The organism is Sphingobium sp. FG58 (assembly GCF_057809055.1).
In genome coordinates, this window is record NZ_JBMDJF010000007.1 from 113419 (window position 1) to 224979 (window position 111561).

Here is a 111561-nt window from a genome sequence, read left to right on the forward strand (position 1 = left end):
ACCCTTAATGCGCTCCATGAAGGGCTGGTCTATCTCCAGCTCACCCGTGGCGCGGAAGCGGCACGCGACTTTCTGTCATCGCCCGATACCGCGCCGACCCTGTTCCTGTTTGTGCAGGACAAGCCCTTCCTCAACGTCCCCGCCGTCACCACCGGCATCGCGGTTGCCACGATGCCAGACCTGCGCTGGAAACGGCGCGACATCAAAAGCACTGGCCTGCTGGCCCAGGCGATGGCCAAGCAGGCCGCGCGCGACGCAGGCGCGCAGGAGGCATGGCTGGTCGAGGACGGCTTCGTCACCGAAGGCGCTTCCTCCACCGCCTTCATCGTCACCGACGAAGGCATCATCACCCGCCCTTATTCGCAGGCGGTGCTGGCGGGCTGCACCGGCGACGCGCTAGCCGCGCTAGCCGCCGAAAGCGGGCTGGCCGTGATCCGCCGCCCCTTTACCGTCGCGGAAGCGCTGTCCGCGAAAGAGGCGTTCATCACCAGCGCATCGACCCTGTGCCAGTCGGTCGTCACCATCGACGGCCAAACCATTGGCAGCGGCACTCCCGGCCCTGTCGCGATGCGACTGCGCGCGCTCTACATCGCCTTTGCCCGCGCCACGATGGTGTGACAATTGAGTCCATTTCGGAGCGAATGTCAGCCTTTCCTAAAGTGATAGGAAATTTCCTTCATCCTCCCGCCAGATCGGCTGCAAACTGGACGGAAAGGGCCACCCGACATCCCATTTTCACGGCGGGATGAAGCCATTGCTCCAGACCTTATCCGAAATGGCGAATATGCGGGGCTGAATCGATCCGTTCTTGCTTTATTCTTTAGAACGAAGCTAGAACAGGATTCGGACCATGATGGAAGATTTTTCCTACGCCTCGCCGCTGACGAGCCATAGCGCACCGCTGACGCCGCGCGATGATCGCGCCAGCCTGCTTGTGATCGCCGACCAGATGGACGCCTCCGCTCTGGAGCCGGTCGCTGCGGCGGCAAGCTTCCGCCTCCTGGGGTTGACGGCGCTGGCCGATGCGCCGGTGCGGCTCGATCTTCAGGCGCAGTGTGACACGGTGCTGGTCTTTTGCCCCGTCATGACCCCGTTGCTGGTGCAACTGGAAACCCAGGCGATCCAGGCTGGCATGGCGGTCATCCTGGTCGCTGGATGGGATACGGTGGAACTCGCCTTCGCCTGCCTGCGCAGCCCGCATACGCAATTGCTGTGCGATCCCGACCGGGTCGAACTGGCCGCCGCGCTGGTCGCCGCCGGGGATCGTCGGCCAGCTTCGGGCCAGGTGCATGAAATCGACCGCGAAAGCGCCCGCCTCCAGCAATTGAGCGAGGAAGTCGGTCGCCTTGCCCGCACCCTTGACGCGCTGACGGAGCGGACGCGGGTGGCCACCCCCAGCTTTGATCTGGGCCAGCGTATTTCCGATCGACCCAGCGACTATATCGGGATGCCCGCGCTCGCCCCGATCGGCGGCGAAGCGACGCGCACCGACGCGTCAGCCATCAGCGCCACACAGGTTCGTGACCTGCTGCGCGCCCGCCGCATCCGCGCCGATTTCCTGCCCGGCGACCTGTTTGCCGATCCCGCCTGGGACATGCTGCTCGATCTGCTGGCGGCCAAGCTGGAACATGAGCGCGTCTCCGTTTCCAGCCTGTGCATCGCCGCCGCCGTGCCGCCCACCACCGCCCTGCGCTGGATCCGCACCCTGACCGACAAGGGGCTGGTCGAGCGGCAGGCCGATCCGCATGACGGCCGCCGCATCTTCATCGCACTGGCCAACGAGGCCGCCGAAGCGCTGACCCGCTGGTTCGGGGCCAGCCGCCGCCTGCTCACCACCTGACTCCCGGCTTGACGCCCCGGCATTTTTCCCTAGATAGACGCTTCTCCGCAGGAGCGGGCGATTAGCTCAGTTGGTAGAGCGTCTCGTTTACACCGAGAATGTCGGCGGTTCGAGCCCGTCATCGCCCACCAGTTTTGCGGGACAAAGCCCCGCAAAACTTTCGCGCATCAGCGGCAGCAGATAATCAAACCGCCTGCGTATCGTTCATCCTGTGGCAAGCATAGCTGCGGCACCATCCTACCATGCCATTTGCAGCCCTTATTGGCGGCACCATCGCGCCTGCCCTGCTGATGCTGTCGCCCTTTGCGGTGATGGCGGCGAGCGATTGTGCCGACTGGAAGCCTGCGGCCAAAGCGGTGCAGGGTGGCAAGGATATGCCCTGCAAAAGGCCGCGCCTGCCGCTGATGTAGCCGCCTGTCCCATATTGCAGCGCAGCGCCGCCGCTGCTAGGTCCGCGATCATGATCCAGCCGCCCGAAATCATCCGAGTCTCCAAGTCCCGCGTCTCATGCGACGGTTCGGGCGATATCCCCGCCGCGCTCGGCCACCCGCGCGTGTTTCTGGAAATTGACGAGCATGGCTATGTCGATTGCGGCTATTGCGACCGCCGCTTCGTGCTGGCGGGTGGCGCTGCCGATACCGGCGACGTCGGCAACCTGCCCGACATCGCTTCGGGCGCCAGCCTCTAACTTTTCCTTTGGGCCTGGATGATGTCGCCCCTATATCGGGGGCATGACCGATCTGACCGCCCAATTTACCGATGCCCGTGGCCTGCTCTATCGCCCCGGCTTGCTTGATCCCGATGGCGCGCGCCGCCTGACCGCCGATGCGCTCAAAAGCTGCGACGATGGCGAACTCTATCTGCAATATCGCGCCAGCGAGAGTTTCGGCTTTGATGACGGACGGTTGAAAACCGCCGATTATTCGACCGATGCCGGGTTCGGCCTGCGCGGCGTGTCGGGCGAAATGACCGGCTTTGCCCATGCCAACGACATTAGCGAAGCGGCCATACGCAAGGCGGCGCAGACGCTGACCCTGCTTGATCCGGCCACCGCCCCGCCCGCGCCGCCGCCCCAGCGCACCAACCGCCACCTTTATACCGACGCCAATCCGCTGGAGATCGTCCCCTTTGTCGAGAAGGTGACGCTGTGCGCCGCGATCGACGCCGCCGCACGCGCCCGCGACCCGCGCGTCGCGCAGGTGTCCGTCAGCCTGGCCGGCAGCTGGTCGGTGGTTGAGATCGTCCGCGCCGACGGATTTACCGCCACCGACATCCGCCCGCTGGTGCGTCTCAATGTCTCGCTGATTCTGGAAGAAGATGGACGCCGCGAAACCGGCAGCTTCGGCATTGGCGGGCGCTATCTCTACGATCAGGTGATGGAACCGGCGGTCTGGAACCGCGCGATCGACGAAGCGCTGGCGCAGGCGCAGGTCAACCTTCGCTCGGTCGCGGCACCGGCCGGTGAAATGACCGTGCTGCTTGGCCCCGGCTGGCCCGGCGTGCTGGTGCATGAAGCCATCGGCCATGGGCTGGAGGGCGATTTCAACCGCAAGGGGACCAGCGCCTTTTCCGGTCGCATCGGCCAGCGCGTCGCTGCACCAGGCGTAACGGTGGTCGATGATGGTGCGATTGCCAGCCGTCGCGGATCGCTCTCCATCGACGATGAAGGCACACCGACGCGCGAGAATATCCTGATCGAGGATGGCATCCTTAAAGGCTATATGCAGGACCGGCTGAACGCCCGGCTGATGGGGGTCGAGCCGACCGGCAATGGTCGCCGCGAAAGCTATGCCCATGGCCCGATGCCGCGTATGACCAACACCTTCATCAAGGGCGGCAATGACGACCCGGAAGAATTGCTGTCGCGTATGAAGTCAGGCATTTTCGCCAAAAGCTTTGGCGGCGGGCAGGTCGACATTGTGTCGGGCAAGTTCGTCTTTTCCTGCACGGAGGCTTACCGGGTCGAGAATGGCAAGCTGGGCGATCCGATCAAGGGCGCGACCCTGATCGGCGACGGTCCGACGGCGCTGACCAAGGTGGTTGGCATCGGCAATGACTGGGCGCTGGACGAAGGCATCGGCATGTGCGGCAAGGGCGGGCAAAGCGTGCCTGCGGGCGTCGGCCAGCCGACCCTGTTGATGGAGGGACTGACCGTCGGCGGCACGGCGACCTGACGCTTTGCCGCTACGGATCGCGGAACCGGGCGGGAAGGTCATGGGTATAGCCTCTATGAACATGCTGACCGACAGCCATGACGCCGTCACCGCCGACTGGGCGGCGGCGCTGCTCGACTTCTGGTTCAATCAGGTCGGCGAGGCAGGCTGGTACAGTCATGATCCAGCGCTGGATTACCAATGTCAGGCACGATTCCAGCCTTTGTGGAGCGAAAAGAAAGCGCTCCCTGCCGACGCTTTCCTCAACCGCGCTGACGATGCGCTGGCTGCTGTGATCCTGTTCGACCAGTTGCCGCGCAACATGTTCCGGGGCACGGCGCAGGCCTTCGCCACTGACGCGCTGGCGCGGGACGTGGCGCGCGGTGCGATCGCCCAAGGCTATGACATCCAGATCGGCGGCGCAGGGCGGCTCTTCTTCTACATGCCGTTCCAGCATAGCGAGGCGCTTGAGGATCAGGAGCTATCTCTGACTTTGTTTGAAGGGGCCGGCGACCCCCGTTCCCTCGACTTTGCCCGGCAGCATCATGCAACCATCGCCCGCTTTGGCCGCTTCCCGCATCGCAATGCCGCGCTGGGGCGGGAGACGCTGCCCGAAGAAGCCGTTGCCGTTGCGGAAGGCGCGCAATGGTAGGCTGATGCTGCCTATTTTTTGAGCATCGAAACGACGCTGCCCATTTTTTTGGCGCTGCCTTTCATGTCATCGTGCCGCAAGCCCGCGTTAACCCGCGTTTAACAAATTGGCACGCCTCTTGCTGAGTGGTCCCCGCACACCAGTAACAGGGGGCGACATGAAACTTGTCATGGCTATCATCAAGCCGTTCAAGCTTGACGATGTCCGCGAGGCACTCTCCTCGCTCGGCATCGCAGGTATGACGGTCAGCGAAGTTAAGGGCTTTGGCCGCCAGAAGGGGCAGACCGAAATCTATCGCGGCGCCGAATATTCCACCAACATGGTCCCGAAGATCAAGATCGAGGTCGTCTGCGACGACGACCTTGCGCCGCGTGTCGTGGAAGCGACCCAGGCGGCCGCCAATTCGGGCGCCATCGGCGATGGCAAGATCTTCGTCCTCGATGTCGGTCAGGCCGTGCGTATCCGCACCGGCGAGACCGGCGAAACCGCGCTGTAAGAAGGGGGAAATAATGACCTTTTCCAAGAAACTTTGCGGGGTAGCGGGGGCGCTTGGCCTGACCCTGCTCGCCGCGTCGCCGGCATTTGCCGGCCCGATCAAGGCGCCTGACGCCGCTGCCATGGCCGGCATGGTCAACAAGGGCGACGTTGCCTGGATGCTGATCTCCGCCGCTCTGGTATTGATGATGTCGATCCCCGGCCTCGCCCTCTTTTACGGCGGCCTGGTCCGCAGCAAGAATATGCTGTCGGTCCTGATGCAGGTTTTCATGATCGTGTCGGTCGCGGGCCTGGTCTGGGTCTGCTGGGGCTACAGCCTCGCCTTCACCAGCAACAATCCGTTCATCGGCAACTTCTCCAAGGCGTTCCTGATGGGCGTCGATGCCACCACTTATGCAGCGACGTTCAGCAACAACGTCTATCTGCCTGAACTGGTGTTCGTCGTGTTCCAGATGACCTTCGCCATGATCACCCCGGCTCTCATCGTCGGCGCTTTTGCCGAACGCGTGAAGTTTTCGGCACTGATCGTGTTCGTGGTCGCCTGGCTGACCGTGATCTATTTCCCGATCGCGCACATGGTCTGGTATTGGGCTGGCCCCGACTTCCTGGCTGATGCACCGACCGACACCGGCTTCCTGTGGGGCATGGGCGCGCTTGATTTCGCGGGCGGCACCGTCGTCCATATCAATGCGGGCATCGCTGGCCTGGTTGGCTGCCTCATGATCGGCAAGCGCGTTGGCTTCCCCAAGGAACCCATGCCGCCGCACTCGCTCGTCATGACCATGATCGGCGCAAGCCTGCTTTGGGTCGGCTGGTTCGGTTTCAACGCCGGCTCCAACCTGGAAGCCAATGCCGTCACCGGTGTCGCCTTCATCAACACCATGGTCGCCACCTGCGCAGCTGCCGTCAGCTGGGCGCTGGTCGAACAGTTCCACCATGGCAAGCCTTCGCTGCTGGGTGCCGTCACCGGCGCTGTCGCCGGCCTCGTCGCCATCACCCCGGCGGCTGGTCTGGGCGCGCCTATGACCTCGGTCGTCCTGGGCTTCGTCGTCTCGCCGATCTGCTACATCTTCGTGGCCTTCGTGAAGGGCAAGCTGGGCTATGACGACAGCCTGGACGTGTTCGGCGTCCACTGCGTTGGCGGTATCGTTGGCGCCATCGCCACCGGCATCGTCGCTTCTCCGGCGCTGGGCGGTCAGGGTTATTTCGACTACACCGTCTTTCCGGCGGGTTTCGATGCCTCGGCCTACAGCATCTCCGGTCAGGTCATTACCCAGATCAAGGCGGTCCTGTTGACCCTCGTATGGTCCGGCGTGGGTAGCGCGATCCTCTTCTTCGTCATCGACAAGACCATCGGTCTGCGTCCGAGCGCCGAAGATGAACAGCAGGGTCTGGATCTCTCCAGCCACGGCGAACGCGCCTATAATATGTAAGACTTGGCAGGGCGGGCCGCCCGAAAGGGACAAGGCCCGCCCGCCCCACTATGTTCCTCCTGCGAACATGCCTTGGGCCGATGCGAAAGCATCGGCCCTTTTTTTGTCGGAAACGGGCGTCAGGCGGTGGGGCGGGTCCACAGGTCAGCTGGGCGCGGCGTGGTCGCGGGCCAGCGGCGGGCACGGCCGATCACCTGCCAGCCGGATCGCATGACCCACAGCAGCTTGTCGGACTTGGGCGTGACGACGCGATGGTCCCACGCCTGTTCGCCCCTTCTGGCGACTTCACGCGCAATGTCGCCATAGATGCCCGCTGCGGCCAGCACGGCCCAGGCTGCGCGCAGCGGAAGTGCGCCGGTGCCGTGGCGCGCGCTTTGTTCGTAGGTGGCGGCCATATCGGCCATCCGCTTGCCCAACTGGGCGAGACGCGGGCGCGCCCATGGCTTCATATGTTCGCCGGGCGGGATATCCATTTCCACCAGCCATTCCTGCGGCAGATAGCAGCGGTCGGCGGCTTCATCCTCGCTGATATCGCGGGCGATATTGGCGAGCTGGAACGCCAGCCCCAGATCGCAGGCGCGGTCCAGCGTTGCCTCATCGGCCGCATCGACCCCCATCAGCACCGCCATCATGCAGCCGACTACACCTGCGACATGATAGCAATAAAGTAGCATGTCGTCCTGGCTGCGCGGTCGCCAGTCGCGCGCGTCGAGCGCGAAGCCTTCGATCAGGTCATGGGCATAGCGGGCGGGGATCGCACATTCGCGCATCACCACGCCAAAGCCGTCAAAGGCCGGATCGCCGGTTGCTTCTCCCCGGAGCGCCATGTCGGTCAGCACGCGGATGGTGGAGAGTCGCTCCTGCCCATCAGTCACCCCGGTGAGCGTGCCGCCATGGTCCTGCCCGTCGGCGATGTCGTCGCATTTGCGGCACCAGGCATAGAGCAGCCAGGCGCGTTCGCGGGTCACCCAGTCGAATAGGGTGGAAGCCATGGCGAAGGATTTGGAACCGCGCGCGATGCTTGCCTGCGCATGGGCGACGAGGGCGGGGCGGTCGAGAAGTTGCACGTCAGTCATCCAATGGACATGCCCGTCTGATGGCTGGCCTGCAACCCACGCCGGTGGACAGCACAGCGTGCTCCCGCGCAGGCGGGAGCCCAGTCGAAACGGCGGAACTGAACTCCCGCCTGCGCGGGAGCACGTCATCCTACAAACGATCCGCCTTCATCGCGAAGATCGTTTCGTGCGGTTGATAGGCGACCATGGCATCGAGCAGGGCGTCGATGCCGTCGGCGTGGAGCAGGATGCCCGCATGTTGGGCGCGGATGAAGCCTGCCTGCACCATCTGGCGGTTGAAGCCGATCAGCTGGTCATAGAAGCCGCCGACATTGAGCAGGCCGACCGGCTTTTGGTGGTAGCCCAGTTGCGACCAGCTGATCGCTTCCCACAGTTCGTCCATCGTGCCCACGCCGCCGGGCAGGGTGACGAAGCCGTCCGACAGGTCGGTGAACAGCTGTTTGCGCTGGTGCATGGTCTGAACGACGTGCAGCTGCGTGCAGCCGCGATGGGCGACTTCGGCGCCGACCAAGGCTTCGGGGATCACGCCGATCACCTCCCCGCCCGCTTCCAGCGCGGCATCCGCCACCGCCCCCATCAGGCCAAGGCGACCGCCGCCATAGACGACGCCGATGCCGCGCGCAGCAAGGGTGCGGCCGACATGGCGGGCGGCTTCGATAAAGGTGGGATCGGCGGGGGTCGCCGATCCGCAATAGACTGCCAATCTTTTCATACTCTTCCCATATTCACATATGGCATATCTGATACTATCATTATATATCAGATACTTAAGTTACCGATGCCATATCGTCGATCATCAGCGCCGCGGTCGCCTTTGCGCTGCCGACGACGCCGGGGATGCCAGCCCCCGGATGCGTGCCTGCGCCCACCAGATAGAGGTTGGGGATCACATCGTCGCGATTATGCGCGCGGAACCAGGCGCTCTGGGTCAGTAGCGGCTCCAGGCTGAAGGCGCTGCCCAGATGGGCGTTGAGATCCCGCCCGAAATCGGACGGCGCATAATGGAATTGGGTGACGATGCGCGAACGGATGTCGGGGATCAGGCGATGCTGGATCTCGTCCAATATGCGTTCGGCATAGGCGGGCGCGAACTGGTCCCAGTCGATCGGCAGCTTGCCCATATGCGGCACCGGGGCGAGCGCGTAGAAGGTGGAATGACCTTCGGGCGCCATCGACGGATCGGTGACGGTCGGGTGGTGCAGATAGAGGGAGAAATCCTCCGGCAGCACGCCATGATCGTAAATGTCGGTCAGCAGCCCCTTATAGCGGGGTCCGAACAGGATCATATGGTGCGGGATGCCAGGCCAGCTGCCCTTGATGCCGAAATGCAACACGAACAGGCTGGGCGACCAGCGCTTGTGCGCCAGCTTCTCACCCTGTTTTTGCCCGCGCGGATGGTGGGCCAGCAGATCGCGATAGCTGTGCATCAGGTCGGCATTGCTGGCGACCGCATCCGCCTCCCCGCGCCAGCCCGACGCGGTATGGACGGCAGTGACCTTGTCGCCATGGGTTTCGATCCGGGTCACCTTGTCGCCCAGCCGCAATGTGCCGCCCAGCCGTTCAAAATGGGTCGCCATGCCCTGCACCAGACGGTTGGTGCCGCCTTTGGCAAACCAGACGCCGCCATCCTTTTCCAGCTTGTGGATCAGCGCATAGATGGCGCTGGTGTTCATCGGATTGCCGCCGACCAGAAGCGTGTGGAAGGACAGCGCCTCACGCAGCTTCTCATTCTTCACATAGGAAGAGACGATCGAATAGACCGAACGCCAGGCCTGATATTTGGCAAGGGCGGGCGCGGCCTTGATCATCGAGGCGAAGTCGAGGAAGGCGACGGAGCCGAGCTTGCGATACCCCTCCTCATAGACGCCGGCGGCATAATCGAGGAAGCGTTCATAGCCTGCGACATCGGCGGGATCGAGCTTGGCGATCTCCGTCCGCAGCGACGCTTCGTCATTGCTATAATCGAAATTGGTGCCGTCGCGCCAGTTGAGGCGATAGAAGGGGCTGACCGGCATCAGCGTCACATCCTGCGCCATGTCATGCCCCGACAGGCGCCACAGTTCCGACAGGCAATCGGGATCGGTGATGACGGTCGGCCCGGCGTCGAAGGTGAAGCCGTCCTTTTCCCACATATAAGCGCGCCCGCCCGGACGGTCGCGTGCCTCGACGAGGGTGGTGTCTATACCGGCGGATTGCAGGCGGATGGCGAGCGCCAGCCCGCCAAAGCCTGCGCCGATGACGATCGCTTTTCTGGTCATCAGGCGGGCGGATTCAACAATGTTCGCATGGCATCCCTTATGGGCACGGGGGGGCGTCCGCACAAGATGCGGATGCGGTCGGTGAGGGTGGAGCGTCCGGCGTAGAAGCGCTGGATGAGCGGCGCGGACAGGCGATAGAAACGGGCGAAGATGCGCCAGCGCTGGTCGGGTTGTGCCGCGCCGAACAGCATCTTGCCGAGCAGGCGATAATAGCCGCCGTTGCGCCAGTGGGCAGCGGCGCGGGCGCGGGTGACGGCGGCCAGACGATCGAGCGGCTGGTCCACCAGCCAGGTGGCAAAGCGCACGGCGTCTGGCAGCGAATAGCCGGTCATCGGCTGGAATAGGCCAGCGCGCACGCCAGCGCGGGCGATGGGATCATTGCTGGACCAATAGGCGTCGAAATCGCCGCCATGGACGACCGGCAGCACGCCCTGTTCGCGGTGGATGACGGTGCCGTGCCAACCCTTTGCCTGCGCATAGGCGGCGATGCGCACGCCGATCGTGGCGACATCCAGCGCCGGGCTGTTGCTGTAATAGGTGTCCTCAATGAAAATGGTGCGCGCGTCCCATGGCAGCAGATAGACGAAGCGATAGCCGTCAATCTGATCCACGGTCGCGTCCATGATCACCGGCCGATCGAACCCGTGCGGCGCATCGAGCCGCAGCGTATGGCCGACAAATTTCTGCCAGCCGCAGCGCAGCATCGAAAGGTCGCCCGCGCCGCGCGCGTCGATCACTGCGGCCGCTGCAATCTCTCGCCCGTCGGCCAATGTGATGCCCGACGGTGACACGGACATAGCATCCGCCCCGGTCAACACGGCGTCGCCCAGCGCGGCGCGGACATGGGCGTCGAGCTTGGGCGAGGCGACGCTGTTATAGGGGGTGTCGAGCCGACGCTGATGGCCCGGAAAGCGGACTTCATGGCCCTGCGGCCAGCGATGGCTGACCAGCGGATCGATCAGCCAGCGGTCACCCGGCACGACATCGCCATCGAAGAAGGACCAGATATGATTGCCGCCAATGACCGCGTCACGTTCGATCAGCGCCAGCCGCACATCGGGCCGCCGCGCGGCGAAGGCGAGCGCGATCAGGCTGCCCGCCAGGCCGCCGCCAAGGATCGCCAGATCGCATTCCACCCGCTTGGTCATGCCATCCTGTTAGGGGAGGCGATAGGACAAGGCCATGACTCAAATGGCGCGGCGGCATGGTTTTTGGGGAAGCGGGGCATCTTGTCATGACCACCGCTATAGGATAGGGGGCTATCCTATGCATATTATCGCTGATCGGGACAAGTTGCTGGCGCGGGTGCGCCGTATCGCGGGACAGGTGGCTGCCGTCGAGCGCCAACTGGCGGGCGACGCGGGTTGCTCCGAAACGCTGCAACTGGTGGCGTCGGTGCGCGGCGCGGTGGGCAGTTTGATGGAGGAGCTGATCGAGCAGCATATGCGCGAACATGTCGCCCGGCCCGGCCTGACCGATGCCGAGCGCACAGCCGCAAGTGAGGAAATGCTGGCGCTGATCCGCCGCTACGGGAAATGACGATGCATAACGACCATCATCATCATGGCCATCATGCCCATGATCGGGACCATGACCAGGGGCTGGAAAACGCCGCATCGCTGCAAGGCGGCGATGGCGAGGACAGCCATCATTTCGACCATATCTATCTGTCCGCCGGGCATGACGAGAATGCAAAGCGCACCCTGTGGGTCGTCTGGCTGACTGCCGCGACCATGGTGGTGGAGATTGTCGCTGGCTGGACCACCGGTTCGATGGCGCTGCTGGCCGATGGCTTTCATATGGCCACGCACGCGGGCGCGCTGGCGGTGGCGGCGGCGGCCTATGGCTATGCCCGGCGGCACGCGCGCAACCCGCGCTTTACCTTTGGCACCGGCAAGGTTGGCGATCTGTCGGGCTTTGCATCCGCGCTGCTGCTGGGGGTCATGGCGCTGTTCATCGCGATCGAATCGGGGATGCGCTTCTTCCAGCCGGTCGAGGTTGCCTTTGGCGAGGCGACTTTGGTCGCGGTCGTCGGGCTGGTCATCAACATCATCAGCGCCTTCCTGCTGGGGCATGACCATAACCATGATCATGACGGGCATGATCACGCCGATGGTGCCAAGCATGGCCATGCCGACAATAATCTGCGCGCTGCCTATGTGCATGTGCTGACCGATGCGCTGACGTCGGTGCTGGCGATCGCGGCGTTGCTGGCGGGGCGATATCTCGGCTGGTGGTGGATGGACCCGGCGGTCGGCCTGCTGGGTGCGGTAGTGATTGCGCGCTGGGCGTGGGGCCTGATGAAGGATACCGCCGCGATCCTGCTCGATACCGCCGAACCGGCGCTGATGGCGACAGTGCGGACGCTGGTGGAGGCCGAGGGCGCGACCATCCGCGACCTGCACGTCTGGCGCATCGGTCCCCATGCCCATGCGTCGATCATCAGCCTAGCACCGGGCGCGGACGCCGCGCGGATACGCGCGCGGGTGCGCACCCTGCCCCGGATGGAGCATGTGACGGTGGAGGGCTGAGATTTCCATGCTCTAAAGGGATTGCCCTGCGCACCGGCTTTGTTCGATGATGCGCCATGGATTTCATGAAATGGATCAACTCGCTCGACGAGCTTCTCTACGAAGTCATGAGCTGGCTGCTCTTCTTTCCGCTCACCCTGTGGCGTTCGATCGTCCATCCCTTTGCGATGATGGACTATGCCGATGACCAGCTCGCGCTGCCCGATGACGAGCAATATGGTGCGGCGCTCAGCCCGCCGCTGTTCCTGGCGATTGCGCTGCTGATGGCCCATGCGGTTTCGCTGGCGCTGGGGCAGGTCGACGCGATCGTCGCCGACCGGCACGGGCTGGCCGGACTGGTCAATGACGATGCCAGCGCGCTGGTGCTGCGGCTGGTAGTCTTTGCGTCCTTTTCCCTGTTCACCGCGACAAGGATGGTGCGCCGGCGCGGCCTGCCGATCGACCGCAATGCGTTGCGCGCGCCCTTTTACGCGCAATGCTATCCCACCGGCGTGTTCGCGCTGGGCATTGGCATAGGCATCAGCCTGGCCCGCACGACATTGCCCGTCGCCTATATAGGCGGCATCGGGCTGGTCGTCGCAAGCATAGTCTATTATGTCATCATCGAGACACGCTGGTTCGCCATGAAGCTGGAAACCGGCTATATTTCTGCGATTGGTGCGGTTGCCATCACCCTGTTTGAAGCATTTACCCTGTTCCTTATCGTCGGATTTCTGTTCACGCGCTAATGTTCGTATCAGCGCCCCGCCAGGAGGATTGATCCATGCGTTGCCTGCCTGTGATAGCCGTCCTGCTGGCGGCATCCGCGACCCCCGCCATCGCCCAGACCCCGCCCGATGTCGCCGATCTGGTCGGCGCCAGGGCCGCCGGGGGCGAAACCCAGCTGGAGGCACGGGGCTATCGCTTCATCACCACCAATGTGGTGCGGGACACGAAATGGTCCTTCTGGTGGAGTGAGCGGCAGCGGCAGTGTATTTCGGTGGCGACGGCGGAGGGCCGATACAGTGCGATCGGCACGGTTCCGGCGGCCAATTGCAATGCTGGCGGCGGCGCGCCAACGCGGCCAACGCAGCCCTTTGACCGGATTTCGCTGGTCTGCATCGGCGCGGGCAGCGGGCCTGCGGCGCAAAGCACGTCCGGCTATCGCTACAATCGCAAGTCGCGCAAATTCGAACCGGAATTTGGCACGACCATGGGGCGCGAGGCCTTCTCGTCCGATCTGGAGATCGAGATTGCCGATGGCATCGGCCGGGTGCATCCGTCCGGCAAGCTGGTGTCGCCGATCCATTCGGGCGGGAGCGATGGCTGGTGGCCGATCGCCGACCTGCTGGTGACGCCGGACCGGATTACGGGCAGCTATCGCATGAACGGGCTGAACAAGCCGCGCATCGATTATGATCGCCGCACACGCATCGTCCATGTGCGCGCGGCGACCGAATTTACCGGGCGGTGCGAGGAGCAGTGATCAGTCGCTCTTGAGCGCGTCCATGATCTGCCGCACCGGGGTGATGTCATAGCCTGCGGCAGCCGCCTGTGCCGCCAACACGTCGCCATTGTCCCCTGCCCGCGCGCGCGTGAGCGCCCAGAGCAATGTGCTGCGGGTGCCTGACCGGCAATAAGCGAGCGTCTTGCCCGTCCCGGCCTGTTCCAGCGCGGCGGCCATGCCATCGAGCTGCCAGGGGGCAAAGCCGCCATGGGCGACCGGCACGGCCACATAAGCGATGCCCGCCGCCTTGGCTGCGGCTTCGATTTCCGCGCCGTTGACCTGACCCGGCTCCTCGTCATCGGGGCGGTTGTTGACGATCATCGTCACACCCTGCGCCTTGGCCTCTGCCACCTGATCGATCGTGATCTGGGGGGAAACGAGGATATGGTCGGTCAGTTTGCGGAACATCGGCGGGTCTCCTTTTGCCGCAGCCATGCGCGCTCATATCTAAGGTTTCAAGATATTTGGTTCGCGCAGAGGCGCAGAGAGCGCGGAGATAAGAAGAGGCATATCATCTATGATTAGGTCTCTGCGTCCTCTGCGCCTCTGCGCGAAACCGTTCAGAGATAGGGCCGGATCGCTGCCAGGAAGGCGTCGCCCCAGGCGTCGAGCTTCTTTTGCCCGACGCCGCTGATCGTGCCGAGATCGCGCAGGCTGGTGGGGCGCTGTTCGGCCATTTCGCGCAGGGTCGAATCATGGAAGATGACATAGGGCGGCACGCCCGCCTCCTGCGCCAGTTCGCGGCGGCAGGTACGCAGCGCGTCGAACAGTGGATCGCCGACCGGATTGGCCTCCGCCCCGTTGCGGGCGTTGCGCTTGCGGCGTTCGCGCTTGGGCGGCACGAGGATGCGCACCTCCTCCTCCCCGCGCAGGATGGGCCGGGCATTGGGGCCGAGCATCAGCCCGCCATGTTCGGTCGTTTCCAGCGCGTCGCGCACCAGCAGCGCGCGCGACACCGGGCGCAGCAGCGCGGCTTCGTCGCCCGACACGATGCCATAGACCGAAATCTTGTCATGGCCGCGCTCGCGCAACTTGTCGGTGACGCCGCCGGTCAGCACCGCCTCGATATGACCGGAGCCGAAGCTTTGCCCGGTGCGATAGACGGCGGAGAGATATTTGCGCGCGGTTTCGGTGGCGTCGACGCTGGCCGGGGGGGAGAGGCAATTGTCGCAATTGCCGCAGGTGGCTGGCGGGGATTCGCCGAAATGGCGCAGCAGAATGGCGCGACGGCAGGTGGCGGTCTCCACCAGTGCGCCAAGCGCAGCGATGCGGGTGCGTTCGCCCTGCTGGCGGGACGGGTCCAGTTCCATGATCCGCTGGCGGGCGCGAGCGAAATCCTCTGCGCCCCAGAAGAGATGCGCGACCGCCGGTTCGCCGTCACGGCCCGCGCGGCCCGATTCCTGATAATAGCCCTCGATCGACTTGGGCAGTCCTGCGTGCGCCACAAAGCGCACGTCGGGCTTGTCGATGCCCATGCCGAAGGCGACGGTGGCGACCATCACCATATCCTCGCTGGCGATGAAGGCGGCCTGGTTGCGGGCGCGAACGGCGGGGTCGAGGCCGGCATGGTAGGCGCGGACGGGGCGGCCGCCGCGACCCAGCGTCTCGGCCATTTTCTCGGTCGCGGCGCGGGTCTGGGCATAGACGATGCCGGGACCGGGATGGATCGCGACCAGATCAGCAAGCTGACTGGAGAGGCCGTCGCGCGGATGGACGGCATAGCGGATATTGGGCCGGTCGAAGCCGGAGATGATGAGGCCATCGCGCGGGATGCCCAGCTGGACGAGAATATCCTCGCGCGTATGCGCGTCCGCGGTGGCGGTGAGCGCCAGGCGCGGGACATCAGGAAATTCGTCGAGCAGCGGGCGCAGCAGGCGATAGTCGGGGCGGAAATCATGGCCCCATTCGGACACGCAATGGGCCTCGTCGATCGCGAAGAGCGCGACCTTTGCCGAGCGGAGCAGGCTGCGAAACCCCTCCTGACTCGCGCGTTCGGGGGCGACATAGAGCAGGTCGAGATCGCCATTGCGGAGGCGATCCTGCGTCTCCCGCCAGTCGGCATCCACGCTGGTCAGGCTTGCGGCGCGCAGGCCCACGGCGTTGGCCGCGCGCAACTGGTCATGCATCAGCGCGATCAGTGGCGATACAACGACGCAGCAGCCATCCAGCGCGGCGGACGGCAACTGGTAGCAGAGCGACTTGCCCGCCCCGGTCGGCATGATCGCCAGCGTGGGAAGCCCCGCCATAACGCGGCCAACCACCTGTTCCTGTACCCCGCGAAAGGCGGGAAAGCCGAATATGTCGTGAAGGAGGGTGGGAATGTCGGGCCGCATCGCATGGCCTCTAGCGGCTGAGGCGCAGGGGGGCCAGTGGGTGTTGCGTTATGATGGTCGTCTGGGGTCCCTTATCCCTCTCCCTTGAGGGAGAGGGCTGCGCAGACTTGGCTGCTTGCAGCCTTAGTCGTAGCTGGGAGAGGGTGTAGCGACCGCAACGCTGCACGCACGATCAGCGCCGATCCCCCTCATCCAACTTCGCCTAAGCGCCTTCGTCGCCAAGGCTACGTATCCTTCTCCCCACCGGGGAGAAGGTCGCTTCTGGTCCGCTTCACTCCACCGGGTCGAGCAGGCAGCCCCAGCCGGGGCGGAAGCGGGCGGTGCGGGTGGCCATGAGCGGGACGCTGGCGTCCACCGCCTTGTCCTGTGGCCGGTCGGTCAGCCGGACCAGCGCCATGCCCGGTTCCTTGTCATCGGCGCAACTGTCCATGGCGCGGCCTTCGACATAGCGGCAGGAACAGGTCAGCCGCGCGCCATAGGCGGCGCCCAATCGGGCCTGATCACGCAGGCTGTTCCAGTGCCAGCCAAGCGCGATCAGCAGCGACAGGCAGAGCGCAAGGGCAAGATAAATGATCGTCCGGCGACCCGGCATATTCCCGACTCGGTTGGGGATGGCTAAGGCCGCGGCTTATGAAGAGGGAATGGAACAGCGTAAAGCGGCTTGGTCTGGGCGTGGCCCTAGCTGCGCTGGTCGGCGCGGGCGGGCTTTGGAGCGCGCGCGCGGCCGATCCACAGCCGCTCTATCGCGTGTCGCGCGACGCGGTGGTGGACGAAGCCGCGCTGCGCGCCGCGATCGACCCGCTGTTCGACGATAACGACATGGGCGACACGCGCGCCTTGCTGGTGATGCGCGACGGGCAGATCATGGCGGAACGCTATGCGCCCGGTTTCGGCCCGGACACGAAATTGCTGTCCTGGTCGATCGCCAAGAGTGTGACGGCGGTGCTGGTCGGGCTGATGGTGTCGGACGGGCGACTGGCGCTCGACGCGCCAGTGCCGGTCGATGCGTGGCGCCAGCCGGGCGACCCGCGCGGGCGGATTACGCTGCGCCAGTTGCTGACGATGACGTCGGGGCTGGACCATATCGAGGATGGCGATCCGCAGCCCGCTGGCGATACGGTGCGGATGCTGTTTGCCGACGGCGCGCAGGATATGAGCGGCTTTGCCGAGGCCAAGCCGCTGGCCCATGCGCCCGGATCGACCTTTTCCTACTCCACCGGCAGCACGATGATCCTGACCGACCTGATGACGCGGATGCTGACCAACAGCGACGATCCCGATGCACGGCGGCGGGCGATGCAGATGTTTATCGACGGCAGGCTGAAGGCGCCGGGCCAGTTGCCCAGCCTGACCCCGGAATATGACGCGGCAGGCACGATGATCGGCGGCAGCATCCTGCACATGACTGCGCGCGATTATGGCCGCTTTGGCGAATTGCTCCGTCGCCATGGCCGCAGCCCGACCGGTCACCAGATATTGCCGGAGAAATGGATCGACATCATGACCACGCCATCGGCGCGCAACCCGGCCTATGGCGCGCATCTGTGGCTCAACCGGGAAAGCAGCGAGAGCGCGCTGATGCCAGGACAGGCCCCCGCCAGCCTGTTCGGCTGCGTTGGCCATAATGGGCAATATATCCTCGTGTCCCCGTCCCAGCGGCTGACCGTCGTGCGGATCGGCATGTCGCCGCACAAGGAACAGCGGGTCGCGGTCAAGACGGCGCTGGCCCGGCTGATCGGGCTGTTTCCGGGCTAAAGCAGGAACCGCCCTTCGATCACCGTACGGCACCCGCCGGTCAGGATCACCCGGTCGCCCGCCAGCGTGCAGCCCAATCGCCCGCCGCGGGCCGAAGCCTGAACGGCGCTGATGTCTGTCTTGCCCAGCCGCGCCGCCCAATAGGGGGTGAGCAAACAATGGGCCGATCCGGTGACGGGATCTTCATCCACCCCGCCGCCCGGCACGAAAACCCGGCTGATGATGTCGCTATCGTCCCCCGGCGCGGTGGCCATCAGCAGCAGGTCGCCTGCCGGGCGGAGCGCGGCGAAATCGGGCGTCAGGGCGCGGATCGCGGCGGCGTCGCGATAGACGAACATGCCATAGCCACCGTGGCGCCAGCGCGTTTCCAACACATCGCCGCCCATCCCCGCCGCCAGATCGGGCAACGGCTTGGCCTGCGTCTCCCATGCGGGCAGTGACAGTTCATAGCCTGCCCCGGCCCGCACGACCGTCAGCACGCCGGCATGGCGGGTGCGGAAACGGATCGCATCCCAATCCCCCATGAGGACATGGCCGCTGGCGAGCGTGGCGTGGCCGCATAATTTGACCTCCACCGTCGGGGTGAACCAGCGCAGCGCATAATCTGCATCCGGGTCATCTAGGGTTGGAATCGTGAAGGCGGTTTCGGAGAGGTTGTTTTCCGCCGCTATGCCCTGAAGCGTCGCATCGTCGAGCCATTGATCGAGCGGCATGACGGCGGCGGGATTGCCGGTGAATGGCGCGTCGGCAAAGGCATCGACCTGGGTGAATGGCAGGCTGGGCATGGCGGGTTCCTTAGCAGGTAGAGGTGCCGTGATGCCGGGCGCGCAGGTGGGCGAACAGGGCCGCCCGCGCGGGATTGGCCGTCTAGCCCAGCAGCACCAACGCGCTGCACACTGCCAGCCCGACGATGATGTTGATCGGCACGCCGATCCGCACGAAATCGGCGAAGCGATAGTCGCCCGCGGCATAGACCAGCGCATTGGTCTGATAGCCGATCGGGGTGGCGAAGCAGGCCGACGCACCGATCATCAGGGCGATGACCAGCGGGCGCGGATCGACCCCCAATTGCTGCGCCAGCGCGATGGTGATCGGCGTGAGCAGTGCCGCTACCGCATTGTTGCTGAGCAGTTCGGACAGCAATAGCGCGAAGAAATAGATGATGAACACCAGCGACCAGACCGGCGCGACCGTCAGCAGCGGGGTAATCCAGCCGACCATCAACGCCACGCTGCCCGCCCGTTCCAGCCCAAGACCGACCGCCAGCATCGCAAAGATCAGGATCAATACGTCGCCGTCGATCGCCGCCCAGGCTTCTTCCGGGTCGATGCAGCGGGTGACGAGGATGACCCCAACGGCGATGAAGGCGGCCATGCCGATGCCGATCATGTCGAGCGCCGACAGCAGCACGACCGCCGCCATCGCCGCCATGGCGATCCACGCCTTGTTGCGGCGAAAGGCGCGGGTGCGGCTGATGTCGACGCCGATCAGGTGGGGATTGTCCTTGAGCGATCGGATTGCGTCGTCGCTGCCGGCGATCAGCAGCCGGTCCGCGCCGCGCACCCGCGCTTCGGCCAGTGCAGGGCCGGGCAGATGGCGCGACCGGTGGATGCCGATGATGCGGACGCGCAGGGCATGGAGGAAGGGAATGTCCAGCAACCGCTCCCCGATGGAAGGGTGGCTGGGGGCGACCATCGCTTCGATCACCGTACCTTCGCGCGCCGATGTGCTGGAATCGGCGGCCACGCCCAGATCGAACCCGCCCGATTCGCGCAGCGTCATGATGGCGGTGCCATCCGCCCGCACGATCAGCCGGTCGCCGGAGCGCAATTCTTCGGTCAGTATCTCGCGCCGCCTGATCTCGCCGCCGCGCTTAAGGCCGAGCAAGACGACCGAGGGGCTGAACAGGCCAAGCGCGCCAATCTCCCGCCCGATCAACTCGCTATCCTGCGGCACCACCAGTTCGGTGAGATAATCCTGCACGGTGCCGCCCGTCTCTCCGCTGATCGCGGGTGGATCGCTGGGCAGCAGGAAGGACAGGCAGAGCAGGGCAACAATACCGGCGGCCGCACCGGCCAGGCCATAGGGGGTGATGTCAAAAATGCCGAACGGCTCCATCCCCTGATCGGCAGCGATGCCCGCGACGATCAGGTTGGTCGATGTGCCGATCAAGGTGAGGCAGCCGCCCAGCACCGCGACCGTGTTCATGGGGATCAGCAATTTCTTGACCGGATAGCCGGTCGCCTGCGCCAGTTTGAACATGATCGGGATCAACAGCACGACGACGGGCGTGTTGTTGAGGAAAGCCGACAGGGAGACCGCCCCCAGCGTGACTTCGGCCAGTGCCAGCCGGGGATGTTTTTTGGCGCGGGCCATGATGATGTCGGCAACGCGATTGATCACCCCGGTGCGGATCAGCGCACCCGACAGCACGAACATCGCCCCGACGGTCAGCGGCGCGCTGTTGGAAAAGACGGAGAAGAGCGATTTTTCGTCGAGCAGGCCGAGCAGGGCAAAGGCGCAGGCTCCGACCACCGCGATGACCGTGGGCGAATAGCGTTCGCGTACGAAGGCGATGAACATCAGCGCCAGAATCAACAGGCCGATTTCCGCGCGATACACGCCCAGCAGCGCGGTGATGAAGTGCATCTGTGTCTGTCCCCCGGATCGCGGCGTCGCGTCTCCTGCCACGGGGTGAAACGAAATGGGCCAGCCATGGTTGCATGGCTGGCCCGTATCGCGGCGGTATGGGGACATTTTGTCGTCATGTCCGCGCTGTGCGTGGTGACGTTCCCCAGGCTTACGCTCTGCCGCTGGCCCTGTGGCGGGCCTGAAACGGAGCCTATCCTAAATTTGCCGAGTCGTCTCGCCTTTTCGGCGCAGGATCGCTTCGCTTTGGCGCGTCAGTCGGTTTCGGGGCGTTCGCCGCATTGGGCGCGGTGGAGCAGTTTCTGGTCGGCCAGTACCAGCGCCATCATCGCTTCGACCACCGGCACGCCGCGAATGCCGACGCAGGGGTCGTGGCGGCCCTTGGTGATGATGTCTGACGCTTCACCTTCACGGGTAACGGTTTCGACCGGGATCAGGATCGAGCTGGTCGGCTTGAACGCAACACGGACCTTGACGGGCTGGCCAGTCGAGATGCCGCCGGCGATGCCGCCGGCATGGTTGGCAAGGAAGATGGGGCCGTCATTGCCCGGTCGCATCGGATCGGCATTTTGCTCGCCGCGCAGGCTGGCGGCGGCGAACCCGTCGCCAATCTCGACACCCTTGACCGCGTTGATGCTCATCATCGCGCTGGCCAGTTCGCTGTCGAGCTTGGCATAGAGCGGCGCGCCCCAGCCAGCCGGGACGCCCGACGCGACACATTCGACCACGGCGCCGAGCGACGAGCCGTCGAGGCGGGCTTCGTCGACCAGCTTTTCCCAGCGCACCGCCGCCTGCGCATCCGGGCAGAAGAAGGGATTTTGTCCGATCAGCGCCGGATCGAAATTGTCATAGTCGATGGCGTCGCCGCCAATGGCGCTGACATAGGCGAAAATATCGACTTCGGGGATGACCGCCCGTGCCACCGCGCCCGCCGCGACCCGGCTCGCGGTCTCACGCGCCGACGATCGCCCGCCGCCGCGATAGTCGCGAAAGCCATATTTGGCGTCATAGGCATAATCGGCATGGCCGGGGCGATAGGCTTTGGCGACGTCCGAATAATCTTTCGATCGCTGGTCGGTATTTTCGATCATCAGGCTGATCGGGGTCCCGGTGGTCAGCCCTTCAAACACGCCCGACAGGATGCGGACCTCATCCGCCTCGCGCCGCTGGGTGGTGAATTTGGACGTGCCGGGCTTGCGCAGGTCGAGCCAGGGCTGAATGTCGGCTTCGCTCAGGTCCAGCCCCGGAGGGCAGCCATCGACGACCGCGCCGATCGCAGGACCATGGCTCTCGCCCCAGGTGGTGAAGCGGAACATACGACCGAATGTGTTGAAACTCATATTCCCCTCTCCCCTTGGGGGAGAGGGAGGGGCCCGCCCGGCGCAGCCGGGTGGGAGGGTGAGGGGTTTTGGCGCGCCGTCATCAATATTGTCTCCAACACCCCTTCGATATTGCTCAACACATCCGCATTGGCGAAACGGACGATGCGGAAGCCTTCTCGTGCCAGTCTTTCCGACCGATGCCGGTCGGCTGCTTCCCTAACGGCATGGTCATCGCCGTCAACTTCGATGACCAGACGGAGATCGGCGCAATAGAAATCCGCGATATAATCGACCAGCCAGACCTGTCGCCGGAATTTTAGACCTGCAAGCTGGCGGCTGCGCAACCTAGCCCAGAGCCGCCTTTCCGGCTCGGTCGGGTCGCGTCGCATGGTGCGAACCCGATTCAGGGAGTCTGGCGTTGCAGGGTCAGGTCGCTTCATTCCCCTCACCCTCCCACCGCTTCGCGGCGGGCCCCTCCCTCTCCCCTGAAGGGAGAGGGTCAGTTGTCACTTGTCCAGCGCGATGTCCGGGGCGTCCTCGGCCTTCATGCCGATGACGTTATAGCCAGCATCGACATGGTGGATTTCGCCGGTCACGCCGCTTGCCAGATCGGACAGCAGGTAAAGGCCTGCGCCGCCGACATCCTCGATCGTGACGTTGCGGCGCAGCGGCGAATTCAGCTCGTTCCATTTGAGAATGTAACGGAAATCGCCGATGCCGCTGGCGGCCAGCGTCTTGATCGGCCCGGCGGAGATAGCGTTGACGCGGATATTTTCCGGGCCAAGGTCCATCGCCAGATATTTGACGCTGGTTTCCAGCGCGGCCTTGGCCACGCCCATGACGTTATAATGGGGGATGACCTTTTCCGCGCCATAATAGCTCAGCGTCAGAATGCTGCCGCCATTGGGCATCAGCGCGCGGGCGCGGCGGGTGACTGCCACGAAACTGTAAGCAGACACGTTCATGGTCAGCAGGAAATTTTCCAGGCTGGTGTCGACATAGAGGCCGCGCAGCTCATTCTTGTCGGAAAAGCCGATCGCATGAACCACGAAATCCAGCCCGCCCCAGCGCGCCTCAATCTCTGCAAAGGCTGCGTCCAGCTTGCACATGTCAGTGACGTCGCAATCGATCAGAAAGTCTGATCCGACCTGCTCTGCCAATGGCCGGACCCGCTTGGCCAGCGCGTCGCCCTGATAGGAGAAAGCCAGTTCCGCGCCCTGTTCATGCAGCGCTTTCGCAATGCCCCAGGCCAGCGACTTGTCATTGGCCAGGCCCATGATGAGGCCACGCTTTCCTGCCATCAAGCCGTTCATATCGTCGTTCCATTCCCTTGGGTGTCCGGCTCTGCGGCCTCTTCCTCTTCGGGAAATTCCGCCAGCGCCGCATTCAGTTCCGCGCCAATTACCACGCCAAGCCCGACGAGAAAGAAAAAAATGAGCGTGATCATGACGCCCGCCAGACTGCCATAGGTGCGGTCATATCCGCCCAGCAGCGACAGGGTGGGCGGCAGCAGCAAGGTGGTTGCATACCACCAGAGCGATGTGGCGACCGCACCGGGCCATTTGGGAAAGCGGCGATCCTTGTACAGGGTCGGCGTCAGCGACACGAACAAAGACCAGAGCGCCACGCAAACGATGCCCATCGGCACCAGCTTGGCCGATGCCACCAGCGCGATCGCATCGTCGGCCCAGGGCAATATCTGTTGCAAAAACTGGTCGATGCCGGTGATGACGACCTGCAACGAGAAAGCGAACATCACCGCGACCACGCTGACGAGCGTGATGCCGACCGCGCCCAGCCGGTAGCGCCAGAAGGGCTTGGTGCTTTTGGTGCCATAGGCGCGGCGGAGAATGTCGCGGATCGTTTCAATCAGGCTGCCCACGGTCCACAGGCCGACCAGCGCGCCCAGCCACAGCAGCGGGCCGGAGCGGGCGGCCAGCACATCGTTGATCGGCTGGCGCACGACCTCCGCCACCCCGCTCGGCACGGTGGTCAGGAAGGCATTGACGGCCTGCACCCCATCCTGCGTCCGGCCAAAGATGCTGGCCACCGCCGCCGCGACGATGAAGAAGGGGAACAGCGTCATCAGCGAGAGATAGGCGAGATTCCCGGCATGGATGAACCCGTCGCTATAGGTGCCGACCGCGACCCGCTTGAAAATCTCGAACGGGTGCGATCCGGGGCGGACTCGGTTGATGTGGCGGTGGATATGACCCGCCATCCGGTGGCGACGGGATTCAGGCGACAGGGGCGAAGGCATGGGCATTCGCCCGATAACGCCCTAGACGCCCAGATGGGCGCGCACGGCCCGCCGGTCCTGCCAATTTTCCACCAGCGCCTGAATCGCCGGATCATCGGCGGGAACGTCGACCATCAGGGTGACGAGCTGGTCGCCGCGCGTGCCGTCCTTGCCGGTAAAGCCCTTGCCGCGCAGCCGCAGCGTCTTACCCGACGCAGTGCCGGCGGGCACGCCCAGCATCACCGGGCCATCGACGGTCGGCACCTTGACCTTGCCGCCCTTGACCGCTTCGTCCAGCGTGATCGGCAGGTCGAGCCGCACATTGTCGCCGTCGCGGGTGAAGAAGGGGTGCGGGCGCAGGTCGATCGTGACGATCGCGTCGCCCGCGCCGCCCGGTCCCTGCTGCCCCTTGCCCGACAGGCGCATCTGCGTGCCGTTTTCGACCCCGGCTGGCAGTTTCAGGTCGATGGTCTTGCCATCCTGCAGGGTGATCCGCTGCGGCGCCAATATGGCTGCGTCGGCAAATTGCACCGCCAGCCGGTAGGCGACGTTCGCGCCCCTGGGTTGCGGTGCCTGACGGCCAAAGCCACCACCCGCGCGACGCCCCGCCCCGCCGAACAATCCTTCGAAAATATCGCCGAAATCAGCGCCGCCCGTCTCAAAGCCGCCCGGCTGGCCGCGAAAACCGCCACCCCCACCGCCACCGCCAAAACCGAAGGGCGCGGTCGGATTGCCATCAGCGTCAATTTCACCCCGGTCGAAACGGGCGCGCTTGTCCTTGTCGGACAGCAGGTCATAGGCATTGGTCGCAGCGGAAAATTTATCCGCAGCCTTGGGATTGTCCCGATTCTTGTCGGGGTGCAATTCCTTGGCCAGCTTGCGATAGGCGGACTTGATCTCCGCGTCGGTCGCGCCGCGCGCGACGCCCAATGTGGAATAGGGATCGGCCATCATCTTACCTGTTGCGAAAAAGCATCACTTGGCGACTATGTGGCGGAGGATGGCGCGACATTCAAGCAATGGATGCGCGCCAAGCCCGCCATAACCCTGTTGGGGTATGCGCCCCGTCCCGCCAATTGTTAGCCGCCGCCTGTCTCGCGTGGGGAATGCGAGTATTTTGGGGGTTAAATCATGTTTCAGAAATTTGCTTGGGGTGCCGTGGCCGCCCTGTCGATGCTCGGCCCGATCGCGACCACCGCGCAGGCGCAGGTCGGCCCGCCGCCGCCAACGCCGCAGCAGCTCGACCAGCTGGAAAGCCTGTTCCGCATTGGCGTGACGCTGGGTCTGCCCGGCGGCGGCGCCCTGACCGACAGCTATGGCCTGGACATCGCCAATGACGGCCAGGATTTCATGAATCCGCAGCGTTTGCGCGAGCGTTATGGCGCGCAATATAATGATCTGCTGCCGGTCAGCGGCGTCATCGATTTTCGCGGCCTGCCAATCTATGGCTTTTATGACGCCAACAGCTCGGTATTCCGCATCTCTATCCCCGCGCTCGATGCGGAAGGCGAAACCTACCAGAACCGCTTCAACGGGGTAACGCGCCAGTCCTCCTACGACCTGTTCAACGAATATCTGGACGAGGTCGACAGCGCCGAAGCCGAGCGGCTCGTGCGCCTGCTCCTCAAATCGCTGGCGCGCTATTCGCCGGTCGATCCGCTCGCGGGCAACCCCAATTCGGTGCAGAGCGGCCTGATCCGATCCAGCCTGGACCTGTCGTCGGGCGATTCGGCGATCGAACAGGCGGCCAATGGCGGCACCAACACGGCGGGCGACCCGTGGATCGTCGGCGCCAATTATAGCGGCGGTTCGTCGGATGGCGGTCGCTATGACTTCATGCGCGTGGACGGCCGGATTGCGCGCAGCTTCCGCCTGAGCGAAGGCGGCCGCGCCCTGCTGAAATTCGATCTGCCGGTCAGCTATTCCGAAGTGAATGGCGCGCGCGCCGCGACCGCCCAGTTCGGCGTCGGTGTCGAATTTCCGCTGATCGCGCAGCGCTGGTCGCTCGAACCGCGGATCGGCTACGGCATCACGGGGTCGGATCAACTGGGTTCGCTCGGCCATATGATCTCCACCACGGTGGCCAGCCGCTATGTGCTGGACGGACTGGGCCGGGGTCGGCTGATCATCGGCAACATGATCGGCTACACATCGACGATGAGCACCGGATTTACCGGTTATAACGTCAATCCGGGCCTGAAAAACTGGGCATTCCGCAACGGGCTGGCCTATGACCTGCCGCTCAAATTCCGCGGGTTCGGGCGCAATACGTCGGTTCGGGCCAGCTATGCGCTGACGAACTATACCGGCGACAAGCTCTATTATAGCACTTTCCACGAAATGACCCTGTCGCTGGGCATCAGGGGCCGCGAAGAATCGGCGCGCAACGCCCGCGACCTCATCCGGCTGAACTTCAACCTGATCAAGGCTGGCGACTATACCAGCTGGTCGGCGGGTCTGGGTTTCCGCTTCTGAGGATGCGAGGGGGTGTCGCGCTGGCACCCCCTCCCCTTCGGTCAGCCCGTATCGACAGGGCCGCGTCCCGCCCCTAAAGACCGGGCATGACCGATCCCTTTGCCCTGTTCGACGACTGGTACGCCCAGGCGCGCGAGAGTGAAATCAACGACAGCAACGCCATGTCGCTCGCCACCGCAGACGCGGACGGCCATCCGTCGGTGCGGATGGTGCTGCTGAAAGGGCACGGCCCGGACGGTTTTGTCTTTTACACCAATTTTGAGGGGCGCAAGGCGGGCGAACTGCTGGCCAATCCCCATGCTGCCTTGCTGTTCCACTGGAAATCGGCGCGGCGGCAGATCAGGGTCGAAGGCCCGGTCGGCCCGGTCGATGATGCGACCGCCGACGCCTATTTTGCGACCCGCAGCCGCGATAGCCAGCTGGGTGCCTGGGCATCCGACCAGTCCCGCCCCCTGCCCGACCGCCAGACCTTCATGAACCGCTATGAGGCTGAACGAGCGCGGTTCGAGGGTGGGCCTGTGCCACGCCCGCCGCATTGGTCGGGCTTTTGCGTCACGCCGCAGCGGATCGAATTCTGGCAGGATCGCGAGCATCGCCTGCATGAGCGGCGGCTGTTCACCCGCGCGGGCGATGGCTGGAGCGAGGGTTTTCTCTACCCTTAAGCGCTTCTGACGCCACCATTTCGGACGAAGCGAGGCGCGGAAAGCGCGCGCTTGTTCGTCTATGCTGATGCCCCCTGACGCGCGCCGATTGCCGGTGGCCCATGGGCCTGTTAGGTGTCGGCCTGACAGACGTAAAAGAAGCGCGGAGCTTTGGCTCCAGCGGCCTAGAGGGACACGGATGCGTAACAGACTGACGGCCTTCATTCTCACCGGCATGGTCCTGGGGGTGATTGTAGGCTTCGCAGCCAATCTGTGGGTTGGCAGCGACAAGACGCTGGCCAAGGATGTGGCTGGCTATTTCCACCTGCTGGCCGACATATTTCTCCACCTGATCAAGATGATCATCGCGCCGCTGGTTTTCTCCACGCTGGTCGCGGGCATCGCCCATATGGGGGACAGCGCCGCGCTGGGGCGGATCGGCGGGCGTGCGCTTGCCTGGTTCGTGATCGCCAGCCTGATTTCGCTGACCCTGGGTCTGATCTTCGTCAATTTCTTTGCGCCGGGCGAAGGGCTGAACCTGGTCCGGTCGGGCGCGGAATCGGGCGTGAATACCGAAGCGCTCAATTTCCGCGACTTCATCCTCCACGTCTTTCCGACCTCCATGGTCGGTGCGATGGCGGAAAATTCGATCCTCCAGATCGTCGTATTCTCGTTGTTCGTCGGCGTCGCGCTGACCGCGATCGGCGAAAAGGGCAAGCCGGTCGTCACCGTCATCGAATCGATGGTCGAACTGATGTTGCAGGTGACCGGTTATGTCATGCGCGTCGCCCCCTTCGCGGTGTTCGGCGCGCTCGCGTCAGTGGTGACGACCGAGGGGCTGGGCGTGCTGGTCACCTTTGGTGAGCTGATCGGCGAATTTTATATTGCGCTGGGCGCGCTGTGGCTGCTGCTGTTCGCGGCGGGATCGATATTCCTGGGCAAGCGGATGTTCACGCTGATCCGTTATGTCCGCGAACCGATCCTGATCGCCTTCTCCACCGCATCGTCCGAAGCCGCCTATCCCAAGATGCTGGAGCAGCTGGACCGCTTCGGCGTGCCGCGGCGGATTTACAGCTTCGTGCTGCCGCTGGGCTACAGCTTCAACCTTGACGGGTCGATGATGTATTCCACCTTCGCGACCATCTTCATCGCGCAGGCCTATGGCATCGACCTGCCGATCGCGACCCAGATCACGATCCTGCTGGTGCTGATGGTGACCAGCAAGGGCATCGCCGCCGTGCCGCGCGCCAGCCTGGTGGTGGTCGCGGCCACGCTGGGCCAGTTCGACCTGCCGGTCGAGGGCGTCGCCTTCATCCTGGCGGTCGATCATTTCATGGACATGGGCCGCACCGCCACCAACGTGCTGGGCAACGCGATCGCCACGTCGGTCATCACCAAATGGGAAGGGATGCTGGAGGTCGAGGAGCCGATCGACGTCCCCCATCCCAAGGCGCCGGCGCATACCGCCGCGCATGGCCGCGCCGGGCTGGAGCTGGCCCCCGACATGGTGGATGACGAGCGCAAGGGGTAGTCATCGCCTTCTCCCCGCCGGGGAGAAGGATAGGAAGCCTTGGCGACGCAGTCGCTTAGGCGGACTTGGAAGAGGGGGTTCGACGCAGAGGCGGCTGGCTTGCGTTGGCTTGGCACACCCTCTCCCTCAAAGGGAGAGGGTTTAAGCCCTCACCACAACACCCCGCGCGCGGGCTTGAGCGGTTCCGGTGCAGGGTCGCCGATGGACTGGAGCAGGTCGATCTCGATCGTGCGGCACATGGCGTTGAGCGATACGTCATGCACGCTGTTGGCGAAGGGATCGACCAGATCGTCGCCGATCCGCAACACCGCCAGGAACATGAGGCCCGCAACGGTGGACCCCAAAGGCGTCGCCAGCCCCAGCGTCTCGACCAGCCCGATCGGCAGGAAGAGGCAGAAGAGATGGGTGAAGATAGTCGGCAGATAGCGATATTGCACCGGTAGCGGCGTATTTTTGAGCCGCTCCATCCCGCCCTGCGCATTGGCGATGTCGACCAGCACCGCCTCCATCTGGGTCTGCTGGATCGTGTCGATCCACCCTGTGCGCCGAGCAATGTCGATGCGCCGCCCGGTGCTGTCGAGCAGGCCGTTGGCCGGATTGGTGCGGGCCAGAGCCAGCCCCTTGTCCTTTTCCTCCAGGAAACGGGTGACATCGTCATCGATCGGCAGCCGCCGCAACTGGCAGCGCAGCGCGTTCACATAGGCGATCTGGCGCTTGACGATTTCGCGCTTCAAATCGCGCCCTTCGGGATCGGGCAGGAAATTGCGGGTCGCGCGCGCCAGGCTGCGCGAGGCGTTGATCATCGCGCCCCACAGGGTGCGCCCTTCCCACCAGCGCTGATAGGCCGAATTGGACCGGAACCCCAGGAACAGCGCCAGCGCGGTGCCGAAGATGGTCAGCGGCAGTTCGGGCGCCTTGAACGGCAGCACATAATAAGTGATCGTGACGGCGCAGTCCCACACGAACAGTAAGGTCAGCGGCTTCCACACTTCTGTCGCCATGCGGCGTAAGCTGGGGACGGGATCGACGATCATGCTGGTCTCCAAGGGACAGGACCGCGCTAACGCAAGAGGCGCGGAAAAGCTCCCTCGATGCTATAGCGAAATGACTGGCCTTTGGTGCAACCCGCACCGGTGCCGGACCGTTGGGCAGCTACGGTAACATAAGGACAGGCGATTGACCGGCACGAGCCCCGAACCAAGCGCTGAAACCGGCACAAGGACCGCGGCGGTATCGCTCCAGTGGCAGATGCTGGCCGGGTTCATCATCGGGCTGGTGGTAGGCCTTGCCGTCTATATGACCGCGCCGGATGCGCGCTGGGTCGATCATGTCACCACCTATGTCACCGGGCCGATCGGCCAGATTTTCCTGCGCCTGCTGTTCATGCTGGTCATCCCGCTGCTGGTGTCGGCGCTGATCGTCGGCATCGCCGAGATGGGGGAGATTCGCGCCCTGCGCCGCGTGGGGCTGCGCACATTGGTCTATACGCTGGTCGTGTCGGCCATTGCGGTGGCGGTCAGCCTGCTGGTGGTCGATCTGTTGCGGCCGGGCGCGGGGATCGACCCGGCCATGGCGCGGGCGATGCTGAGCGAGGCAGGACCGGGCGCGCAGGCGATACTGAGCCGGGGCAGTGACGCGCCGCAGGGGATGGCCGCCTTCATCGCGATCGTCCCCGACAATATCGTCGCGGCCATGGCGGGCAACGACATATTGGCGGTGATGGTCTTTGCCCTGTTCTTTGGCATCGGGCTGATGCTAGTGCGCACGCCGCAGACCCAATTGCTGCTAAGCGCGATGGAGGGCTTGCTGGCGGTGACGATGCGGCTGATGGGGCTGGTCATCCGCCTGGCCCCGATCGCCATCGCCTGCTTCATGTTCAACCTGGCCGCGCATTTCGGCTGGGACTTGCTGATCCGCCTGTCCGCCTATGTCGGCGTGGTGCTGCTGGCGCTGGCGATCCAGATGTTCGGCGTCTATTCGCTGCTGATCGCCTTCATCGCCAAACGATCGCCTTGGCGCTTCTTCGCCTCTGTGCAGGAGGCGACGGTCATGGCCTTTGCCACCGCCTCCTCCAACGCGACCCTGCCGACCGCCTTGCGCGTGGCGGAAGAGGAGTTGCGCCTGCCCCGCCGCATCGCCCGCTTCGTCCTGACCATCGGCGCGACCGCCAACCAGAATGGCACGGCGATGTTCGAGGGGATTACCGTGATCTTCCTCGCCCAGTTTTTCAGTATCGAGCTGAGCATCGCGCAACAGGTCATGGTGATGATGATGTGCATATTAGGCGGCATCGGCACGGCAGGGGTGCCGGCGGGATCGCTGCCGGTGGTGGCGATGATACTTGGGATGGTCGGCATCCCGCCCGAAGGGATCGGGCTGGTGCTCGGCGTCGACCGGCTGCTCGACATGTGTCGCACTGCGCTGAACGTGACCGGTGATCTGGTCGCGGCGACAGTGATCGCGGCGGGTGAGGAGGATCGGGCATGACAGCAAGGATAGCGGCGGCGATCGTGGCCCTGGTCGCGCTGGCGGGACTTGCGGTGCAATTCGGGGCGACGCTGGACCAGACCGGATCGGTCGCGGCCACACTCTGGGTGCTGCTGCGCTTCTTCACCGTGCTGGCCAATCTGCTGGTCGTGCTGACTTTTGGCTGGGTCGCGCTGGGTGGTCGGCCGCATCCACGGCGCTTGGCAGGGGTGGTGCTGGCGATCCTGCTGGTCGGGATCGTCTATGGGCTGCTGCTCCGCGGCCTACTGGAGTTGAGCGGCGGCGCATTGCTGGCCGATACGCTGTTGCACAAGGTGACGCCCGTGCTGGCTCCCTTGTGGTGGATCGGCTTTGCACGCCGCGGGCAGTTGCGCTGGCGCGACCCGTGGGGATGGGCGCTGTTTCCCGCGCTCTACCTGCCCTACGCGCTGCTGCGCGGCATGGTGGAGGGGCGCTATGCCTATCCCTTCATCGACGTCGCGAAGCTGGGTATCGGGGCAGTGCTGGTCAATGCCGTGCTGATCGCCATCGGCTTCGTCGCGGCAGGCCATGCACTGGTCTGGATCGACCGGCGCATGGCGGGGCGCCGTTAACGCAGCTTGGCGATATTTAACCCATCTTCCTTGGCGCGGGCCTTGGTTGATTCCTCGGTCCGGGTCAGCGCCTTGGCAATGGCTTTCAGGCCCATGCCCTTCTTCGCCAGCAGGTGCAGCTTCTGGATCTCGTCCTGAGTCCAGGGCTGCCTATGCCGTTCAAACTTTTCGGCCATCGCCCTTAATCCGCGAAGGGATCGCGCACCAGGATGGTATCCTCGCGCTCTGGGCTGGTGGATACGAGCGTGACCGGGCAGCCGATCAGTTCCTCGATCCGGCGGATATATTTGATCGCCTGCGCGGGAAGGTCTGCCCAGCTGCGTGCGCCGGCGGTGGTGTCGTGCCAACCTTCGATCGTTTCGTAGATCGGCTGTGCCTTCGCCTGATCCTGCGCATGGGCGGGCAGATAGTCGTAGGTCTGGTCGCCAATCTTGTAGCCGACGCAGATGTTGAGCGTGTCGAACCCGTCCAGCACGTCGAGCTTGGTCAGCGCGATGCCGGTGACGCCCGACACCGCGATCGACTGACGCACCAGCACCGCGTCGAACCAGCCGCAGCGGCGCTTGCGCCCGGTGACGGTGCCAAATTCATGGCCACGTTCGCCCAGCCGCTGGCCGGTGGCGTCCTCCAGTTCGGTGGGGAACGGGCCGGAGCCGACGCGGGTGGTATAGGCCTTGACGATGCCCAGTACGAAGCCCGCCGCATTGGGGCCAAGGCCGGTGCCGCTCGCCGCCGTACCCGCCACCGTGTTGGACGAGGTGACGAAGGGATAAGTGCCATGGTCGATGTCGAGCAGGGTGCCCTGCGCGCCCTCGAACAAGATGCGCTTGCCCGCCGCCTTGGCGCGGTTGAGCGTCAGCCAGACCGGCTTGACGAAGGGCAGGATGAAGTCGGCAATTTCGGTCAGTTCCGCCATCAGCGCGGCACGATCGATCGGCGGTTCGCCAAAACCGGCGCGCAGCGCGTCATGATGGGCGGTCAGCCGGTCCAGCTGCGGGCCGAGATCGTCGAGATGGGCAAGATCGCACACGCGGATGGCGCGGCGGCCGACCTTGTCCTCATAGGCCGGGCCAATGCCGCGGCGGGTGGTGCCGATCTTGCCAGCACCGCTCGCATCCTCACGCAGGCCGTCCAGGTCGCGGTGGAAGGGCAGGATCAGCGGGCAGGTTTCGGCAATCTGGAGATTGTCGGGCGTGATCGACACACCCTGCCCGGTCAGCTTGGCGACTTCATCGCGGAAGTGCCAGGGGTCCAGCACCACGCCATTTCCGATCACCGACAATGTGCCGCGCACGATGCCCGATGGCAGCAGCGAGAGTTTATAGATTTTCTCGCCGACCACCAGCGTGTGGCCCGCATTATGGCCGCCCTGGAAACGGGCGACGACATCGGCGCGCTCCGACAGCCAGTCGACGATCTTGCCCTTGCCCTCGTCACCCCATTGGGCGCCGATCACGGTTACATTTGCCATGGATACAGATCTCCGCCCGCCGCGCGGACCGGCCATGCCCTTCGACGGGACTCGACATGCCGGTAGGATCGATTGGGCGCCCGACAGAATTATGGGGCACCCTGTTCGCGCGGCGGTTAGCCCCGCGGCTGCCCCCAAGTCAAGTCAGAAGGCGCGAAGTTCCGCGCCATCGAGCCAGTGCGAGCAGCGCAGCGTCGCGCCATCCTCATCGCCCACCAGCGCGGCGACTGTGTGCCAGCCCTCGGCGCGCAGTTCCACGGCGCGCGTGGCATCCGCACCCAGTGGCAGGAACAGGCGCTTGGGTGCCTCGTCACCAAAGCCCGCGTCGATCAGCGGGTCGGGATAGAGCGAGAAGCCGATGGCGGGTTCGTCCTGCCCGTCGGCGCGCAATATGGCGTAGCTGCCGCCCCGGCCGATTTCGCCGATAAACCCTTCGGCAAAGATCGAGAAGCCGAACCAGTTTTGATATTCAAAGCCGTGTCGTTCGGTCGGGTCGAGCGTCAGGGTAATGTCCCAGCCGATCGGCTTGGCGATGGCGCGCAGGCCCGCGATGCGGCTGTCGATCGCCCCGCCCAGCTGCGCGTTGAAGGCTTCCAGCCGCTCCATCGCGGCGTGGAACGGGCCGGTCGCCTCGATCAGCGGGAGATAGGCGGCGGCTTGCGGGCCAAGCGCCACGAGCGCGCCCGCATCCTTGGCGTCGAGTTCGGTGCGGACCGCTTCCAGTTCGTCCGCCGCCAGCGGCAGCGGCCCGGCGGCCAGCATGTCGATGAGGTCGGGCAGGGTGAAATCGATGGTGAGACCGCTGACGCCTGCGGCCTGCAACGCCTCGATCGCGACGTTGACGATCTCGACTGCGGCGGCGACGCTGTCCGAGCCGATCAGTTCGGCCCCGACCTGCAATTTCTCCCGCTCCGGCCGCAACTGGTTGGCCTTGAGGCGGATCACCGGCCCGGCATAGGAGAGGCGCAGCGGACGCGGCGCGGTGGCGAGACGAGTCGCGGCAATGCGGCCGACCTGCGCCGTCATGTCCGGGCGCAGCGCCAGGCTGCGCTGCGACACCGGATCGACCGCGCGGACCAGATCCTGCGCGCGCATGGATTTGAGCCGCTGGGTCAGCGTATCCTCAAATTCCGCAAGCGGCGGCATGACCCGCTCATAACCATGGGTCGCAACCGTATCCAGCACGCGGCGGGCAAGCCGGGCGGAGGCTTCGGCCTGCGGTGGCAGGCGGTCGGATAATCCTTCGGGAAGAAGGCCGGGCGGGATCATGGTCATGGCTTGCGCCTTTAGCGGATTATACGACCAATTCTACTCCGTTCGTCCTGAGTAGCCATTGAGCGAAGTCGGAGTCGCAGACGACCGTAGGTCAAATGGCGTATCGAAGGATTGCGCGCTACCCTTCGATACGGGTCTTCGACTTCGCTCAACCCCTACTCAGGGCGAACGGAAGTTGAAATGGATCACGCGAAGCGCAGCACCTTGACCTGCTTCACGCCGGTCAGGTTGCAGATTTCCCAGCGGAGCGGTTCGGTGACGGTGCCGTCGACCGACAGCAGCAGCACGGCTTCGCCGCCCTGGTTGCGACGGCCGAGGTGGAAGGTGCCGATATTGACGTCGGCGGCGCCCAGCGTCGACCCCAGGCGACCGATGAAACCGGGCGCGTCCTGGTTGACGATGTAGAGCATGGTGCCGTCGAGGTCGGCCTCCACCTTGATGCCGAACAGTTCCACCAGACGTGGGCTTGCGTGGCCGAACAGCGTGCCGGCAACCGAACGCTGGCCGCTTTCGGTGGTGACGGTGACGCGCACCAGCGTCTGATAATCGCCTTCGCGGTCATGGCGCACTTCACGCACGTCAAGGCCGCGCTCCTTGGCCAGGAAGGGCGCGTTGACCATGTTCACCGTGTCCGAATAGACGCGCATCAGGCCCGCCAGCACGGCGGCGGTGATCGGCTTCTGGTTCAGTTCGGCGGCATGGCCCTCCACCTCGACCGCGACGCCAGTGATCTGGTCGCCTTCCAGCTGGCCGACCAGGCTGCCCAGCTTCTCGGCAATCGCCATATAGGGCTTGAGCTTGGGCGCTTCCTCGGCGCTCAGCGAGGGAACGTTCAGCGCATTGGTGATGCCACCGTCGAGCAGATAGTCGGACAGCTGATCGGCGACCTGCAACGCGACATTGACCTGCGCTTCATCGGTGGACGCGCCCAGATGCGGGGTGCAGATGAAGTTGGGGGTGCCGAACAAGGGCGATTCCTTGGCCGGTTCGGTCTGGAACACGTCGAGCGCGGCGCCCGCGACCTGACCCGAATCGAGCGCATCCTTCAGCGCGGCTTCGTCGATCAGCCCGCCGCGCGCGCAGTTGACGATGCGCACGCCCTTCTTGGTCTTGGCGAGATTTTCGCGGCTCAGGATATTGCGGGTCTGGTCGGTCAGCGGCGTGTGCAGGGTGATGAAGTCGGCCTTGGCCAGCAGCGTGTCGAGATCTGCCTTTTCCACGCCCATTTCGACGGCGCGTTCGGGCGTCAGGAAGGGATCGAAGGCCACGACCTTCATTTTCAGACCCAGCGCGCGGCTGGCGACGATCGAGCCGATATTGCCCGCGCCAATGAGGCCCAGCACCTTGCCGGTGACTTCCACGCCCATGAAGCCGTTTTTGGGCCACAGACCCTGCTGGGTCTGGGCGTTGGCTTCGGGGATCTGGCGCGCCAGCGCGAAGATGAGCGCGATGGCATGTTCGGCGGTGGTGATCGAGTTACCGAACGGGGTGTTCATGACGATCACGCCCTTGGCCGACGCATAGGGGATGTCGACATTGTCGACGCCGATGCCTGCACGGCCAATGACCTTCAGGTTGGTGGCGGCGTCGAGGATGTCCTTGGTCACCTTGGTCGAGCTGCGAATGGCGAGGCCGTCATATTGGCCGATCATGGCTTTCAACTCTTCGGGGGTCTTGCCGGTGATGACATCGACTTCGACGCCGCGCTCCCGGAAGATCGCGGCGGCGCGGGGGTCCATCTGGTCGCTGATAAGTACTTTGGGCATCTGTATTTCCTTTGGAAAATAGTCCCGTCATCCCCGCGCAGGCGGGGATCTATCTCCCGCCATTGCACCTGTCGATAGGCTGGGAGATGGATTCCCGCCTTCGCGGGAATGACGACTTTGTTTTAAATTAAGCGGCCTTCACGGTCGCATAGGCCCAGTCGAGCCAGGGGCCCAGCGCTTCGATGTCGGCGGTGTCGACGGTCGCGCCGCACCAGATGCGAAGCCCGGCGGGGGCGTCGCGATAGCCGGCGATGTCGAGTGCCGCGCCTTCCTTTTCCAGCAGGGCAGCGAAGGCCTTGATAAAGGCTTCGTCGGCACCCGCGACCGTCAGGCAGACGCTGGTTTTCGAGCGCGAGGCTTCATCGACCGCGAGATGGCCGAGCCAGTCGCGCTCCGCCACGATCTTGTCCAGAGCAGCAGCATTGGCGTCGCTGCGGGCGATCAGGCCAGCGGCACCGCCGATCGACTTGCCCCATTCCAGCGCGAAAATCGCATCCTCGACCGCCAGCATCGAGGGGGTGTTGATCGTCTCGCCCTTGAACACGCCTTCGGTCAGCTTGCCCTTGGAGACGAGCCGGAAAACCTTGGGCAGCGGCCAGGCGGGGGTGTAGCTTTCGAGGCGCTCGACGGCGCGGGGGCCAAGGATCAGCACGCCATGGCCGCCCTCGCCGCCCAGCACCTTCTGCCAGGAGAAGGTCGCGACGTCGATCTTGGCCCAGTCGATGTCATAAGCGAACACCGCGCTGGTCGCGTCGGCGAAGGTCAGGCCTTCGCGGTCTGCGGGGATGAAGTCCGCATTGGGAACGCGGACGCCCGACGTCGTGCCGTTCCAGGTGAACAGCACGTCGTTGCTGAAATCGACCGTCGACAGATCAGGCAGCTGGCCATAGTCGGCGCGGATCACGGTGGGGTCGAGCTTCAGCTGCTTGGCCGCATCCGTCACCCAGCCTTCGCCGAAGCTTTCCCAGGCGATGGTCGTAACCGGGCGCGCGCCCAGCATCGTCCACATCGCCATTTCAAACGCGCCGGTGTCGGAGCCGGGGACGATGCCGATGCGGTGGGTGTCGGGCAAGTTCAGCAATTCGCGCATCAGGTCGATGCAGTAGGCTAGGCGGGTCTTGCCAATCTTGGACCGGTGTGAACGGCCAAGCGACTCCGTGGCGAGCGCAGCGGCGCTCCAGCCCGGAGGCTTGGCACAGGGACCGGACGAGAAAAAGGGACGGGCCGGAAGGGTTGCGGGCTTTACGGCAGGCGCAACGGTGGCGTCAACGGCAGTCAAATCAGTCATGTAGCTTCTCCTTACAGAGAGCAGCGCGGCGTTGGGACCGCGTGGCCCGTCGGCCGCCCTAAAGATTTCGGCTGAACTGTCAAGCTGGTTGCAAAAACGCGACGAGCCGTGCGCCCCGTTAACCATCGGCAAGATTTGTCCTGCTACCATGGCTGGCTCCTGATAGAGCGGGCGATGACGATGAGGATGTTTCGGCGCGCGGCGCTGGCCGTGACGATGGCGATGATGCTGAGCGCGTGCGGCGGCGATCTGGTGCCGCGCGGGCGGGTGGCGCGAGTCTCCAAGCCCGTCCGACCGGCAGCGCCCCCGCCGATGGAAGTGCGCCAGTGCCTGGCGAAACTGAACGCGCAGGCGATCGCCTATACCCCGCTGCCCGACCGGACGTTCGGTGGCGGATGCAGCGCGGTGGGGAGCGTCAAGCTGATCGACTTTGGCGTGCCTGCGACCAACCTTGGCGCAATGACCTGCCAGTTGGCGGCCAATTTCGCCGCCTGGGCGCGCTATGGCGTGCAACCGGCCGCGCGCACCATATTGGGGACGGAAATTGTACGGATCGAGACGTTCGGCACCTATAATTGCCGCCCGATCGCGGGCAGCGGCAAATTGTCCGAACATGCGCACAGCAACGCGATCGACATTGCCGCCTTCGTGCTGGCGGACGGGCGGAGGATCAGTGTCGAACAGGGCTGGAGCGGCGACCGGGAGACGCGCCAGTTCCTGCAAGTCGTCCATGCCAGCGCCTGCAAGCGGTTCAACACCGTCCTCAGCCCCGATTATAACGCGGCCCATCACGACCATTTTCATTTCGACATGGGCGGGCGCGGCGGCTTTTGCCGCTGAGCGCTAAACAAAAACGCGGTGGGTTTTGCCGCTGAAATCTGTCCAGTTATGGATTGTGTTCCCGCGCAGGCGGGAAAACTGCTGTGAGCGGCCGCCTCCTTCTGCCTGAACGTAGCAGACTTGGCTTTGTCACTGCCGCGCACTAAGTTGGTGCGAATGACGAAGAAAGACATTGAAGAGTCCAAATTCCGCCCCGCACGGCAGGAGGCGGCAGACGCCCGCAAGGCGATCGACACACCCCAGACCAGCAGCAGCGCCTATCGGCTGGCCTTTCAGGATACCGAATTTCTGCTGCGCGACGATTTGCGCCCGGTCCGTTTCCAGCTGGAGCTGTTGAAGCCCCAATTGCTGATGGACGAGGCGCGAATCGAATCGACCTTCGTTTTCTATGGCTCCGCGCGGATTCCCGAACCCGATCAGGTGCAGGCGCGGATCGACGCTGCAACCACGCCAGAGCAGAAGCGGATTGCCGAAAATCTGGGCAAGAAGGCGCATTATTATGATGAAGCCCGCAAGCTGGCCAGCATCGCAGCGCAATATCCGGTGAATGAGGCGGGATGCCGCCACTTCGTCGTCTGTTCGGGCGGCGGACCCTCGATCATGGAGGCGGCCAATCGCGGCGCGGCCGATGTCGGCCAGACCACGATCGGCATGAACATCGTCCTGCCGCATGAACAGGCACCCAATCGCTTCGTCACCCCGGAGCTGAGTTTCCAGTTCCACTATTTCGCGCTGCGCAAGATGCACTTCCTGCTGCGCGCGCGGGCGCTGGCGGTGTTCCCCGGCGGGTTCGGCACGTTCGACGAGATGTTCGAGTTGCTGACCCTGATACAGACCGGCAAGATGAAGCCGATCCCGATCCTGCTGTTCGGCAAGGCCTTCTGGAACCGCGTCGTCGATTTCGAGGCGCTGGCGGATGAAGGCGTTATTGCGCCCGCCGACCTCAACCTCATCACCTGGGTCGAAAGTGCCGAGGAGGCGTGGCAGGCGGTGCAGGCCTTTTATCATGATAGCGAGCCGCTGGGGTGCGGCTGACCCCCTCTCCCCATGGGGAGAGGGAAGCGAGACTTGGCGGCTTTGCCGCCTAGTCGCAGCCGGAGAGGGGGTGCGCCGCACGCCATGCCCATCCCCCTCTTCCAACTTCGCCTAAGCCCTTCAGGCCAAGGCTGCGTATCCTTCTCCCCACGGGGAGAAGGTTTGTTGTGGCTCTTGCCCTCGCCCGCGCACAGGACTAGGGCGCGGCCATGCTTGGCGATCTGGCCCATGTCGACACCTGGATCTTCGATCTGGACAATACGCTCTATCCGGCGAAGGCGGACCTGTTCGCGCTGATCGACGTGAAGATGGGCGAATTTATCCAGGGGCTGCTGGGGTGCGACCCGGTGGTCGCACGGCAGACGCAAAAGCGCTATTTCATGGAGCATGGCACCACCCTGTCGGGACTGATGCACCATCATGGTATCGAGCCGCGCGAATTTCTCGACTATGTCCATGACATTTCGATGGACCGGCTGGCGGTCGATGCCGATCTCAACGCCCATATTGCCGCTTTGCCCGGCCGCCGCCTGATCTTCACCAATGGCGATGCGGCCTATGCGGGTCGCGTGCTGGAGAGGCTGGGTCTTTCAGACCTGTTCGAGCAGATCCACGACATTCACGCCTGCCAATATGTGCCAAAGCCCGACCCGTCGGGCTATGCCGAACTCTGCCGGGTCCATGATGTCGATCCGACCCGTGCCGCCTTTTTCGAGGATATGGCCCGCAATTTGCGGCCCGCCAAGGCGATCGGCATGGCGACGATCTGGGTCAATAATGGCTCCGAAGCGGGCAATCACGACCATCATCCCGATTTTATCGATTTTGAGACCGACCATCTGAGGCCTTTTCTGGCCAGCATCCTTGGGGAAAATGCATGACCGACCTGCAAACCATAATCGACGCCGCCTGGGAGGACCGGGCCAATGTGAGCCTGACCACGCAAGGGTCGGTGCGCGACGCCGTGAACGACGCGCTGGCGCTGCTCGACAGCGGCAAGGCCCGCGTCGCCGAGCCGGTGGACGGCGGCTGGCAGGTCAATCAGTGGCTGAAAAAGGCGGTGCTGCTTTCCTTCCGCCTCAACGACAATGCGCTGATCGAAAACGGCCCCGGTGGCGGCTTCTGGTGGGACAAGGTGCCGAGCAAATTCGCCGGATGGGGCGAGGCGGAGTTCCGCGCCGCCGGTTTCCGCGCGGTGCCGGGTGCCTTTGCCCGCGCTGGCGCGCATATCGCCAAGAATGCGATCCTGATGCCCAGCTTCGTCAATATCGGCGCGTTTGTCGATGAAGGCACGATGGTCGACGCCTGGGTGACGGTTGGCAGCTGCGCCCAGATCGGCAAGAATGTCCATCTGTCGGGCGGCGTCGGCATTGGCGGCGTGCTGGAGCCGTTGCAGGCCGACCCGGTTATCATCGAGGATGACTGTTTCATCGGCGCGCGGTCCGAAGTGGTCGAAGGCGTCCGTATCGGCAAGGGATCGGTCCTGTCGATGGGCGTATTCATCGGCCAGTCGACCAAGATCATCGACCGCAACACCGGCGAGATTTTCATGGGCGAAGTGCCGCCCTATTCGGTGATCGTCCCCGGCAGCCTGCCCGGCAAGCCGCTGCCCGACGGCACCCCCGGTCCCAGCCTCTATTGCGCCGTGATCGTCAAGCGGGTGGACGCCCAGACCCGGTCCAAGACCGGGATCAACGATCTGCTGCGGGACTGATTGGTCCGGGGGGCGTCCCGTCGATAGCCCCCTCCGTCAGCCCTGCGGGCTGCCACCTCCCCGTGTCGGGGAGGATCATTCCAGCGCCAGCAGCGCAAACGTCGCCAGCCAATGTTCCCCCATATAGTCGCCTGCGACATGGGGCAGGCTGGCGGCGATGTGGCGTTCCGCTGCATCTAGGGCCAGCCCCGCAACCCGGTCGTCCGGTCCCAGCGCCGCGGCAATCGCGCGCCAGCACCAGGCGCGGCTGAGGTTCAGGCCATCGAGATGGGCGATCTTGCCGTCGCTGCGGTCGGACACGGTCGCGGGGGTGAATAAGGTCGCCGGTTCGCCCTGTGCCAGATGGGGCAGGAAGGCGTGGAACCAGTCGGCGAAATCGGCGCGCGGCAGCAGGCGGCTCATCAGCAGCGCCTCGCACAAGGCAGGCGAGAGAAATTCGTCGCCGCCCGGCTCCCATGCCTGACAGGCGCGATCCTTGCCGAACCAGTGCAGCGCCCGGTCGCGGATCAACGCCACCAGCGCGGGATCGCGCGTCTCGGCCCATTCGAGGGCCAGCACCAGCGCGAAGGCGATGTTGAAATGGGTGCCGACCCGCAGCGGATAGGTGAGCTTGGGCAGGAAGCCATGGAAACGCGCCGCGAACGCCAGCGCTAGCGGCTCGACCGCTGCTGCCCAGGGCTTATCATGCCGCGCCAGTTCGCCATGCAGCGCCAGCGCCCATGCCCAGCCATAGGGCCGCTCGAAACCGGTGGCGGTGGGCCGCGCGAGAAAGGCGAGTTCGCCCGCCACCTTGTCCGGCACCAGCATCACGTCGGCCTGCGCCCGGATCGCAGCGGCCTGTGGCATGTCCGGGTAAAGGCGCAGCAGGCGCATCACCTGCCACCAGCCATGGACGCAGCTGTGCCAGTCGAAACTGCCGTGGAAGATCGGGTGATGATCGGCCGGTTCTCGCGCATCCTGCGGTCCGGCCAGCACCAGATCCATCTTATAGGGATAGCGCCGCCCCAGATGGGACAGGGTCAGCGTGGCAAAGCCATTGGCCATGTCGGGGGTCAGATGCATCATGGGAAAGCCAGCCAGTAAATGAGGGCTATATTGACGGCGAGCAGCGGCAGGGCGGTGCCGACCTGCTGCCTAATGACGCCATGTTTGTCCTTGAGTTCCAGCAGGGCGGCGGGGACGAGGTTGAAATTGGCCGCCATCGGCGTCAGCAACGTGCCGCAGAAACCCGCCAGCATCCCGATGGCGCAGACGATCGCGGGATCGCCATGATAGGTGCGGATCAGCAGCGGCATGCCGATCGCGGCGGTCATCACCGGGAAGGCCGCAAAGGCATTGCCCATGACGATGGTGAAGAGCGCCATGCCAAGGCCATAGGCGATCACTGCGCCTAAGAGACTGCCCTGCGGGATCGCCTGGCTGACCAGCCCGCCGACCGCGTCGCCCACCCCTGCCAATGCGAATACCGCGCCCAGGCTGGCGAGCATCTGCGGCAATATCGCCGCCCAGCCGACCTGATCCATCAGCCGCCGCCCCTGTTGCAGCGGCACGACTGGCGAGGCGCGCAGCCACAGGCACCCCGCGATCAGCGCGATCAGCACGCCCAGCGCCAGCGCGATCAGCGTCGCCTGCTTGCCATCGACCCAGCCGGGCATCTCCTTGAACAGCAGCGTGCCGACCAGCGCGGTTACCGGAATGACCAGCGCAATGACGAAAAGCCCGTTGCCAAAACGTCCTGCCCGTTCCTGCCGCTCCGCTTCCGCCACCGCGCCGCTGCCCCGGCCCAACCCGGATGCGGCCAGTCCCACCAGCCCCAGCACCAGCACGCCATTGCCAAGGTCACCCAGCGCATCCCCGGCCCACATCGACAGCGCCAGCAAGGCCCAGAAAGCAGCCGTTCGCCGCGCACGCTTATTGCTGTTGTCGCCGACGCCCAGCAACGCAAAGGCGGCAAAAATCGCGCCTGCCAGCGCATAGACCCAATGGAGCGTGATCATGGCCGATCCGCCCGGTTCAGACGACGATCGAGCCGCCACAGCCTGAACCCGTGGATCAGGAAGGCGGCGATCGCGGTCGGGATCGCCCAGACCGACAGTTGGAGCGGTTCAAGGCTGATGCCATATTGCTCCAGCAGTCCCTTGATCAGCAGGATCGATCCGATGGCGAGGAAGATATCCTCGCCAAAGAACAGCCCGACATTGTCGGTCGCCGCCGCCATCGCCTTGACCTTCTCCCGCTCCGCATCGTCCAAATCGCCCGACTGCCGTTCAGCGGCGGCCTCCGCGATCGGCGCGACGAGCGGGCGCACGGTCTGCGCATGGCCCGCGACCGATGTCAGCCCTACGGCGGCCAGCCCCTGCCGCACCAGCAGATAGCCGGTCAGAAACCGACCCACCGTCGCCCCGCGCATCCGCCCGATCAGCCCGCGCGCCCTCTCCTGCAACCCGTGCGCCTCCAGCAGGCCGACGACCGGCAGCACAATCCAGATGATGCTGACATAGCGCGCCTCGTTGAACGCCTTGCCAAAGGCCGCGAGGATGGCGACCGGATCAAGTCCGGCGGCGATCCCCGTGACGACCGCCGACGCCAGGATGACGAGCAGCGGATTGAAGCGCAGCACGAAACCCGCAACGATCACCGCAATGCCCAGCAGCGCCCACATCAGCGCAGCTTCCTAATAGCCAGCCTCGATCGCCAGCCTGATCCCCTCCGCCCCGGTCCGCACCCCAAGCGCCTTCAGCATCGCGGCGCGGTGCATCTTCACGGTGCGTTCGGTCAGGCCCAGATCCCAGGCGATCTGCTTGTTGAGCTTGCCCGCCGCCATCGCGATCAGCACGTCGCGCTGGCGCGACGTCAGCGCGGCGATCCGTTCGCGCGCGCCCGACGATCGCTCCGCCCCGGCAACGTCCGGGGTTTCCACCGCCATTTGCGACCCCAAAAAATAATCCAGTTCGCCATCGACGCCAAAGATCGGCGCGACCATCACAGCGTTGCGGAACGGCGTGCCGTCCTTGCGATAGTTCAATATTTCCACCAGCACCGGCCGCCGTTCGCGCACGCCGGTGCGGATCGTCTCGGTCAGCCAGGGTTCGGTATCCGGCCCGGACAGGAAGCGGCAATTGCGGCCGACGATTTCATCGCGGGTATAGCCGGTCAGCGCGATGAACGCTTCGTTGCATTCGACAATCGGATTGTCGGGCAGGCGCGGGTTGCTGATCACGGCGGCGATCGCGCTGTTGGCGATCATTTCGGACAAGGACATGGTCACTCACAGACTGGCGGGCGATCGGCGGATGCGATGCCCCTTTGGGCATGTTGCCCCAAATGCCCTGCCTGCCGCAAGCAGGCTGCATCAGGCCCCTGATGAACGAAAGGGAAAGGCCATGAATTTCATCCCCGGCGATCTTGGTGATTATGCCTTCGACGATGAAGGACGCCCGCTCGTGCCGCAGGCCGTGCAGGATGCGGTGCGCACGCTTATTCGCTGGGCCGGGGACGACCCGGAACGCGAAGGCTTGCGCGATACGCCGGCACGGGTCGGCCGGGCATGGCGCGACTATTGCACCGGTTATGAGGAAGATCCCGGTCGCCATCTGTCCCGCACGTTTCAGGAAGTGGGCGGTTATGACGAGATCGTGCTGCTGAAGGACATTCCGTTTCAGTCGCATTGCGAACATCATATGGCGCCGATCACCGGCAAGGCGTCGATCGCCTATCTGCCGCGCGACCGTGTGGTGGGCATATCCAAGCTTGCCCGCGTGCTGCACGGCTTTGCCCGGCGGTTGCAGGTGCAGGAACGGCTGACGGCGGAAGTCGCGCAGAGCATTCAGGACCATCTTCAGCCCCATGGCGTTGCCGTGGTGATAGAGGCGCAGCATGGCTGCATGACCGGCCGGGGCGTGCGCACCCCCGGCGTCGCCATGGTCACCAGCCGCCTGCTCGGCTGTTTTCTCGACGATCGTGCCAGCCGCCGCGAACTGCTTGCCCTGATGGGCTATTGACGGTGGGTTATTGAAACGGGGCATGACAGGGTGACGCTAGCGATCATAGGCGCGGGCATGGCAGGGCTGGCCTGCGCGGACCGGCTGGCGGAGGACGGCGTTGCCGTGCGCCTGTTCGACAAGGGGCGCGGACCGGGCGGGCGCATGTCGACCCGCCGGGTGGAAACCTCCGCTGGCACCGCGAGCTTCGACCATGGCGCGCAATATTTCACCGTGCGCGATCCTTTGTTCCGTGATCAGGTCGATGCCTGGGCTGCGGTCGGGGTCGTCGTCCCTTGGCCCGAAGCCGGTGCCGACGCCTGGATCGGCAACCCGGCCATGAATGCGCCGATCCGCCATATGGCGGCAGCCCATCGGGTCGATTTCCAGCATCATGTCCATGGCCTGCAACGCGACTCGGCGGGCTGGTGGGTGCGGCTGGACACGGGCATGGAAGGGCCATTTGACGCCGTGATCGTCGCGCTGCCGTCCGAACAGGCCGCATCCATATTGGGCTTGCACGATCTGGCGATGGCGCGGGTGGCGATGACGGCGCGCTCGCAACCCTGCTGGACCGCAATGATCGCCTTTGCCGAGCCGGTCGATCTGTCGGTCGATCATGTCAGCGGCGGCGGCATCCTGTCCTGGGCGGCGCGCAACAGCGCAAAGCCGGGCCGCGATGGGCCGGAAGCCTGGGTCGTGCAGGCCAATGGTGCCTGGTCGGCGGCGCATCTGGAAGAAAGTCCGCACGTCATCGGTCCGCTGCTGCTCGATGCGCTGGCGCAAATGACCGGCGGCGCAGGATTACCGCCTGTGGCGCATCTGACCGCGCATCGGTGGCGCTTTGCCATGACGCGCGGCACCGACAATGGCGCGCTCTGGAACGACCATATCCGGCTGGGCGCGTGCGGCGACTGGCTGCTGGGGCCGCGCGTTGAACTGGCCTGGCTGTCCGGCCGGATGCTCGGCGCGCAGGTGGCGCAGGATATGTCGCTACCGCTCGCCGAGTCCGGCTGAAGCTCTAATCCACGAAATTACCCGGTCGGGCGAACGCTGCGATTTCCTTGCGATCGCTCGGCACTTCGCGCGCCTGCAAGGCTTCGGGTAGCACCGACTTGTCGCCAATCCGCCCGATCGCCACTGCCGCCTCGATACGGAAACGATCCGGCACGGCCAGTTCGGTGCGGGCGGCGTCGAAATCCACGCCGCTCATCGCATGGGTATGATAGCCCAGCCGGGTTGCCTGCAACGCCAGCAAGGCCCAGGCAGCGCCTGCATCGAAGCTGTGGCTGTGCGACGGCTTGAAATCGTCCGATCCCGGCGCGGCAGTCAGCGTGTCGGACAGGACATAGACCAGCGCGCCTGCATGTTGCACCCAGCTCTGGTTGAACGGCACCAGCACGCCGAGAAACCGGCTCCAGTCCGCGCTGTCGCGATGGGCATAGAGAAAACGCCAGGGCTGATAATTGAACGCCGACGGCGCCCAGCGGGCCGCATCGAACAGCGTGTCGAGGTCCACCTGCGGAATTGGCGAACTGTCAAAAGCGCGTGGCGACCAGCGTTCCAGAAACAGCGGATCGACCGCGCGGGTCACGGTGCGGGGGTTGGTGGCCATGAAGGCTCCTTGCATGAACGTGAAAGACCGGCGCAATATAGGGTGGATATTGCGGTTGCGAAGGGGTCAGCGCATCGCTTCACACGGCTGGCCGGACAGATCGCCCGGATCGCGCGCCCGCATGAAGGCGTCGGCGTCCCGTTCCAGCAGGACCACCGTGGGTTCGCGCAACAGCGCCTGCGCCAGTCGCGCCCGCAACCGGGCAAAGCGCCCATCCTGTCCCTGCCGTTCGATCATGCATCCTCCGCGCCGACTCATGCAGCTTATCTATCGATCCTATAGACAAACGTCGCTCAAGCAATGCTGGGGAGCAGGACAGAAATGCTTTTGCGCGGAGTTGCGCCGCGGCCATCCCATTGTCGAGGCGTTCCCCCAAGCCATGGGCATGAGCGTTGCAGCACGCACAATGACAGATCCGGCCTTGACCGATCCGGTCGCTGCCTGCTTCACCTGACACTGCCCCAGTCGCTCATCCTGTCCGATCCCCCGTTGACGGAAACCATCCATGACCCTGCGCCACTGCCTGCTCATCATCGACGACGAACCGCAGATCCGCCGCCTGGTCCAGGCCGCGCTGACCCGCGCGGATTATGACACGGTGGAAGCCGCGACTGCGCGGGAGGGAATGGAGGCATTGCGCAGGGTGCGTCCTGCGATAACCCTGCTCGATCTGGGCCTGCCCGATCGTGACGGGCTGGAACTGGTGCCGCTAATCAAGAAGGAGACGGACACCACGCTGATCATCCTGTCGGCGCGCGACGCCACGGACGAGAAGGTCGCGGCGCTCGATCTGGGTGCGGACGATTATCTGACCAAGCCGTTCGACACCGACGAACTGCTGGCGCGGGTGCGGGTGGCGTTGCGCAACCGGCTGGCCCGCGCGGGCGGCGCGGCGCAGTTGCAGGTCGGCAATATCGGCATCGACCTGCTGGCCCACATCGTGACGCGCGACGGACAGGAAATCCATCTGACGCCCAAGGAATATGGCGTTCTGGCCCAGCTTGCCCGCTTTCCCGGCCGGGTGATCACCCACAAGCAGATCATGGACCAGGTCTGGCCCAATGAATATGCCCATCATGTCGAATATCTGCGCGTCCTGGTCCGCAGCCTACGCCAGAAGCTGGAGGCAGACCCGCAACGACCGCAGATCATCTGCAACGAACCGGGGATCGGCTATCGCCTGAAAATGACGGATATTGGGGCATGACCGGTGTCTAAGGCGATGATCGCCGGAATCGGGTCAGGCCGGTCTGGCAGGACCGGCCACCCGTCTCCATTACGGGCTGGCCCCGCTCCCCAGGAGCGGGTGCCTGCGATAGCATCAGCGCTGGGCCAGCTGGACGCTCGACTTGCGGCTGATGGTCAGGCCATTGCGCGCCCATTCGGCCTTCGACTGGCACTGGGTCACGGGGATCAGCGAACCGGTCACGGTTTCGCGGAAGCAATAGCGGTCGGTCTTGGCGTCATAGGTCACCTTGGCCTTGCCAAAGCTGCCCTGCGCCGCGGCAAAAGCCGGGGTGCTGGCGGCCGAAACGGCGAGGGTGGCGGCGACAACGGCGGCGGCGAAAGCGATGGTCTTCATGATATATGTCCTTCCCTGAACAATGATTGGCGATCCGTTTTGGATCATGCCAACAGCATTGCAGGAGGCGTGCCAGTTTGAAAAAATCCCGGAAAAACAAGATTTTTCAAGGCGCTTTGTTAAAATACGCTGAATATTTTACCAGAAGTTAGGATTTTATCCGAATTATCTGAAAATATTTCGCATAAAAGTCAGAAATCGCCGGGAGCGTCCTTTGCGGGCGCAAAAACCACCGACGCGTCGCCCTCGCGCCAGGGCGCGATGCGCACCATGGCGGCGGCGAACAGCGGGCTTTGCAAATGTCCGTCGAGCCAGCGGCGCAGATGGGGCAGCGGTTGCGCTGTAAACCAGGCCGGGTCGATCGCTGCGAACTGGCGGACGAAGGGGACAATCGCCATGTCGGCCAACCCCCGCGTCGCGCCGCATAGCTGATCGCTCCCGCCCAATCGCCGGTCGAGCCTATGCAACCAGTCAAGCGCCGCGGCGCGATGGACCGCCGGATCGCTGCCATGGCGGTCGGGATATTTGGTGCGGTCCAGATGCGCCTTGAACGGACCGTCATTGGCCGCGACCAGCCCGACATCGTCGCGCATCAGCCACCCCTCCGGGTCGGACCGGCTCAGCGCCCAGCGCATGATGTCCAGACTCTGGTCGATCACCTGCCCGTCGGGCAACACCAGAACCGGCACCGTCGCCTTCAGGGACGCCTGCCGCAGTGCATCCTGCTTGTCGCGCAACACGACTTCGCGCAGCACCACCGCCTGCCCGCTCACCAGCAAAGCCAGCCGCGCGCGGATCGCATAGGGGCAGCGGCGGAAGCTGTAGAGGATGGGAAGCGACGACATGAGGACCATCATCCCTATCGTGCAAAATCCCTGTTCCAGCAATGGTTTCAAGGGAAACTGGCGGAGAGGCAGGGATTCGAACCCTGGGTACCGTCACCGGCACGCCGCATTTCGAGTGCGGTGCATTCGACCACTCTGCCACCTCTCCGCAGAAGGCCGGGACATACGGCTTTTCACACAGGAAAAGCCCGTCCCAACCGGGTCGAGCGCGGCCATTAGCGAATGATTCCCGCCTTGCCAAGCAGCCTTGTCGGTATTTTTCTTGTGTGACGGGCGAACACTCCTAAATTGGCCCTATGAAAGACACGATTCAGATTTTCGGCTCTGGCGTCACCGCCCCGCCGATTGTCCATGCCCGCTTCAGCATTGGCGACGTCGTCAAGCACCGCCTGTTCGGCTTTCGCGGCGTCGTGTTCGATATTGATCCGGTGTTCGCCAATAGCGAGGAATGGTATGACGCCATCCCCGAACATGCGCGGCCGGACAAGGAACAGCCCTTCTACCATCTGCTCGCCGAAAATGGCGAATCCAGCTATGTCGCCTATGTCAGCCAGCAGAATCTGGTGACCGACGACAGCGACGAGCCGGTCGATCATCCCGCCATTACCGGCATGTTCGGTGCCTATGCGGACGGCAAATATCGCCTGCGCCCGCTCCATCGCCACTAGGGCGATCGCAGCCTTGCTGCTGGCGCTCGCGCTCCCCGGCGCGGGCGGTGCGCAGGCGCAGGACCGACCGCCCAATGCCGACCCGGCCTTCCCTTTCGCGCGGGAGATTGAGGCCTTTGCCAAAGCCAATGCCGCCAGCCCGCCGGTGGATGGCGCGACCCTGTTCCTGGGCAGTAGCAGCATCCGCCTGTGGGACATAGCGGCCAGCTTTGCCGACATTCCCACCGTCAATCGCGGCTTTGGCGGGGCAAGCACGCCCGATGTGCTGCGCCATTATCGCCGCCTGCTGCCGCCGATCCAGCCGCGCACGATCGTCGTCTATGTCGGCGAAAATGATCTGGCCGCAGGCGCGAGTCCCGACAAGGTCGCCGACGACATATTGACCCTGCTCAAACGGCTGCGCACCGATTATCCGCGTGCGCCGATCGCTTTCCTGTCCTTGAAGCCCAGCCCGATCCGCTGGACGCTGTGGCCCAAAATGGCGGCGGTCAACCAGGCGATTGCCGAGCGTGCCGGGGCGGATCGCTTCACCTATCTCGACGTCGGCAGCGTGCTGCTGGCGCGCGACGGCCTGCCAGACGCATCGCTCTTTCGCCCCGACGGGCTGCACATGAACCCACGGGGCTATCAGCGCTGGACACATCTGATCGACCATTGGCTCGATCGCGTCGCGCCTGGTGCGGGCGCGACAAGAAAGGCGTCATAAACCGCTCGATCGCACTTTCCGATTGATCCAAAACCAAGCAACATTATTACAAGTTCCAACGACAAGCGCCAAGCCAAGGGGATTCAGGGTGACAATGGAGAAGGCACAGGCCAGCGCGATGGCCGAACTGACGCTGCGCGGGGTCATTCTCGGCGCGCTCATCACCCTGATCTTCACTGCCGCCAACGTCTATCTGGGCCTCAAGATCGGGCTGACCTTCGCCACCTCGATTCCCGCCGCGGTCATCTCCATGGCGGTGCTGCGCCTCTTCGCCACTGGCACGATCCTGGAAAACAACATCGTCCAGACCATCGCATCGGCCGCAGGCACATTGTCGGCCATCATCTTCGTGCTGCCCGGCCTTGTCATCATCGGCTGGTGGCAGGGTTTTCCCTACTGGCTTTCCGCCTGCACCATCGCGCTGGGCGGCATATTGGGGGTCATGTATTCGGTGCCGCTGCGCCGCGCGCTCGTCACCGGATCGGACCTGCCCTATCCCGAAGGCGTCGCCGCCGCCGAAGTGCTGAAAGTCGGAGCCGGATCGCGCCTCGGCGAGGAAGAGAATAAGCGCGGCCTGTCTGCCATCCTGCTGAGCGCGCTCGCCGCCGCCGCCTTCTCCATCATCGCCAAAACCAAGCTGCTGGCCGAGGAAGCCGCCACCTTCTTCAAATTCGGCGCGGGCGCGACCTCCATGTCGACCAGCTTCTCCATGGCGCTGATCGGCGTGGGTCATCTGGTCGGCCTGTCGGTCGGCGTTGCCATGTTCGTGGGCTTGCTGATCAGCTGGGTCGGCATCGTCCCCTATCTGACCACGCCCGTCCCTGCGGGCGCGGACCTGGCCGAACTGGTCGGCACCACCTTCCGCATGAAGGCGCGCTTCATCGGCGCTGGCACGATCGGCGTCGCCGCAATCTGGACCCTGCTCAAGATTCTTGGCCCCATCGTCAGCGGTATCCGCTCGGCTCTCGTCGCCAATGCCACGCGCAAGGCGGGCAATGCCGCCAGCCTCGCGCTGACCGAGCGCGATCTGCCGATCGGCATTGTCGGCGGCACCATCGTCGCGTCGATGCTGCCCATCGGCGTGCTGCTCTGGATTTTCGCGCAGGGCGGCCCCATCGCAGCCAATCCCATTCCGGTGATCGCGCTGACGCTCGCCTATGTGCTGGTCGCGGGCATCGTCATCGCCTCGGTCTGCGGCTATATGGCGGGCCTGATCGGCGCGTCGAACAGCCCGATTTCGGGCGTCGGCATCCTCGCCGTGCTGGGCGCGTCGCTCATGCTGGCGGCGATTTACGGATCGGGCGGCGACCCGGATCGCAGTCAGGCGCTTGTTGCCTATGCGCTGTTCACCACCGCCATCGTGTTCGGCATTGCCACCATTTCCAACGACAATCTCCAGGACCTCAAGACCGGCCAGCTGGTCGGGGCGACCCCGTGGAAGCAGCAGATCGCGCTGATCCTGGGCGTGCTGTTCGGCGCGCTGGTGATCCCGCCGGTGCTGGACCTGCTCAATAGCGCCTTCGGTTTTGCAGGCGCGCCGGGTGCCGGACCCAACGCCCTCCCCGCCCCGCAGGCCGCGCTCATCTCCGCGCTGGCCAAGGGCGTGCTGGGCGGCGATCTCGACTGGGGGCTGATCGGTATCGGCGCGGGGATCGGCGCGGTGGTCGTGCTGGTCGACGAACTGCTGGGCAAGGCGGGCAAGCTGCGCCTGCCACCGCTGGCGGTCGGCATGGGCATTTACCTGCCGATGGCGCTGACCCTGCTGATCCCGGTCGGTGCCGTGATCGGCCATCTCTACAACCGCTGGGCGCTGCGCCAGTCGCACCCCGAATTTGCCGAGCGGATGGGCGTGCTGATGGCCACGGGCTTCATCGTCGGCGAAAGCCTGTTCGGCGTCGCCTTCGCCGGGATCGTCGCGGCGACGGACAGCGACGCGCCGCTGGCACTGGTCGGGGAAAGCCATTGGGCGGTGCCGCTCTCCATCCTGATCTTTGCGCTGGTGATCGGCAGCCTCTACGCCAAGCTGCGCCGCTGGGCGTCCGCTCCCCTGTCCTGAAGGCCAAAACCTGTCCTAAAGGGAAGCGGACATAGGTCGCCATTTGTGCATTGCTGATGCTTTGAGAAGACTCAGCAGACGGGCGCAACGATGAACCAAGACCAAAGCCAGGCAGGGCCGCCGGAGGCCAGCCAAGTCTGCCTGGATGATGCCGAGGCGGTCGATTACTGGACGCGCCGGTTCGACGTGTCGCGCGAGGAACTGGAGGAAGCGGTCGATACGGTGGGCGACAGCGTCGATGCCGTCGCCGCCTATCTCAACACCGCCTCCTGACGCAAAAAAGGGGGCTGCGTCCGCCGCAGCCCCCTTCCCTGTTTTGCAGAAGCAGACCGAAGATCAGAAGGCGTAGCGCGCCATGATCTGGAACACCGGTCCGGCCTTTTCGCTTTCCAGCTCATATTCGTCGAAATCGCGGTCGATCTGGTCGGCCAGATTGTCGAACTTGTTGAACGTCTCGCGCTTGGCGCCGTTCAGCAGGTTGGACCCGACCGCGCGGATCGTGAAACTCTTGCCGAACCGCTTTTCGACGAAGATCTCCAGGTCCGCGCCATAAGTGGTGGTCACTTCCTCGGCATATACGCGGCCGAAGGCCGACCCTTGCTTGCGATAGGTGGCACCAAATGCCGCGCCGTAGTTCGGGAAATCCTGGATGAAGCCGAAATTATACACATATTTCGCCTGATCGTTGAACCGGCGCTTGCCCAGATCGTCGCGCACTTCGCTGTCCAGCAAAGACGCATTGCCGAAGATGCCGGTGTTCGGCAGACCGATGAACCCGAGGTCGGTCGACAGGTCGAACTCAATGCCCCAGACCTTTCCGTCGCCGACATTCTGCGGCTGATACACGAAGCTGCCTGGACCGTCATCGCCTTCCTCGCCGGTATTGATCAGCTCGATCAGGTCCTTGACCTTGCGGTAGAAGACATTGAGCCCAACGATGCCGCGCCCCATGCGATGCTCATAGCCGAGATCAAAACCCCAGGCGGTTTCGGGGTCGAGTTGCGGATTACCCAGCAAGTCGTTGTCGCCCACTTCCCCAACCAGCACGACAGGCGTGATGTAGTTAAACTCCGGACGACGCAGGGTGCGCGCGACCGAGCCGATGATGCGGTCATGGTCGGTCAGCGACAGTTTGAATGATGCCGACGGCAGGAAGGCATCATATTTGTTGCGTCGATTTGCGAAATCCTCATCGTTGATGGAGTCGCTGACGCCCACTTTGGTATTCTCGTAGCGCAAGCCTGCTTCCCATTTCAGGCTGCCGGTGTCACCCTCGACCAATGCAAATAGGTCACGCCGCTTTTCCTTGATGCGGCTGTCGCTGGTCGGCCCCACATCCTCGAATTCATCGTGAAGATCGGTTGGATTCTGGCTGAACTGATCCCATGCAAACGAGCCTTCACCTTCTTCGCTCCCCTCGACGATGCCGAGGCGGCGGTTCTTGTCCTGATAAAGACCGCCGAAAACGAATTTCATGGTCTCGCCCAGCGGAACCTCATGCTCCAGCTTCACTGCGAATTCGGAGTCCTTGAGATCATTTTCGGTCAGCGCGCCCTCAAACTCGGGATCGTCGCCCTCATCGACATCAAAGCCAATCTCATATTCGGTCTCGCGGCGGTCCTCGATGAACTTGGCGTAGCTCACCCGCAGCGACGTCTTGCCCGCCGACCATTGGTGCGACAGCTTGCCGTCGATCGTGAAATTCTCCTGGTCGATCTTGGCGACATTGGCATTGTCGCTCAGCAGGTTGCCGGTCGGCACCGGACCGCTGATCGCGGTCGGATCGTCATATTCAAAGCTGCGCTCGGTCTCGGTCCGGTCGGTCTTCACGTAGAAGCCGTTCAGCTTGAAATTGGTGTCGCCAGCGTCAATCTCATATGTGCCGTTGAAGCTGTAATCCTTGCCATCGCGGGTATCGCTCTGATCCTCGCGATTGTCGAAATCGTCGGTGGCGTAATCGGGGTTGTTTTCCGGCGAATCGCCATAGCGCAGGCTCTTCTTCTGCTTGGGGTTGTGCCGCCCTTGCAAATTCGCGCCCAGCAACAGACGACCGGGACCAACCTGACCGCCCCAGACCAGGCCCAGGCTCGGCTCGATTTCCTTGTCGTCATAATAAAGCCCGCCCGCGCGGACATAGCCGCCATTCAGCTCATAGCCGTCTCGCAGGTTGATGTTGAGCGTGCCTGCGACCGCATCACCAGTGCGGCGCGCGGAGGAGGAGCGGACGATCTCGACGCTCGAAATCAGCTCCGCAGGAATGCGATCCAGGAAGAAGCTGCGGTCGGCGGACGATCCGGGGACGCGTTCGCCATTGATCAAAATCTGGGTATAGCCCGGCGGCAGACCGCGCAGACGCGGCGCGTCGCTTTCGATCACGTCCGACAGGAAGGTGACGGACGGGACGCGCTTGAGCGCATCACCTGCGGTCAGCGGCTCGAACCGCTGGAAATAATCGGTGCCATATTTCAGCACAGGTTCGGGCGTGTCGGTACGGTCACGATAGCCGATTCCGGCAATGACGACGATGTCGGCGGCCTGGGTGATCGGCCCGTCCGTCCGCGCAACATCATCAGCGGCGGCAGGTGCCTGCGCACCGGCGGGTGCCGACATCAGTGCAAGCGAAGCACAACCCAGCATCAGCCACTTATTCGCGACCATATAGTCCCCCTGTCATTTAACAGATACATTGACGATCGGACCATCTCTTGTATCTAGCCCGTCTGAATGGGCCGCTAGGAGGCATTGGTGACTATATCGCGAAATAAATATTACAGTTCGATGATTTCATGTTTCACTTTTATTGCATTGTCGGCCTGTACCACTGTTGAAACCGAAATACCTGTCGCTGTTCGCATCGCCAATGCCACGCCTGCCGTTTCCGTGACTGCGCGCGGCGAAACCACCCCGGTCGGCACCACCAATGCCGATGCGGCGGACGATCCGGCGATCTGGCGCAACGCGGCTGATCCCGCCGCCAGCCTGATCGTGGGGACCGACAAGAAAGCGGGCCTCTATGTCTATGGCCTCGACGGCAAGGTGCGCGACTTTCTGGATGCGGGCCGGGTCAATAATGTCGATCTGAAGGACGGGGTGAGCATCAACGGCCAGCGCGGCATCCTGGTCGCCGCCAGCGATCGCAACGCCGTGACCAGCGCGAAGGTCGCCCTGTTCCGCCTGGACCCCGCCACCGCGAAACTGACCGCGCTGGGCAAGGTCGATGGCGGCGCGGGCGAAGCCTATGGCATCTGCATGGGGTCGGACGCCGCGGGTCTCTACGCCTTCATCGTGCTGAAGGACGGCACGATCAATCAGGTCGCGCTCGATACGTCCGGGGCGACGCCCACGGGTCGCATCGTCCGCACCTTAAAGCTTGGCACCCAATCGGAAGGCTGCGCCGTCGATGACCGCACGGCGCGTCTCTATGTCGCAGAGGAAGATGTCGGCCTCTGGCGCTTCGACGCCCGCGCGACAGGCCCGACCACGCCAGTGCAGATTGCCGCAGCCGACGGCAAGAATCTGGTCATGGATGCCGAAGGCGTCGCCATCGCGCCCATGGGCGAGAAGGACGGCTATGTCCTCGTCTCCAGCCAGGGCGACAATGCCTATGTCGCCTATCGCTTGTCCGACGACGCCTATGTCGGTCGCTTCCGCGTGGTCGATGGCACGATTGGCGGATCGGAAGAAACCGACGGTATCGATCTGATGCTGGGCGATTTCGGCCCGCAATTCCCCGGCGGCCTGTTTATCGCGCAGGACGGCCACAACGCAGCCGCCGCGCAGAATTTCAAGCTGGTCGCGTGGGACGATATCGTGAAAGCGCTCAGCCTGCCGCAATGAAGGTCGCACCCGCATCCCACTAATGATGGATTGCGCTCCCCGACTCATCAGCCGACAAGGCGCGGATGAGCCGGGGAGAAGCCATGACGATCGACAACCTCTACACCGCAAAAAGAATGACGGCGGACCGGGCCGTCGCGCTGATCCCGCACGGCGCGAAGATCGTCGCCGGTCTCGCCGTCAGCTTCCCGCCTGCGCTGGCGGCATCGCTGGCCGACCGGGTCCGCGCCGGTACACTGCGCGACGCCACCCTCTATGCCATGCTTGCGCCAGCCGCGTCCGCCGCCGCCATCCTCGCCCCGGACCTTGGCGACCGCATCCGCCGGGTCAGCCTGTTTCATGGCGGTGTGGAGCGCGCCAATGACGCGCTGATCGCGGGCGGCACCGCCCCCTTCACCGAACTGCTGCCCGTCCCCTTCCACCAGATACCCCGCGCCCTGACCGAGCATATCGGCGTCGATACGCTGATCACGACCGTCTCGCCAATGGACGCCAACGGCTATTTCAGCCTCGGCACCGATACCGACTATGCGCTGGCGGTCGCGCGCAGCGGCGCGCAGCTGATCGTGGAGGTCAACCCGGCCATGCCCTATGTCCATGGCGATTGCCTGGTCCATGTGTCGGACGTGACCGCCCTGGTCGAACATCATGCGCCGCTAGCGCAAATCCCATCGCTCCCCCGCAATGCGACGGACGAAGCGATTGGCGCGATTATCGCCACGATGGTGGAGGATGGTGCCTGTCTGCAAATGGGCATCGGCGCAGTGCCCGATGCGGTGTGCGCCGCGCTGATGGGCCACCGCCGCCTCGGCATCCACACCGAACTGCTCTCGCCTGGTCTGGTCAGCCTGGTCCAGGCCGGAGTCGTCGACAACAGCGCCAAGACACTGCATCCCGGCAAGTCGGTCTTTACCTTCGCCATGGGCGACCAGCCGCTTTACGACTTTCTGCACGACAATCCCGCGCTCGAAGCGCATCCGGTCGAGCATGTGAACGCCCCCCACATCATCGCGCAGAATGACCGGATGCTGTCGGTCAACGCCACGCTTCAGATAGACCTGAGCGGTGCATGTAATTCAGAATATATGAACGGTCGCCAATATAGCGGCACCGGTGGCCAGCTCGATTTCGTGCGCGGTGCTTATGCCTCAAAGGGTGGCCGGTCGATCATCGCCTGCCATTCCACCGCCGCCAGGGGCAGCGTGTCGCGCATCGTGCCGTGGCTCGACGGCCCGGTGACGACGCCGCGCACCGACACGCACATCATCGTCACCGAATTTGGCTGGGCCGACATGAAGGGCAAAAGCCTGGCCGATCGCGCCCGCGCGCTCATCGCCATCGCCCATCCCGCCTTCCGCGATGATCTGGAACGCGCCGCCAGCGAACGGCGCCTGTTCTGAAACAAAAAGGGCGGTGGATCGCGCCACCGCCCTTCCCGCTCATTTCTTTGCGGCAAACCAGGCCGCCAGCGGTGCCTTGAGCCGCGTCCGCGTCTCGATCCGCGTCTTGATCGCAGCGATCGAGCGATCGACCACCTTGCGCGATTCGGGCGTCAGATATTGGGTCGCATAGGCGTCCAGCTTGGTCGCCATCGCCGGGTCCGCCGACCCGCCGCCCAGCCGCGCCAGCGCCTGGCTCCGCGCCGACACATCGATCAGCGCCTCATATTGCGCGCGGTGCGCCAGCACATAATCGACCGCCAGCATCGGATGCTCCGCCCCCACCTGCGCGATGATCGCCGCGCTGGTGGTCTTGCCCGGTTCGTCGGTCAGCGCCAGGTCGAGCGCCTTGGCGCCCAGCCCCTCATCCTTCGCCGCGCCCAGCAGCGCGAACAGGCTGCTCTTTTCCAGATCGCTCTTCGCGCCCTTGGCCATCACCCGCAACTTGTCCCAGGTCGCCTGATCGGCATTCTTCGCGATGATCGCCAGCCACACATTGCGCAGCGGCCCGTCGAGCGCGGCGGGGTTGCTTGCCAGCGCGGCAAAGCGCCGGTTGGCCTCCGCCACCACCGCCTTGTCGCCCATATCGCCCAGCGTGGAGATCAGCGCGGAGCGCAGCACCGGCACCTGCGCGCCCTCGCCAGCCTTGGCGTCATAGCCGATCGCGCTCAGCGCCGGGGTCAGCTTGGCCGACGTATAGGCAGCGACCCGGCCGTGCGCCGCCTTGTCGCTTTCCAGCATGGCATAGGCGCTGTCGAGATAGCCCGGCACCTCTGCCAGCACGGCGGGGCTGGCCGAAACCGGCACCGCGTCGATCAGGTCCAGCGCCAGCCCGATCGGCTGATAGCCGCCCAGCCCTAGCTGGAAATTATCCGCCAGCAATCCGGTCTGGTCGATCGACGCCAGCTTGGTAAAATCCTTCGCCAGTGCCTGCACATTGGCGGCGGGGTAGAGCGAGCGATAATAGCCCGTCTGCCCGGCGTTGACGACATAGGCACCACAACCCGGTAGCACCATCTGCCCTTTGCCCTGCAAAATCAGCCGCTGCGGCGCGCCGCCAATGGTCTGCGCCATCACCGGCACATTCCATTTGAGCGGCACCTTGCCCTTGGCATCACGGCTATATTCACCTTGGCTCAAGCTCAGCACCGTCTGCCCGCCCTGACATTGGGCGCTCTCGACCGTCACCAGCGGGATGCCCGGCTGGCTGGTAAAGTCATGGGCGATGCTCACCAGCCCCTTGGCCCCCGCGCCCTCGACCGCCTTCCACAGATCGTCGGTCACCGTGTTGCCGTAGGCGTGCGCCTTCATATAGCTGCGGATGCCGTTCTTCCACACATCCTCGCCGGCAAAGCCCTCCAGCATGGTGATGACCGCTTCACCCTTCTGATAGGTGATCGCGTCGAACGCCTGATTGACCTGATCGACGGTGGTGATCTTCTGCACCACCGCATGGGTGGTGGCGAGCGAATCGAGGCTCATCGCCGCCTCGCGCCCGTCCACGCGGGTCAGCAGCATTTCCCAGTCGGGTTGCAGCTTGTCGGTCACCTTGGTCGCCATCCAGCTGGCGAAGCCCTCGTTCAGCCACAGGTCGTCCCACCAGGCCATGGTGACCAGATCGCCAAACCATTGATGCGCCATTTCATGCGCGACGGTTTCGTAAATGCGGCGCTTCGTCGCTTCGGAGGTGAAACGCGGATCGACCAGCAAGGCGCGCTCGAAGGTGAAGATCGCGCCCCAATTTTCCATCGCGCTGAAAAACTGGCTCTGGCCCGGCCCTGCGACATTGTCCAGCTTGGGCAGCGGATAGGGGGTGCCGAAATAATCGTTGAAATAGGGCAGGATGCTCGCCGACGCATCCAGCGCCAGCGCAGCCTTCCCGCTATTGCCCTTGCCAGTGATCACGCCCACTTCGGTCGCGCCCGACATCTTCGTCGCGCGCTCCAGTTCGCCCAGGCCAAAGAAGAGCAGATAGGATGACATTTTGGGGGACGTGCCAAACGTCACCTTGGTCTTGCCACCACCCAGATCCTTGGTCGTCTTGACCGGCATGTTGCCGACCGCCAGTTCACCCGTGGGGATGATCGCGCTCAGATCGAACGTCGCCTTATAGCTTGGCTCGTCCCAGCTCGGCACGAAACGGCGCGCATCGGGTGCCTCGAACTGGGTGAACAGGGCGCGCTTCGCCTGCCCCTCATTATTGGTATAGTCGAGCGCGAACAGGCCATTCGCCTGCGTGTTGATGACGCCTGCATAGGCGATGGACAGCTTATATTGGCCCGGCACCAGAGGCTTGCCGAAGTCCAGCGTTACCGTCTGCGCATCGGCATCCACCTTGGCGCTGCCCTTGATCGCCTTGCCCTTGGCCGGGGTCAGCATGACATCGCCGAAGGTCAGGTCGGCGGCGTTCAGCACCAGAGCGGGCATCGCCGTGCTGACCGTGACGTCGATCGTCACCTTGCCGGTGAATTTCAGGTTCGTCGCATCGGGCGTCACCTCGATCGCATAATGACCCGGCACCGCGCCGCGCGGCAATTGGGTGGTGATCCCGGCGGCGGGACCAGCCAAAGGACCGGACTGCGCCAGCGCAGGCGTGGCAAGGGCGATGGGCGCGGCTGCAATCAGCAGCGGCAGGATTTTGGCAAGCGACATAGGGTTTCAGACTCCGACACGTCAGGCAGGCTTGGGTCCGATCGGACCGGCACCGTGATGAACGCGGAATAGCCCGTTTCGCTGCATCGGTCACGCAATGATATGGTATCTCAATGTCGCTGGTCGAACATTGTTGTGCGTTCGTCCAACAGGGAACGCACGCGATGCTCCCTCTCCTCGTCATCCTGACGAAAGTCAGGATCCATTCGCGCTAGCCTTGGTCCATTTGAACGAGAGTTGCGCCAATGGATCCTGAAACAAGTTCAGGATGACGAAGTGCAACATGGCAACCTCACCCCCGCCCGCGATAGCCCGGCACATCCTGCGCGGGCAGCCACAAATCCTGCGGCGGCGCGCCCGATTGCCAGAACACGTCGATGGGAATCCCCCCGCGCGGATACCAGTATCCGCCGATGCGCAGCCACACCGGCTTCATCTCGGTAAACAGCCGTTCGCCGATCCCCACGGTGCAATCTTCATGAAAGGCGGCGTGGTTGCGGAACGAGCCCAGAAACAGTTTCAGCGACTTGGATTCGACGATCGTGTCGCCGGGCGCATAGTCGATCACCAGATGGGCGAAATCGGGCTGGCCGGTCACGGGGCAGAGCGAGGTAAATTCCGGTACGGCAAAGCGCACCAGATAATTGCGGCCGGGCCGGGGGTTGGGGACATAGTCCAGCACCGCCTCTTCCGGGCGGGTGGGCAGGGCGCTGGTCTGGCCCAGATGGAGCGGGGTCAAGGCAGGGTCGGTCATGCCGCTCCCCTACGCGATTGCACGGCTGGTGTCATCGGCTTCTCATTGTTCACTTGCGGTTCAGCCGCTCTTGTGCCTTGGCTCGACCCATGGGGTATCATCGTTCGTTCCTGTTCGCCGCGCCGTTGCTGCTCGCGCTGCCCGTTCATGCCCAGCAGGCGGAGGAGGCCGCGCCGGTATTCACCCTGCCGCCCGCCACCGCGCCGCAGCCCGCCAACCCCCGCCAGCAAGGCCCGGAACTCGATGTGTTCCGCGCCCCTGCGCCAACGACAGCGCCTCCGCCAGTCGTCGCGCCGACGGTGACGCCGACGCCCGCGCCTGCCCAGCCTGCGCCACAAGTCCCAACTCAGCGCGCAGCTCCCGCGCCTGCACCCACGCCACGCGCCACCCCGGCACAGCCCGCCCCAAGCCCGGCGGCAGAAGCGCAACGCACAACACCCGGTAACGAGAGCAGCCCGGTCACGGCCCCAGCGCCAGCACCACAGCCCACACCGGAGCCTGCTCCAGCCCCTGCCGCTGCGGTGCCTGATGAAGCGCCACTCTCGCCCGCGCCGACCAACGCCACCCCCTGGCCCTGGATCATCGCGGGTGCGCTCGCGTTGCTGGCGATCGTCCCAGCCCTCTTGCTGCGCCGTCGTCGCCAGCCCGCGCAGGACGAAGCCGACGTCGAGATTGCGCCGCCCGCGCCGGTCCCCATTCCAACCCTCCCCAAACCCGCGCCAGCCCCACAGCCCGCGCCGACGCCCGAACCCGCGCCCGTCGCCGCCATCCCCGACGCGCCCGACCGCCCCTGGCTCGACATGGCGCTGGACCTGACCCAGGCGCGCTATTCGATGATGGGCATGACGGTCGGCTATACGTTGCTGCTCCACAATCGCGGCGATACCCCGGCGCAGGATGTGCTGGTGCGCGGTATCATCGGCAATGCAGGGGCGCAGCAGCAGGCCTTGCTTCAGAGCTTCTTCGCCCAGCAAAGCGGCCTGCCGCTCCATGCCGCCGTATCGATCATGCCCGGCGAAACAAGGCGGCTGACCGGCGAGTTGCGGCTGATGCCCGATCAGATCGTGCCAGTGACGATGGGCCAGCGCAGCCTGCTGATCCCGCTCGCGGCCTTCGACGCCAGCTATCGCTGGGGACCGGAGGAGGCCGAACCGCTGGGCCATGGCCGCACCGCCCGCGCCTTCATATTGGGGCAGGAACAGGAGCCGCCCGCCGAACGGCTCGCTCCCTTCCGCCTGGACCAGGGACCGCGCCAATATCGCCGCGCCGCCACCCGCGCCGCGGGTGAACTGGTCCCGTCCTGATCGATTTGCTCACCCTCAACCGTTCGGGCTGAGCTTGTCGAAGCCCCGTCCTTCCTTCAAAGAGAGACAGAACGGCCCTTCGACAGGCTCAGGGCGAACGGTGGATAATCGTTCCCGATGCCACGGAGGACATAACAGGCCAGAGGGCATCGCATGGACATTCTCGTATCGACCGACTGGCTGGCCGCTGAACTGGGCAAGCCGGACCTGTGCATTCTGGACGCCAGCCTGTTCCTGCCCGGCACCCCGCGCGACCCGCGCGCCGAATTTGAAGCCGCCCATATCCCCGGCGCGGCCTATATGGATTTGCCCAGCCTCAACGATCCCGACGATCCGACCCCCGGCATGATCCCGCCCGACGCGCTGATGACGCAGCGCGCCCAGGCGCTGGGCATCAATGCCGACAGCCGCGTCATCGTCTATGACAATAGCCCGATCCACAGCGCTGCGCGCGGCTGGTGGATGGTGCGGCTCTATGGCCTTGGCGCATCGGCCGCGATCCTCGACGGCGGCCTGCCCAAATGGGTAGCGGAGGGCCGCGCGACGCAAAGCGGCTCCGTCACCCCTACGCCCGGCAACGCCATCGCCCGCCGCGCGCCCGGTCAGGTCCGCACCAAGGCCGATTTGATCGCCAACCTCACCACCAGCCAAGCCCAAGTCCTCGACGCGCGGGGCGCGGGCCGCTTCACGGGCGAGGAAGCCGAACCACGCCCCGGCATGGCGTCGGGCCATATCCCCGGATCGCGCAACCTGCCCTCCTCCGCTCTCTTCAACCCCGACAACAGCATGAAAACCGGCGACGAATTGCGACAGCTGATGCTGGACGCCGGGATCGATCTCGACCGCCCGGTCATCACCACCTGCGGCAGCGGCGTCACCGCCGCGATCCTGCTGGCGGGTCTTGAACTGCTGGGGCAGCGCGACGTCACCCTCTATGACGGCAGCTGGTCCGAATGGGGTTTCGATCCCGCTACGCCCAAGGCGACCGGCCCGGCATGAGCGACGATGATAAGCGCAAGCCGCTGACCAGATTGGCGCAGGCGGGGCGCAAGCCCGAATGGACCGGGATGCCCGGCCAGCCCGGCGCGATCGTCAGCCCGCCGGTCTGGCGCGCCTCGACCATCCTTTACGATGACGTCGCCCATCTGCGCCGCGCGGCGGGCAGCAGCACGCATGAACGGCTCTTCTACGGGCGCAAGGGGACGCCGACCGCCTGGAGCCTGGCCGACGCGCTCACCGAAATGGAGCCGGGCGCGGCGGGGACGATGCTCTTCCCGTCGGGCGTCGCGGCGATCGCCTGCGCGCTGATGGCGGTGCTGAAGCCGGGCGACAAATTGCTGATGGTCGACAGTGCCTATGATCCGACCCGCAGTTTTTGCACGCAAATGCTCGATAATTACGGAATCGAAACGATATTTTACGATCCCTGTGACATTGTCCAGCTCAGTGTCGGGTTAGCCGATGAACGGGTCCGCGCCCTCTTCCTCGAAAGCCCCGGCAGCCTGACCTTCGAGGTGCAGGACATTCCCGCCATCACCGCCCTTGCCCGCCAGCACGGCGTCGTCACCTTGGCGGACAATACATGGGCGACTCCACTCTATTTCCCGGCCCTGTCCCACGGCGTCGACATCTCCATATTGGCCTGCACCAAATATATCGTCGGCCATAGCGACGTCATGATGGGCAGCGTCACCGCGACCGATCATTGGTTCGCCAAAATCCGCCAGACCGCCTATCTCTTCGGCCAGATGGTCAGCCCCGACGATGCCTGGCTCGCCTCGCGTGGGCTGCGCACCCTGGGCGTGCGCCTGAAACAGCATCAGGACAGCGCGCTTGCCATCGCCCATTGGCTGAAGGACCAGCCAGAGGTCGCCCGCGTCCTCCACCCCGCTTTGCCCGACTGCCCCGGCCATGCGCTGTGGCAACGCGATTTCAGCGGATCGACCGGCCTGTTCAGCTTTGTCCTGAACGGCGGGGACGACGCCGCCCGCGCCGCCCTGATCGACGGCCTGGACCATTTCGGCATCGGCTATAGCTGGGGCGGTTTTGAGAGCCTGGCCCTGCCCGTCGATCCCGCCCGCTACCGCAGCGCCACGGTCTGGCAGGCACAAGGTCCGACCGTCCGCCTCCATATCGGGCTGGAAGATCCCGCCGACCTGATCGCCGATCTCGCCGCCGGTCTCGCCCGCTTCCGCACCGTCCGCGACGGGGGTTAGAACATGATGCCCGGCATAGACTGGTTGCTGGCTCATGTGCCTGACGACAGCGGCATCATCCATCCGCTGATCGCCCTGGCGCTTGCGCTGCTGCTCCATCTCGCCGCTGCCGGTTTCGCCCGCTTCATCGCCCCGCGCCTGCATCCCCGCACCCATGTCATGGGACCGGCCTTCACCCAGCGGCTGCGGGCGATGCTGCGCTATGCACTCTCGGCCCTGCTCATCGGCATCGCCGCCGCCTTCTGGCCTCATGCCTCGGTCGGTCATCTCATCCTGGGCATCGGCCTTGGCCTCTCGGTCGCGCTGCTCGCCGCTTATGCGCTGCGGACGCTGGCGATTCCGCGCTGGGCTGCACTGCCGCTTGCGCTGCTGCTCTTCCTCAGCATCGTGTCGGGTACCAGTGGAGGCCTCGCCCCGGTCGGTGCGATGCTCGACACGGTCGGCATCAGCCTGGGCAAGCGGCGCGTGACCCTGCTTGGCCTGCTGTCGATCGCCGCGACCTGCGTTGCCCTCTTCGCTCTCGTCCGCCTCGCCAACCGGCTGATCGGCCGGTCGATCGACCATACCGATGGCTTCGATCCGACCCAGAAGCTGCTGGCGCAAAAGCTCGCGGCGATCGCCGTCATCGTCGCCGCCTTCTTCGTCGGCGTCGATCTGCTCGGCATCGACCTCACGGCGTTCGCGGTCTTTTCCGGCGCGCTGGGCCTCGCCATCGGCTTTGGCCTGCAAAAGACTTTCGGCAATCTGATCGCCGGGATCATCCTGTTGATGGACCGGTCGATCAAGCCGGGCGACGTCATCGTGGTGGGCGACAGTTTCGGCTGGGTGAACAAGATCGGCGTCCGCGCCGTCAGCGTCATCACCCGTGACGGCAAGGAACATCTGATCCCCAACGAAAACCTCATGACGCAGGAGGTGGAGAACTGGTCCTATTCCGACCGGAACGTCCGCGTTCGCATCCCCGTGGGGGTCGGCTATGATTGCGACCTGACGCTGGCACAAAGCCTGATGCGGCAAGCCGCGCTCGACTGCCAGCGGGTGCTGCGCGAACCCGAACCCAATGTCTGGCTGATCGGCTTTGGCGACAGCCGCGTAGATCATGAGATTTTGGTGTGGATCAGCGACCCGGAGGGCGGCGTCAGCAATGTGAAGTCGGACGTCCTCAACCGGCTGTGGCACCTGTTCAGGGATAATGGCATCACCATCCCCTATCCCCAGCGGGTGATCCACGCCGCGACCTCACCCGTGCCGCAGCCCGCCCCCGACCTTTCGGCCACCCCGTAGCTTTACGGGTCGCGCCCTCGCCCCTGCCCGCCTATATGGATACCATGTCGATCCTGCTGCCTGCCCTTGTCTTTCTCGCCACCGTCGCCGCGATGGAGGGCTTTGCCTATGTCATGCACCGCTGGGTGATGCACGGGCCGGGCTGGTTTCTGCACGCCAGCCATCACCGCCCGCGCAAGGGCAACTGGGAAGCAAACGACCTCTATTTCGTGATCTTCGCCCTACCCTCGATCATCCTTCTGCTGGGCGGCGTGCAATGGGGCTGGGGCAATCTGGCCACCGCCTGCGGCGCGGGGATTGCTGCCTATGGCGCGATTTATCTCGGCTTCCACGACATCATCGTCCACCAGCGGGTGAAGAACCGCTACGTCGCCCGCTCCCCCTATATGAAGCGCATCGTCCAGGCGCACCGGCTGCACCATGTCGTCGAAACCAAGGAAGACACGGTCAGCTTCGGCTTCCTCGTCGCCCCGCGCCCGGAGGATCTGAAACGCGAACTCGCCCGCCGGAACCGGGCGGGAGTGCGGGCAGCAAGTGGAGCGGCGGCGAAGCGCTGACACCACCACCCCCGTTTATTCACTCCACCGCATCCGGCAGCGCCCGCAGCGCCTCCGCCGACGCCGGATCGCGCACCAGCGCATCGACCGGTGCCAGCTCTTCCAACTCCTTGCCGCCCGTCTCGATATTGAGGTCGCGCAACTTGCGTCCGGTCACCAGCACCCGGCTTTCAAAACTGCCGACAAAGGCGTTATAGTCGCCCACCGCGCCGTGCAGCCGGTTGCCCAGTTTCTTGAGCGATCCCGCCGCCGCGGCCAGCCGCTCATACAGTTCCTTGCCCAGTTGCCCGACCTGCCGTGCCTGATCCTGCAACTTGGCCTGCCGCCAATGCCCCGCCAGCGTGCGCGCCAGCGGCAGGAAGGTCGCGGGACCGCAGATGATGACCCGGTTCTTGGCGGCCCGTTCCCACAGGTCCATGTCCGCTTCCAGCGCGGCGGTGACGAAATTATCGCCCGGCACATACATGATGACGAAATCGGGCGCCTTGTCGAACTGCTCCCAATAGGCCTTGCGCCCCAGCGCATCGGCATGGGTCCGCATCGCGCGGGCATGGTCGGCCATATGCGCGTCGCGGATCGCCGGATCGACCTGATCGACCGCATTGAGATAGGCGACCAGCGAACATTTGACGTCCACGACCATCTGCTGGTCGCCGGGCAGGCGGATGATGAAGTCGGGCCTGAGCCGGCCATCCTCAACCGTGACAGACACTTCCTCGCTGAAATCGACGAAAGGCGACAGGCCCGCCGTCTCGATCAGATTCTTGAACTGCTGCTCACCCCAGCGCCCCCGCGTCTTGGGCGCGGCGCGCAGCGCGTTGACCAGCTTGGCAGTCTCGTCGCGCACCTGCCCCTGCCCCAATTGCACCTGGTTGACCGCCTCGCGCAGTTCGGCATAGCTGCCGACCCGATCCTTCTCGACCCGCTGCAACCCTTCCTCATAGCGTTTGAGCGTGGTTTCCACCGGCGACAACAGGGTCTTGAGCTGCGCCTCGCTCTTCTCGTTCGCCTGGGCGAAACGCTGGTCCGCACGGTCGAGGAAGGTCTTTTGCGCCTCCCCCAGCAGCTTGCCGCCAATCTCGCTGAACTGGGCCGACAATTGCTCCTTGGCATCCTTGAGCGCCGCGATCTGCGCCTCAAATGCCTCCGCCCGCGCCTGCGTATCGGACTGGAGCGCCGCCAGCTCGCGCAGCGCCGCCTCCCGCTCGGCCTGCACCGCGTCGAGCCGCTGGGTCAGCGCAGCCTGCGCCACCTCCAGCCGCTGCGCTGTCGCTGCCGCCTGCGCGACCCGCTCCTTCTCCACTGCCAGCTCACTGATCGCGGCGTTACGCTGGCTGGTCGTCAGGTCCAGCCGACCCGCCAATTCCGCCTTTTCCGCCATCATGGGACCAAGCGCCTTGCCGCGCAGCAGCCAGCCGACCGCCAGTCCGATCAACAGCGCAACGATAATCAACAGGATCGGCAGGATTTCCATGAACACCCCTTCTGGAACGAACAGGGAACCTAGCGCCCTTCGCCACCCGCCGCAACCGCCCGTTGGCGAAACGCAGCCAGCCGCGCCACCGCATCATCCAGCACCGCGTCCGCCTTGGAAAAGCAGAGCCGGACCAGATGGGTAACGGGTTCGGCGGGATAGAAAGCGGAGATCGGGATCGCCGCCACCCCGGCCTCATGAACGATGCGCTCACAAAAGGCGACGTCATCCATGGCGATGCCACTGGCGGGCAGATCGACGCAGACAAACCATGTTGCCTGGCTGGGCAGCAGGACGAACCCTGCATCGGTCAATCCCGCCACCAGCCGGTCGCGCGACGCCTGATAGTCCGCCCGCATTGCTTCGAACCAATCGACCGGCTTGGCCAGCCCCTTGGCCACCGCCCATTGCAAGTTGGGCGGTGTCGTGAAGGTCAGAAACTGGTGCGCGCGCGCGAGCAAAGTCGCGATCGGCAGGGCAGCGCACATCCAGCCGACCTTCCAGCCGGTGAGCGAGAAAATCTTGCCCGCCGACCCGATCTTGACTGTCCGCTCGCGCATCCCCGGTTGCGCCATTAGGGGCAAGTGGCGCACGCCATCATAGGTCAGATGCTCCCACACTTCGTCGCATATGGCGATCAGGTCGCGATCGACGCAGAAACGCGCCAGCAGCGCCAGCTCGCCCTCGCGCAGGACGATGCCAGTGGGATTGACCGGGTTGTTCATCAGCAGGAAGCGGGTGCGTGGCGACGCCACCGCCTCCAGCGCCGCCGGCGTAATCCGCCATTCCGGCGGGGTCAGCCGCACGACCTTCGCCACGCCGCCCGCCCGCTCGATCAGCGGCAGATAGGCGTCGTAGAGCGGGGCCAGCACCACAACCTCGTCGCCCGGCTGCACCAGCGCCAGCAGGGTCGCGGCAATCGCCTCGGTCGCGCCGGATGTCACGATGACCTCCTGCGCGGTCAACGCCAGCCCCTGATGCGCGGCATAATGGCTCGCCACCGCCGTGCGTAGTTCCGGCAGGCCGGCCATCGGCGGATATTGGTTGGATCGGCTGAGCAGCGCGTCGGCCGCTACGTTCAAAATGTCCGCTGATCCCGGCGCATCGGGGAAACCCTGGCCTAAGTTGATCGCCCCCGTCTCACGCGCCAGCGCCGACATATGCTCGAAAATGGTGGTCGGCATGTCCCGATAGACGGGGTGGCCAAATTGCCCGACTGCCAACGCTATTCTCCTCCGCTGCGGCGGCTTGCGCCGCCGATGAACCGGGTGACCGTCGCCCCGGACGGTCACTTGATCCGGTTCACTCCCACTCGATCGTGCCCGGCGGCTTGGACGTATAGTCATAGACCACCCGGTTGATGCCCTTGACCTCGTTAATGATCCGGGTCGCGACGCGGCTCAGGAAGGCGGCATCGAACGGGTAGATGTCCGCCGTCATGCCATCGGTCGACGTGACGGCGCGCAGGGCGCAGACGCTGTCATAGGTGCGCAGGTCGCCCATGACACCCACGGTGCGGACGGGGAGCAGCACGGCGAAGGCCTGCCAGATCGCGTCATAGAGGCCCGCATTACGGATTTCTTCCAGATAGACCGCATCGGCCTTGCGCAAGATGTCGCAGCGTTCCTTGGTCACTTCGCCGGGGATGCGAATGGCAAGGCCTGGTCCTGGGAAGGGATGACGACCTACGAAAATCTCCGGCAGGCCCAGTTCCCGGCCCAGCACGCGCACTTCATCCTTGAACAGTTCGCGTAAGGGTTCGACCAGTTTCATGTTCATGCGTTCGGGAAGCCCACCGACATTATGGTGCGACTTGATCGTCACGCTGGGTCCGCCGGTGAAGCTGACGCTCTCGATCACATCGGGATAGAGCGTCCCCTGCGCCAGGAAATCCGCTCCGCCAATCTTTGCGGCTTCCTCTTCGAACACAGCGATGAATTCGCCACCGATGAACTTGCGCTTCTTTTCCGGGTCGGTCAGGCCAGCAAGGCCGCCCAGGAAGCGATCCTCGGCATTCACATGGACCAGTTTGATGCCATAATGCTCACGGAACAAGGTGACGACCTGCTCTGCCTCGCCCAGCCGCATCAGGCCATGGTCGACGAACACGCAGGTGAGCTGGTCGCCGATCGCTTCGTGGATCAGGACCGCCGCAACCGCGCTGTCGACGCCACCCGACAGGCCGCAAATCACCCGGCCTTCACCCACCTGTGCGCGAATTTCGGCGATCTTGGTCGCCCGAAATTCCGCCATGGTCCAGTCGCCTGCGAGGCCGCAGACATGGCGGACGAAATTGGCGAGCAGCTTGCCGCCATCGGGCGTGTGGACGACTTCAGGGTGGAACTGGGTCGCGTAGAAGCGCCTGGCTTCGTTGGCGGTGACGGCCAAGGGCGCGCCCTCGCTGGTCGCGACGACTTCGAACCCGTCGGCCAGCTGCGTCACCTTGTCACCATGGCTCATCCACACCTGATGCTTTTCGCCCGGCGCCCACAGACCGTCGAACAGCGCGCAGGACTTCTTGACTTCAATGAAGGCGCGGCCGAACTCACCGCTCTCGCCGCCTTCCACATTGCCGCCCAGCTGCTGCATCATGGTCTGCTGGCCGTAGCAGATGCCCAGCACCGGCACGCCAGCGTCGAAAATGGCTTGCGGCGCGCGCGGGCTATCGTCCCACATGACCGAGGAGGGGCCGCCCGACAGGATCACGCCCTTGGGCTGCATCCGGGCAAAAGCCTGTTCCGCGCTGTTGAACGGGGCGATTTCGGAATAGACACCCGCCTCGCGCACGCGCCGGGCGATGAGCTGGGTCACCTGGCTGCCGAAGTCCACGATAAGGATGGAATCCTGAAGGGGCAGCGTCATCGAATCGCCTTTATGTCGAGCGGTGGAAGGGATTCGCGCCCGGTTAGTCGCCCGGCCCCGATATGTCCAGTTTTCGCGACCTATGCTGCGTCGTCTTCCAGCCTGCGGCCCGCCGCCCATCCCAGCAGCGCCGCACTGCCCAGCACGGCCGCCGCGATCAGGAAGGCGCTGCCGATGTAGGGCAGCGTCGGATTACCGCCGACCGACAGCGCATAGACGCCACCGAAGAAGAGCGGCGATACGATGCCCGCAATGCTGCCGACGCTGTTGTTCGCGCCCTGCAACTGGCCCTGTTCGGATTCGGACACGCGCCGCGTCATCAGCGACTGGATCGTCGGCATTGCCAGCCCCCACAGCGCATTGGGCAGCATCGCGGCGACGAACAGCCAGCCGGTCGGTGCTAGCCCCATGCAGGCGATGCCGACAGCGCCGAAGGCCAGCCCCGTCACCATCGTCGCCCGATCGCCCAGCCTTTTCACTACGGGGCCGACCAGCAAGCCCTGCACGCCCATGTCGAGCAACCCAACCATGGCGAGCAGGCTGCCGACCTGCCACGCCCCCCAGCCATAACGATCCCCGGCATAGAGGACGAACACGGCGGAGAAGAGATGATGGGCAAAATAGAGCAGGAAATTGACGATCGCCAGGCTCGACAGCTCCGGGTGGGAGCGTAGCAGGGTGAGCGCACCGAACGGATTGGCGCGGCTCCAGGAGAAGGCCATCCGCTTATCCCGTGGCAACGATTCGGGCAGGACGAACACACCGTAGAGGAATGCCAGTCCCGACAGTGCCGCCGCCGTCCAGAAGGGCGCGCGCAGCGAAATCTCGCCTAATATGCCGCCGAGCAGCGGCCCGGCGACAAAGCCGCCGCTGAACGCTGCGCCGATCAGGCCATAACCGCGCGCGCGATCTTCAGGTTGGGTGATGTCGGCCATATAGGCAAAGACAGAGGTGAAACTGGATGAGGTGACACCGGCCAATATCCGCCCCAGCGCCAGCCACCATAGATTGGGTGCGAGCGCCATCAGCACATAGTCGAGCGCGAGGCCACATACCGACACGAGGATGACGGGCCGCCGCCCGAATCGGTCGGAGAGTGACCCGATGATCGGCGAACAGATGAACTGCATCCCCGCCCACAGCGCCACGAACACGCCGTTCCACAGCCCTGCCGCGCTGCTGGAGCCAGACAGCGATTCGATGAGTTGTGGCAGCACCGGGATGATGATCCCCATCGACATGACGTCGAGCAGCGCCGTCACCAGAATGAAGGCAATGGCCGCGTTGCGGCGGGGGAGGAGCGTGGCGGGCATGGGACACCGCCTAGAGCGGTTGAGCGGTCATGCCAAGCGATCGGCGCGCGGCAACGGCCCCAGCCAGAGGCTCCACGCCAGCAACAACACGCACCAGCCGCAAGCGACCCATAATGCGCCCAGGTCCATGCGCCCAAACAGCAAAGCGCCCGCCACCGCCCCCGCGACAAGCCCCAGCCAGAGCAATAAATGGGGCAGCCAGCCAAAAGCCGGGCCACCGGTCACGGCGCTGGCCAGCGCCTGCCCCAGCTTCACCAGCGCGCCGGTCATATAGGTGACGCCGATGCTCACCTCGCCATCGCGCTGGAACACATTGTTCACCGCGCCCATCGCCGCCGCCATCAGCAGGGTCAGGCCGTCGCCAGCCGATCCGGCAAGCGATGCCGCCATGGTCAACAGCGCCAGCACCAGTCCCAGCACGGCCTGTTTGCGCCATCGCCCGGCGGCCCGCGCCAGCAACGCGCCGGCAAATACTCCGCCGACAAATGCGCCGATCAGCCCGAACGCTGCCCATGCCAGCGTCGGCTCGGTCGCGATGCCGACTGCCATCCGGGTCGAATTGCCGCTCATGAAGGACACGAACAACCCGCCCAGCTTGAGCAACCCCAAGGCATCGACCATCCCCGCCAGCGCCGCCAGGCCAAAGGCCAGAACATGGCGCGACGGAGGATGGCGATGCATCGCTGCGGCCTATCGCATCACGACATCGCGGCTCAGATAGACCTGCGCCACGCGGCCATCCTTGATCGTGCAGGTGAAGCGGCGGGTGGTGCCGGTCGGGGCGCGATAACTGGCGCGGGATTCCACCTCGCCGTCGATATTATAGCCGTCCTGCGCAGCGCGCGGTTCGTCCATGCGCCGCACTTCGGCATAGCCACCATTTGCGCCCTGCGCCTCATCACGCGCGGCAACGGCGCAGGCATCGGCCATCTGGTCCTGATCGCCATTGGCCGCGGCAACATCGGAAAAATCATCGTCGCGCCTGACGTCCGCGCCATAGTCAGTGCCGTTCGCCGGCGGCGGTACGGCATCGTCGCTATTGCGCGCGACCTTTTTGTCCTTCGACATGGAGGAGGCGACGATCGCCACCGCGCCGATCAGCGCCGCTACTCCCACGGCATCGCCGAAACCAAAGCCATTGCCGCGATCACGATGGTGATGGCCCCAGCCCCGATCATGGCCGCGATCATAGCGCGGGCGCGCCTGCGCCGGGGCGATGCTGCCCACCAGCAGCGCCAGCCCCACCAGCGATCCTGTCATCCAGCGCGTCTTGCTCATGCGTCTATCTCCTGCGGTCAAACGGTCTCTATCCGCGTCCGGCTGTCGCGCGGCTGAACGATTATCGCGGATCAGCCTTGATCTGCAAACCCGTGAATGACGCCAGAAAGGCATAGCTGTCGGCATATTCGTCGATCAGCTTGTCGATCGGTTTTCCCGCGCCATGGCCCGCCCGGCTTTCCACTCGCAGCAACCGGGGTCTGCTGCCGACATCGGCGGCCTGCAAGGCGGCGGCATATTTGAAACTGTGGGCGGGAACCACCCGGTCGTCGGTATCGGCGGTCGTGACGAGGATTGCGGGATAATCCTTGCCCGACAGGATGTTGTGATAAGGCGAATAGCCGTAGAGCAGCGGAAAATCCTCTGCCCGGCCAGGCGATCCATAGTCATCGACCCAGTAGCGCCCGGCGGTGAAACGATCAAAGCGCAGCATGTCCATGACGCCCACGGCAGGCAGGGCAGCGGCGAACAGATCAGGCCGCTGGTTGACCACTGCGCCGACCAGCAGGCCACCATTGGAGCGGCCCTCGATCGCCAGCCCGTCGGGCGTGGTATAGCCGTTGGCCTTGAGATATTCGGCCGCGGCGATGAAATCGTCGAACACATTTTGCTTGTTGGGGCCACGTCCGGCGTCATGCCATGCCTTGCCGAACTCGCCGCCACCGCGCAGATTGGCGATGGCATAGACCCCGCCCTGCTCCAGCCAGGCCAGCCGGGTCGCTGAATAGCCCGGCGTCAGGCTGATGTTGAAACCGCCATAGCCGTAGAGGATGGTCGGCGCGGCGATCGCCCGGTCGGCCAGCGCCTTCTTGCGGATCACCGTCATCGGCACACGGGTGCCATCCTTTGACACATAGCTGATCTGCTCCACCCCGAATTCGTCCGGGTTGAAGGGCAGGTCGGGCTGCGCAAACAACTGGCTTTGCAGCGTGGATGTATCGAAGCGGTAGATGCTGGACGGGGTGGTGAAGCCCGAAAAGCTGAAAAATGTCTCCGGGTCGCCATCGCGCCCGCCAAAGCCAGCTGCTGTCCCCATGCCGGGCAAGGGCACGTCGCCCACCTTGCGCCCGTCCAGTTCGACCAGTTCGGCAATGGTTTCGGCCTGCGTCATATAGGCCAGGATCAGCCGGTTGCCGACCAGCGACCCGCCCGCCAGTGCATCGGCGCGCTCGGCCACGACCATTTGTGGCTTGCGCCGTGGTTGTGCCGCGTCAAGCGTCACCACACGCAATCGGGGCGCATGATCGTCTGTGATGAAATAGAGGGTCGATCCCCGACTGCCGATCAGCCGCCAGTCCTGCACCGGCCCCTTGACCAGTCGGCGTGGCTTTACTGGCCCGCCGTCCAGCGCCGCGACATGGACTTCGCGGCGCGGATCGATCCCCTCGAACGAGCTGATCACCAGCCAGCGTCCGTCATTGGTGACCTGCGCGGTATGACTGAGTTTCGGGCGGTCGGGTGTGGCGTAGATCAGTTGGTCCTGCGCCTGCTCGGTGCCGACGCGATGATAGAAAAGCTGCTGATCCTCATTGGCGGACCGGAAAGCGGTATCTCCCTGCGGCGCGGGATAGCGGGAATAGAAGAAGCCCTCGCCACGCCCGTCCCAGGCCAGGGTTGAAAATTTGACCCACTCGATCCGGTCGTCCAGAACTTTGCCGGTGTCCACGTCCAGCAGCCGCAGCGTCCGCCAGTCGCTGCCCGCCTCCTGCACCGCAAAGGCCAGGGTGCGGCCGTCGGGGGACGGGGTCCATTCGGCCAGCGCGCTTGCCCCGTCTTTGGCCCACTCATTGGGGTCGATCAGCAAACGCTCCGGTCCGTCCAGACCTTCGCGCACATAGAGCGGGGTCTGGTTCTGGAGGCCCTTGTTATAGCCGTAGAAATAGCGCCCCCCCGCCTTGCGCGGGACGGTATAGCGGCCATGCGAGAGCAACGCCTGCATCCGCTTCTTGAGCACCGCGCGGCCCGGCAATCCGTCGATATAGCGGCGGGTCAGCGCGTTTTCTTCAGCCACCCAGTCCTTCACCGCGGGGTCGGCGCGCAGGTCGTTCTCCAGCCAGCGATAGGGATCGGCGACCTTCACGCCGAAATGATCCTCGACCAGATCAAGGCGCTTCGCGGTCGGATAGCGCAAGCCCTGTCCGGCCGCGTCGATGGCGGCCGCCTCCGGTCCCGCAAGGACCGGGCTGGCCGCCAACAACAACGGCAGCAGGAACAGGCGAGCTGTGACGCGCATCCTCTCATTCTCTTTTTATCAAACAGAACAGGCCGTGGCTCCTAAAGAGCCACGGCCTGTCGGTAAAGCATCCAGTCCCCGTCGGGAGGACCGCACCAATCAGGCGGCTTCGTATTCATCCTCGTCGGCGGTCTGCACCGGGCCGCTGTCCTGGCCCTTGGCGCTAACGTCGCGGTCAACCAGTTCGATGATCGCGATCGGCGCAGCGTCCGACGCGCGGATGCCGGCCTTGATCACGCGGGTATAGCCGCCGTTGCGATCCTTGTAGCGCTCAGCCAGAACCTCGAACAGCTTGGCCAGCTGCGCATCATCCTTCAGGCGGGCGTCGGCCAGGCGACGGTTGGACAGGCCGCCCTTCTTGGCGAGCGTGATCAGCTTTTCCACATAGGGACGCAGTTCCTTCGCCTTGGGCGTGGTGGTCAGGATCTGCTCATGCTTGATCAGCGAGGCAGCAAGGTTGCGCAGCAGGGCTACGCGATGACCGGTGGCGCGCTGGAGGCGACGTTGACCCATTCTGTGACGCATATTTCATTCCTTCGTTCGTTAAGGGCCCGTTTCAGGTAGCCCAGACCAGGCGGTGACGTGGCCGCCATTTGTTCGTCATTCCCGCGGAGGCGGGAACCCATCTCCGAACCCATCCCCCGGCGCAAGGCCGGGAGATGGGTCCCCGCCTTCGCGGGGATGACGGAGCTTTTTAACCCAGCAGCTCTTGTTCGAGCTTCTTGGCCATTTCCTCGATATTCTCAGGCGGCCAGCCGGGGATGTCCATGCCCAGGCGCAGACCCATGGACGACAGCACTTCCTTGATTTCGTTCAGCGACTTGCGACCGAAATTGGGGGTGCGCAGCATCTCGGCTTCGGTCTTTTGGACCAGATCGCCGATATAGATGATGTTGTCGTTCTTGAGGCAGTTGGCGCTGCGGACCGACAGTTCCAGCTCGTCGACCTTCTTGAGAAGGTAGCGGTTGATCTGGTTGGTGTCGCTTTCGCCTTCCGACGCCGATGCGACCGCATGGCCGCCCTGCGAGGGTGCGGCGGTGGGCAGCGCGTCCTCGAAATGGACGAACAGCTGAAGCTGGTCCTGCAGGATGCGCGCGGCAAAAGCGACCGCGTCTTCCGGCGTGACGGTGCCGTCGGTTTCGACGGTCAGCGACAGCTTGTCATAGTCCAGTTCCTGGCCGACGCGGGTGTTGTCCACCTTGTAGGCGACCTGACGGACCGGCGAGTAGAGCGCGTCGATCGGAATGAGGCCGATGGGCGCGTCTGCCGGACGGTTGGCGACGGCGGGGACATAGCCCTTGCCGACATCCGCAGTCAGTTCCATGTTCAGCGTTGCGCCCTGGTCGAGGTGACAGATCACCAAGTCCGGGTTCATCACTTCGATGTCGCCGACAACGCTGATGTCGCCAGCCTTGACCACGGCCGGGCCGGTGGCCGACAGCTGGAGCCGCTTGGGACCATCGCCTTCCATCCGCAGCGCGACCTGCTTGATGTTGAGGACGATGTCGGTGACATCTTCACGCACGCCAGCGAGCGACGAGAATTCATGCAGGACGTTCTCGATCTTGATCGAGGTGACCGCCGCGCCCTGAAGCGAGGAAAGAAGAACCCGGCGCAGCGCGTTGCCAAGCGTCAGGCCGAAGCCGCGCTCTAGTGGCTCGGCGACGAAGGTCGCCTTGCGCTTGCCGTCGCTGGTTGGCTTGATTTCCAGCGCGTTGGGCTTCTTCAATTCCTGCCAGTTCTTCATGTTGACAGTCATGTAATTCCCCTGGGGATGTGGCCGAAACGCTTATGATCCTGGACCCGACAGGACGTTGCGGCCGATGCAGACGGGTAACGGGCGGCGCGTCCGCCGCCCGCCATATCGCTCAGCCGAATTTAGACGCGGCGGCGCTTGGACGGACGCACACCGTTATGCGGGATCGGCGTCACATCGCGGATGGAGGTGATGTGGAAACCCACGGCCTGGAGGGCGCGCAGGGCCGATTCACGACCTGAACCGGGACCCTTGACTTCGACTTCCAGGGTACGGACGCCATGTTCGGCGGCCTTGCGGCCGGCATCTTCCGCGCACACCTGAGCGGCGTATGGGGTCGACTTGCGGCTGCCCTTGAAGCCCATCATGCCAGCCGAGGACCAGGAAATCGCGTTGCCCTGGGCATCGGTGATGGTCACCATGGTGTTGTTGAAGCTGGCGTTGACATGTGCCACGCCCGCCGAGATGTTCTTGCGCTCACGGCGCTTAATGCGCTGGGGTTCGCGTGCCATTTTGCTCTATCCTACTCGAAATACTGAAAAAAGAAGTCGGGAGGGCGAAGCCGTCAGGCCCGCCCTCTGGCGCTTACTTCTTCTTACCGGCGATCGCCTTGGCCTTGCCCTTGCGGGTACGGGCGTTGGTGTGCGTGCGCTGGCCACGAACCGGCAGACCCTTACGATGACGCAGGCCGCGATAGCAGGCCAGATCCATCAGGCGCTTGATGTTCATCGCGGTGTTGCGGCGAAGATCACCCTCGACGGTCAGGTCGGCGTCGATCGTTTCACGGATCTGCAGCACTTCGGCGTCCGACAGGTCCTGCACACGGCGGCTGTGGTCGATGCCCAGCTTGGTGGCGATGTCGACGGCGGTCTTGCGGCCGATGCCGTGAATGTAGGTGAGCGCAATGATTACGCGCTTGTTGGTCGGGATGTTAACACCCGCAATACGTGCCATGGTCAATAAATCTCCTGCTCCACGGGGCGATTGGCGTCACCCCATCTCAAAGCGTCAGGGTTGAGCAGTCCTTGGCGTGGATGCGCAACCGATGTATACCCCCGGACGCAAAAAAGACGGCCAGTGCGCGAAGCACTGCCGCTCACCAGCGTGTCGGGATGTCCGCGCCCTAGCGATTCGGGTGCGCGGTGTCAATATCGGCAGCGGCAAGCCTTGATGCAGCCCAGCCTGCCCTCGCCCCTTCTCCGCTCATCCTTTTCCGGTTGAGCCGCCCGCGTCGTGCAGGCATGGGTGGGCGATGCGCTTTACCACAAACCTCGCCCTCGTCGCGCCCTGCCTCATCCTGCTTGGTTCCTGCGTCGGACCTGCGCCGCGCCAAGGCAATCCAGCGCCAACCCCTGCGCCCCGGCCAACCCCGACTCCCGCGCCAACCCAGCCTGCCACGCCCGCTGCGCCGCAGGCCAGCGAATGGCAGTATCGCGCGACTACGCCGGGCGACTGGCGCTGGCAATCCGACGCAGCCATGTCGATCGCCCGGTTCGGTCCGACGGCTGCCGACACCCGCCTGACCATACGCTGTGATCGGGCTGCGCGCCGGATCAGCATCATCCGCACCGGCGGGGGTCAGGGGACGATGACGATACGGACCAGCTATGGCGCGACCAGCTGGCCTGCAACCGCATCGATTGCACCGACGCCGCAAACCGTTGCCGTCCGCGCTGCCGCGGACACGGCGCTAGATCAGATCGCCTACAGCCGGGGTAAATTCGCGGTCGAGGTGGCCGGGCTGGAACCGCTGATCGTCCCCGCCTGGGCAGAGGTGTCGCGGGTGATCGAGGATTGTCGCGGATAGCGACGCAGGCCGAACTTGCGGACGCGAAAGTATGATTCGAAAAAAGAATAATACAAGTCTTGATCATGCAGCCCGTCTGATTCACATTCCATCCCGTGGCCGCACGAAGCGCAGTCGAAGTCGGCCATAACGGGCTTCAACATAGCGAAAGGAGGTGATCCGATGTCTCATGGTTCAGCAATGGGGTCGGTCAAGTCCATTCGGGGAACGCGCCGCTGAGCGACGCCACGCCGTCGATCTTCCTCCACATCGCGAGATAAAGCGCGCCGACATACAGGCCGTCTCCCCGTGGAGAAGATAGCGCGACCTTCGTTTCCCCTGGGCGGCACTTCCGGCCGCTGACCATGCACATGATGGGCCGTCGGGCTTCGACCCGGCGGCCCCTCTCATTTGCGTTTCTCCTGCCATCAAGCCTGCTACCGCAACAGGACTTGCCTCACCTGATATATCCATTAATCTGGATATATGAAAAACGAATCCGCCATCGCTGCTCTGGCCGCCCTTGCCCAGTCCACACGGCTCGACAGTTTTCGACTGCTCGTGCGTCATGAACCCGATGGCCTGCCCGCAGGCGAGATTGCGCGGCTGGTCGGGGTGCCGCAAAATACCATGTCCTCACATTTGGCGATCCTGTCCCGCGCGGGGCTTGTGCGGGCGGAGCGGCATAGCCGGTCGGTCCATTATCGCGCCGACCTGGAGGCGCTGGGGGCACTGACCCTGTTCCTGCTCAAAGATTGCTGCGGCGGGAATGCGGCCTTGTGCGCCCCGATCATCGCTGAACTCACCCCCTGCTGCTGACGCAAAGGACATATCCTTGGCCACCGACATCATCATCTATCACAACCCCGCCTGCGGCACGTCGCGCAACACGCTGGCGATGATCCGCCATGCCGGGATCGAGCCGCATGTCGTGGAATATCTCCTGACCCCGCCGTCGCGGGCCTTGCTGGAACAACTCATCGCCCGCGCCGGCATCAGCCCCCGCGCCCTGTTGCGGCAGAAGGAAACACCCTTCGCCGATCTGGGCCTCTCCGACGAGAGCCTGTCCGACGCGGCGCTGATCGACGCGATGATGGCGCACCCGATATTGATCAACCGCCCGCTGGTCGTCTCGCCCAAGGGCGTGCGACTGTGTCGTCCGTCCGAAGCGGTGCTGGACCTGCTGCCCCACCCCCTTCCCACGCCCTTCGTCAAGGAAGATGGCGACGTGGTGGGGACGGTCTGATGTCGCTGTTCGAACGCTATCTCAGCCTCTGGGTCGCGCTGTGCATCGTCGTGGGGATCGGGCTGGGGCATCTGTTTCCGTCGGCCTTCGCCCTGATCGCTGGCGCGGAGGTTGCAAGCGTCAACCTGCCCGTCGCGGCGCTGATCTGGCTGATGATCATACCGATGCTGCTGCGGATCGACTTTGCCGCGCTGGGCAGCGTGCGGCGGCACTGGCGCGGTGTGGGGGTGACACTGTTCATCAACTGGGCGGTCAAGCCTTTCTCCATGGCGTTGCTCGGCACCTTCTTCATCGGCCATCTTTTCGCGCCCTACCTGCCTGCCGGGCAGGGGCCGTCCTATATTGCGGGGCTGATCCTACTGGCCGCTGCACCCTGCACCGCGATGGTGTTTGTCTGGTCCAACCTGCTGGATGGCGATCCCGGCTATACGCTGAGCCAGGTGGCGCTCAATGACCTGATCATGGTCTTTGCCTTCGCGCCGATCGTCGGGCTGCTGCTGGGCGTCGCGTCGATCAGCGTGCCGTGGGATACGCTGCTGCTGTCGGTCGGTCTCTATATCGTCGTGCCTGTGGTCGTCGCCCAGTGGCTGCGCCGGGCGCGGTTGCGGGCGGGCGGACAGGCAGCGCTCGATCGGCTGCTCGTCGCGCTGGGACCGGTGAGCCTCGTCAGCCTGCTTGCCACGCTGGTGCTATTGTTCGCCTTTCAGGGCGAACAGATCGTCACCCAGCCGCTGGCCATTGCGCTGATCGCCGTGCCGATCCTGTTGCAGGTCTATCTGAACGCTGGCCTTGCCTATTGGCTGAGCCGCCGCTTTCGGGTCGCCTGGTGCGTCGCGGGACCGGCCGCGCTGATCGGCGCGTCCAATTTCTTCGAGTTGGCGGTGGCGGCAGCGATCAGCTTGTTCGGGCTGCACTCCGGCGCAGCGCTGGCCACCGTGGTCGGCGTGCTGGTGGAGGTGCCGGTGATGCTCACCATCGTCGCGCTCGTGAAGCGATCGCGCGGCTGGTATGAACGGGGCGCGGCGGCATAGGCGCTACCGCTCCGCCCCCTTCGCCTTGCCCCAGGCGCGTGCGGCGGTGTAACCCAGATAGCCGGTGCCAAACAGCGCATAGAGCGGTTCGGGCAGGGCGTTGAGATAGTCGCGCATCCCTGCTGTGATCGCCGCTGCAATGTCAGGCCGCCAGCCCGCGATAAGCCCCATCGGCAGCGACCAGAGCAGTAGCGCATAGATGACGTAGAGAAAGGCGGGCCGCGCGCGGGTGGCCCAGGGATCGTTGGTTGGGGTGTCGGTTGTCATGGGTTGATATCCTGACTGAAGGGGCCGTTTCGGGCGATGATCACACCCTGGCTGGACGGCAAATTTCCAATTGCGTTCACGACCATCTAACCGATCCGGTTGGCAAGCCACCCGTAGAGAAAGGCCTCATTGGCCGGACGGCTTTCGGCCAGCGCGATATAGCGTTCGCCCTGCATCGCCTCTATCGCCTTCAGCAGCACCGCCTCACCCGACTTGCCCCGCAACGCGCGGAAGGCGCGTAATGCCGAGAGCGTCCGCGCGCCGATCGCCCGGTCGAGCGTCAGGTCGGGATAGTCGCGCTGGTTGCGATTGAGCGCATTAAGCGCGCGCTGGAGAAAGCCGGTCGCGGTGCCAACGCCCATGTTGACGGCTGTATCGAACAACTCGGCGGCTACGGACGGCGCGGTTTCCGCGACGAAGGCATAGCCCGGCTGATCCCAGTAGAGCCGCCGGTAGATCGCCACCGCCGTAGCGCGTGGCAAGGATCGCATATCTCCGGCATAGCCATTGGCGCGCGCCACCGTGTGGGTTATGCCCCAGTTGGTTGCGCCGCCACGATCGGCGGGATGGTCGCTATAGCCCCCTTCGCGGGCAATGACTTCGTCGATGAGCCTATGAATATCCAAGCTGCGCCTCCCTGCGTGGAATGAGGCGAATCATTTATCCCATATGGTTTGTTGTAGGACAGGATAAATATCCGGCTGAACGCAAATGGCGTAAACCGCCCTATGCCGTCCAAATCGGATCGATCAGCCTTCTGCGCGCAGCCGTTCGGCCAGTTGGGCGATTTCATCGGGTTCCAGCAGCCAGGTGCGCGTCCGGCGGCCCTCCCGATGGACGGGTTGGGTCAACAATACGCGCGCCTGTGCCTTGGCTTCGGCCTTGAAGATCGCGAAATGCTGGGCGCACTGGCGGATCGTGCCTATCAGTGGCGCCTTGCCATCCAGGTCGATCATGGTCGCTGGCTGGTCCCAGTCTATGGCGGACATGGCGGCATCCTTTCATCGTCGGGCGGGTCAATCCCCCGCGGTGGCGTCAGATAGGCGGTCGGGCGCCGCTCCTGCAAGACCCTGCGGTCTTGCACGACTGTCCCGACCCTTGCGGGGTGGGGGATTATCAATTTCGGCTGATCCTGAGCATCAGGCAAATGAATGGTGCGGCCAAGAAGACTCGAACTTCCACGGGCTTTCGCCCACAACGACCTCAACGTTGCGCGTCTACCAATTCCGCCATGGCCGCACATTCAAAGGGAAACCGGCAGGACCGGCATCTGGTAGGCGCTGGCCATTAGCAAAGGCTTTTACGCCATGCAACAACCGATCTGCATCTGCGTTATGATTGATCGGTGGGCAGGATGCAGTCAGCCGAAGGGCTGACAGCGGCACGCGAGAGGATGGAAAGCAGGACCATGCACCATTGGATGCTGTCGGGCATGACAGTGGCCGCTGCGACGGTCATGGGGCTGGGCCTTGGTGCCTATGTCACCAGTCCGCAATCGTCCGCGCTGTCTGGCAACGCGGAAGCTGTCTATACCGAGTCTGGTGACAGCGTTGCGTCGGATTATGCCTTCAATCCGACCGATCAGGGTCCCAGCGAAATCCGCTGCACCGGTTGCGGTCCCAGCCTGGCCGAACGGCGCAGTGCTTTGGATATGGCGGGGCTGGACGCAGACGGCACGAGCGATCCGGCGGTGCGCGACTATCTGACGCAAGGGGACGCGGCGGAGGCAACCTACCCCGCGCCGCCGCCGCCATCTCCCATCCATCAACTGCCTCAAACGATTGCACGCTTCGCCGCCGGAGAGGCGGCCACGCCTCCTCCAATTCTGCAACCAGCGGCGGCGGAAGCCGGCCCCGCCACCATCGCAACGGCAGCAGGTGGCTCTCTCCCTTAAGCGCTTATTCGGCGGCGACGACCTCCGCCTGCGCATCGCTCAGCGGATGAGCGAGGCGGTTGATCATCTCCTTGGGGCATACCTGCCAGATATAGCGCCGCCAGCGGTCCCAATCTTCCAATATGGTGCCGGACCATTTGCTATCGGTCGCCTTGGCGTGCTGTGCGATCAGATCCTTGACTTGGGCCTCCCAATGTTCGCTTTCCAGCCGCTGCCAGACGATCCCTTCGGGATTGGCGCGCGACGGGAAGCTGCCATCCTCATCCAGGATGAAGGCCATGCCGCCGGTCATGCCCGCGCCGAAATTGGCGCCGGTCTTGCCCAGGATCACTGCCGTACCGCCGGTCATATATTCGCAGCCATTGGCGCCGCAGCCCTCGACCACCACTTGCGCGCCCGAATTGCGCACGGCAAAGCGTTCGCCCGCCTGCCCTGCCGCGAACAGCTTGCCGCTGGTCGCGCCGTAGAGGACGGTATTGCCGATGATCGTATTGTCCTTGGACGACAGCGGCGAGGAGACGGTCGTGCGCACGGTGATGATGCCGCCCGACAGGCCCTTGCCGACATAGTCGTTCGCGTCGCCGAAGATTTCGAGCGTAATCCCCTTGCACAGGAACGCGCCCAGCGATTGGCCGGCAGACCCGCGCAACCGCACCGTCAGATGCCCGTCGGCGAGCGTCGACATGCCGAACCTGTCAGTCACCGCCGACGACAGCCGCGTGCCGACCGCGCGGTGCGTGTTGCGCACCGTATAGGTCAGCTGCATCTTTTCGCCCCGCTCGAACACCGCCTTGGCGTCGCGCATCATCTGCGCGTCCAAGCTGTCGGGCACGTCGTTGCGCCATTGCTTCAGGCTGAAACGGCGCTGGTCGTCGGGGGCATCCACCTTGGCGAGGATCGGGTTGAGATCGAGATCGTCCAGATGCTCTGCACCACGATTGACCTGCTTGAGCAATTCCGTTCGCCCAATCACCTCGTCCAGGCTGCGGAAGCCCAGCCGCGCCAGCACTTCGCGCACTTCTTCGGCAATGAAGGTCATCAGGTTGATGACCTTCTCCGGCGTGCCGGTGAACTTGGCACGCAGCTTTTCATCCTGCACGCACACGCCCACGGGGCAGGTGTTGCTGTGGCACTGACGCACCATGATGCAGCCCATGGCGACCAGCGACAGCGTGCCGATGCCATATTCTTCCGCACCCAATATCGCAGCGATCACGATGTCGCGTCCGGTTTTCAGGCCGCCATCGGTCCGCAGCTTCACCCGATGCCGCAACCCGTTGAGCGTCAGCACCTGATTGGCTTCCGACAGGCCCATTTCCCACGGTGTCCCGGCATATTTAATGCTGGTCTGTGGGCTGGCCCCGGTGCCGCCGACATGGCCCGCGATCAGGATGACGTCGGCATGAGCCTTGGCCACGCCCGCCGCAACCGTGCCGATGCCGGCCTGGCTCACCAGCTTGACGCAGACGCGCGCCCGCGGGTTGATCTGCTTGCAGTCGTAGATGAGCTGCGCCAAATCCTCGATCGAATAAATGTCATGATGGGGCGGCGGTGAGATCAGCGTCACGCCCGGCGTCGAATGGCGCAGCTTGGCGATGAACTCGGTCACCTTGAAACCGGGCAGCTGCCCGCCCTCGCCGGGCTTGGCGCCCTGCGCGACCTTGATCTCGATCTCCTCGGCCGATGCCAGATATTCGGCATGAACACCAAAGCGGCCCGACGCGATCTGCTTGATCACGCTGTTGGCATTGTCACCATTTTCATAGGGCTTGAAGCGGGCGGCATCCTCGCCGCCCTCACCCGACACCGCCTTCGCACCGATCCGGTTCATCGCGATCGCCAGCGTTTCATGCGCTTCGGGGCTGAGCGCGCCCAGCGACATGCCGGGCGTTACAAAACGCTTACGAATCTCGGTCGTGGCTTCCACTTCGTCGATCGGCACGGCTTCGCGGGCGAAGTTGAACTCCATCAGGTCGCGCAGATAGACGGGCGGCAAATCGCGCACGCCGCGCGAGAATTGCAGATAGGTGGAGTAGCTGTCGGTCGCCACTGCGGTCTGCAACAGGTGCATCAGTTGCGCGGAATAGGCGTGCGCCTCTCCGCCGTTACGCTGGCGATAGAAGCCGCCGATCGGCAGCCGCACGACCGATGCATCATAGGCCTGCTGGTGGCGCAGGATCGCGCTATAATGAAGCGAGGCATAGCCTTCGCCCGAAATCTTCGCCGGCATGCCCGGAAACAGATCATTGACCAGCGCACGCGACAGGCCGACTGCCTCGAAATTATAGCCGCCGCGATAGCTGCTGATGACCGCAATGCCCATTTTGGACATAATCTTGAGCAGGCCTTCGTTGATCGCGACGCGATAACGCTCGAAACAGGCCTCCAGATCGAGCGACCCGAACAGGCCGCGCGCATGGCGGTCGGCGATGCTCGCTTCGGCCAGATAGGCGTTCACCGTCGTCGCGCCAACACCAATCAGCACCGCAAAATAATGGGTGTCGAGCGCTTCGGCACAGCGCACGTTGATCGACGCATAGGAACGTAGCCCCTTGCGCACCAGATGCGTATGCACGGCCGCTGCGGCCAGCACGCCCGCAATCGCGGCGCGTGTTTCGCCAACACCCTCGTCGGTCAGGAAGATTTCGGTCCGCCCCTCGCGCACCGCCTGTTCGGCCTCCTCGCGGATGCGGGCGATCGCCGCGCGCAGCTGTTCCTGCCCGCCGGTGGCGGGGAAGGTGCAGTCGATTTCCGCCACCGCCGGGCCGAAATGCGCCTTCAGCCGCGCCCATTCGGCGCTGGTCAGCACCGGCGAATCCAGCACCAGCACATGGCTGTTCTGCGCGTCCTGCTCCAGGATGTTGTGCAGGTTGGAAAAGCGCGTTTTCAGGCTCATCACATGCCGTTCGCGCAACGGGTCGATCGGCGGGTTGGTGACCTGGCTGAAATTCTGGCGGAAGAAATGGCTGATCGTGCGCGGCTTGTCGGAAATGACCGCCAGTGGCGTGTCGTCACCCATCGATCCGATGGCTTCCTTGGCGTCCTCGACCATCGGCGCCAGGATCAGTTCCAGATCCTCCAGCGTCAGATTGGCCGCGACCTGCCGCCGGGTCAGTTCCGCCTTGTCCCAGTCGGGCAGCGCGGTCGGCGCATCGGTCAGGTCGCCGATCGCCATGAAATCCTTAATCAGCTCGCCATAGGGGCGCTCGGCAGCGATCCTGTCCTTGATCGCAGCGTCGTCATAGAGTTCGCCTTCCTGCAAATCGATCGCGATCATCTGGCCCGGACCCATCCGGCCCTTGCGCACGATCGTCGTCTCCGGAACCACGACCATGCCGGTCTCCGACCCCACGATCAGCAGATTGTCGCCGGTCAGCGTATAGCGCAGCGGGCGTAGCGCGTTGCGATCCACCCCGGCCACGACCCAGCGCCCGTCGGTCATCGCCAGCGCGGCGGGGCCATCCCACGGCTCCATGACGGAGGCGAGATAGTCATACATGTCGCGATGCGCTTTGGGCAGTTCACCGCTGTCGGCCTGCCACGCTTCGGGGACCAGCATCAGCTTGGCGGTCGGCGCGTCGCGGCCCGACCGGCAGATCGCCTCGAACACGGCGTCCAGCGCAGCGGTATCGGACGCGCCCGCCGGGATCACGGGCTTGATATCCTCCGACTGCTCGCCGAACGCGAGGCTCGCCATCTTGATCTCGTGGCTCTTCATCCAGTTCTTGTTGCCGCGGATCGTGTTGATCTCTCCATTATGGGCGAGCGTGCGGAACGGCTGGGCCAGCCACCATTGCGGGAAGGTGTTGGTCGAATAACGCTGGTGGAAGATCGCTACCCGGCTCTCGAACCGCTCATCCTGCAAATCGGGATAGAATACCGACAGCGATTCCGCGAGGAACAGCCCCTTGTAGATGATCGACCGGCACGACAGGCTACAGATATAGAAATCGTTGATTTGCGCCGCGATCACCTGCTTCTCGATCCGGCGGCGGATCAGATAGAGGTCCTTCTCGAACTCGGCCTGATCGCGGACTTCGGGCATCGGCCCGGCGATCATTATCTGCTCGATTTCGGGCCGCGTGCGCTGCGCCTTTTCACCAATGACCGACACGTCGACCGGCACCTGCCGCCAGCCATAGATGGTATAGCCCGCGTCGATGATCTCGCTCTCGACGATGGTGCGGCAGGTTTCCTGCGCGGACAAGTCCGTGCGCGGCAGGAAGATCATGCCGACGGCCAGACGATTGGGCAGCGGCTTATGGCCGGAGTCCGCAATCGCATCATCAAAGAAGCGCACCGGCAGATCGACATGGATACCCGCGCCGTCGCCGGTCTTGCCGTCAGCATCCACCGCGCCACGGTGCCACACGGCTTTCAGGGCATCAATCGCGGAGGCGACGACGCGGCGCGACGGGCGGCCATCGGTCGCGGCAACCAAGCCCACGCCACAGGCGTCGCCTTCCATATCCGGGTGATACATGCCCTCGGCAGCGATACGCGCACGTTCTTCGGGGCTTGCCATGAAGGGGGTGTCCGTCATGATGATGTTCCCTTGCGTTCTTGCGTCGCGAGCCATTGATCGACGACGTCCTTGATTTTTTGTTGCATGATCGGTTTCCGATCTTCAGCGACCTTAAGTCCAATCCGTGCCAGCTTTGGCATCATCTGCGGCATCAACTGTTGTGATTTACGCATGACAGGGTCGGCGCTGATCACGGCCAGTCTGCGAAGTTCTTCGGCAGTGAAATGATCGGCATAAATTTGTGCAGCGTCATCCAATGCCGTCCGCTTGAGTTCGGCCATCATTGCGCCAATCTCTTCATTCATCGCAGCACGCACCTTTTGCTTGAGATCGGCAGGCATGTTTTCACCCCGCTGCTTCTCGGCAGTCGCGACATTCTGTTCAAAAACGCTATTCGCCATAGCGATGCCGGACAGTTCCATCTGCCGCTCAAAACCTACCGATAGAAGGAGGTCACGCGCAGCAGCAAGTGCAGCCAGCCTGTCTCCACCTTGCGCTAGAGATGGCGTACTTAACAGCGTGAGAAGCAGAGCAAGGAAAACCGTCCTCACGCCGCAACCCTCTCGCCCGCCGCCTTGGCCTTGGCCTTCAAATAGCGGTGCATATGCTCCGTCACATCGCGGCCGTCGCGAATCGCCCAGACCACCAGCGACGCGCCGCGCACGATGTCGCCCGCCGCGAACACCCCGTCCACGCTGGTCATCATCGTCTTATGATCGACACGCAGCGTGCCCCAGCGAGTGACCGACAGATCGTCCGCGCCGAACAGCTTGGGCAGTTCTTCGGGGTCATAGCCCAGCGCCTTGATGACGAGGTCCGCCTCCAGCGTATGTTCGCTGCCCGGATCGGGTTCGGGTGCGCGGCGGCCCGATGCGTCGGGCGCGCCCAGCCGCATCCTGGTGACCTTGACGCCGGTCACATGCTCGGTGCCTTCAAAGGCGATCGGGGCGGTCAGCCAGACGAATTCGACGCCTTCTTCCTCGGCATTGGCCACTTCGCGCTGCGATCCAGGCATATTTTCCCTGTCGCGGCGGTAGAGGCATTTGACCGACTTGGCACCCTGGCGGATCGCGGTGCGGACACAGTCCATCGCGGTGTCGCCGCCGCCGATGACGACGACATTCTTGCCTGTCGCCAGCAGCGTGCCGTCGGCATGTTCGGGGACATCGTCGCCAAAGCCCGCCTTGTTGGAGGCGGTCAGATAATCGAGCGCCTTGACCACGCCCGGCGCGCCCACGCCCGGCGCGCGAATGTCGCGGGGCTTATAGACGCCGGTGGCGATCAGGATCGCGTCATGCTTCTCGCGCAGCGCTTCGAGCGTCGCGTCGCGGCCGACCTCGAAATTTTCGTGAAAGACGATGCCGCCATCCTTCAGCCGCTGGACCCGGCGCATGACGATGTCCTTCTCCAGCTTGAAGCCGGGGATGCCATAGGTCAGCAGTCCGCCGGCGCGATCATGCCGGTCATAGACATGCACCTCATGCCCCGCCGCGCGCAGATATTCCGCCGTGGTGAGGCCCGCCGGTCCCGCGCCGATCACGCCGATCGACTGGCCGGTCGGCTTGCCCGCGACCAGCGGTTCGACCCAGCCTTCCTTCCAGGCGGTGTCGGTGATGAACTTTTCGACGCTGCCGATGGTCACGGCGCCATGGCCGGAAAATTCGATGACGCAATTGCCCTCGCACAGCCGATCCTGCGGGCAGATGCGGCCGCAGATTTCGGGCATGGTGCTGGTCAGGTTCGACAGCTCATAGGCTTCGCGCAGGCGGCCTTCGGCTGTCAGGCGCAGCCAGTCGGGAATATGGTTGTGAAGCGGACAGTGAGTTGAACAATAAGGCACGCCACATTGCGAACAGCGCGACGCCTGTTCTTCCGCCTTGTCGAGGATGAAGCTGCGGCTGATTTCCAGAAAATCGTCGGCGCGGGCATCGGCATCGCGCTTGTCGGGATAGGCTTGTCCCTTGCCTACGAATTTCAGCATCGGATTGTCGGCCATGTCTCGCCCCTGACTCAAGTTGCAGAGGCGCGCATAGCATAAAGACCCGCAGAGTCACGCGGATTCTGCATTATAGGTCAGTATAACTGACTAATTATTGACCTGCATAAGACCTATTTGCGAAACAATCGCAAAAACTCACCCCATAAATAGACCGTTTCGGCCCTATCTAGTCCCCAGCCACACCAGAGCGGCGATTCCGGCGATGATTCGATACCAGGCGAAGGGCGCGAATCCATGTTTCGACACCAGCCCGACGAACCAGCGGATCACCAGCAGCGCGACGATGAACGACACGAAAAAGCCCAGTGCGATACTGTCCCAGCCCACCGCCGCGCTGGTGATCTGATCACCCTTCTTGATCAATTCCAGCGCCGTCGCGCCCAGCATGGTTGGGATGGCGAGGAAGAAACTGAATTCGGCCGCTGTGCGCCGCTCCACACCCAGCATCAGCGCGCCCATGATCGTCGCGCCCGACCGGCTGACGCCAGGGATCATGGAGATACATTGGACAAGGCCGATGCCCAGCACCCGGATGGCTGGAATATCGGCGATGCCGTGGAACCGCTGTTCCTTGACCGCCCGTTCGATCAGCAGGATGGCGACGCCGCCGACGATCAAGGCCCAGGCGACGACCTGCGGCGCGCCCAGCAAAATCTCGATATAGTCGTGGAGCGCAAGGCCGATAATGGCGGAAGGGATGAAGGCGATCAGCAGATTGCGCAGGAACCGCCAGCTTACCGGTTCGCGCCGCAACAGCCCCATGCCCACCGCCCAAAAGGTGCGCCAGTAAAGGACGACAACCGCCAGGATTGCCCCCAGTTGGATGACGACATTGAACATCGCCCAGGTCGACGCATCATATCCCAGCAATTCGCTGGCGAGAATGAGATGTCCGGTCGAGGATACCGGCAGAAATTCGGTCAGCCCTTCGACAATACCCAGCAGGATGACGGTCAGATAATGCAGGTCCATGCGCCTCTTTCCTAATTCCTCCCCTGCAAGGGGAGGATCATTATAGTCAGGCGCTCACCCGACCGGCGAAGCGGCCATGTTTGCGGTAGCGGACCATCCATTTGTCGGCGACCCCGGCCATCGGCGTGGCGACGACGCCCAGCGCGTCCAGCCCTTTGGCCCCTGGTGACACGACATTGTCGCGCCCCAGCATCGCCAGCTGATCGCTGGTGATCGGCCCGCCGGGCAGCATCGCCAGCAGCTTCGCCGCGGCGTGCGGCACATCGACCAACGGCTTGTTACGGCCGGTCGCCGTGGCGATCCACTGGTTGATATCCTTCATGCTCTGCACCTGCGGCCCGCCCAGTTCATAGGTCTGGCCGCCATGGACGCCCGGCTGCTCGGCGGCGTTGGCGATCGCTTGGGCGACGTCGGCGACATAGACCGGCTGGAACCTGGTTGCCCCACCGATCACCGGCACAACCGGCAGCATAGCAATGATCTGCGCGAAGCGATTGAGGAACTGGTCCTCCGCGCCGAAGATGATCGACGGGCGGATGATGGTGGCGGTGGGGAAGGCGGCCTTGACCGCGGCTTCGCCCGCGGCTTTCGATCGGCCATAGGCTGATGGACTGTCGTCATCCGCGCCGATCGCCGACATATGCACCAGTGCGCCCACGCCAGCATCCGCCACCGCCGTGGCGACATTGGCAGCGCCGCGATGGTGGAAAGCGTCGAAATCACCCTTCAAAATGCCGACCAGATTGATGACGACATCGCTGCCCGACACTGCCCGCGCGACGCTGGCGGGGTTGCGGATGTCGGCGGCGATGAATTGCACCTGGCCAAGCCCGCCAAGCGGCTTGACCCGCAGCGCGGTGGACGGATCACGCTGCGCGATCCGCACCCGCGCGCCACGCGCCAGCAGCGCCTGCACCACCTGACGACCGACAAAGCCGCCGCCGCCGAATATCGTAACCAGATAGTCTTTCATCACCTGACCCACGTTCGTCTGAGAGGGAATATGCTGCCCATTCCCTTGCCCCAGCCGCGTCGCGCTGACAACCAATTTACCCGATCCAGCCCGCCAGATCGGCGATCATCCACAGCCCCAGCAGCAGGAACAGCAACGCCGCGCCGACCTGCAACGCGCGCATCGGCACTTTCTTCGCCAGCGCCTCTCCGAACAGCACGGCGGGTACATTGGCCAGCATCATGCCCAGCGTCGTCCCCATCGTCACCGCGACCAGATTGTCGAACCGTGCGCCCAGCGCGATCGTCGCCACCTGCGTCTTGTCGCCCATCTCGACCAGGAAGAAGGCGACCAATGTGGTCACGAACACGCCCGCCTTCGACGGCGCTTTCAACGGCGCATCCTCGTCAATCTTGTCTGGCACCAATGTCCAGGCGGCCATGGCGATGAAGCTGAAGGCCACGGCATAGCGGAACCAGTCCTGCGTCAGCACGCCCGCGATCGAATGGCCCAGCAGAGCGGCAAGGAAATGATTGGCGATCGTCGCGACCAATATGCCAAGGATGATCGGCACAGGTTTGCGAAAGCGCGTCGCCAGCAGCATCGCCAGCAATTGCGTCTTGTCCCCCATTTCGGCAAGGGCAACGAGCGCGGCGGAGGTAAAGAGGGCTTCCATCAGATAGTTCCGGGGCCGGGCGGAAGTGATAGACGCAATGCCACCGTCGCTCCCCGCCCGGCCGGACAGAAAAGCGCCGATGCCATTGGTCTCGCCAGAAGCAGATTGTTCCGCGTCCCCCATGCCATGGCCTCTCGGCCAAATATGTTGACATAAGGCCCGTTCCTTTTGCGTCGGAACGGCTGGCTACTCCCCAGATGACGCGCTAGCCTCTACGCGGTGTACGTGGGGATGACAAGCCATGGGTAAGGACAGCAACAAGACGATCGAGACAAATAGCGACGTAGCGGTGTTCCTCGCCGCGGTCGAACCGCCCGAACGGCGCGAGGATGGGGAAAAGCTCGTTGCGCTGATGCAGGCGGTGTCGGGGGAGCCGCCAAGGCTGTGGGGCTCCTCGATCATCGGCTTTGGCAGCTATCATTATCGCTATGATAGCGGCCGTGAAGGCGACGCCTCCCGTATCGCCTTTTCCCCGCGCAAGGCGGAATTGGTCCTTTATCTGTCGGGCATATCGGATGAGGATTGCGTGCCGCTGGGCAAGCACAAGCGCGGCAAGGGCTGTCTCTATATCAAGCGTCTGTCGGGTATCGATATGGCGGTGCTGGAGGCGCTGATCGTTCAAAGCTGGAACCATATGGAAAGCGCCTATCCCGCATGATCCGTTCCCTTTGCCTCCTTGCCGCCTTGCTCTGGACCATGCCGGTGGCCGCGCAGGCGATCGAGGATGCGACGATTACGTCATTGTCCGCCGATCTGGCCGCCGGGCGAACCAGCAGCGAAGCAACAGTGCGCGCGCTGCTCAAGCGCATCGCAGCGATGGATCGGAAGGGGCCGAGGCTCAACAGCATCATCGCCATCAATCCCGATGCGATCGCGCAGGCACGGGCGCTGGACACGGAGCGGCGCGCGGGGCGCATCCGCGGTCCGCTGCATGGTGTGCCGATCCTGCTCAAGGATAATATCGAGGCGGCCGGGATGCCGACCACGGCGGGATCGCTGGCGCTGGCGCGCAATGCGCCGGGACGCGATTCGCCGGTCGCCGCTGCCTTGAAGGCAAAGGGCGTGATCATCCTGGGCAAGACCAACCTTAGCGAATGGGCCAATTTCCGCTCCGAACGCTCGATGAGCGGCTGGAGCGCGATGGGCGGCCTCACTCGCAATCCCTACGCGCTGGATCGCACCACCTGCGGATCGTCCAGCGGATCGGGCGCTGCGGTTGCCGCCGGTTTCGTGCCCGGCGCGATCGGCAGCGAAACCAACGGGTCGATCATTTGCCCGGCATCAATGATGGGGCTTGTAGGATTGAAGCCGACCATCGGCCTGATTCCGCGCAGCCATATCGTGCCGATCAGCCACAGCCAGGACACAGCCGGGCCGATGACCCGCACCGTGCGCGATGCCGCCATCCTGCTGTCAGCGCTGATCGCCAGCGATCCGGCCGATCCGGCGACGGCAGATGCCATGAGCCATGCGCGCGATTATGCCGCCGCACTGGACCCAACCGCCATCGCCAAAATGCGGATCGGCGTCCTGCGCAGCGGGGCGCAGCCGGATTTGCTGGCCCGTTATGATGCCGCGCTGGCCGTACTGAAAGGGCTGGGCGCGACGTTGGTGGAAGTGAAGAAGCCCCCGATGGAGGGCATGTCCGCCGCCAGTTACGATGTGCTGCAATATGAGTTTAAGGCGGACCTCAACGCCTATCTCGCCTCCACCCGGCCGGATCAGGTGGAAAGCCGGACGCTGGCCGACCTGATCGCCTTCAACGCGGCGCACCCGGCGCAGGAAATGCCGCTGTTCGGGCAGGAGATTTTCGCCCTGTCGCAAGCCAAGAAGGGACTGGACGATCCGGCCTACACAGCCGCACGCGAAAAGTCGCTGCGGCTGGCGGGCGCGCAAGGGATCGACGCCATGTTGGCCGCCGACCGGCTCGATCTGCTGGTGACGATCAGTTACGGCCCGGCCTGGCCGTCCGACACAGTGTGGGGCGATCAATATGAGGGGCCGAGCGGATCGACCGGTCCGGCGGCGATTGCGGGCTATCCGCACCTGACCGTGCCGATGGGGCTAGTGCGCGGACTGCCGGTGGGTTTGAGCTTCATCGGCGCATCCTATCAGGAGCAGCGATTACTCGACGCAGGCTATGCCTATGAGCAGGCGGCGGGCCTGAAGCTGAAGCCCGATTTCCGACCGAGCGTCGATACCGGCCCGGAACTGGAAGGGGTTATCCGCTAAAGCGGCAGCAGCGCGGCGACGATCCACCGTTCTTCCGCGCGCAACACACCCCAGGCGCGGGCAGCCGCGCGGCTGTCCATCGCCTCTACGCCGATCCCCAGCGCCTCGACCGCGCGAACGAAGGCGCGGGGTGGCTGGCGCAAGCCCGCGCCGGTGCCGAGCAGCAGAAATTCGGGCCGCGGGTCGCCGTCGAACAGATTACCCAACGCGCCGAGCGTCAGCGCGTCGATCGCTGGGGCATCGTCCCACGCCATGGCCCGGACCGGACTGAGCAACAGACCGGTCGGAAACACATCGTCCCGCACCCGGAAACCGCGCCCCTGGAATCCGGTGATGATCGGACCCTGGCCGCTATCGTCGCGGCGCAGTTCGATGCCGATGCGCTTGTCCCCGGTCAGGGTTGCGCTCCATCGCGCGGGCCGACCCGTTCGGCCTGCGCAGCGATGTTGGTCTTGCTCGCCTTCTTTTCCGACGACATCGGGGTCAGCCCCAGCGAGATCAGCAGCGAGGAGGAGACATAGACCGACGAGTAAGTACCCACAATAATGCCCAGCATCATCGCCGCGGTGAAGCCACGCAGCACATGGCCGCCAAACAGCAGCAATGCGCCCAGCGCCAGCATGATCGTCACCGACGTCATCACCGTGCGCGGCAGGGTTTCGTTGACCGACAGGTCGATCAGCGCCTTCATGTCCATCTTGCGATATTTGCGCATATTTTCGCGGATACGGTCGTCGATCACCATCTTGTCGTTGATCGAATAGCCCACGATCGTCAGTACGGCCGCAACGATGTTGAGGTCGAACTCCAGCTGCGTGACCGCGAAAAAGCCCAGCGTCATCAGTACGTCATGGACGATCGCGACGAAGGTGGAGACGCCGAACTGCCATTCGTAGCGAAACCAGCTGAATACCGCGATGCCCAGGATCGCCAGCACGACGGCCAGCACGCCATTCTGGATCAGCTCGCCCGACACCTTGCCCGACACCGTATCGTAGCGGGAGAAGGTGACGCCGGGAAATTGCGCGGTCATCGCGTTGCGGGTCTTTTCCACCACGGCATTGGCTGCGCCTGCGCCGCCCTGTTCGGGCAAGGGCAAGCGGATCTGCACCGTCTTGGGATCGCCAAACTGCTGGAGTGAGCTTTCACCCACGCCCAGCGTGCCGATGGTCGCGCGGACCTTGTCGGTTTCCACATTCTGCGGAAATTTCGCCTCGATCATCAGGCCGCCGACAAAATCGACGCCCATGTTGAGGCCTTTATAAGCCGTCGCGCCAACCGCCAGCACCGTCAACAACGCGGTGAGCGCAAACGCCCATTTCCGCATCGCGACGAAGCCGATATTGGTGTTGTCCGGGACGAGTTTCAGAAGTTTCATGGCAGGCTTCCTTCGTCATCCCGGACTTGATCCGGGATCCAGTGCCCGGAGCGCCGCGCGTCGCGCTCTGGATCCTGATTTTCGTCAGGATGACGGGCAGGGAGGGGGAGTGGCGCGATCATATCGTGATGTCCGTCGGCCGGGTGCGGCGCACCCAGTTGGCGACGACCATGCGGGTGAAGGTGACGGCGGTGAACACGCTGGTCGCGATGCCGATCAGCAGCACGATGGCAAAGCCCTTGACCGGGCCGGAGCCGAGCGCAAGCATGATGCCGCCGGCGATAGCGTGGGTTACGTTCGCCTCGAAAATCGTGCGGCTCGCTTCCTTATAGCCATGTTCGATCGACTGGACGACATTGCGCCCGCGTCGCCTTTCCTCGCGGATACGCTCGTAGATCAGCACGTTGGCGTCCACCGCCGTGCCGATGGTCAGCACGAAGCCGGCGATGCCGGGCAGCGTGAGTGTCGCGCCCAACATGCCCATCACACCCAATATGACCGCCACGTTGATGGCGACCGCCAGATTGGCATACATGCCGAAGCGACCGTAGCTCACGAACATGAAGATCGCGACCGCGACCACCGCGATGATCGACGCGATCAGCCCCGCACGGATCGAATCGGCGCCCAGCCCCGGCCCGACCGTGCGTTCCTCCACCACCGTCAGCGCAACCGGCAGCTTGCCCGATCGCAGCGCGATCGCCAGCTGGTTGGCGCTTTCGACGGTGAAATTGCCGCTGATCTGCGCGCTGCCGCCCAGAATCGGTTCGTTGATATTGGGGGCGGACAGCACCTTGCCGTCCAGGATGATGGCGAAGGGGCGGTTGACGTTCTGCGATGTCACCTGCCCGAATTTGCGCCCGCCTGAGCCGTTGAAGCGAATGTTGACGATCGCCTGGTTGCTCTGGTCATAGCCCTGCGTCGCGTCGGTCAGATCCTCGCCCGAGACCATCACCTGCCGCTTGACCGCGATCAGCGGCACGCCCGATGGATTGTCGGGATAGGGCAGTACTTCGCTGCCCACCGGCGCGCGGCCCTGCGCCACTTCGGCAGGGTTGGCGGTGAAATCGACCAGCTTGAATTCCAGCTTCGCGGTCTGGCCCAGCAGATCCTTCAGCGCCTTGGGATCTTGCAGGCCCGGCACCTGCACGACGATGCGATTGTCACCCTGCTGCTGGATCGTGGGTTCGCGCGTGCCCATTTCGTCGATGCGCTTGCGGATGACTTCGGTCGCGACTTCCATCGCGCTCTTGACCGCATTGTTGATGCCCGCGCTGGTCGGCGTGATGACGATGGTGGAACTGTTGACCACCTCGACATTGAAATCGCGCTGGCCGGTCAGCGCCGCGCCCTGCGTCAGCTGGCGGATGCGCTCGACCGCGGCGTCCACCTGGCTTGGCTCGCGCACCATGAAGCTCAGCTTCCCGTCGCGGCTGGAGATGTCGCCGATCGCGATGCGGGGATCAGCCCGGCGCAATTCGGTGCGAACCTGCTCCTCCATATTGGTCAGCCGCTGCTTGGCGACATCCTGCGTGCTGGCTTCCAGCAGCAAATGGCTGCCACCCGACAGGTCGAGGCCCAGATTCACGCGGGTCTGCATGAATCCCGGCAGCCGGTTGACGACCGAATCCGGCAGGAAGCTGGGGACGGCGCACAGCACGCCGATCGCCAGCGGCAGGATGATCGCAAAGACCGCCCAGCGCGAAAAATTCAGCATCGTTGGCTCAGTCGTTCGCGGGCTTGGCGGTGGTCGGGTCGATCACGTCGGTCAGGGTCGACTTGACCGCCTTCACCTTCATGCCCGGCGCGATTTCGACTTCGGCGTAAATCTCGTCCACGCGCATGACCTTGCCCAGCAGGCCGCCACCGGTGATGACCTGATCACCCTTCTTCACCGCGTCGATCTTGGCCTTATGCGCCTTCATCCGCTTTTGCTGCGGACGGATCAGCAGGAAATAGAATACCACGAAGATCAGGACCAGCGGGGCCATCTGCACCAATATGCCGCTGCCGGATGCTGGCCCGCCCGCAGTCTGGGCAAAGGCTGTCGATATGAACATGGGTGGGACTTTCCTGAAGCAGGTCGCGCCTTGGTTTCTGTCGGCCGCAGGACGCATGCAGCGCCCACGGATCAAGCCGCGGCGGCTACCACAGATGCAGGCGGGGAGGCAATATGATTAGGGCGTTTACGGCGACCGCAAAAGAGCCGCATCGAATCCCTTGCAACTTCCGCAATGTGCCTCTATTGGCCGCCCTCCGGTCGGGACGTAGCGCAGCCTGGTAGCGCATCACACTGGGGGTGTGGGGGTCGGAGGTTCGAATCCTCTCGTCCCGACCAAGATTTTCGGAAAGAGCGGCCGTCCGGTGGACGGACGCCCGAAAATTTCCCAAGTGCAAGCGCGGGAGGCGATCGACCAGCAGCTTCACTGGGATCAGCCGGGCCGTTCCATCGCTACGAGAACGCGCCGCCAACGGAACTGAACTATTCTATACTGCGATCAATCGGTGCGTCGCCACGGCGACAGGCTTTCTCCAGCGCACGCGCAATACGCCACCCAATGCCGGGACTGAACAGTCTGGCTCTTAAATTAGGGAAATGGCCGCGACGATCAGCAGCCAGATGGTCAGTGCCGCGCCAGCGACAATCGCCAATTTTTGGGACGGACTTAGCCCTGCGGCTTCCGCGGACAATGCCGAACCGTCCTTTTCCGCGACTTTCGCAGGACTGGCCTGATATTTGAAGTTTTCCTGGATGACGGAGCTGTCGAAGCGGAGAATCGTGTCGAGTTCCGCAGGATTGAGCGGCTGAACGAAGATGCAGCCAGCGGTCGCTCCGTCGACGCGGACGACCCGCACCGCCCGGATCCCCACCCCCGGCACGCCGATGGTCATCGCCTGATCGGGCAGGACTTCGAAAGGCAATTGCAGTCGAAAGCCGGTGAGCGAGATATCCTCGATCTGAACGTCGAACGGTGTGTCGTCGTCATCGCGCAGGGTCGAGGCGCGATCCAACTGCATGCGCTGCGCGCCGCGATTATCGCTGTACAGGGTCGCTCGAACTGACATTGGCGGGCTCCATAGCCGGGGACCGCAATCTGGACGCATTGCCCTAAGAAATCGTAAAAGGTCCATGGAGAATCGGGCGTTGTGCGGTCCGATTCTCGGCAGTGCCGTGTCGGGCGGCTGTCCGCGACAGAGCCTGTGTCCAGAGCTTGTTGCCGGTGATCGATAGGGGCAGCGGGGCAAACGGCCCCGCCGGTGTCAGACTATCCCCTCGACGGTTTTCCGCGCCGGGGCTGCAAATGATCGAACAGCGCCATATAATTATCGACCGCGCGATCCAGGGTGAAATCGGATGCCCGCTCGGTGGCCGATGCACTATCCAGCGGCGTATCGAGCGCGGCGCATATCGCCTTGGCCAAGGCGTCGCTGTCATCGACGGGGACAAGGCGTCCGAACTTGCCCCCTTCGAGGACTTCCAGCGGACCGCTGGGGCAATCGGTCGCAACGATATTGGCACCGCAGGCAAGCGCCTCGATCAATACGGTCGGCAACCCTTCCCAACGCGACGACAATATGAAGGCGTCCGCCACACGCATCATCGCGAAAGGATTGCGGCTGAATCCCGCCAGATCGATATGATCGCCCAGGTTCAGAGCGCTAATCTGCGCCTCCAATTGCGGGCGCAGGGGGCCTTCGCCCAGAATGACCAGCCGGACCGGGCGATCGTCCAGCACCTTGCGCACGGCGCTAATCAGGACGTCAAAGCCCTTTTGATGGTGCAGACGCCCGCAGCCCAACAGAACGGGTATGCCTGCCCCGTCGGTCAACCAGCGATGTTCGGGGGCTTCGGCGGACAGCGCCACCAGCCCGTCGGTGACGACCGGATTATGGATCACTTGATGATTATGCGCACGCCCGCGCGTGAAGGCCAGGACAGCGGCCTCGACACCCTGCGAAACGCTGACGATCCGCGAAATGCCGGGATAGACGAACCGCGCCAGGCGATAGGCCGCCTTGACCGATCGGTTGGTCAGCAGCGCGTAATTCTGCCCCATCTGATTATGTTCGACAGCCACATGCGGGATGCCGGCCCACGCGAGCCGATTGGCCAGCGCGGCCGCGACATTAACATGGGTGAGATGGCTGACGAGAATATCCGGCCGCGCCGAACGAAGCCAGCGGGCGAGCGGGCGAATGCTCGAAATCGAACGGCGATTGCCAAGATCGACCAGTTCGATGGCGGGATCGAGATCGTCGAGATAGGGACCCTCCCGCCGCGCGAGGATCAGCGTGACCCGCTCGCCCCGCGCCACCAGCCCGTTCATCAACAGAACGGCGACACGCTCCGCGCCGCCGCCTGCCAGGTCCTGAAGGAATGTCGCGACGTGCATCAGCGATCAACCCACCAGCAGCTTTATGCCGACCAGCATCAACACCAGCGCAAGCGCCGGTCGCACCAGGCGGTCGGGCAGTTTGGACGACAGCAGCGATCCCACGATGATACCCGGTATCGATCCGACCAGAAGCGAACCCAGCAAGGCGAAATCGACATTGCCGATCCACAGATGGCCCAGCCCGGCCACGGCGGTCAGCGGCACAGCGTGGATGATATCGGTGCCCACCAGGCGCGCAGCTTTCATGCGCATCGGATAGAGCGCAATGAGCATGGTTGCCCCCAGTGCGCCCGCCCCCACCGATGTCAGCGTGACGAGTACGCCCAGGATGAAGCCGGCCAGCACCGTCAATGGCCATTGCATACGCCGAAAGCGCTGCGCGCGATCATGCTCCAGATCGCGCGCAAAATCGTGGATGCGGCGGCGCGAAAGCGTTGCAAGCGCTGTCATGATCAGCAACACGCCCAACGCCGAAAGAATAAGGTCGCTCTGGAACGAGCTGCGGGGCAGCTTGGACAAGAGGGCAATGGTCAGGACGGACGCTGGCAGGCTGCCCATCAACAGGCGACGCACCACGCTCCAGTCCGGCTTGCCGAAATGATGATGGACGGCACCACCGACGGTTTTGGTAATCGCGGCGAACCACAGGTCGGTTCCGACGGCAGTCGCAGGCACTACGCCCACCAGCAGGATGAGGATGGGTGCCATCAGCGACCCGCCGCCCACGCCGGTTATCCCAACGAGCAAGCCCACGAGCAGGCCAGCAAGGCTGTGTACCCAGTCGATCATCAATCCGCGTCCCCCTTGCCCGCTCAGTAACGGACGACTGGTCGGACATGCACGATTGGCCTGTGCTTGGGAAGGCGCAACTTGGCACTGACGCGCTCGTAAATGACGCTCTCCTCGCTTCGAGCGCCGATCAATTTGGCCTATAGCCTATCGATACATGACTATAGCGCGGCGCATCGGCACCCTGCCCCGCTAATTCTTGGTTTTCAGCCAATTAACCCTAACGGGTGATTCGGGTTTAAGGGAGTCTAGCCTATGCCGTTTTCCGCACCACAAGGCGACAAAGGCAACGGCATGTTCCCCAATCCAAAATCCCTCATCCTGGCCATGCGCTGCGCGCTTGGCCTGATGGCATTGGCCCTGCTGGTCGCAGGGGTCATGTTGACGACGGATCGGGTCCACTTGTCGTCCTCCACCATGTCCTGGCTGTCGCTCAGCATGGTTGCGGTCCTTTTTCCCACGCTGCTCGTCGCATTTCCCCGCTCGCGTCGGTCCGATCTGCTTGCGGCGATGCTGATCCTGGTCATCGTCGCCGGTGGCGCGCGGATCGCGACCGGGGATATCGCCGGACTGGGCGATATGTCTGCGATGATGATCCTGATCGTCGCGCTCTATCTGTCGTCGGGCATCGACACATTGCGTCAACGCGCACGCCGCTTCCCCGACGAATTGTTCGAAGTCATCGCCATCGAAGAACAACGCACACGTCGGCGCGGTGACGCAGCCCGGCGACCAGTTCCGACCGCGCCAGCCTAGTAATAAAAGTCACACTGAACCAAATAGGATATAATTGGTTCAGACTTCGATCCTATTTGCTGTCCTACAGACCATCGTCCGGTATATGTGAGTCGCCTCTTTACGCAGGAGGCGCAAGATGACCGACCCCTATACCAGCTTCATTGACAATCCGATTGCATCGGCGCGCGCGCCCTATGCCGTCATTCCCCATGACAGCAACGCATTGCCGGTCGTGCCAAAGGCGCTGTATATCGGCACCGGCGGCACGGTCGTGCTGCGCGGCGTCGACGGGACCGCGGACGTCAGCTTCCTTCATGTCGCCGACGGGCAGGTCCTGGATGTCCGCGCCCGTTACGTCCGCGCCACGGGTACGACGGCAGCCAATATCGTGGCGCTTGCCTGATGGGGCGGCTGGGATATGGCTTTGGCCATGGCGCGCGCGGTCCGGTGACCGCGCGCGCGCCCGCGCTATGGCGCCTTGGCTCCATCCGCGCCGGGGAAAGCGCCTATGGCATCGGCAATATATCGACGTCGAATTCGGCGCGAACGAGCGGGCGCATAAAGGATATGCTGTCCAACGCACATATGACCGCCCTGCGCTACGCGGACGCGGCATTCGTCATCGGGTCCGACCAGTCCGAAACCGCAGTCAGCACACAATCGATTCAGCGGGCGCTGGAAATCGGCCCGGCGGTCGGGCGTATAACCTGGTCCGGCAGCGATATCGGCGCGATTCCCGGCGGAGGGCTGCTATGGTCGGACGATGTCGTGCCCGGTGCGCTCGGCCTGTCCGAATTCCCGCCTGGCGCCACGGTCTGGCACCGATCAATGAAGGATAATCTGGTTGGTGATACCCGCGCCAACTTTCCCATGACGGGACCTGGTACGCCTGCAGGTGAAGATCAAAGGGGTACGACAACCAGCATCGACCGGTTGATGCAGACAGGCGTACTTCCTGCCGATGGTGGAGCAAGAGCGCAAATCGATGGTGCGCCAGGCGTGCTGATCGGCCTTGCCACCGATCATGGCCCCACCGTGCTGGTGGGCGGCGATAGTCGCTTTTACGGCGTATCGGGCAATGCAGGCCCCGGCACCGGTACGGCGGGTGGGCCGGCGCGCATGGCGCTGGAACAGGCGGGCATTCCGCATGTGATGCAGGCACGCGCCGGGTCCAAGATCCAGGATTTTGTCGCAGGCAACTTCGCCAGACCGGTCCTGCGGATCGGGATCATCGCCTATGTTAGCGACATATTGTGCAACTGGTCGGTCAACGACATGAGCAGCGGACGCACGGTGAGCCAGATATTGGCGGACATCGCGGCCTTTGTCGTGAAGGCGAAGGCGATCAATCCTCAAGTGCGGATATGGTGGACGACGATGGCGCCCTCCACCAACGAATCCAATGTTCCCGCCGGGCGATATGCCAATGGCGCAGCCGATGGCCGTCAAGCGTTCAACGGCGAAATCAGGACCAACTTTGCCGCCTACGGACTGTCGGGCCATGTCGATATTGCAGCGGCCATCGAAGATCCTACGCAGACCGATCGCTGGGCCGACTATGCCAATGACAGCTCGGACGGGCTGCACTCCCGCCAGACGGGGCAGGTCAAGGAAGCCGCAGTGATCAAGGCATGGGCCGATGCGCTGGCAGCGCCATTGACTGCCGACTGACCTCCACCGCGACGGCGAAATGGCGACGTTTGGCTATCGTCATTTCGACGTTCCGGGCCTGCTGCGCCCGGCAAACGATAAATCGCGACTTTACCTCGCCCTGACGAAATCTATCTAGCATTCTAAATCTCTATTGTTTAAGTAGAGATTAAAGGAGCTGAGTCATGTTCATGGAACCGATCGTTGAAGAGGATGCCGTTCTAGTCCCCTATCGCGATGCGCCGCGTCCGCAAACCCGGCGGCTCAAGCCATGGAAAGTAGCCCGCAACTATGCAATTTTCGCCGCGATCATGACGACGATCGTGGCATTTTGGGCGGCCTGTATTGCGGGGCTGATGCTCCTGCTGCCCTGATGGGCTAGAGACGAAGCAAACTGTCGATCTGCGCCTCGCGGCGCAATTTCTCACACTCTGCTTGCCAATGCATTGCCTCTGCACGCAGGCGTTCGAAATTATCCAACGGAATCCAGTGACGCGATTCGCTGAGCGAACCATTCGCACGGGCCGTGACGCTGTCGGCGAGCCGTTCCATCATATGAGCCAGCTTTGCGAAATCGCCCACGCGCAGGCTCACTTGCGCCCCGTCACTGACCCCGTCGATCGCCGCGCGCATCTTGCCCGCTTCCGCTCGAACGATGGCGGCGATTTGCCCGGCTGATGTTGCTTCCATCCCTGCCTCCTGTCGTTACAGCATCATCTGCGAACAAGAATGATAGCCAAAGAGGGTTAATCGCTCGTAACCATGGCGCGCCGCGCTTCGCCCGTCAGATCGTCAGAAGCCGGAAAAGCCCGGGATCAGGATGGTGCCTGGCTGCTGCGGCGGTGTGTCGGCCGTGCTGGCGCTGATCGGTTTGGACCGTGGCGCGTAATCGAAATCCAGGAACTTGCCCTTGATACGGGCATAATTATCCTTGGGATCATAATAGGCCCGGTCGATGCCCAGATCGCGCGCTTCGGCCCGGCCCATATTCGCCAGAAGCGTGAAGGCGGACACATAGGCGTCGCGGCGCGCGCTGACCAGCTGGACGCGCGTGTTGAGCGCCTCCTGCTCCGCATTGAGGATGTCGAGGATCGTGCGCGAACCGGCGGAATTTTCGACCTTCACACCATCCAGCGCCAGCTCGGCCGACTTCACCGCTTCTTCAGCGGACGCAATCGTTTCGAGCGCCGCGCGCCAAAGGGCATAGGATGCGCGGGTCTGCGCGATCACGCCACGTTCGGTGGCAGTCGCCTGCTCGATCGCGCTCGATTCGCGCGCGGCGGCCTGGCGCTGCTGCGCGCCGGGACGCCCGCCCTGATATAATGGAATGGAGATGGTGGCTCCTGCCGACGCCGCCTTGTCGTTGCGGACGTCGATGATTCCTCCCTGGTTGACCACGGTGGACCCCAGATAGTCGGTTTTCGACCCGTTAACAAAGGCGCTGACCCGCGGCATGATCTGGCCATTGGCGGATTTGACGTCGTACCGCGTCGCGTCACGGGCCTTGTTGGCGGCAAGCAAGGTAGGATTGTTCGCCAGCGCCAGCGCTACGGCCGCTTCTGCGCTCTCGGGCAAGCCGGGCAGCGGCGGCGGCACTTCAAGATCCTGCGGCGGCTTGCCGACAAGGGCGATATAATTTTCCTTCGACGCGATAAGCTGCGCCTGTGCGCTTTGCAGGCTGGAGCGCGCCAGCGCCAGGCGCGAACGGGACTGGGCCACGTCGGTCCGGGTCAGATCGCCCACTTCGAACCGTTCCAGGCCAGCGCTCAGATTGACATCCAGGGCGCGGACATTCTGCCGGTTCAGTTCGACGATCGCGCTGTCACGCAACACGTTCATATAGGTCGCGACGATGCTCTGGAACAGATTGGCCTCAACGCTGCGCAGCGAAAACTGGCCGGATTCGACCCGTAGTTTGGCCGCATTGACGGCATTGCGAACGGTGCCGCCGCTGTAGAGAGGCAAAACCACCTGCGCGTTCATGCTCAACGCTTCGCGCGGAGAAATCTGAGGGAACTGGCGATAGATATTGTTCGAATAGCTGACGCTACTGTCCGCGAAAGGTAGACCGCTGGACCGCTGGATAGTGACATTTTCGTCGATGGCGCGCTGGTCGGCGCGGGCCGCCGTGATCGACGGGTTGTCGGTGTAGGCCAGGGCCAGTGCTTCCATCAGCGTTTCGGCTGAGGCCGGTGTTCCGGCCATGGTGCCGGCGATTATCGCTGCCAGCGGGAAAAAGTTGCTTCGCCGTCCCATCATTGCCTTGCCCCAATCTCCACCCACGGCAGTCACGCCGCTTGCGCACCGTCTGGCAGAATAAGGTTAATGGTTCGCAAAGCCTGTTTGCTTCCGCCCACGCAGCCGGGCGCGATCGTCCTATTTGGGCAAAAGTCCCATCCGGTTGTCGGGCAGACATTGTCGCGGATCGGGCCGGTCAATCACGGCGCAGTCGAACAACACGGTTTCCTTACGTCGATCACCATCCACACGATAGAAAAACGACATGGTCTTTGCGGCGGCGGCCGATACTACGGGGCCGGACGGCAGATCACCGGGGTTCAGCCAGCCGATGACGGTGCATTCGGGCTTGTCCCGGCACATGCGATAGGCGGTGACGGCATAGGATCCGGCAAAAGCGCCAGGCTCAAGCGACAGGATATAAGCGCCAGCAGCAGGCACAGCATCATGCAGGCGGTTGCCCTTGAGTATCCATGCCGGAACATCTGCCCCCGCATCCTTGCGGCCGGGACTGTTCGCAATGGATGACCGGTCGCGCCAATCGCCCAGTTTGGCCAGGTCGTAGGACAAGACAGCAGACGCGCCGTCATCCTTTTTCTGATCGCCCGACAGGCCGGCGATCGACGCGATCACCGGCTCATCCATGACCCTCACCCTGCGCAGCATGGCCGAATGGGACCAGCGGAAAAATATATGTCCGCGCACCATCACCAACTTGTCCATCTGCGCAGACCAGAAAGGCACGACATAATCGGTGTGATAATGCGTTGCCGTACTGACGTCCCCGAACACATAGCCGTTCAGCGCCGCCCTAGCGGCGATCAGCGCGCGCGACCAGGCTGATGCGCTGGGGCGACGCCGTATGATCGATCCGTCGCAGGTAAAGGTGAACTGGCAACCGATGGCGCGTTCGCTGCCCTGAAAGACGACGCCGCACACGCTTTTGGGAAAAGCCGGATGGCGCAGGCGGTTTACCACGACCTGGGCCACCGCGCGCTGGCCGACCGAATCGTCACCGGCCTCATAATAAACCGCGCTGGCCAGACAGTCTTGCGCCCGGCGCCAATTGTCCGCTGGTCCCGAATAGATGAAGGGGGGTGCCGGGGGCCGTGGTGCCGTGGAAAAGGGTTGCGCGTCGTTGATGGCGCGCGCGTCGGGCGCAGCCAACGGCTTGAAGATCAGGGCCGGCGGCTCCACGCCGGTCGCCGATCGCCCCGTGGCCATGTGCGATCGCGGGTCATAATTGGGTGGCACCCCATAATCGGGCTGCGACGGGACCGCCGTGAGTGTATCGACAAAATGAACTGCCAAGGCGAGGCCGGCGGCGAGGATCAAACCGCATAGAATGATCGCTGTGGTCCGGCGCGCCGACAGCCCGCCCCCACGACCATGCAACGCATATTCGCTCACAGCCGGATCGACGCCTTTGTCCCGATCGGCGGACGGAGGAGATGCAGTCATCTGGTCATTCCAATTTCGAGGCGCGGCCCTAACATCAAATGGTTAATGATGTGGGAGGGAAATGCGATTGGTTGTAGAAGAAGAATATTCCATGCGAGTCAAAGCCTGAATGGAAGGGGGGGACGAGATAGTCTGATGGACATGCGTACCGAGAGGACCCTGCACCGGCGTATTCTTTATCGTCCCCGTTCATTCATTGCCACTGCGCGACTCGAAGCGCTACTGGCCATAAGACGTGGTGATCGCCTGTCGCCCCAAATCTTCATTGTCGGCGCACAAAAGGCCGGCACGACATCATTGTTCCGGGACTTGGCGAACCACCCGCAGATCATCGCGCCAGTAGCAAAGGAAGTTCACCAGTTCGACCGGCACCATATGCGCCCGGCCGAAAATTATCTCGCCCACTTCCCGTCACTGCGGGCTGCGGAGGACCGTATGCGCCAAGTGGGCGCGCCGGTGATGACGATGGATTGCACCCCCTATTATCTCATGCATCCCGACGCCGCTGCGCGCATCAGCGCCTTTTGTCCTGACGCGAAAATCATCATGATGCTGCGCGACCCATGCGCGCGTGCATGGTCGCATTATTGGCATGAAGTCGCTCGCGGCTTCGAAACATTGGAACCAGAGGCAGCCTTTGTCGCGGAACCTGAACGGATTGTCGAGCCGCATGACCGTGTCGGCCCCGGCAGGCAGGAACGTTTCGCCCACCAGCATTACAGCTATTGCGCGCGCAGCGAATATGATGTGCAGATCAACCGGTGGCAGGCGTTGTTCCGCCAAGATCAGCTTTTGTACATTGCCACCGAGCGATATCAGAACGATCCAGCAGCCGAGCGCGACCGCATAGCGGCTTTTCTCGCCATCGAACCTTTTGCCCGCATGCAGGACCAGAGCAAGCTGAACGAAGGGCGCTATCCTGCCCCCGCCCCTGCCCTGGCCGCCTGGCTCGACCAGCGCCTGCACCTATCGCGAGAGCGCACCCGTGCCATGCTTGGCCCCGATTTCGCGTGGCCTACATGGCACGGATAACGCAAATGCCGCCCCCCACGCCCGCCGATGCCCAATCGGTCTGGCCGATGCTCGGCATGTCGCAGGATGCTGCACAGCCCTGCGCTCTGCCCCACGGGCATGACGTCGAGAGCAACCCACTGGCTATCGACCAAGGGGTCACCCCGATATTCGTCGTTGGCTGTCAGCGGAGTGGATCGACCTTGTTGGGCGCAATGTTGGGCAGCGGCGATCGTATGATCGCCACGCCTGAATCGCAGTTCGTCGCCGACCTGATGCCCCATGATCCCCGCCAGATCGTTGATTTGCGCCAGGCGATCGACGCCATAATAGCCCATCCCCGCTTCAAGCTGTGGAATTTTTCGATCGGCGACGAGCGTCCCGACGGGTACGGCACATTCATGGATGCGGTAAATTGGCTCGTGCGGACCTATGGTGCCCGATCCGGTCGCACCGACGTCGACTTTTGGGTCGAACATCAGCCAGGCAATGTCCGGCATATGCGGGCCTTGGCGGATGCATGCCCGGAGGCGCGATTTGTCCATATCGTCCGGGATGGGCGTGCCGTGGCCAATTCGCTGCTCAAGGTTGCCTGGGGACCAAATAGTATTTCCAGCGCAGCCCATTTCTGGTCGCAGCGGGTGGCCATGGGCATGGCGCTACGCGACTGCTTGCCGCCCAATCGCTGGGCGCGCATCCGATATGAGGATCTGCTCGCCCGCCCCGAAGAGGAATTGCGCCGTGTTTGTGCGACGCTGGAGTTGCCATTTGACGAGGCGATGATAGCGGCGCGGCGCTATCATGTGCCGCCGTCAACCCGCAAACAACATCATCTGGTCGGCCAGGCGCTGGCCCCCGAACGGATCGATGCCTGGCAGCAGGAATTGAGTCAGCGAGAGATAGAGATATTCGAAGCGCATGTCGGCCCGCTGATTACCTATCTTGGCTACCAACTATCCTTTGGCCGCCGCGCACGCCTGCCCAGCTCCGCCGAAACCGCGCGCATGATCATGGTCCAGTTTCTGCATGGTTACTGCAACCGGTTGAACCATGCGATCCGCATCGGCAAGGCACGAACGACCCGGAGCGCGACGGATAACAGCGCCCCTGCTACGATCGCTTATCCCCGGTGGCGCGGTGTCTTGCGCAGGATCTGCCAGATGGCGTCCAGGTTGGTGGTCAAATAGCGCCAGAACAACCGGCGCGGCTCCAGCGCCATGCGATACAGCCATTCAAGGCCCGCGCGCTGCATCCACATGGGCGCGCGCGTGCGGCTTGCGGACAGGAAGTTGAACAGCCCACCGCATGTCTTGACCCAGGCGATACCGCCGAAACGATGCAGGTTGCGCGCGACGAAGATGTCCTCCCTTGGCATGCCAAGGGCCACCCATAATATATCCGGCCGAGCCTCCATGACCTGCTGGACCACGGTTTCTTCTTCATCGGCGGAAAAATAGCCGTTACGCGCGCCAGCGATCACCAGGCGCGGATAAAGCTGGCGAACCCGCGCGACGGCCCGGCCATTTTCTTCGTCCGTCGCGCCCAAGAAATACATACTATATCCATGATCCTGCGCCGCCGCCGCAAGATCATGGAACAAGTCCGTCGTTGCCGCGCGGTCGGGGATTTCCCGACCGGCGATCAGCCTGGCCGCCCACAACACTGGGACCCCGTCAGCCGCCACCGCGTCCGCATGGCGATAGGCGTCCCGAAACACCGGGTCGCGCGCATAGGCGGAAATAACATTACCATTAATCGCCGCATGATAACGGGTCGCCGCGCGCCCCTCGCGCGCCTGGCGGCAGTCATCCAGCATCAGTTGCACCCACTGCTTGGTGGACAAGGGCGAAACTGGAATGTCTGCAATGATGACGGGCGCGACAGGTTCAGGCGAGTCGGTTAAATGTAATGACTTCATCGCGTCCAGTGCCCATCAGCATATGTCGATGTTGCTTGTCACACCGCCATGGCAAGGTCAATAAAGACGTTATTCCTCTAAGTTGCCTCGGCGATTCGAGGACAGATTGTGAAATTGGGGGTTTGGTATGCGCTGTAAAGCCTGGATTGTAGCGACAATCATGATGAGTTCGGTGCTGACGACCGGCTGCACCACCAGCGGCCCGCTGCCTGCGGCGGCGCCCGGATCAGTAGCCGCGACGACGGCTTACCGGATCGGGGCGGGCGACAAGTTTCGCCTGAACGTATTTAACGAACCCGCCTTGTCGGGCCAAGAATATTCGGTGAATACCGAAGGGGAAGCATCGCTGCCCCTGATCGGCCTGGTCAAGGTCGACGGGATGACTCCGCGCGAAGCAGAAGCGGAAATCACGAAGCGCTATGCGGCCGGTTACATCAACAATCCGCGGGTGAATATCGACATCAGCCAGTATCGCCCCTTCTATATCTTGGGTGAGGTCAAGCAGCCGGGACAATATCCCTTCGCCACGGGGCTGACCGTGCTTAGCGCCGTCGCCATTGCGCAGGGCTATACCTATCGCGCGGACCAGAAGCGGGTTTTCGTGCGCCATGGCGACAAATCGAGCGAGGAATCCATACCCCTTGCCGCCGAT

At 63.9% G+C, this 111561-nt stretch carries 112 protein-coding genes, 4 tRNA genes and 1 riboswitch (2 of these 117 cut by a window edge); of the genes, 52 read left to right on the top strand and 64 right to left on the bottom strand.

Annotated features, from left to right (window positions below; all coding sequences use genetic code 11):
• The 9 genes from ACODR8_RS10860 to ACODR8_RS10900 all read left to right on the top strand — a co-directional run.
• Positions 1-618, top strand: partial view of a D-amino-acid transaminase gene (locus ACODR8_RS10860; RefSeq protein ID WP_489007246.1) — the 3' portion only. Its footprint begins 234 nt before the window's first position; only the last 618 of its 852 coding nucleotides appear in the window; its start codon lies off the left edge, out of view; its stop codon occupies positions 616-618.
• 232 nt (positions 619-850) lie between these two features.
• Positions 851-1840, top strand: coding sequence for a MarR family transcriptional regulator (locus ACODR8_RS10865; protein WP_489007247.1), 990 nt, complete (start codon positions 851-853; stop codon positions 1838-1840).
• A gap of 55 nt (positions 1841-1895) precedes the next feature.
• Positions 1896-1971, top strand: a tRNA-Val gene (locus ACODR8_RS10870).
• A gap of 111 nt (positions 1972-2082) precedes the next feature.
• Positions 2083-2250 carry a hypothetical protein gene (locus ACODR8_RS10875; protein ID WP_182914045.1) on the top strand — a complete coding sequence of 56 codons (168 nt, stop codon included), beginning with the start codon at positions 2083-2085 and terminating at the stop codon, positions 2248-2250.
• A 50-nt stretch (positions 2251-2300) separates the two neighbouring features.
• Positions 2301-2528, top strand: coding sequence for a zinc-finger domain-containing protein (locus tag ACODR8_RS10880; RefSeq protein WP_217674156.1), 228 nt, complete (start codon positions 2301-2303; stop codon positions 2526-2528).
• Positions 2529-2571: 43 nt separating this feature from the next.
• Positions 2572-4014, top strand: coding sequence for a metalloprotease TldD (tldD, locus tag ACODR8_RS10885; protein ID WP_489007248.1), 1443 nt, complete (start codon positions 2572-2574; stop codon positions 4012-4014).
• Positions 4015-4069: 55 nt separating this feature from the next.
• Entirely contained in the window at positions 4070-4645 is a 576-nt protein-coding gene (locus ACODR8_RS10890) for a DUF924 family protein (protein WP_489007343.1), read from the top strand.
• A 157-nt stretch (positions 4646-4802) separates the two neighbouring features.
• Entirely contained in the window at positions 4803-5141 is a 339-nt protein-coding gene (locus tag ACODR8_RS10895) for a P-II family nitrogen regulator (RefSeq protein ID WP_004209785.1), read from the top strand.
• A gap of 13 nt (positions 5142-5154) precedes the next feature.
• Entirely contained in the window at positions 5155-6573 is a 1419-nt protein-coding gene (locus ACODR8_RS10900; RefSeq protein WP_119749502.1) for an ammonium transporter, read from the top strand.
• 119 nt (positions 6574-6692) lie between these two features.
• Here the strand turns inward: ACODR8_RS10900 and ACODR8_RS10905 are convergent, their stop codons facing one another.
• The 4 genes from ACODR8_RS10905 to crtY all read right to left on the bottom strand — a co-directional run bounded on the left by ACODR8_RS10905 (position 6693) and on the right by crtY (position 11055).
• Entirely contained in the window at positions 6693-7649 is a 957-nt protein-coding gene (locus ACODR8_RS10905; RefSeq protein ID WP_489007249.1) for a phytoene/squalene synthase family protein, read from the bottom strand.
• 130 nt (positions 7650-7779) lie between these two features.
• Positions 7780-8361 carry an LOG family protein gene (locus ACODR8_RS10910; RefSeq protein ID WP_489007250.1) on the bottom strand — a complete coding sequence of 194 codons (582 nt, stop codon included), beginning with the start codon at positions 8359-8361 and terminating at the stop codon, positions 7780-7782.
• 55 nt (positions 8362-8416) lie between these two features.
• Entirely contained in the window at positions 8417-9907 is a 1491-nt protein-coding gene (locus ACODR8_RS10915; protein WP_489007251.1) for a phytoene desaturase, read from the bottom strand.
• The gene (gene crtY, locus ACODR8_RS10920; RefSeq protein WP_489007252.1) at positions 9907-11055 is read right to left on the bottom strand and encodes a lycopene beta-cyclase CrtY; all 1149 of its coding nucleotides are present in this window, start codon (positions 11053-11055) and stop codon (positions 9907-9909) included. Before crtY ends, ACODR8_RS10915 begins: the two co-directional genes overlap by 1 nt.
• A 118-nt stretch (positions 11056-11173) precedes the next feature.
• On the opposite strand from crtY, the gene ACODR8_RS10925 reads away from it, so the two are divergent.
• From ACODR8_RS10925 to ACODR8_RS10940, 4 genes are read left to right on the top strand one after another with little or no spacing between them, the layout of a single operon-like run.
• Positions 11174-11446, top strand: coding sequence for a metal/formaldehyde-sensitive transcriptional repressor (locus ACODR8_RS10925; protein WP_119749492.1), 273 nt, complete (start codon positions 11174-11176; stop codon positions 11444-11446).
• Positions 11443-12438 carry a CDF family Co(II)/Ni(II) efflux transporter DmeF gene (gene dmeF, locus ACODR8_RS10930; RefSeq protein WP_489007253.1) on the top strand — a complete coding sequence of 332 codons (996 nt, stop codon included), beginning with the start codon at positions 11443-11445 and terminating at the stop codon, positions 12436-12438. Before ACODR8_RS10925 ends, dmeF begins: the two co-directional genes overlap by 4 nt.
• Positions 12439-12494: 56 nt before the next feature.
• Positions 12495-13166: a hypothetical protein gene (locus ACODR8_RS10935; RefSeq protein WP_489007254.1), complete on the top strand. Its 672-nt coding sequence runs from the start codon at positions 12495-12497 to the stop codon at positions 13164-13166.
• Positions 13167-13201: 35 nt separating this feature from the next.
• Complete coding sequence (locus ACODR8_RS10940) at positions 13202-13903, top strand: hypothetical protein (protein WP_489007255.1); 702 nt, start codon at positions 13202-13204, stop codon at positions 13901-13903.
• Here the strand turns inward: ACODR8_RS10940 and ACODR8_RS10945 are convergent, their stop codons facing one another.
• From ACODR8_RS10945 to ACODR8_RS10955, 3 genes are all read right to left on the bottom strand, one after another.
• On the bottom strand, positions 13904-14332 hold the full coding sequence (locus ACODR8_RS10945) for a protein tyrosine phosphatase family protein (protein ID WP_119749486.1): 429 nt from the start codon (positions 14330-14332) through the stop codon (positions 13904-13906).
• A gap of 152 nt (positions 14333-14484) precedes the next feature.
• Complete coding sequence (gene recQ / locus ACODR8_RS10950) at positions 14485-16257, bottom strand: DNA helicase RecQ (protein WP_489007256.1); 1773 nt, start codon at positions 16255-16257, stop codon at positions 14485-14487.
• Between the two features lie 271 nt (positions 16258-16528).
• On the bottom strand, positions 16529-16849 hold the full coding sequence (locus ACODR8_RS10955; protein ID WP_489007257.1) for a hypothetical protein: 321 nt from the start codon (positions 16847-16849) through the stop codon (positions 16529-16531).
• A gap of 38 nt (positions 16850-16887) precedes the next feature.
• Here ACODR8_RS10955 and ACODR8_RS10960 point away from each other — a divergent pair, with 38 nt between their 5' ends.
• The gene (locus tag ACODR8_RS10960) at positions 16888-18012 is read left to right on the top strand and encodes a serine hydrolase domain-containing protein (protein WP_489007258.1); all 1125 of its coding nucleotides are present in this window, start codon (positions 16888-16890) and stop codon (positions 18010-18012) included.
• Here the strand turns inward: ACODR8_RS10960 and ACODR8_RS10965 are convergent.
• The 7 genes from ACODR8_RS10965 to ACODR8_RS10995 all read right to left on the bottom strand — a co-directional run bounded on the left by ACODR8_RS10965 (position 18009) and on the right by ACODR8_RS10995 (position 25173).
• The gene (locus ACODR8_RS10965) at positions 18009-18797 is read right to left on the bottom strand and encodes a PhzF family phenazine biosynthesis protein (protein WP_489007259.1); all 789 of its coding nucleotides are present in this window, start codon (positions 18795-18797) and stop codon (positions 18009-18011) included. The two genes, ACODR8_RS10960 and ACODR8_RS10965, sit on opposite strands and share 4 nt — an antisense overlap.
• 82 nt (positions 18798-18879) lie before the next feature.
• Positions 18880-20661, bottom strand: coding sequence for an SLC13 family permease (locus ACODR8_RS10970; RefSeq protein ID WP_489007260.1), 1782 nt, complete (start codon positions 20659-20661; stop codon positions 18880-18882).
• A gap of 254 nt (positions 20662-20915) precedes the next feature.
• A complete protein-coding gene (gene aroC, locus ACODR8_RS10975) occupies positions 20916-22001 on the bottom strand; it encodes a chorismate synthase (protein ID WP_489007261.1) in 1086 nt (361 codons plus the stop codon).
• On the bottom strand, positions 21998-22423 hold the full coding sequence (locus ACODR8_RS10980; RefSeq protein ID WP_489007262.1) for an endonuclease domain-containing protein: 426 nt from the start codon (positions 22421-22423) through the stop codon (positions 21998-22000). The genes aroC and ACODR8_RS10980 overlap by 4 nt, the downstream gene beginning before the upstream one ends.
• Before the next feature lie 66 nt (positions 22424-22489).
• Complete coding sequence (gene fabI / locus ACODR8_RS10985) at positions 22490-23296, bottom strand: enoyl-ACP reductase FabI (RefSeq protein WP_489007263.1); 807 nt, start codon at positions 23294-23296, stop codon at positions 22490-22492.
• Positions 23293-24249: a YihY/virulence factor BrkB family protein gene (locus ACODR8_RS10990; RefSeq protein WP_489007264.1), complete on the bottom strand. Its 957-nt coding sequence runs from the start codon at positions 24247-24249 to the stop codon at positions 23293-23295. The genes fabI and ACODR8_RS10990 overlap by 4 nt, the downstream gene beginning before the upstream one ends.
• Before the next feature lie 15 nt (positions 24250-24264).
• Positions 24265-25173 carry a DnaJ C-terminal domain-containing protein gene (locus tag ACODR8_RS10995; protein ID WP_489007344.1) on the bottom strand — a complete coding sequence of 303 codons (909 nt, stop codon included), beginning with the start codon at positions 25171-25173 and terminating at the stop codon, positions 24265-24267.
• Between the two features lie 180 nt (positions 25174-25353).
• Between ACODR8_RS10995 and ACODR8_RS11000 the strand changes: the two genes are divergently transcribed.
• The 3 genes from ACODR8_RS11000 to ACODR8_RS11010 all read left to right on the top strand — a co-directional run bounded on the left by ACODR8_RS11000 (position 25354) and on the right by ACODR8_RS11010 (position 28869).
• Positions 25354-26697 carry a hypothetical protein gene (locus tag ACODR8_RS11000; RefSeq protein ID WP_489007265.1) on the top strand — a complete coding sequence of 448 codons (1344 nt, stop codon included), beginning with the start codon at positions 25354-25356 and terminating at the stop codon, positions 26695-26697.
• Positions 26698-26783: 86 nt separating this feature from the next.
• Positions 26784-27359 carry a pyridoxamine 5'-phosphate oxidase gene (pdxH, locus tag ACODR8_RS11005; RefSeq protein WP_489007266.1) on the top strand — a complete coding sequence of 192 codons (576 nt, stop codon included), beginning with the start codon at positions 26784-26786 and terminating at the stop codon, positions 27357-27359.
• A 178-nt stretch (positions 27360-27537) separates the two neighbouring features.
• On the top strand, positions 27538-28869 hold the full coding sequence (locus ACODR8_RS11010) for a dicarboxylate/amino acid:cation symporter (protein WP_489007267.1): 1332 nt from the start codon (positions 27538-27540) through the stop codon (positions 28867-28869).
• A gap of 149 nt (positions 28870-29018) precedes the next feature.
• On the opposite strand, the gene ACODR8_RS11015 is transcribed toward ACODR8_RS11010, so the two are convergent.
• Positions 29019-29903, bottom strand: coding sequence for a bestrophin family protein (locus tag ACODR8_RS11015; RefSeq protein ID WP_489007268.1), 885 nt, complete (start codon positions 29901-29903; stop codon positions 29019-29021).
• A gap of 142 nt (positions 29904-30045) precedes the next feature.
• On the opposite strand from ACODR8_RS11015, the gene ACODR8_RS11020 reads away from it, so the two are divergent.
• Together ACODR8_RS11020 and ACODR8_RS11025 are read left to right on the top strand one after the other, a co-directional pair.
• Positions 30046-31356 carry a dicarboxylate/amino acid:cation symporter gene (locus ACODR8_RS11020; RefSeq protein ID WP_489007269.1) on the top strand — a complete coding sequence of 437 codons (1311 nt, stop codon included), beginning with the start codon at positions 30046-30048 and terminating at the stop codon, positions 31354-31356.
• Positions 31353-31949, top strand: coding sequence for a Pr6Pr family membrane protein (locus ACODR8_RS11025; RefSeq protein WP_489007270.1), 597 nt, complete (start codon positions 31353-31355; stop codon positions 31947-31949). Before ACODR8_RS11020 ends, ACODR8_RS11025 begins: the two co-directional genes overlap by 4 nt.
• Here the strand turns inward: ACODR8_RS11025 and ACODR8_RS11030 are convergent.
• The 5 genes from ACODR8_RS11030 to ACODR8_RS11050 all read right to left on the bottom strand — a co-directional run bounded on the left by ACODR8_RS11030 (position 31946) and on the right by ACODR8_RS11050 (position 37749).
• On the bottom strand, positions 31946-32125 hold the full coding sequence (locus ACODR8_RS11030) for a hypothetical protein (RefSeq protein ID WP_017181657.1): 180 nt from the start codon (positions 32123-32125) through the stop codon (positions 31946-31948). The two genes, ACODR8_RS11025 and ACODR8_RS11030, sit on opposite strands and share 4 nt — an antisense overlap.
• A 5-nt stretch (positions 32126-32130) precedes the next feature.
• A complete protein-coding gene (locus ACODR8_RS11035; RefSeq protein ID WP_489007271.1) occupies positions 32131-33420 on the bottom strand; it encodes an adenylosuccinate synthase in 1290 nt (429 codons plus the stop codon).
• Positions 33421-33564: 144 nt separating this feature from the next.
• Complete coding sequence (locus ACODR8_RS11040) at positions 33565-34695, bottom strand: ATP phosphoribosyltransferase regulatory subunit (protein ID WP_489007272.1); 1131 nt, start codon at positions 34693-34695, stop codon at positions 33565-33567.
• 185 nt (positions 34696-34880) lie between these two features.
• Positions 34881-36461, bottom strand: a complete 1581-nt coding sequence (serA, locus tag ACODR8_RS11045) for a phosphoglycerate dehydrogenase (protein ID WP_217674126.1) — start codon at positions 36459-36461, stop codon at positions 34881-34883.
• A 127-nt stretch (positions 36462-36588) separates the two neighbouring features.
• Positions 36589-37749 (bottom strand): phosphoserine transaminase, encoded by a 1161-nt coding sequence (locus ACODR8_RS11050; protein ID WP_489007273.1) that lies wholly within the window; start codon positions 37747-37749, stop codon positions 36589-36591.
• A gap of 174 nt (positions 37750-37923) precedes the next feature.
• Here ACODR8_RS11050 and ACODR8_RS11055 point away from each other — a divergent pair, with 174 nt between their 5' ends.
• From ACODR8_RS11055 to dapD, 4 genes are all read left to right on the top strand, one after another.
• Positions 37924-38589 carry an extensin family protein gene (locus ACODR8_RS11055; RefSeq protein WP_489007274.1) on the top strand — a complete coding sequence of 222 codons (666 nt, stop codon included), beginning with the start codon at positions 37924-37926 and terminating at the stop codon, positions 38587-38589.
• Between the two features lie 156 nt (positions 38590-38745).
• The gene (locus tag ACODR8_RS11060; protein ID WP_489007275.1) at positions 38746-39624 is read left to right on the top strand and encodes an LOG family protein; all 879 of its coding nucleotides are present in this window, start codon (positions 38746-38748) and stop codon (positions 39622-39624) included.
• A gap of 209 nt (positions 39625-39833) precedes the next feature.
• Positions 39834-40505, top strand: coding sequence for a pyrimidine 5'-nucleotidase (locus tag ACODR8_RS11065; protein WP_489007276.1), 672 nt, complete (start codon positions 39834-39836; stop codon positions 40503-40505).
• Positions 40502-41338, top strand: coding sequence for a 2,3,4,5-tetrahydropyridine-2,6-dicarboxylate N-succinyltransferase (dapD, locus tag ACODR8_RS11070; RefSeq protein WP_489007277.1), 837 nt, complete (start codon positions 40502-40504; stop codon positions 41336-41338). The genes ACODR8_RS11065 and dapD overlap by 4 nt, the downstream gene beginning before the upstream one ends.
• 75 nt (positions 41339-41413) lie before the next feature.
• Here the strand turns inward: dapD and ACODR8_RS11075 are convergent, their stop codons facing one another.
• From ACODR8_RS11075 to ACODR8_RS11090, 4 genes are read right to left on the bottom strand one after another with little or no spacing between them, the layout of a single operon-like run.
• Complete coding sequence (locus ACODR8_RS11075; RefSeq protein ID WP_489007278.1) at positions 41414-42403, bottom strand: DUF2891 domain-containing protein; 990 nt, start codon at positions 42401-42403, stop codon at positions 41414-41416.
• Positions 42400-43335, bottom strand: coding sequence for a DUF979 domain-containing protein (locus ACODR8_RS11080; RefSeq protein WP_489007279.1), 936 nt, complete (start codon positions 43333-43335; stop codon positions 42400-42402). The genes ACODR8_RS11075 and ACODR8_RS11080 overlap by 4 nt, the downstream gene beginning before the upstream one ends.
• Complete coding sequence (locus ACODR8_RS11085; RefSeq protein ID WP_489007280.1) at positions 43332-44000, bottom strand: DUF969 domain-containing protein; 669 nt, start codon at positions 43998-44000, stop codon at positions 43332-43334. Before ACODR8_RS11085 ends, ACODR8_RS11080 begins: the two co-directional genes overlap by 4 nt.
• A 12-nt stretch (positions 44001-44012) precedes the next feature.
• Complete coding sequence (locus tag ACODR8_RS11090; protein ID WP_294136649.1) at positions 44013-44600, bottom strand: response regulator transcription factor; 588 nt, start codon at positions 44598-44600, stop codon at positions 44013-44015.
• Positions 44601-44721: 121 nt separating this feature from the next.
• On the opposite strand from ACODR8_RS11090, the gene folE reads away from it, so the two are divergent.
• Positions 44722-45339 carry a GTP cyclohydrolase I FolE gene (folE, locus tag ACODR8_RS11095; protein WP_119750327.1) on the top strand — a complete coding sequence of 206 codons (618 nt, stop codon included), beginning with the start codon at positions 44722-44724 and terminating at the stop codon, positions 45337-45339.
• Between the two features lie 30 nt (positions 45340-45369).
• Positions 45370-46335, top strand: coding sequence for an NAD(P)/FAD-dependent oxidoreductase (locus ACODR8_RS11100; RefSeq protein ID WP_489007281.1), 966 nt, complete (start codon positions 45370-45372; stop codon positions 46333-46335).
• 4 nt (positions 46336-46339) lie between these two features.
• Here ACODR8_RS11100 and ACODR8_RS11105 read toward each other — a convergent pair whose 3' ends face one another.
• A complete protein-coding gene (locus ACODR8_RS11105; protein WP_489007282.1) occupies positions 46340-46933 on the bottom strand; it encodes a nitroreductase family protein in 594 nt (197 codons plus the stop codon).
• A gap of 66 nt (positions 46934-46999) precedes the next feature.
• Complete coding sequence (locus tag ACODR8_RS11110; protein WP_489007283.1) at positions 47000-47170, bottom strand: hypothetical protein; 171 nt, start codon at positions 47168-47170, stop codon at positions 47000-47002.
• Between the two features lie 268 nt (positions 47171-47438).
• On the opposite strand from ACODR8_RS11110, the gene ACODR8_RS11115 reads away from it, so the two are divergent.
• Entirely contained in the window at positions 47439-48140 is a 702-nt protein-coding gene (locus tag ACODR8_RS11115) for a response regulator (RefSeq protein WP_489007284.1), read from the top strand.
• A 114-nt stretch (positions 48141-48254) separates the two neighbouring features.
• Here the strand turns inward: ACODR8_RS11115 and ACODR8_RS11120 are convergent, their stop codons facing one another.
• The 3 genes from ACODR8_RS11120 to ACODR8_RS11130 all read right to left on the bottom strand — a co-directional run bounded on the left by ACODR8_RS11120 (position 48255) and on the right by ACODR8_RS11130 (position 49508).
• Complete coding sequence (locus tag ACODR8_RS11120; protein ID WP_489007285.1) at positions 48255-48515, bottom strand: hypothetical protein; 261 nt, start codon at positions 48513-48515, stop codon at positions 48255-48257.
• Between the two features lie 191 nt (positions 48516-48706).
• Positions 48707-49360, bottom strand: coding sequence for a glutathione S-transferase (locus ACODR8_RS11125; protein WP_489007286.1), 654 nt, complete (start codon positions 49358-49360; stop codon positions 48707-48709).
• A gap of 58 nt (positions 49361-49418) precedes the next feature.
• Positions 49419-49508, bottom strand: a tRNA-Ser gene (locus ACODR8_RS11130).
• Positions 49509-49656: 148 nt separating this feature from the next.
• Here ACODR8_RS11130 and hspQ point away from each other — a divergent pair.
• The 4 genes from hspQ (at position 49657) to ACODR8_RS11150 (ending at position 53063) form a co-directional block, all read left to right on the top strand.
• On the top strand, positions 49657-50028 hold the full coding sequence (gene hspQ, locus ACODR8_RS11135) for a heat shock protein HspQ (RefSeq protein ID WP_489007287.1): 372 nt from the start codon (positions 49657-49659) through the stop codon (positions 50026-50028).
• Positions 49985-50734, top strand: a complete 750-nt coding sequence (locus ACODR8_RS11140; RefSeq protein WP_489007288.1) for a GDSL-type esterase/lipase family protein — start codon at positions 49985-49987, stop codon at positions 50732-50734. The genes hspQ and ACODR8_RS11140 overlap by 44 nt, the downstream gene beginning before the upstream one ends.
• Positions 50735-50828: 94 nt before the next feature.
• On the top strand, positions 50829-52790 hold the full coding sequence (locus ACODR8_RS11145) for an OPT family oligopeptide transporter (protein WP_489007345.1): 1962 nt from the start codon (positions 50829-50831) through the stop codon (positions 52788-52790).
• A gap of 90 nt (positions 52791-52880) precedes the next feature.
• Positions 52881-53063: a DUF3606 domain-containing protein gene (locus ACODR8_RS11150; protein ID WP_489007289.1), complete on the top strand. Its 183-nt coding sequence runs from the start codon at positions 52881-52883 to the stop codon at positions 53061-53063.
• Between the two features lie 63 nt (positions 53064-53126).
• On the opposite strand, the gene ACODR8_RS11155 is transcribed toward ACODR8_RS11150, so the two are convergent.
• Positions 53127-55448 carry a TonB-dependent receptor plug domain-containing protein gene (locus ACODR8_RS11155; RefSeq protein WP_489007290.1) on the bottom strand — a complete coding sequence of 774 codons (2322 nt, stop codon included), beginning with the start codon at positions 55446-55448 and terminating at the stop codon, positions 53127-53129.
• 120 nt (positions 55449-55568) lie between these two features.
• Here ACODR8_RS11155 and ACODR8_RS11160 point away from each other — a divergent pair, with 120 nt between their 5' ends.
• Both ACODR8_RS11160 and ACODR8_RS11165 read left to right on the top strand, forming a co-directional pair.
• Positions 55569-56627 (top strand): phytase, encoded by a 1059-nt coding sequence (locus tag ACODR8_RS11160; RefSeq protein ID WP_489007346.1) that lies wholly within the window; start codon positions 55569-55571, stop codon positions 56625-56627.
• 83 nt (positions 56628-56710) lie between these two features.
• Positions 56711-58027 carry an acetyl-CoA hydrolase/transferase family protein gene (locus ACODR8_RS11165; RefSeq protein WP_489007291.1) on the top strand — a complete coding sequence of 439 codons (1317 nt, stop codon included), beginning with the start codon at positions 56711-56713 and terminating at the stop codon, positions 58025-58027.
• Between the two features lie 39 nt (positions 58028-58066).
• Here ACODR8_RS11165 and ACODR8_RS11170 read toward each other — a convergent pair whose 3' ends face one another.
• Positions 58067-60718: a M1 family metallopeptidase gene (locus ACODR8_RS11170; RefSeq protein WP_489007292.1), complete on the bottom strand. Its 2652-nt coding sequence runs from the start codon at positions 60716-60718 to the stop codon at positions 58067-58069.
• 292 nt (positions 60719-61010) lie between these two features.
• Positions 61011-61472 (bottom strand): preQ(1) synthase, encoded by a 462-nt coding sequence (queF, locus tag ACODR8_RS11175; RefSeq protein WP_489007293.1) that lies wholly within the window; start codon positions 61470-61472, stop codon positions 61011-61013.
• Positions 61473-61561: 89 nt separating this feature from the next.
• Between queF and ACODR8_RS11180 the strand changes: the two genes are divergently transcribed.
• The 5 genes from ACODR8_RS11180 (at position 61562) to ACODR8_RS11200 (ending at position 66833) form a co-directional block, all read left to right on the top strand.
• Positions 61562-62776 (top strand): hypothetical protein, encoded by a 1215-nt coding sequence (locus ACODR8_RS11180; RefSeq protein WP_489007294.1) that lies wholly within the window; start codon positions 61562-61564, stop codon positions 62774-62776.
• Between the two features lie 153 nt (positions 62777-62929).
• Positions 62930-63775, top strand: coding sequence for a sulfurtransferase (locus ACODR8_RS11185; protein WP_489007295.1), 846 nt, complete (start codon positions 62930-62932; stop codon positions 63773-63775).
• Complete coding sequence (metC, locus tag ACODR8_RS11190) at positions 63772-64992, top strand: cystathionine beta-lyase (RefSeq protein ID WP_489007296.1); 1221 nt, start codon at positions 63772-63774, stop codon at positions 64990-64992. The genes ACODR8_RS11185 and metC overlap by 4 nt, the downstream gene beginning before the upstream one ends.
• Positions 64993-64995: 3 nt before the next feature.
• The gene (locus tag ACODR8_RS11195; RefSeq protein WP_489007297.1) at positions 64996-66276 is read left to right on the top strand and encodes a mechanosensitive ion channel family protein; all 1281 of its coding nucleotides are present in this window, start codon (positions 64996-64998) and stop codon (positions 66274-66276) included.
• 44 nt (positions 66277-66320) lie between these two features.
• Positions 66321-66833, top strand: coding sequence for a sterol desaturase family protein (locus ACODR8_RS11200; protein ID WP_489007347.1), 513 nt, complete (start codon positions 66321-66323; stop codon positions 66831-66833).
• 19 nt (positions 66834-66852) lie between these two features.
• On the opposite strand, the gene ACODR8_RS11205 is transcribed toward ACODR8_RS11200, so the two are convergent.
• The 11 genes from ACODR8_RS11205 to rpsM form a co-directional block, all read right to left on the bottom strand.
• Positions 66853-68307, bottom strand: a complete 1455-nt coding sequence (locus ACODR8_RS11205; RefSeq protein ID WP_489007298.1) for a DNA recombination protein RmuC — start codon at positions 68305-68307, stop codon at positions 66853-66855.
• A gap of 29 nt (positions 68308-68336) precedes the next feature.
• A complete protein-coding gene (locus tag ACODR8_RS11210; RefSeq protein ID WP_489007348.1) occupies positions 68337-69491 on the bottom strand; it encodes an aminotransferase in 1155 nt (384 codons plus the stop codon).
• Between the two features lie 118 nt (positions 69492-69609).
• The gene (gene guaA / locus ACODR8_RS11215) at positions 69610-71169 is read right to left on the bottom strand and encodes a glutamine-hydrolyzing GMP synthase (RefSeq protein ID WP_489007299.1); all 1560 of its coding nucleotides are present in this window, start codon (positions 71167-71169) and stop codon (positions 69610-69612) included.
• Between the two features lie 80 nt (positions 71170-71249).
• Positions 71250-72482 carry a TCR/Tet family MFS transporter gene (locus tag ACODR8_RS11220; protein WP_489007300.1) on the bottom strand — a complete coding sequence of 411 codons (1233 nt, stop codon included), beginning with the start codon at positions 72480-72482 and terminating at the stop codon, positions 71250-71252.
• 27 nt (positions 72483-72509) lie between these two features.
• On the bottom strand, positions 72510-73163 hold the full coding sequence (locus ACODR8_RS11225; RefSeq protein WP_489007301.1) for a YoaK family protein: 654 nt from the start codon (positions 73161-73163) through the stop codon (positions 72510-72512).
• Positions 73164-73172: 9 nt separating this feature from the next.
• On the bottom strand, positions 73173-73760 hold the full coding sequence (locus tag ACODR8_RS11230) for a hypothetical protein (protein WP_489007302.1): 588 nt from the start codon (positions 73758-73760) through the stop codon (positions 73173-73175).
• Positions 73761-73821: 61 nt separating this feature from the next.
• Positions 73822-75993: a prolyl oligopeptidase family serine peptidase gene (locus ACODR8_RS11235; protein WP_489007303.1), complete on the bottom strand. Its 2172-nt coding sequence runs from the start codon at positions 75991-75993 to the stop codon at positions 73822-73824.
• Between the two features lie 99 nt (positions 75994-76092).
• Entirely contained in the window at positions 76093-76518 is a 426-nt protein-coding gene (gene rplQ, locus ACODR8_RS11240) for a 50S ribosomal protein L17 (RefSeq protein WP_026002152.1), read from the bottom strand.
• A 169-nt stretch (positions 76519-76687) separates the two neighbouring features.
• A complete protein-coding gene (locus ACODR8_RS11245) occupies positions 76688-77752 on the bottom strand; it encodes a DNA-directed RNA polymerase subunit alpha (RefSeq protein ID WP_006967377.1) in 1065 nt (354 codons plus the stop codon).
• Between the two features lie 119 nt (positions 77753-77871).
• Positions 77872-78261, bottom strand: coding sequence for a 30S ribosomal protein S11 (gene rpsK / locus ACODR8_RS11250; RefSeq protein WP_004208752.1), 390 nt, complete (start codon positions 78259-78261; stop codon positions 77872-77874).
• A 73-nt stretch (positions 78262-78334) separates the two neighbouring features.
• On the bottom strand, positions 78335-78703 hold the full coding sequence (gene rpsM / locus ACODR8_RS11255) for a 30S ribosomal protein S13 (RefSeq protein ID WP_006967373.1): 369 nt from the start codon (positions 78701-78703) through the stop codon (positions 78335-78337).
• Positions 78704-79001: 298 nt separating this feature from the next.
• On the opposite strand from rpsM, the gene ACODR8_RS11260 reads away from it, so the two are divergent.
• The 4 genes from ACODR8_RS11260 to arsB all read left to right on the top strand — a co-directional run bounded on the left by ACODR8_RS11260 (position 79002) and on the right by arsB (position 81812).
• A complete protein-coding gene (locus ACODR8_RS11260; protein ID WP_489007304.1) occupies positions 79002-79556 on the top strand; it encodes a hypothetical protein in 555 nt (184 codons plus the stop codon).
• 465 nt (positions 79557-80021) lie between these two features.
• The gene (locus ACODR8_RS11265; RefSeq protein WP_489007305.1) at positions 80022-80354 is read left to right on the top strand and encodes an ArsR/SmtB family transcription factor; all 333 of its coding nucleotides are present in this window, start codon (positions 80022-80024) and stop codon (positions 80352-80354) included.
• A gap of 16 nt (positions 80355-80370) precedes the next feature.
• The gene (arsC, locus tag ACODR8_RS11270) at positions 80371-80781 is read left to right on the top strand and encodes an arsenate reductase (glutaredoxin) (RefSeq protein WP_489007306.1); all 411 of its coding nucleotides are present in this window, start codon (positions 80371-80373) and stop codon (positions 80779-80781) included.
• Positions 80781-81812, top strand: coding sequence for an ACR3 family arsenite efflux transporter (arsB, locus tag ACODR8_RS11275; RefSeq protein WP_489007307.1), 1032 nt, complete (start codon positions 80781-80783; stop codon positions 81810-81812). The genes arsC and arsB overlap by 1 nt, the downstream gene beginning before the upstream one ends.
• 3 nt (positions 81813-81815) lie before the next feature.
• On the opposite strand, the gene ACODR8_RS11280 is transcribed toward arsB, so the two are convergent.
• The 4 genes from ACODR8_RS11280 to ACODR8_RS11295 all read right to left on the bottom strand — a co-directional run bounded on the left by ACODR8_RS11280 (position 81816) and on the right by ACODR8_RS11295 (position 83318).
• Positions 81816-82079: a 3TM-type holin gene (locus ACODR8_RS11280; protein WP_489007308.1), complete on the bottom strand. Its 264-nt coding sequence runs from the start codon at positions 82077-82079 to the stop codon at positions 81816-81818.
• Positions 82080-82165: 86 nt separating this feature from the next.
• Entirely contained in the window at positions 82166-82705 is a 540-nt protein-coding gene (locus ACODR8_RS11285) for a glycoside hydrolase family 108 protein (RefSeq protein ID WP_489007309.1), read from the bottom strand.
• 123 nt (positions 82706-82828) lie between these two features.
• Positions 82829-83068 carry a hypothetical protein gene (locus ACODR8_RS11290; protein ID WP_119743414.1) on the bottom strand — a complete coding sequence of 80 codons (240 nt, stop codon included), beginning with the start codon at positions 83066-83068 and terminating at the stop codon, positions 82829-82831.
• A gap of 163 nt (positions 83069-83231) precedes the next feature.
• Positions 83232-83318: transfer RNA gene (locus ACODR8_RS11295), tRNA-Leu, on the bottom strand.
• A 169-nt stretch (positions 83319-83487) separates the two neighbouring features.
• Here ACODR8_RS11295 and ACODR8_RS11300 point away from each other — a divergent pair.
• On the top strand, positions 83488-83973 hold the full coding sequence (locus ACODR8_RS11300) for a hypothetical protein (RefSeq protein ID WP_489007310.1): 486 nt from the start codon (positions 83488-83490) through the stop codon (positions 83971-83973).
• 4 nt (positions 83974-83977) lie between these two features.
• Here ACODR8_RS11300 and gltB read toward each other — a convergent pair whose 3' ends face one another.
• The 6 genes from gltB to ACODR8_RS11330 form a co-directional block, all read right to left on the bottom strand.
• Positions 83978-88516 carry a glutamate synthase large subunit gene (gltB, locus tag ACODR8_RS11305; protein WP_489007311.1) on the bottom strand — a complete coding sequence of 1513 codons (4539 nt, stop codon included), beginning with the start codon at positions 88514-88516 and terminating at the stop codon, positions 83978-83980.
• On the bottom strand, positions 88513-89049 hold the full coding sequence (locus tag ACODR8_RS11310; RefSeq protein WP_489007312.1) for a DUF2059 domain-containing protein: 537 nt from the start codon (positions 89047-89049) through the stop codon (positions 88513-88515). The genes gltB and ACODR8_RS11310 overlap by 4 nt, the downstream gene beginning before the upstream one ends.
• Complete coding sequence (locus ACODR8_RS11315; RefSeq protein WP_119743418.1) at positions 89046-90494, bottom strand: NAD(P)-dependent oxidoreductase; 1449 nt, start codon at positions 90492-90494, stop codon at positions 89046-89048. Before ACODR8_RS11315 ends, ACODR8_RS11310 begins: the two co-directional genes overlap by 4 nt.
• Positions 90495-90659: 165 nt before the next feature.
• Positions 90660-91469, bottom strand: a complete 810-nt coding sequence (locus ACODR8_RS11320; protein ID WP_489007313.1) for an undecaprenyl-diphosphate phosphatase — start codon at positions 91467-91469, stop codon at positions 90660-90662.
• A 46-nt stretch (positions 91470-91515) separates the two neighbouring features.
• A complete protein-coding gene (locus ACODR8_RS11325) occupies positions 91516-92442 on the bottom strand; it encodes a complex I NDUFA9 subunit family protein (RefSeq protein WP_489007314.1) in 927 nt (308 codons plus the stop codon).
• Positions 92443-92518: 76 nt separating this feature from the next.
• On the bottom strand, positions 92519-93097 hold the full coding sequence (locus ACODR8_RS11330) for a TMEM165/GDT1 family protein (RefSeq protein WP_489007315.1): 579 nt from the start codon (positions 93095-93097) through the stop codon (positions 92519-92521).
• 17 nt (positions 93098-93114) lie between these two features.
• Positions 93115-93305: riboswitch (yybP-ykoY riboswitch) on the bottom strand.
• A 33-nt stretch (positions 93306-93338) separates the two neighbouring features.
• Here ACODR8_RS11330 and ACODR8_RS11335 point away from each other — a divergent pair.
• Entirely contained in the window at positions 93339-93755 is a 417-nt protein-coding gene (locus ACODR8_RS11335; protein WP_489007316.1) for a DUF1801 domain-containing protein, read from the top strand.
• Positions 93752-95329 (top strand): amidase, encoded by a 1578-nt coding sequence (locus ACODR8_RS11340; protein ID WP_489007317.1) that lies wholly within the window; start codon positions 93752-93754, stop codon positions 95327-95329. The genes ACODR8_RS11335 and ACODR8_RS11340 overlap by 4 nt, the downstream gene beginning before the upstream one ends.
• On the opposite strand, the gene ACODR8_RS11345 is transcribed toward ACODR8_RS11340, so the two are convergent.
• From ACODR8_RS11345 to yajC, 4 genes are all read right to left on the bottom strand, one after another.
• Positions 95326-95664, bottom strand: coding sequence for an Mth938-like domain-containing protein (locus ACODR8_RS11345; RefSeq protein WP_489007349.1), 339 nt, complete (start codon positions 95662-95664; stop codon positions 95326-95328). The two genes, ACODR8_RS11340 and ACODR8_RS11345, sit on opposite strands and share 4 nt — an antisense overlap.
• A 59-nt stretch (positions 95665-95723) precedes the next feature.
• Positions 95724-96707, bottom strand: a complete 984-nt coding sequence (gene secF / locus ACODR8_RS11350; protein WP_294136554.1) for a protein translocase subunit SecF — start codon at positions 96705-96707, stop codon at positions 95724-95726.
• 118 nt (positions 96708-96825) lie between these two features.
• Positions 96826-98424, bottom strand: a complete 1599-nt coding sequence (gene secD, locus ACODR8_RS11355) for a protein translocase subunit SecD (RefSeq protein ID WP_489007318.1) — start codon at positions 98422-98424, stop codon at positions 96826-96828.
• Between the two features lie 7 nt (positions 98425-98431).
• Positions 98432-98767 (bottom strand): preprotein translocase subunit YajC, encoded by a 336-nt coding sequence (gene yajC / locus ACODR8_RS11360; RefSeq protein WP_489007319.1) that lies wholly within the window; start codon positions 98765-98767, stop codon positions 98432-98434.
• Between the two features lie 201 nt (positions 98768-98968).
• Between yajC and ACODR8_RS11365 the strand changes: the two genes are divergently transcribed.
• Positions 98969-99045, top strand: a tRNA-Pro gene (locus tag ACODR8_RS11365).
• A 245-nt stretch (positions 99046-99290) separates the two neighbouring features.
• Here ACODR8_RS11365 and ACODR8_RS11370 read toward each other — a convergent pair.
• From ACODR8_RS11370 to ACODR8_RS11380, 3 genes are all read right to left on the bottom strand, one after another.
• Positions 99291-99839: a PilZ domain-containing protein gene (locus tag ACODR8_RS11370; RefSeq protein ID WP_489007350.1), complete on the bottom strand. Its 549-nt coding sequence runs from the start codon at positions 99837-99839 to the stop codon at positions 99291-99293.
• Between the two features lie 134 nt (positions 99840-99973).
• Complete coding sequence (locus ACODR8_RS11375) at positions 99974-101101, bottom strand: glycosyltransferase (RefSeq protein ID WP_489007320.1); 1128 nt, start codon at positions 101099-101101, stop codon at positions 99974-99976.
• Positions 101102-101107: 6 nt separating this feature from the next.
• On the bottom strand, positions 101108-101893 hold the full coding sequence (locus ACODR8_RS11380) for a sulfite exporter TauE/SafE family protein (RefSeq protein WP_489007321.1): 786 nt from the start codon (positions 101891-101893) through the stop codon (positions 101108-101110).
• A 255-nt stretch (positions 101894-102148) separates the two neighbouring features.
• On the opposite strand from ACODR8_RS11380, the gene ACODR8_RS11385 reads away from it, so the two are divergent.
• The 4 genes from ACODR8_RS11385 to ACODR8_RS11400 all read left to right on the top strand — a co-directional run bounded on the left by ACODR8_RS11385 (position 102149) and on the right by ACODR8_RS11400 (position 104655).
• Entirely contained in the window at positions 102149-102649 is a 501-nt protein-coding gene (locus ACODR8_RS11385; protein WP_489007322.1) for a hypothetical protein, read from the top strand.
• 118 nt (positions 102650-102767) lie between these two features.
• Entirely contained in the window at positions 102768-103034 is a 267-nt protein-coding gene (locus tag ACODR8_RS11390) for a spike base protein, RCAP_Rcc01079 family (protein ID WP_294136535.1), read from the top strand.
• On the top strand, positions 103034-104302 hold the full coding sequence (locus tag ACODR8_RS11395) for an SGNH/GDSL hydrolase family protein (protein WP_489007323.1): 1269 nt from the start codon (positions 103034-103036) through the stop codon (positions 104300-104302). The genes ACODR8_RS11390 and ACODR8_RS11395 overlap by 1 nt, the downstream gene beginning before the upstream one ends.
• A gap of 164 nt (positions 104303-104466) precedes the next feature.
• Positions 104467-104655 carry a hypothetical protein gene (locus ACODR8_RS11400; protein WP_489007324.1) on the top strand — a complete coding sequence of 63 codons (189 nt, stop codon included), beginning with the start codon at positions 104467-104469 and terminating at the stop codon, positions 104653-104655.
• 4 nt (positions 104656-104659) lie between these two features.
• Here the strand turns inward: ACODR8_RS11400 and ACODR8_RS11405 are convergent, their stop codons facing one another.
• The 3 genes from ACODR8_RS11405 to ACODR8_RS11415 form a co-directional block, all read right to left on the bottom strand.
• Complete coding sequence (locus ACODR8_RS11405; protein WP_489007325.1) at positions 104660-104971, bottom strand: hypothetical protein; 312 nt, start codon at positions 104969-104971, stop codon at positions 104660-104662.
• A gap of 102 nt (positions 104972-105073) precedes the next feature.
• Positions 105074-106537, bottom strand: coding sequence for a TolC family outer membrane protein (locus ACODR8_RS11410; protein ID WP_489007351.1), 1464 nt, complete (start codon positions 106535-106537; stop codon positions 105074-105076).
• Positions 106538-106657: 120 nt separating this feature from the next.
• Positions 106658-107980, bottom strand: coding sequence for a cell wall hydrolase (locus ACODR8_RS11415; RefSeq protein WP_489007326.1), 1323 nt, complete (start codon positions 107978-107980; stop codon positions 106658-106660).
• Between the two features lie 141 nt (positions 107981-108121).
• Between ACODR8_RS11415 and ACODR8_RS11420 the strand changes: the two genes are divergently transcribed.
• Positions 108122-109012 carry a sulfotransferase family protein gene (locus tag ACODR8_RS11420; RefSeq protein ID WP_489007327.1) on the top strand — a complete coding sequence of 297 codons (891 nt, stop codon included), beginning with the start codon at positions 108122-108124 and terminating at the stop codon, positions 109010-109012.
• A 5-nt stretch (positions 109013-109017) separates the two neighbouring features.
• Entirely contained in the window at positions 109018-110178 is a 1161-nt protein-coding gene (locus ACODR8_RS11425; RefSeq protein ID WP_489007328.1) for a sulfotransferase family protein, read from the top strand.
• Here ACODR8_RS11425 and ACODR8_RS11430 read toward each other — a convergent pair.
• Positions 110112-110834: a WecB/TagA/CpsF family glycosyltransferase gene (locus ACODR8_RS11430; protein WP_489007329.1), complete on the bottom strand. Its 723-nt coding sequence runs from the start codon at positions 110832-110834 to the stop codon at positions 110112-110114. The two genes, ACODR8_RS11425 and ACODR8_RS11430, sit on opposite strands and share 67 nt — an antisense overlap.
• Before the next feature lie 235 nt (positions 110835-111069).
• Here ACODR8_RS11430 and ACODR8_RS11435 point away from each other — a divergent pair, with 235 nt between their 5' ends.
• Positions 111070-111561: the 5' portion of a polysaccharide biosynthesis/export family protein gene (locus ACODR8_RS11435; protein WP_489007330.1), read on the top strand. The gene runs 51 nt beyond the window's last position; 492 of the gene's 543 nt are visible here — the first part of the coding sequence; its start codon is at positions 111070-111072; its stop codon lies off the right edge, out of view.

Bases quoted from the DNA above. Each gene is read 5' to 3' on its own strand.
- ACODR8_RS11140 (WP_489007288.1), top strand. From the start codon at position 49,985: ATGCGGACGGCAAATATCGCCTGCGCCCGCTCCATCGCCACTAGGGCG.
- ACODR8_RS11030 (WP_017181657.1), bottom strand. From the start codon at position 32,125: ATGGCCGAAAAGTTTGAACGGCATAGGCAGCCCTGGACTCAGGACGAG.
- ACODR8_RS10895 (WP_004209785.1), top strand. From the start codon at position 4,803: ATGAAACTTGTCATGGCTATCATCAAGCCGTTCAAGCTTGACGATGTC.
- ACODR8_RS11200 (WP_489007347.1), top strand. From the start codon at position 66,321: ATGTCGATCCTGCTGCCTGCCCTTGTCTTTCTCGCCACCGTCGCCGCG.
- pdxH (WP_489007266.1), top strand. From the start codon at position 26,784: ATGACCGATCCCTTTGCCCTGTTCGACGACTGGTACGCCCAGGCGCGC.
- yajC (WP_489007319.1), bottom strand. From the start codon at position 98,767: ATGTTCATATCGACAGCCTTTGCCCAGACTGCGGGCGGGCCAGCATCC.
- ACODR8_RS10980 (WP_489007262.1), bottom strand. From the start codon at position 22,423: ATGAAGCGACCTGACCCTGCAACGCCAGACTCCCTGAATCGGGTTCGC.
- ACODR8_RS11000 (WP_489007265.1), top strand. From the start codon at position 25,354: ATGTTTCAGAAATTTGCTTGGGGTGCCGTGGCCGCCCTGTCGATGCTC.
- recQ (WP_489007256.1), bottom strand. From the start codon at position 16,257: ATGCGGCCCGACATTCCCACCCTCCTTCACGACATATTCGGCTTTCCC.
- ACODR8_RS11010 (WP_489007267.1), top strand. From the start codon at position 27,538: ATGCGTAACAGACTGACGGCCTTCATTCTCACCGGCATGGTCCTGGGG.
- ACODR8_RS11405 (WP_489007325.1), bottom strand. From the start codon at position 104,971: ATGGAAGCAACATCAGCCGGGCAAATCGCCGCCATCGTTCGAGCGGAA.
- ACODR8_RS11230 (WP_489007302.1), bottom strand. From the start codon at position 73,760: ATGAGCAAGACGCGCTGGATGACAGGATCGCTGGTGGGGCTGGCGCTG.
- ACODR8_RS11290 (WP_119743414.1), bottom strand. From the start codon at position 83,068: ATGTCCGCCATAGACTGGGACCAGCCAGCGACCATGATCGACCTGGAT.
- ACODR8_RS11210 (WP_489007348.1), bottom strand. From the start codon at position 69,491: ATGCCGACCACCATTTTCGAGCATATGTCGGCGCTGGCGCGTGAGACG.
- ACODR8_RS11280 (WP_489007308.1), bottom strand. From the start codon at position 82,079: ATGACAACCGACACCCCAACCAACGATCCCTGGGCCACCCGCGCGCGG.
- ACODR8_RS10990 (WP_489007264.1), bottom strand. From the start codon at position 24,249: ATGCCCATGCCTTCGCCCCTGTCGCCTGAATCCCGTCGCCACCGGATG.
- ACODR8_RS11260 (WP_489007304.1), top strand. From the start codon at position 79,002: ATGCGCTTTACCACAAACCTCGCCCTCGTCGCGCCCTGCCTCATCCTG.
- ACODR8_RS11370 (WP_489007350.1), bottom strand. From the start codon at position 99,839: ATGGACCTTTTACGATTTCTTAGGGCAATGCGTCCAGATTGCGGTCCC.
- ACODR8_RS11415 (WP_489007326.1), bottom strand. From the start codon at position 107,980: ATGACTGCATCTCCTCCGTCCGCCGATCGGGACAAAGGCGTCGATCCG.
- rplQ (WP_026002152.1), bottom strand. From the start codon at position 76,518: ATGCGTCACAGAATGGGTCAACGTCGCCTCCAGCGCGCCACCGGTCAT.
- ACODR8_RS11375 (WP_489007320.1), bottom strand. From the start codon at position 101,101: ATGCACGTCGCGACATTCCTTCAGGACCTGGCAGGCGGCGGCGCGGAG.
- dmeF (WP_489007253.1), top strand. From the start codon at position 11,443: ATGACGATGCATAACGACCATCATCATCATGGCCATCATGCCCATGAT.
- ACODR8_RS10890 (WP_489007343.1), top strand. From the start codon at position 4,070: ATGAACATGCTGACCGACAGCCATGACGCCGTCACCGCCGACTGGGCG.
- ACODR8_RS11160 (WP_489007346.1), top strand. From the start codon at position 55,569: ATGATTTCATGTTTCACTTTTATTGCATTGTCGGCCTGTACCACTGTT.
- ACODR8_RS11335 (WP_489007316.1), top strand. From the start codon at position 93,339: ATGGGTAAGGACAGCAACAAGACGATCGAGACAAATAGCGACGTAGCG.
- aroC (WP_489007261.1), bottom strand. From the start codon at position 22,001: ATGAGTTTCAACACATTCGGTCGTATGTTCCGCTTCACCACCTGGGGC.
- ACODR8_RS11145 (WP_489007345.1), top strand. From the start codon at position 50,829: ATGGAGAAGGCACAGGCCAGCGCGATGGCCGAACTGACGCTGCGCGGG.
- ACODR8_RS11110 (WP_489007283.1), bottom strand. From the start codon at position 47,170: ATGATCGAACGGCAGGGACAGGATGGGCGCTTTGCCCGGTTGCGGGCG.
- serA (WP_217674126.1), bottom strand. From the start codon at position 36,461: ATGCCCAAAGTACTTATCAGCGACCAGATGGACCCCCGCGCCGCCGCG.
- ACODR8_RS10925 (WP_119749492.1), top strand. From the start codon at position 11,174: ATGCATATTATCGCTGATCGGGACAAGTTGCTGGCGCGGGTGCGCCGT.
- arsB (WP_489007307.1), top strand. From the start codon at position 80,781: ATGTCGCTGTTCGAACGCTATCTCAGCCTCTGGGTCGCGCTGTGCATC.
- guaA (WP_489007299.1), bottom strand. From the start codon at position 71,169: ATGACGCTGCCCCTTCAGGATTCCATCCTTATCGTGGACTTCGGCAGC.
- ACODR8_RS10945 (WP_119749486.1), bottom strand. From the start codon at position 14,332: ATGTTCCGCAAACTGACCGACCATATCCTCGTTTCCCCCCAGATCACG.
- queF (WP_489007293.1), bottom strand. From the start codon at position 61,472: ATGACCGACCCTGCCTTGACCCCGCTCCATCTGGGCCAGACCAGCGCC.
- ACODR8_RS11410 (WP_489007351.1), bottom strand. From the start codon at position 106,537: ATGGGACGGCGAAGCAACTTTTTCCCGCTGGCAGCGATAATCGCCGGC.
- ACODR8_RS10910 (WP_489007250.1), bottom strand. From the start codon at position 8,361: ATGAAAAGATTGGCAGTCTATTGCGGATCGGCGACCCCCGCCGATCCC.
- secD (WP_489007318.1), bottom strand. From the start codon at position 98,424: ATGCTGAATTTTTCGCGCTGGGCGGTCTTTGCGATCATCCTGCCGCTG.
- ACODR8_RS11265 (WP_489007305.1), top strand. From the start codon at position 80,022: ATGAAAAACGAATCCGCCATCGCTGCTCTGGCCGCCCTTGCCCAGTCC.
- dapD (WP_489007277.1), top strand. From the start codon at position 40,502: ATGACCGACCTGCAAACCATAATCGACGCCGCCTGGGAGGACCGGGCC.
- ACODR8_RS10900 (WP_119749502.1), top strand. From the start codon at position 5,155: ATGACCTTTTCCAAGAAACTTTGCGGGGTAGCGGGGGCGCTTGGCCTG.
- ACODR8_RS11170 (WP_489007292.1), bottom strand. From the start codon at position 60,718: ATGTCGCTTGCCAAAATCCTGCCGCTGCTGATTGCAGCCGCGCCCATC.
- hspQ (WP_489007287.1), top strand. From the start codon at position 49,657: ATGAAAGACACGATTCAGATTTTCGGCTCTGGCGTCACCGCCCCGCCG.
- ACODR8_RS11195 (WP_489007297.1), top strand. From the start codon at position 64,996: ATGATGCCCGGCATAGACTGGTTGCTGGCTCATGTGCCTGACGACAGC.
- fabI (WP_489007263.1), bottom strand. From the start codon at position 23,296: ATGAACGGCTTGATGGCAGGAAAGCGTGGCCTCATCATGGGCCTGGCC.
- ACODR8_RS11165 (WP_489007291.1), top strand. From the start codon at position 56,711: ATGACGATCGACAACCTCTACACCGCAAAAAGAATGACGGCGGACCGG.
- ACODR8_RS10940 (WP_489007255.1), top strand. From the start codon at position 13,202: ATGCGTTGCCTGCCTGTGATAGCCGTCCTGCTGGCGGCATCCGCGACC.
- ACODR8_RS10865 (WP_489007247.1), top strand. From the start codon at position 851: ATGATGGAAGATTTTTCCTACGCCTCGCCGCTGACGAGCCATAGCGCA.
- folE (WP_119750327.1), top strand. From the start codon at position 44,722: ATGAATTTCATCCCCGGCGATCTTGGTGATTATGCCTTCGACGATGAA.
- ACODR8_RS11105 (WP_489007282.1), bottom strand. From the start codon at position 46,933: ATGGCCACCAACCCCCGCACCGTGACCCGCGCGGTCGATCCGCTGTTT.
- ACODR8_RS11085 (WP_489007280.1), bottom strand. From the start codon at position 44,000: ATGTGGGCGCTGCTGGGCATTGCGGTGATCGTTGCGGGTTTCGTGCTG.
- ACODR8_RS11220 (WP_489007300.1), bottom strand. From the start codon at position 72,482: ATGCCCGCCACGCTCCTCCCCCGCCGCAACGCGGCCATTGCCTTCATT.
- rpsK (WP_004208752.1), bottom strand. From the start codon at position 78,261: ATGGCACGCGAACCCCAGCGCATTAAGCGCCGTGAGCGCAAGAACATC.
- ACODR8_RS11120 (WP_489007285.1), bottom strand. From the start codon at position 48,515: ATGAAGACCATCGCTTTCGCCGCCGCCGTTGTCGCCGCCACCCTCGCC.
- ACODR8_RS11050 (WP_489007273.1), bottom strand. From the start codon at position 37,749: ATGACTGATTTGACTGCCGTTGACGCCACCGTTGCGCCTGCCGTAAAG.
- ACODR8_RS11205 (WP_489007298.1), bottom strand. From the start codon at position 68,307: ATGGAAATCCTGCCGATCCTGTTGATTATCGTTGCGCTGTTGATCGGA.
- ACODR8_RS11040 (WP_489007272.1), bottom strand. From the start codon at position 34,695: ATGACCATGATCCCGCCCGGCCTTCTTCCCGAAGGATTATCCGACCGC.
- ACODR8_RS11055 (WP_489007274.1), top strand. From the start codon at position 37,924: ATGACGATGAGGATGTTTCGGCGCGCGGCGCTGGCCGTGACGATGGCG.
- ACODR8_RS11080 (WP_489007279.1), bottom strand. From the start codon at position 43,335: ATGATCACGCTCCATTGGGTCTATGCGCTGGCAGGCGCGATTTTTGCC.
- ACODR8_RS11395 (WP_489007323.1), top strand. From the start codon at position 103,034: ATGGGGCGGCTGGGATATGGCTTTGGCCATGGCGCGCGCGGTCCGGTG.
- crtY (WP_489007252.1), bottom strand. From the start codon at position 11,055: ATGACCAAGCGGGTGGAATGCGATCTGGCGATCCTTGGCGGCGGCCTG.
- ACODR8_RS11380 (WP_489007321.1), bottom strand. From the start codon at position 101,893: ATGATCGACTGGGTACACAGCCTTGCTGGCCTGCTCGTGGGCTTGCTC.
- ACODR8_RS10955 (WP_489007257.1), bottom strand. From the start codon at position 16,849: ATGCCGGGTCGCCGGACGATCATTTATCTTGCCCTTGCGCTCTGCCTG.
- ACODR8_RS11075 (WP_489007278.1), bottom strand. From the start codon at position 42,403: ATGATGCATCTGACCCCCGACATGGCCAATGGCTTTGCCACGCTGACC.
- ACODR8_RS11390 (WP_294136535.1), top strand. From the start codon at position 102,768: ATGACCGACCCCTATACCAGCTTCATTGACAATCCGATTGCATCGGCG.
- ACODR8_RS11015 (WP_489007268.1), bottom strand. From the start codon at position 29,903: ATGATCGTCGATCCCGTCCCCAGCTTACGCCGCATGGCGACAGAAGTG.
- ACODR8_RS11340 (WP_489007317.1), top strand. From the start codon at position 93,752: ATGATCCGTTCCCTTTGCCTCCTTGCCGCCTTGCTCTGGACCATGCCG.
- ACODR8_RS10905 (WP_489007249.1), bottom strand. From the start codon at position 7,649: ATGACTGACGTGCAACTTCTCGACCGCCCCGCCCTCGTCGCCCATGCG.
- ACODR8_RS11400 (WP_489007324.1), top strand. From the start codon at position 104,467: ATGTTCATGGAACCGATCGTTGAAGAGGATGCCGTTCTAGTCCCCTAT.
- ACODR8_RS11035 (WP_489007271.1), bottom strand. From the start codon at position 33,420: ATGGCAAATGTAACCGTGATCGGCGCCCAATGGGGTGACGAGGGCAAG.
- ACODR8_RS11090 (WP_294136649.1), bottom strand. From the start codon at position 44,600: ATGTCCTTGTCCGAAATGATCGCCAACAGCGCGATCGCCGCCGTGATC.
- ACODR8_RS11155 (WP_489007290.1), bottom strand. From the start codon at position 55,448: ATGGTCGCGAATAAGTGGCTGATGCTGGGTTGTGCTTCGCTTGCACTG.
- ACODR8_RS11115 (WP_489007284.1), top strand. From the start codon at position 47,439: ATGACCCTGCGCCACTGCCTGCTCATCATCGACGACGAACCGCAGATC.
- ACODR8_RS11025 (WP_489007270.1), top strand. From the start codon at position 31,353: ATGACAGCAAGGATAGCGGCGGCGATCGTGGCCCTGGTCGCGCTGGCG.
- ACODR8_RS10960 (WP_489007258.1), top strand. From the start codon at position 16,888: ATGAAGAGGGAATGGAACAGCGTAAAGCGGCTTGGTCTGGGCGTGGCC.
- gltB (WP_489007311.1), bottom strand. From the start codon at position 88,516: ATGACGGACACCCCCTTCATGGCAAGCCCCGAAGAACGTGCGCGTATC.
- ACODR8_RS10970 (WP_489007260.1), bottom strand. From the start codon at position 20,661: ATGCACTTCATCACCGCGCTGCTGGGCGTGTATCGCGCGGAAATCGGC.
- ACODR8_RS11320 (WP_489007313.1), bottom strand. From the start codon at position 91,469: ATGGACCTGCATTATCTGACCGTCATCCTGCTGGGTATTGTCGAAGGG.
- rpsM (WP_006967373.1), bottom strand. From the start codon at position 78,703: ATGGCACGTATTGCGGGTGTTAACATCCCGACCAACAAGCGCGTAATC.
- ACODR8_RS11225 (WP_489007301.1), bottom strand. From the start codon at position 73,163: ATGCATCGCCATCCTCCGTCGCGCCATGTTCTGGCCTTTGGCCTGGCG.
- ACODR8_RS11420 (WP_489007327.1), top strand. From the start codon at position 108,122: ATGCGTACCGAGAGGACCCTGCACCGGCGTATTCTTTATCGTCCCCGT.
- ACODR8_RS11065 (WP_489007276.1), top strand. From the start codon at position 39,834: ATGCTTGGCGATCTGGCCCATGTCGACACCTGGATCTTCGATCTGGAC.
- ACODR8_RS11315 (WP_119743418.1), bottom strand. From the start codon at position 90,494: ATGGCCGACAATCCGATGCTGAAATTCGTAGGCAAGGGACAAGCCTAT.
- ACODR8_RS11385 (WP_489007322.1), top strand. From the start codon at position 102,149: ATGCCGTTTTCCGCACCACAAGGCGACAAAGGCAACGGCATGTTCCCC.
- ACODR8_RS11425 (WP_489007328.1), top strand. From the start codon at position 109,018: ATGCCGCCCCCCACGCCCGCCGATGCCCAATCGGTCTGGCCGATGCTC.
- metC (WP_489007296.1), top strand. From the start codon at position 63,772: ATGAGCGACGATGATAAGCGCAAGCCGCTGACCAGATTGGCGCAGGCG.
- ACODR8_RS10965 (WP_489007259.1), bottom strand. From the start codon at position 18,797: ATGCCCAGCCTGCCATTCACCCAGGTCGATGCCTTTGCCGACGCGCCA.
- ACODR8_RS11150 (WP_489007289.1), top strand. From the start codon at position 52,881: ATGAACCAAGACCAAAGCCAGGCAGGGCCGCCGGAGGCCAGCCAAGTC.
- ACODR8_RS10995 (WP_489007344.1), bottom strand. From the start codon at position 25,173: ATGGCCGATCCCTATTCCACATTGGGCGTCGCGCGCGGCGCGACCGAC.
- ACODR8_RS11185 (WP_489007295.1), top strand. From the start codon at position 62,930: ATGGACATTCTCGTATCGACCGACTGGCTGGCCGCTGAACTGGGCAAG.
- secF (WP_294136554.1), bottom strand. From the start codon at position 96,707: ATGAAACTTCTGAAACTCGTCCCGGACAACACCAATATCGGCTTCGTC.
- ACODR8_RS11325 (WP_489007314.1), bottom strand. From the start codon at position 92,442: ATGAAAGACTATCTGGTTACGATATTCGGCGGCGGCGGCTTTGTCGGT.
- ACODR8_RS10915 (WP_489007251.1), bottom strand. From the start codon at position 9,907: ATGACCAGAAAAGCGATCGTCATCGGCGCAGGCTTTGGCGGGCTGGCG.
- ACODR8_RS11180 (WP_489007294.1), top strand. From the start codon at position 61,562: ATGGGGTATCATCGTTCGTTCCTGTTCGCCGCGCCGTTGCTGCTCGCG.
- ACODR8_RS11330 (WP_489007315.1), bottom strand. From the start codon at position 93,097: ATGGAAGCCCTCTTTACCTCCGCCGCGCTCGTTGCCCTTGCCGAAATG.
- ACODR8_RS11060 (WP_489007275.1), top strand. From the start codon at position 38,746: ATGACGAAGAAAGACATTGAAGAGTCCAAATTCCGCCCCGCACGGCAG.
- ACODR8_RS10875 (WP_182914045.1), top strand. From the start codon at position 2,083: ATGCCATTTGCAGCCCTTATTGGCGGCACCATCGCGCCTGCCCTGCTG.
- ACODR8_RS11125 (WP_489007286.1), bottom strand. From the start codon at position 49,360: ATGTCGTCGCTTCCCATCCTCTACAGCTTCCGCCGCTGCCCCTATGCG.
- ACODR8_RS11235 (WP_489007303.1), bottom strand. From the start codon at position 75,993: ATGCGCGTCACAGCTCGCCTGTTCCTGCTGCCGTTGTTGTTGGCGGCC.
- ACODR8_RS11300 (WP_489007310.1), top strand. From the start codon at position 83,488: ATGCACCATTGGATGCTGTCGGGCATGACAGTGGCCGCTGCGACGGTC.
- ACODR8_RS10880 (WP_217674156.1), top strand. From the start codon at position 2,301: ATGATCCAGCCGCCCGAAATCATCCGAGTCTCCAAGTCCCGCGTCTCA.
- ACODR8_RS10935 (WP_489007254.1), top strand. From the start codon at position 12,495: ATGGATTTCATGAAATGGATCAACTCGCTCGACGAGCTTCTCTACGAA.
- ACODR8_RS11245 (WP_006967377.1), bottom strand. From the start codon at position 77,752: ATGACTGTCAACATGAAGAACTGGCAGGAATTGAAGAAGCCCAACGCG.
- tldD (WP_489007248.1), top strand. From the start codon at position 2,572: ATGACCGATCTGACCGCCCAATTTACCGATGCCCGTGGCCTGCTCTAT.